The 87,263-nt window shown below is 56.0% G+C and carries 84 protein-coding genes and 2 pseudogenes; 50 read left to right on the forward strand and 36 right to left on the reverse strand.

The genetic code is table 11. The features are described from left to right. Nucleotides 1–402 precede the first annotated feature (402 nt). The gene (locus J7380_RS19145; protein ID WP_209198091.1) at nt 403–840 is read left to right on the forward strand and encodes a hypothetical protein; all 438 of its coding nucleotides are present in this window, start codon (nt 403–405) and stop codon (nt 838–840) included. Beyond that, nucleotides 837–1,187, forward strand: a complete 351-nt coding sequence (gene tnpB, locus J7380_RS19150) for an IS66 family insertion sequence element accessory protein TnpB (RefSeq protein ID WP_209198093.1) — start codon at nt 837–839, stop codon at nt 1,185–1,187. Before J7380_RS19145 ends, tnpB (J7380_RS19150) begins: the two co-directional genes overlap by 4 nt. Before the next feature lie 195 nt (nt 1,188–1,382). Here the strand turns inward: tnpB (J7380_RS19150) and J7380_RS19155 are convergent, their stop codons facing one another. After that, on the reverse strand, nt 1,383–2,561 hold the full coding sequence (locus tag J7380_RS19155; protein WP_209198095.1) for a HEPN domain-containing protein: 1,179 nt from the start codon (nt 2,559–2,561) through the stop codon (nt 1,383–1,385). Between the two features lie 582 nt (nt 2,562–3,143). Here J7380_RS19155 and J7380_RS19160 point away from each other — a divergent pair. Then, nucleotides 3,144–3,959: a hypothetical protein gene (locus J7380_RS19160; RefSeq protein WP_209198097.1), complete on the forward strand. Its 816-nt coding sequence runs from the start codon at nt 3,144–3,146 to the stop codon at nt 3,957–3,959. 98 nt (nt 3,960–4,057) lie between these two features. On the opposite strand, the gene J7380_RS19165 is transcribed toward J7380_RS19160, so the two are convergent. Further along, on the reverse strand, nt 4,058–4,996 hold the full coding sequence (locus J7380_RS19165) for a hypothetical protein (RefSeq protein WP_209198098.1): 939 nt from the start codon (nt 4,994–4,996) through the stop codon (nt 4,058–4,060). 522 nt (nt 4,997–5,518) lie between these two features. On the opposite strand from J7380_RS19165, the gene J7380_RS19170 reads away from it, so the two are divergent. Beyond that, the gene (locus tag J7380_RS19170) at nt 5,519–6,634 is read left to right on the forward strand and encodes an RNA ligase (protein ID WP_209198100.1); all 1,116 of its coding nucleotides are present in this window, start codon (nt 5,519–5,521) and stop codon (nt 6,632–6,634) included. A 123-nt stretch (nt 6,635–6,757) separates the two neighbouring features. On the opposite strand, the gene J7380_RS19175 is transcribed toward J7380_RS19170, so the two are convergent. After that, nucleotides 6,758–7,525 carry a site-specific integrase gene (locus J7380_RS19175; RefSeq protein ID WP_209198102.1) on the reverse strand — a complete coding sequence of 256 codons (768 nt, stop codon included), beginning with the start codon at nt 7,523–7,525 and terminating at the stop codon, nt 6,758–6,760. Nucleotides 7,526–7,832: 307 nt separating this feature from the next. Between J7380_RS19175 and J7380_RS19180 the strand changes: the two genes are divergently transcribed. From J7380_RS19180 to J7380_RS19225, 10 genes are all read left to right on the forward strand, one after another. Next, entirely contained in the window at nt 7,833–8,066 is a 234-nt protein-coding gene (locus J7380_RS19180) for a helix-turn-helix domain-containing protein (RefSeq protein WP_039541392.1), read from the forward strand. Nucleotides 8,067–8,265: 199 nt separating this feature from the next. Beyond that, a complete protein-coding gene (locus J7380_RS19185) occupies nt 8,266–9,927 on the forward strand; it encodes an IS66 family transposase (protein WP_209198110.1) in 1,662 nt (553 codons plus the stop codon). A 392-nt stretch (nt 9,928–10,319) separates the two neighbouring features. Continuing rightward, nucleotides 10,320–11,438 (forward strand): DNA cytosine methyltransferase, encoded by a 1,119-nt coding sequence (locus J7380_RS19190; RefSeq protein ID WP_209198112.1) that lies wholly within the window; start codon nt 10,320–10,322, stop codon nt 11,436–11,438. Nucleotides 11,439–11,440: 2 nt separating this feature from the next. Then, a complete protein-coding gene (locus J7380_RS19195; protein WP_209198114.1) occupies nt 11,441–12,490 on the forward strand; it encodes an HD domain-containing protein in 1,050 nt (349 codons plus the stop codon). Then, entirely contained in the window at nt 12,483–14,273 is a 1,791-nt protein-coding gene (locus J7380_RS20465; protein ID WP_247742656.1) for a hypothetical protein, read from the forward strand. The genes J7380_RS19195 and J7380_RS20465 overlap by 8 nt, the downstream gene beginning before the upstream one ends. After that, on the forward strand, nt 14,239–15,234 hold the full coding sequence (locus tag J7380_RS19205; RefSeq protein ID WP_209198122.1) for a hypothetical protein: 996 nt from the start codon (nt 14,239–14,241) through the stop codon (nt 15,232–15,234). The genes J7380_RS20465 and J7380_RS19205 overlap by 35 nt, the downstream gene beginning before the upstream one ends. 482 nt (nt 15,235–15,716) lie before the next feature. After that, the gene (locus J7380_RS19210) at nt 15,717–16,100 is read left to right on the forward strand and encodes a hypothetical protein (RefSeq protein ID WP_209198124.1); all 384 of its coding nucleotides are present in this window, start codon (nt 15,717–15,719) and stop codon (nt 16,098–16,100) included. Further along, on the forward strand, nt 16,097–16,447 hold the full coding sequence (gene tnpB, locus J7380_RS19215) for an IS66 family insertion sequence element accessory protein TnpB (RefSeq protein WP_209198126.1): 351 nt from the start codon (nt 16,097–16,099) through the stop codon (nt 16,445–16,447). The genes J7380_RS19210 and tnpB (J7380_RS19215) overlap by 4 nt, the downstream gene beginning before the upstream one ends. 204 nt (nt 16,448–16,651) lie before the next feature. After that, nucleotides 16,652–17,065, forward strand: a complete 414-nt coding sequence (locus J7380_RS19220) for a transposase (RefSeq protein WP_209198128.1) — start codon at nt 16,652–16,654, stop codon at nt 17,063–17,065. Nucleotides 17,066–18,026: 961 nt separating this feature from the next. Next, on the forward strand, nt 18,027–18,755 hold the full coding sequence (locus J7380_RS19225; protein WP_209198130.1) for a hypothetical protein: 729 nt from the start codon (nt 18,027–18,029) through the stop codon (nt 18,753–18,755). Between the two features lie 94 nt (nt 18,756–18,849). On the opposite strand, the pseudogene J7380_RS20470 reads toward J7380_RS19225, so the two are convergent. The 3 genes and pseudogenes from J7380_RS20470 to J7380_RS19235 all read right to left on the reverse strand — a co-directional run. After that, a pseudogene (locus J7380_RS20470) lies at nt 18,850–19,045 on the reverse strand (IS5/IS1182 family transposase); the annotation flags it as partial. A gap of 91 nt (nt 19,046–19,136) precedes the next feature. Continuing rightward, nucleotides 19,137–29,087 carry a hypothetical protein gene (locus tag J7380_RS19230; RefSeq protein ID WP_209198132.1) on the reverse strand — a complete coding sequence of 3,317 codons (9,951 nt, stop codon included), beginning with the start codon at nt 29,085–29,087 and terminating at the stop codon, nt 19,137–19,139. Then, nucleotides 29,075–31,021 (reverse strand): hypothetical protein, encoded by a 1,947-nt coding sequence (locus J7380_RS19235; protein ID WP_209198134.1) that lies wholly within the window; start codon nt 31,019–31,021, stop codon nt 29,075–29,077. Before J7380_RS19235 ends, J7380_RS19230 begins: the two co-directional genes overlap by 13 nt. Before the next feature lie 890 nt (nt 31,022–31,911). On the opposite strand from J7380_RS19235, the gene J7380_RS19240 reads away from it, so the two are divergent. Together J7380_RS19240 and J7380_RS19245 are read left to right on the forward strand one after the other, a co-directional pair. Beyond that, nucleotides 31,912–32,589, forward strand: coding sequence for a DUF2199 domain-containing protein (locus J7380_RS19240; RefSeq protein WP_209249512.1), 678 nt, complete (start codon nt 31,912–31,914; stop codon nt 32,587–32,589). Between the two features lie 435 nt (nt 32,590–33,024). After that, a complete protein-coding gene (locus J7380_RS19245; protein ID WP_209198139.1) occupies nt 33,025–34,140 on the forward strand; it encodes an RNA ligase in 1,116 nt (371 codons plus the stop codon). 657 nt (nt 34,141–34,797) lie between these two features. On the opposite strand, the gene J7380_RS19250 is transcribed toward J7380_RS19245, so the two are convergent. Together J7380_RS19250 and J7380_RS19255 are read right to left on the reverse strand one after the other, a co-directional pair. Then, nucleotides 34,798–35,253 (reverse strand): helix-turn-helix transcriptional regulator, encoded by a 456-nt coding sequence (locus tag J7380_RS19250; RefSeq protein WP_209198141.1) that lies wholly within the window; start codon nt 35,251–35,253, stop codon nt 34,798–34,800. 774 nt (nt 35,254–36,027) lie between these two features. Then, a pseudogene (locus tag J7380_RS19255) lies at nt 36,028–36,744 on the reverse strand (IS5 family transposase). A gap of 294 nt (nt 36,745–37,038) precedes the next feature. Here J7380_RS19255 and J7380_RS19260 point away from each other — a divergent pair. Beyond that, nucleotides 37,039–38,163, forward strand: a complete 1,125-nt coding sequence (locus tag J7380_RS19260) for a sulfotransferase family 2 domain-containing protein (RefSeq protein ID WP_209198150.1) — start codon at nt 37,039–37,041, stop codon at nt 38,161–38,163. A gap of 71 nt (nt 38,164–38,234) precedes the next feature. Here the strand turns inward: J7380_RS19260 and J7380_RS19265 are convergent, their stop codons facing one another. From J7380_RS19265 to cobD, 3 genes are read right to left on the reverse strand one after another with little or no spacing between them, the layout of a single operon-like run. Next, nucleotides 38,235–39,398: a lytic murein transglycosylase gene (locus tag J7380_RS19265; protein ID WP_209198152.1), complete on the reverse strand. Its 1,164-nt coding sequence runs from the start codon at nt 39,396–39,398 to the stop codon at nt 38,235–38,237. Between the two features lie 12 nt (nt 39,399–39,410). Continuing rightward, nucleotides 39,411–40,331 (reverse strand): adenosylcobinamide-phosphate synthase CbiB, encoded by a 921-nt coding sequence (gene cbiB, locus J7380_RS19270; RefSeq protein WP_209198154.1) that lies wholly within the window; start codon nt 40,329–40,331, stop codon nt 39,411–39,413. Beyond that, the gene (gene cobD / locus J7380_RS19275; RefSeq protein ID WP_209198156.1) at nt 40,328–41,293 is read right to left on the reverse strand and encodes a threonine-phosphate decarboxylase CobD; all 966 of its coding nucleotides are present in this window, start codon (nt 41,291–41,293) and stop codon (nt 40,328–40,330) included. Before cobD ends, cbiB begins: the two co-directional genes overlap by 4 nt. A 181-nt stretch (nt 41,294–41,474) precedes the next feature. On the opposite strand from cobD, the gene J7380_RS19280 reads away from it, so the two are divergent. After that, nucleotides 41,475–41,837, forward strand: coding sequence for a hypothetical protein (locus J7380_RS19280; protein ID WP_170756081.1), 363 nt, complete (start codon nt 41,475–41,477; stop codon nt 41,835–41,837). On the opposite strand, the gene J7380_RS19285 is transcribed toward J7380_RS19280, so the two are convergent. Next, on the reverse strand, nt 41,819–42,808 hold the full coding sequence (locus J7380_RS19285) for a glutathione S-transferase family protein (protein WP_209198158.1): 990 nt from the start codon (nt 42,806–42,808) through the stop codon (nt 41,819–41,821). The two genes, J7380_RS19280 and J7380_RS19285, sit on opposite strands and share 19 nt — an antisense overlap. 212 nt (nt 42,809–43,020) lie before the next feature. On the opposite strand from J7380_RS19285, the gene J7380_RS19290 reads away from it, so the two are divergent. Further along, the gene (locus J7380_RS19290) at nt 43,021–43,374 is read left to right on the forward strand and encodes a hypothetical protein (RefSeq protein ID WP_209198160.1); all 354 of its coding nucleotides are present in this window, start codon (nt 43,021–43,023) and stop codon (nt 43,372–43,374) included. On the opposite strand, the gene J7380_RS20555 is transcribed toward J7380_RS19290, so the two are convergent. The 3 genes from J7380_RS20555 to J7380_RS19300 are packed head-to-tail and all read right to left on the reverse strand — an operon-like array spanning nt 43,371 to nt 45,066. After that, the gene (locus J7380_RS20555) at nt 43,371–43,517 is read right to left on the reverse strand and encodes a L,D-transpeptidase (protein WP_348539132.1); all 147 of its coding nucleotides are present in this window, start codon (nt 43,515–43,517) and stop codon (nt 43,371–43,373) included. The genes J7380_RS19290 and J7380_RS20555 overlap by 4 nt on opposite strands. Beyond that, nucleotides 43,484–43,870, reverse strand: coding sequence for a L,D-transpeptidase family protein (locus tag J7380_RS20615; protein ID WP_348539130.1), 387 nt, complete (start codon nt 43,868–43,870; stop codon nt 43,484–43,486). The genes J7380_RS20555 and J7380_RS20615 overlap by 34 nt, the downstream gene beginning before the upstream one ends. A 23-nt stretch (nt 43,871–43,893) precedes the next feature. Next, nucleotides 43,894–45,066: a PatB family C-S lyase gene (locus J7380_RS19300; RefSeq protein ID WP_209198162.1), complete on the reverse strand. Its 1,173-nt coding sequence runs from the start codon at nt 45,064–45,066 to the stop codon at nt 43,894–43,896. Nucleotides 45,067–45,160: 94 nt separating this feature from the next. Here J7380_RS19300 and def (J7380_RS19305) point away from each other — a divergent pair, with 94 nt between their 5' ends. The 6 genes from def (J7380_RS19305) to speB all read left to right on the forward strand — a co-directional run bounded on the left by def (J7380_RS19305) (nt 45,161) and on the right by speB (nt 48,452). Then, on the forward strand, nt 45,161–45,679 hold the full coding sequence (def, locus tag J7380_RS19305) for a peptide deformylase (protein WP_209198164.1): 519 nt from the start codon (nt 45,161–45,163) through the stop codon (nt 45,677–45,679). After that, entirely contained in the window at nt 45,676–46,170 is a 495-nt protein-coding gene (def, locus tag J7380_RS19310; protein WP_209198171.1) for a peptide deformylase, read from the forward strand. Before def (J7380_RS19305) ends, def (J7380_RS19310) begins: the two co-directional genes overlap by 4 nt. 2 nt (nt 46,171–46,172) lie before the next feature. Then, entirely contained in the window at nt 46,173–47,087 is a 915-nt protein-coding gene (fmt, locus tag J7380_RS19315; RefSeq protein ID WP_209198174.1) for a methionyl-tRNA formyltransferase, read from the forward strand. Between the two features lie 5 nt (nt 47,088–47,092). Continuing rightward, nucleotides 47,093–47,329, forward strand: a complete 237-nt coding sequence (locus tag J7380_RS19320; RefSeq protein WP_170756075.1) for a hypothetical protein — start codon at nt 47,093–47,095, stop codon at nt 47,327–47,329. A 1-nt stretch (nt 47,330) separates the two neighbouring features. Further along, a complete protein-coding gene (locus J7380_RS19325; RefSeq protein ID WP_170756074.1) occupies nt 47,331–47,567 on the forward strand; it encodes a GlsB/YeaQ/YmgE family stress response membrane protein in 237 nt (78 codons plus the stop codon). Between the two features lie 63 nt (nt 47,568–47,630). Then, on the forward strand, nt 47,631–48,452 hold the full coding sequence (speB, locus tag J7380_RS19330) for an agmatinase (RefSeq protein ID WP_209198176.1): 822 nt from the start codon (nt 47,631–47,633) through the stop codon (nt 48,450–48,452). 2 nt (nt 48,453–48,454) lie between these two features. Here the strand turns inward: speB and J7380_RS19335 are convergent, their stop codons facing one another. From J7380_RS19335 to J7380_RS19365, 7 genes are all read right to left on the reverse strand, one after another. Then, complete coding sequence (locus tag J7380_RS19335) at nt 48,455–49,057, reverse strand: alpha/beta hydrolase (protein ID WP_247742657.1); 603 nt, start codon at nt 49,055–49,057, stop codon at nt 48,455–48,457. 15 nt (nt 49,058–49,072) lie between these two features. Beyond that, nucleotides 49,073–49,696: a trimeric intracellular cation channel family protein gene (locus tag J7380_RS19340; RefSeq protein WP_209198178.1), complete on the reverse strand. Its 624-nt coding sequence runs from the start codon at nt 49,694–49,696 to the stop codon at nt 49,073–49,075. Continuing rightward, the gene (gene rnhA, locus J7380_RS19345; RefSeq protein ID WP_209198186.1) at nt 49,693–50,160 is read right to left on the reverse strand and encodes a ribonuclease HI; all 468 of its coding nucleotides are present in this window, start codon (nt 50,158–50,160) and stop codon (nt 49,693–49,695) included. Before rnhA ends, J7380_RS19340 begins: the two co-directional genes overlap by 4 nt. After that, a complete protein-coding gene (locus J7380_RS19350) occupies nt 50,153–50,740 on the reverse strand; it encodes a class I SAM-dependent methyltransferase (protein ID WP_209198189.1) in 588 nt (195 codons plus the stop codon). The genes rnhA and J7380_RS19350 overlap by 8 nt, the downstream gene beginning before the upstream one ends. Next, a complete protein-coding gene (locus tag J7380_RS19355) occupies nt 50,737–51,189 on the reverse strand; it encodes a DUF3429 domain-containing protein (protein ID WP_209198191.1) in 453 nt (150 codons plus the stop codon). Before J7380_RS19355 ends, J7380_RS19350 begins: the two co-directional genes overlap by 4 nt. Continuing rightward, nucleotides 51,186–52,136 (reverse strand): 4-hydroxy-3-methylbut-2-enyl diphosphate reductase, encoded by a 951-nt coding sequence (ispH, locus tag J7380_RS19360; RefSeq protein ID WP_209198193.1) that lies wholly within the window; start codon nt 52,134–52,136, stop codon nt 51,186–51,188. Before ispH ends, J7380_RS19355 begins: the two co-directional genes overlap by 4 nt. A gap of 184 nt (nt 52,137–52,320) precedes the next feature. After that, nucleotides 52,321–52,893: an NYN domain-containing protein gene (locus tag J7380_RS19365; RefSeq protein ID WP_170356738.1), complete on the reverse strand. Its 573-nt coding sequence runs from the start codon at nt 52,891–52,893 to the stop codon at nt 52,321–52,323. 139 nt (nt 52,894–53,032) lie between these two features. Between J7380_RS19365 and folK the strand changes: the two genes are divergently transcribed. The 9 genes from folK to rnc all read left to right on the forward strand — a co-directional run bounded on the left by folK (nt 53,033) and on the right by rnc (nt 60,272). Continuing rightward, nucleotides 53,033–53,602, forward strand: coding sequence for a 2-amino-4-hydroxy-6-hydroxymethyldihydropteridine diphosphokinase (gene folK, locus J7380_RS19370; RefSeq protein ID WP_209198195.1), 570 nt, complete (start codon nt 53,033–53,035; stop codon nt 53,600–53,602). 94 nt (nt 53,603–53,696) lie between these two features. Then, a complete protein-coding gene (gene rpoZ, locus J7380_RS19375; protein ID WP_170356736.1) occupies nt 53,697–54,050 on the forward strand; it encodes a DNA-directed RNA polymerase subunit omega in 354 nt (117 codons plus the stop codon). Between the two features lie 26 nt (nt 54,051–54,076). After that, nucleotides 54,077–56,209, forward strand: coding sequence for a bifunctional (p)ppGpp synthetase/guanosine-3',5'-bis(diphosphate) 3'-pyrophosphohydrolase (locus J7380_RS19380; RefSeq protein ID WP_209198198.1), 2,133 nt, complete (start codon nt 54,077–54,079; stop codon nt 56,207–56,209). A gap of 16 nt (nt 56,210–56,225) precedes the next feature. Further along, a complete protein-coding gene (locus J7380_RS19385; RefSeq protein WP_209198200.1) occupies nt 56,226–56,924 on the forward strand; it encodes a DUF2062 domain-containing protein in 699 nt (232 codons plus the stop codon). Next, entirely contained in the window at nt 56,917–57,663 is a 747-nt protein-coding gene (locus J7380_RS19390) for a pyridoxine 5'-phosphate synthase (protein WP_209198202.1), read from the forward strand. Before J7380_RS19385 ends, J7380_RS19390 begins: the two co-directional genes overlap by 8 nt. Beyond that, nucleotides 57,660–58,283, forward strand: coding sequence for a LysE family translocator (locus J7380_RS19395; RefSeq protein WP_209198203.1), 624 nt, complete (start codon nt 57,660–57,662; stop codon nt 58,281–58,283). Before J7380_RS19390 ends, J7380_RS19395 begins: the two co-directional genes overlap by 4 nt. Continuing rightward, entirely contained in the window at nt 58,280–58,702 is a 423-nt protein-coding gene (gene acpS / locus J7380_RS19400; protein WP_209198214.1) for a holo-ACP synthase, read from the forward strand. Before J7380_RS19395 ends, acpS begins: the two co-directional genes overlap by 4 nt. A gap of 53 nt (nt 58,703–58,755) precedes the next feature. Further along, nucleotides 58,756–59,595, forward strand: coding sequence for a signal peptidase I (gene lepB, locus J7380_RS19405; RefSeq protein WP_170356730.1), 840 nt, complete (start codon nt 58,756–58,758; stop codon nt 59,593–59,595). Beyond that, nucleotides 59,592–60,272 carry a ribonuclease III gene (rnc, locus tag J7380_RS19410; protein WP_209198216.1) on the forward strand — a complete coding sequence of 227 codons (681 nt, stop codon included), beginning with the start codon at nt 59,592–59,594 and terminating at the stop codon, nt 60,270–60,272. Before lepB ends, rnc begins: the two co-directional genes overlap by 4 nt. A gap of 98 nt (nt 60,273–60,370) precedes the next feature. On the opposite strand, the gene J7380_RS19415 is transcribed toward rnc, so the two are convergent. Further along, nucleotides 60,371–61,747 carry a multicopper oxidase family protein gene (locus J7380_RS19415; RefSeq protein WP_209198218.1) on the reverse strand — a complete coding sequence of 459 codons (1,377 nt, stop codon included), beginning with the start codon at nt 61,745–61,747 and terminating at the stop codon, nt 60,371–60,373. Between the two features lie 158 nt (nt 61,748–61,905). Between J7380_RS19415 and era the strand changes: the two genes are divergently transcribed. The 4 genes from era (at nt 61,906) to recO (ending at nt 65,016) form a co-directional block, all read left to right on the forward strand. Beyond that, nucleotides 61,906–62,814, forward strand: coding sequence for a GTPase Era (gene era / locus J7380_RS19420; protein WP_209198220.1), 909 nt, complete (start codon nt 61,906–61,908; stop codon nt 62,812–62,814). A gap of 55 nt (nt 62,815–62,869) precedes the next feature. Next, on the forward strand, nt 62,870–63,199 hold the full coding sequence (locus J7380_RS19425; protein WP_209198226.1) for a DUF1491 family protein: 330 nt from the start codon (nt 62,870–62,872) through the stop codon (nt 63,197–63,199). Nucleotides 63,200–63,353: 154 nt separating this feature from the next. After that, nucleotides 63,354–64,211, forward strand: a complete 858-nt coding sequence (locus tag J7380_RS19430) for a hypothetical protein (RefSeq protein ID WP_247742658.1) — start codon at nt 63,354–63,356, stop codon at nt 64,209–64,211. Nucleotides 64,212–64,290: 79 nt separating this feature from the next. Continuing rightward, nucleotides 64,291–65,016, forward strand: coding sequence for a DNA repair protein RecO (gene recO / locus J7380_RS19435; RefSeq protein WP_209198231.1), 726 nt, complete (start codon nt 64,291–64,293; stop codon nt 65,014–65,016). Here recO and J7380_RS19440 read toward each other — a convergent pair. From J7380_RS19440 to J7380_RS19450, 3 genes are all read right to left on the reverse strand, one after another. After that, nucleotides 65,000–65,392 carry an META domain-containing protein gene (locus J7380_RS19440; RefSeq protein ID WP_209198233.1) on the reverse strand — a complete coding sequence of 131 codons (393 nt, stop codon included), beginning with the start codon at nt 65,390–65,392 and terminating at the stop codon, nt 65,000–65,002. The genes recO and J7380_RS19440 overlap by 17 nt on opposite strands. 40 nt (nt 65,393–65,432) lie before the next feature. Beyond that, entirely contained in the window at nt 65,433–65,987 is a 555-nt protein-coding gene (locus J7380_RS19445) for a hypothetical protein (RefSeq protein ID WP_348539131.1), read from the reverse strand. Between the two features lie 162 nt (nt 65,988–66,149). Further along, nucleotides 66,150–67,841 (reverse strand): acyl-CoA dehydrogenase family protein, encoded by a 1,692-nt coding sequence (locus J7380_RS19450; protein ID WP_209198235.1) that lies wholly within the window; start codon nt 67,839–67,841, stop codon nt 66,150–66,152. 144 nt (nt 67,842–67,985) lie between these two features. Here J7380_RS19450 and J7380_RS19455 point away from each other — a divergent pair, with 144 nt between their 5' ends. Then, the gene (locus tag J7380_RS19455) at nt 67,986–68,750 is read left to right on the forward strand and encodes a sulfite exporter TauE/SafE family protein (RefSeq protein WP_209198237.1); all 765 of its coding nucleotides are present in this window, start codon (nt 67,986–67,988) and stop codon (nt 68,748–68,750) included. Here the strand turns inward: J7380_RS19455 and J7380_RS19460 are convergent. The 3 genes from J7380_RS19460 to J7380_RS19470 all read right to left on the reverse strand — a co-directional run bounded on the left by J7380_RS19460 (nt 68,747) and on the right by J7380_RS19470 (nt 71,575). After that, on the reverse strand, nt 68,747–69,211 hold the full coding sequence (locus J7380_RS19460) for a hypothetical protein (protein WP_247742659.1): 465 nt from the start codon (nt 69,209–69,211) through the stop codon (nt 68,747–68,749). The genes J7380_RS19455 and J7380_RS19460 overlap by 4 nt on opposite strands. A gap of 111 nt (nt 69,212–69,322) precedes the next feature. Then, the gene (locus J7380_RS19465; protein WP_170356721.1) at nt 69,323–69,613 is read right to left on the reverse strand and encodes a hypothetical protein; all 291 of its coding nucleotides are present in this window, start codon (nt 69,611–69,613) and stop codon (nt 69,323–69,325) included. 363 nt (nt 69,614–69,976) lie between these two features. After that, nucleotides 69,977–71,575, reverse strand: coding sequence for a phosphoenolpyruvate carboxykinase (locus tag J7380_RS19470; protein WP_170356720.1), 1,599 nt, complete (start codon nt 71,573–71,575; stop codon nt 69,977–69,979). Between the two features lie 347 nt (nt 71,576–71,922). Here J7380_RS19470 and J7380_RS19475 point away from each other — a divergent pair, with 347 nt between their 5' ends. Genes J7380_RS19475 through J7380_RS19505 form a run of 7 tightly spaced genes read left to right on the forward strand, consistent with a single transcriptional unit; the run spans nt 71,923 to nt 77,341 of the window. Continuing rightward, nucleotides 71,923–72,627: a response regulator transcription factor gene (locus tag J7380_RS19475; RefSeq protein ID WP_170356719.1), complete on the forward strand. Its 705-nt coding sequence runs from the start codon at nt 71,923–71,925 to the stop codon at nt 72,625–72,627. Nucleotides 72,628–72,658: 31 nt separating this feature from the next. Next, nucleotides 72,659–74,377 carry a sensor histidine kinase gene (locus tag J7380_RS19480; RefSeq protein WP_209198239.1) on the forward strand — a complete coding sequence of 573 codons (1,719 nt, stop codon included), beginning with the start codon at nt 72,659–72,661 and terminating at the stop codon, nt 74,375–74,377. 3 nt (nt 74,378–74,380) lie between these two features. Then, nucleotides 74,381–74,851 (forward strand): serine kinase, encoded by a 471-nt coding sequence (locus J7380_RS19485; protein WP_209198241.1) that lies wholly within the window; start codon nt 74,381–74,383, stop codon nt 74,849–74,851. Further along, complete coding sequence (rapZ, locus tag J7380_RS19490) at nt 74,848–75,726, forward strand: RNase adapter RapZ (protein WP_209198248.1); 879 nt, start codon at nt 74,848–74,850, stop codon at nt 75,724–75,726. Before J7380_RS19485 ends, rapZ begins: the two co-directional genes overlap by 4 nt. Next, the gene (locus J7380_RS19495) at nt 75,723–76,136 is read left to right on the forward strand and encodes a PTS fructose transporter subunit IIA (RefSeq protein WP_209198255.1); all 414 of its coding nucleotides are present in this window, start codon (nt 75,723–75,725) and stop codon (nt 76,134–76,136) included. Before rapZ ends, J7380_RS19495 begins: the two co-directional genes overlap by 4 nt. Next, a complete protein-coding gene (locus J7380_RS19500) occupies nt 76,133–76,402 on the forward strand; it encodes an HPr family phosphocarrier protein (RefSeq protein WP_170356715.1) in 270 nt (89 codons plus the stop codon). The genes J7380_RS19495 and J7380_RS19500 overlap by 4 nt, the downstream gene beginning before the upstream one ends. A gap of 39 nt (nt 76,403–76,441) precedes the next feature. After that, entirely contained in the window at nt 76,442–77,341 is a 900-nt protein-coding gene (locus tag J7380_RS19505; RefSeq protein WP_209198257.1) for a lysophospholipid acyltransferase family protein, read from the forward strand. 74 nt (nt 77,342–77,415) lie between these two features. On the opposite strand, the gene J7380_RS19510 is transcribed toward J7380_RS19505, so the two are convergent. Next, nucleotides 77,416–78,291: a 3-hydroxybutyryl-CoA dehydrogenase gene (locus tag J7380_RS19510; RefSeq protein WP_209198265.1), complete on the reverse strand. Its 876-nt coding sequence runs from the start codon at nt 78,289–78,291 to the stop codon at nt 77,416–77,418. A gap of 162 nt (nt 78,292–78,453) precedes the next feature. On the opposite strand from J7380_RS19510, the gene J7380_RS19515 reads away from it, so the two are divergent. Next, nucleotides 78,454–79,275 carry a DUF6473 family protein gene (locus J7380_RS19515; RefSeq protein WP_247742661.1) on the forward strand — a complete coding sequence of 274 codons (822 nt, stop codon included), beginning with the start codon at nt 78,454–78,456 and terminating at the stop codon, nt 79,273–79,275. A gap of 62 nt (nt 79,276–79,337) precedes the next feature. On the opposite strand, the gene J7380_RS19520 is transcribed toward J7380_RS19515, so the two are convergent. The 6 genes from J7380_RS19520 to J7380_RS19545 all read right to left on the reverse strand — a co-directional run bounded on the left by J7380_RS19520 (nt 79,338) and on the right by J7380_RS19545 (nt 83,560). Further along, on the reverse strand, nt 79,338–80,267 hold the full coding sequence (locus tag J7380_RS19520) for an electron transfer flavoprotein subunit alpha/FixB family protein (RefSeq protein ID WP_209198267.1): 930 nt from the start codon (nt 80,265–80,267) through the stop codon (nt 79,338–79,340). Next, complete coding sequence (locus tag J7380_RS19525; protein WP_170356711.1) at nt 80,267–81,025, reverse strand: electron transfer flavoprotein subunit beta/FixA family protein; 759 nt, start codon at nt 81,023–81,025, stop codon at nt 80,267–80,269. The genes J7380_RS19520 and J7380_RS19525 overlap by 1 nt, the downstream gene beginning before the upstream one ends. A 172-nt stretch (nt 81,026–81,197) precedes the next feature. Further along, on the reverse strand, nt 81,198–81,770 hold the full coding sequence (locus tag J7380_RS19530) for a cob(I)yrinic acid a,c-diamide adenosyltransferase (protein WP_209198269.1): 573 nt from the start codon (nt 81,768–81,770) through the stop codon (nt 81,198–81,200). Continuing rightward, nucleotides 81,771–81,974, reverse strand: a complete 204-nt coding sequence (locus tag J7380_RS19535; RefSeq protein WP_170356709.1) for a twin transmembrane helix small protein — start codon at nt 81,972–81,974, stop codon at nt 81,771–81,773. 77 nt (nt 81,975–82,051) lie between these two features. Beyond that, nucleotides 82,052–82,879 (reverse strand): SDR family oxidoreductase, encoded by an 828-nt coding sequence (locus tag J7380_RS19540; protein ID WP_209198271.1) that lies wholly within the window; start codon nt 82,877–82,879, stop codon nt 82,052–82,054. Between the two features lie 69 nt (nt 82,880–82,948). Then, the gene (locus J7380_RS19545; RefSeq protein WP_247742662.1) at nt 82,949–83,560 is read right to left on the reverse strand and encodes an SH3 domain-containing protein; all 612 of its coding nucleotides are present in this window, start codon (nt 83,558–83,560) and stop codon (nt 82,949–82,951) included. Between the two features lie 201 nt (nt 83,561–83,761). Here J7380_RS19545 and parC point away from each other — a divergent pair, with 201 nt between their 5' ends. The 3 genes from parC to J7380_RS19560 all read left to right on the forward strand — a co-directional run. After that, the gene (parC, locus tag J7380_RS19550; protein ID WP_209198273.1) at nt 83,762–86,110 is read left to right on the forward strand and encodes a DNA topoisomerase IV subunit A; all 2,349 of its coding nucleotides are present in this window, start codon (nt 83,762–83,764) and stop codon (nt 86,108–86,110) included. Nucleotides 86,111–86,207: 97 nt separating this feature from the next. Then, a complete protein-coding gene (locus J7380_RS19555; RefSeq protein WP_209198275.1) occupies nt 86,208–86,801 on the forward strand; it encodes a hypothetical protein in 594 nt (197 codons plus the stop codon). Nucleotides 86,802–86,914: 113 nt separating this feature from the next. Continuing rightward, the coding region (locus tag J7380_RS19560) for a GTP-binding protein (protein ID WP_209196706.1) at nt 86,915–87,263 on the forward strand (349 nt) is incomplete at its 3' end.

Genomic DNA, 87,263 nt, shown 5'->3' on the forward strand with positions numbered 1-87,263 from the left:
AGTGTCGGAAAACCCAAAGCAGCCCGTTCAGACTACAATTGATCCACTGGATCAAGTGCTTTACGTCTTCACCTCGTCAGGCTCATAACCTGAAGGTCGTAGATCCAAATCCTACTCCCGCAACCAACCTTTCTAAACGAAAGCAAGGCGTTAAGGGTCGGATTAAGTATCCTTGCCACCGCGCGCCTATCTCTCTGGAAGCACTGTGGAAGCAACAGGGGTGAAATCACTCTGTGGTGAAGACGCAACACTACCTCACGCCTTGTCTCAAGATTCTCCACTAAGTTTGAAACGCGCGGGAAAAGCCTACGACTTCTGTAAGCGTTGCATCTGACCCCCTAAATCACCCCTGATCATCTCGTACCTGGCAGTTTATGATGTCCGAAAAAGGATACAGGCATCATGAATTCTCAAGCTTTAGGTGAACTCGCAAGTGACCAGAAAATCGAAAACGTCTTCCATGCCTATGGCTACTCAATTCCCGTTGGGAAGGACGGCCGTCGACTGTGGCCCAGAAAATTCAAAAATGAAGTGGGTCAACGCATGAGAACCGGACGCCTATCAACACGCGATGTCGCAAAGACATGCGGCATCTCAAGTGGTACCGCCTCCGAATGGAAAAAAGACGCCGAGCGGAAAGCATCAGGACCGCATTCCACTCTGAAGGCAAAATCGCAACCTGTATTTGCAGAGATTAAGGTTGATGCGGTCGAAGATCCGGTCCCAGAGGCACAAGGGCACATCATCTTCAAGCGCGGCACCTGTGAGGTCCTGCTTCCTTCAAATTACCCACTCAATCAGCTCGCTGCGTTGATCAAGTCATTTGAGGGCAACACATGATCGCGCCAGCAGGGAACTTCAAATTCTACGTTGCAACTAGGCCGGTCGACTTCAGGAAGGGTATGGACGGTTTAGCATCCATTGTTATGAACGAATTTGACCTCGACCCATTCAGTGGCGCTATCTTCATTTTTCGTTCCAAGCGGTCGGATCGACTCAAACTCATCGTCTGGGATGGAACTGGTCTTGTGATGACCTACAAGCGAATAGAAGGCAGGGGATTTGAATGGCCGCAAATGCGGGATGGCGTTATCAGCATCAACAAATCGCAGTTTGAAGCTCTATTTGAAGGGCTTGATTGGAAACGCGTTACACCGCGATACAGCCGACGCCCCGTGGCTGCATGATATTCTTTTATTGCTGGCAATGGTCCAACTACCGCTGTCCACGACCTCTGCAATTTCCCCTACGAGCCCATAGCCGTCCGAGGTGACCGCTGCGAGCGCACTCGGTTGATCACAGCCCAAAACAGTCGACCACTGATTGCCTGAACGATCCTCAAAAATGTTCTTGTCAAAGAACCCGGTATTTTTTCGAAGATTTTACGTGATAGAATTCAACAACAAAGCTCGTGCGAATCTAAAGCCGTTTTCCAATGCGACGTCGATTTCCTGCAATAGCTCCTTGTCACTTTCCTTTTTTGCTCCGTGGATTAAAGCGCTGCGAACTCTGTAAAAGTGTCTGAAGGCCTCTTCCGTCTTCGTGACCTCAGCGTCACTGCCACCCAATGCCCTCGAAACCTTCTTACTCAATTGTTCGCTACGTGTATTTTCTTCTGGATAAAAACGTTCAAAGATGATCGCTAGATCAAGTATTCGATCTTCTTTCGCGTATCTGCCAAATGTTCGTTGCGCTTCAGCGAGCCGGTGGATGAGCGGGGCGACAGTCGGGTATTCTGTTTCGCTCTTTCTCGAGAACAAGTTTACCGCTTCTAGGATGAGGTCAACATCTGCCGCCTTGCGTCTTCGGAATGGGTCGTGAAAGTTCCCAACAAATTCGCCAGCGCGAGGCGATGTCACCTTTTGATTTTGCCCTAAAAGTTGCGTGCTAGATTTGTGAACTGTTCCCGGGAAATCGTAGACCCAAGTAATCGGGCACCGTAAAACAACCGACAAAAGTTCTGCAAATTCTGCTGTTATGCGATGAAACAGGGGAGGCACACCCCTCGGAGATCTGTCGGGGATGGGAGCATGTACATGGCGGATTTCGGGCCGCCAGCGGAATGGCGCCGCAATGCCAAAAAACAAATCTAGATTCCGTGCCTCGACCTGATCCGGCGCTCGATTTTGAAACCATTCCGGCTCAATGTAGTCGCGCAATTCAGCGAAGGGCGCGATAAAGTAGCCATTGCCTATCTCGATTTTATGCGGAATTTCTACGCCATAAAACAGATCGACATCCAAGCCCAAGTCAAAATTACTACTCAAGGACGAGGTCGCAAGTCGCGACGCAAGCAACAGCAACGAATTGAGCTCCTGCGCAGTGTTCAGGAATTCTTTGTTTGATCGATAAAATCGCCGAGCCATCACCCCAGAAATGAATTGGGCGACGCCAGTGTAAGTGCTGCCGTCCAAAATTCCAACATGAACAGCTTCAGGTCCAAGCTGCATTCTGAGTAACGAAGCAAATGCAGGATGGATGCGCAGAAGTGATCTCACCGGTGCGAGCGCCTCTACAAGCGGCTTGTAGTATCGCCTTTGATCACCCTGCTTGGCCGTCAATGCTTCATTTTAGACTTGGTAGTAGTCCTCTGTCGGAAACGGTGTTTCGTCCTTTCCATTGTAAGTAAACTGTGTCGGGTACCCATTGGTTTCCCAATAATCTCGCAAGAAACTGTCTTGGACTTTTGCAAGTCCGCTCAAAGCATTGGACAGTCGATTTTCCCAATCCGTGGCATCAAAATTATTCATATCTTACAAAAATATAGGATCAGTTGGATGAGACAACTCTGCTTTGTTTCAACTTAATCGTTGGTACCGAGTGTGCAATGTACTTTGTGGATCGCCCCGTAACAGTCCTTCTCTGCTTAAGTGTTCAGTGGTGGCACTGAGCCCATTGCTGCCGTCGGCCAAGCTTCTGCCCTTCGCATTTGCAGCACGTCGCAATCCGCGCATTTCGGACGTTCCCAGGGACTTAGCAGGACATAGGATTGTTGTCCTTCTGAGCTTCATCATCAAAAAAGTGGCCGCGTCTCACAATGTTGAGGTCAACTGATTTAACGGAATTTTCTTAGAACAGCTTTGGTCTTGAGCCTTCCGCCAAATTTATGGAAAACAAGGCCAATTTCCCATTCGGAGTGATAAATGCCGATCAGTAGTGATCTGCCGGACAAGATTGATGACAGTCTGGCTAAAGGAATAGCGAAGGAGTTGTTCTCCGAGATCGAAACGATCACGGGAAGGAACTTTGGAAAGCCGGTCATCAATGCAGGTTCCAAGACCCTAAAACTCAGGCAGAAAAGCTGCAGGATATTGAGAAAGGTCTATGAGCCCCTGGTGTTCGACGCAATGGCTCTTGATGAATATAGAACGCTGAAGGTGATGTATCTGCGGCCCGGACTGCAGGGGTATGACAGAAAGCAGAAAATGCTCTCGGTTTCTGTCGACACGGTGCGACTGGTTGTTCAGGCTCCGTTGGACCCGATGGGTCGTGGTATGCCTACAGACATCCAGACGAATGCCGGGGTCGCCGCGATCAGCCTGCACGCAGTCGAGCGGTCGATCCAGGACGCCGGTGTGCGGAGCATCAAGGGCCTGATGGATGTGTTTGGTCGTGCAATAAACTGGGCTGGTATTGCCAACGTACAGAGGCATGAGGGACCATTTCTCGTTCCCGCGGAGTCAGGATTGGTTTGTTGCGACACACTCTTGCCGGCGCGCGCCTATGAAGGGGCGCCGGTCAAGAACACTGGTGTGCTCGTAAAGACGTTCATCGACCTTGAGCGAATGGGGCCTGCCACGCGGGCCAGATGGGACCACCTCGTAGATTTCGGCGGGCTGCAGCATGTACCGCGAGCCCTGTCAGACAAGCATGCGACATTTGAGGAATCCCTAGCGTTTCGGTTCATGGTCGAAGAGGGTCGCAAATGGGCCGAGCGAAACGCACAAGAGGATTATTAGGGCTGAAGGGTGCCTGGAGTACATCAGGCTCTTTATGTCTTTCTTACTGGACCCTGTTTGGCCCGCGCTAATTGGTTACTTTGGCAAATCGCAGCAGGCTATTTGTAGCCATGAATTCCTGCACCCGTGCTGAGAGGATCTTGGCGTCTGAAAAGTGAGACGCGGAAGCCTGGCTTCTTTTTACCGGGGTCGGTGTCTTGTAATTCATGGGCTCTTTTCCATGCATTGAGACATTCGTAAAGGATGGGCTGTTCGCTTTTTGTGAACTTCGCGATGTATGCGTCGAAGTCATTGTCAGAAAGATCCGAAAGGTTGGTTGCAAGCTTGCCCTTTTTGTCCAATTGCGCACGTGAAATAATTGAGGTTCGAGATGGAACGACTCCGATCGCCATTTCTGTGTAGGTAGCGATCGCAATCAAGTGGCCCGTGAGCTGTCTGACGTATTCAGAGACTTCCTTGGCCTCTTCAGCCGTCTTTGCAACCTCCAGCGTGTCTGCCAGTCTTGAGTTGGTGATATTCATCATCGCAAAGACACGCGCACTCTGAAAACCAACACGGCCGATGTTTGCTGTGTATACGTCCTGCGTGATTGATATTGTTTTCACAGATCCTTCTTTCTCGATCACCATAATCCATGGGATCAGTCGATAAATATTGGTTGAAATCTCACCTCGGAGCGCTCTGAGTATGCCAGCCTGCTTCATCTGATCGAATTCTGCGTTCTGCAGATTTTGACTCGTTCGTTGGGCGTGTAATGCAATGATGCCTACAGCAATCGTCGCAGCCGGAATAATGTAGCCCTGCCACGTGTACAAGAAACTGTATAAGCCACCGAGATCGGAAACAGATGTGGGTGGGGTGGAAAGCGCTGTGGCGACCCTGTCGAGCGACTCTGCAATTGGATTGGTCATAACATCCTCAAAGAAATGGCCTTTAAGAAAGCCTATGAGCAATTCTTTTGATTTCCAACGGCAACTTGCAATCCGGGGATGAGAGCGTCGTTTGTTGCGAGCCAAGCCTTCGGGAGCCAGTTCCACAGGTGCTCGTTGGGCCGAACTAAAAAGAACTTGTGAAGTAACCGCTGTTGCAAAGGACTACTCACGTTAGAATGTCCGCTTTCTGCGAGTTGTAGTCGTCTGGAGTGCGCTGCTCTGCAGCCGCCGCGAACGGCAGCTGTGTGGCCCTTCCAGCCAGGGGGATTTGGGAGAGCGCTCGGTTTGCGGAAATTAAAATGGGCTAAATCTAAGCGACTGAGGAGCGCTGACGACAGTTCGTGGCAGGTCAAAAAGCTCACCGCAGATTCGGCAACCGTCGAAGATCTACAAAATTTCTTGACCAGATCAACACCTAGCCGATAGAGATCGGGCAGGAGAAGCTGAGATGACCTTTGTAAGCTCATACATACCACAAGAACTGTGCGCGGATAATCGCGACGCAGTGCTTTGTGACGGCTTCTCTTCGACAGGTGGACTAAGACCCGAGTGATCTAACTCTACCCATATTGTTCGAACCAGGCCGTCTCTTCCCGAGGCGGCTTTTTCTTTTTCTGGAGCATAGACATGGACCATATCATCGAAACGCTGGAGGACGTCCTCCCGCACATTGTCCCCGACACCGGGATTTTTCATTTCGACCATGATGGATACTCGGTGATCAACTACCTCTACACGCTGGACAACACGTTCGACAGCGCAGTAGCGCGGGAATGCCGAGGGTTGAAATTTGACCCCAACGGCAGGCTGATCGCTCGGCCGTTCCACAAGTTCTTCAATCTGGGTGAAAAGCGCCCGGTGCAGGAAGAGCCGTGGGATGCGTCTCATGCGGTTTTGGATAAGCTGGACGGCTCGATGATCCACCCGGCGATTGTCGGGGGTGAGATGGTGTTCATGACCCGGATGGGCATTTCCGCACAGTCCCGGGCTGCATGGGCTGTTGCAGGAGTTGAGGTCAAAGCACTTTGCGCCGATATGATCGAGGCAGGGTTCACGCCGATCTTCGAGTTCACTGCGCCCGAAAACCGGGTGGTGCTGGCCTATGACGTTCCGCAGCTGACCTTGCTGGCGATCCGGCACATGCGGACAGGGGCCTACATGCCGCACGCGGAGTTGGAGGCTGTCGCCTCCCGGCACGGTGTTTCGATCGTCGCACAGTTCGACAGCGTCGAGGACGTTCATCGGTTCTGGACGGATGCTCGGGCATTGGAGGGTGTCGAAGGTTACGTCATCGCATTTGAAGACGGCCATCGGCTGAAGATCAAAGCGGATGCCTATGTCCTGCGGCATAAGGCACTGGCTGGGCTGGCGCATGAAAAGAACCTGCTGGCTTGGGTTGCAAAAGGCGCGCTAGACGATGTTTTGCCACTACTGGCACCCGAGGCTGCTGCGCAGGTTCAATCTTACCATGACGAGGTCATGAGGGCGGTTGATGTGCAGGCTGGCGAGATTGACGCCTTCGTGTCTGAACACCGGGAGTTGGCGCGGAAAGAGTTCGCGTTGAAGGCCAAGGCAGAGCTTGACCCGCGGTTGCAATCTGTCGCCTTCCGGGCGTTGGACGGGACTCCGCCGAGTAAGAGCCTGCTGGACATTCTGGAACGGGCCGCAGGCTCGGAGAACAAAGTTGAGGCAATCCGGCCGCTCTTCGGTATGCAATGGCAGCCGATCAGCACACCTGAGTGAAAATGGCGTAGGCAGAGATCTCTGCCTGCGCCGACCCTTTGGGTTGCAAGGGTCTTTGCTGGTATCGCGTGCGCCAAATAAACCTGCACCACGCGATTGGAGATCGACATACTTTGGTCGAATTCAAGACGATGATTTTCGCGGGGGGCGATTTGGAAACAGGTGCACTGGATACCAATCCTTGTTTCGCGATACTATTGACCCCTCGTAGTCCAGGCCAACTATTCCGGATGGTTGAAATGAAGGATCACTTGTCCAATCCATCCCGTAAGTCGATGCGATGTTCTTTATTGATTTGGGATCAGTGTAACCGGTTTGATGTTGGATCTCCTGTATAGACATCCCCGATGCCAACATTCTTGCGACTGCGACTTGGCGAATTTTGTGCCAATCAATTTGTGCAGTGCTGCCCATCGGTTTTCGGAGCTCGACCAGAATCTTGTGAGCATCCCTCGTTGTAAGAGGCTCAGTTTTCATCATTCGGTCGTTCTTTCGCATGACAGGAAACACATAATGCTCCGGGTCATAGCCATCTTCGAAAATCTCCAAATAACGGTATGTCATAGGGCGAAGAGGCTTCGGTATCGGGACGATCGCCTCGAAGGATCGGTCAAAATAGAACCCAAAGTTATGCCCAATTATACGATCTGAAAACCAGAAGCGTGTCGAAGTACCAAACGTATCCACTTGATGGACGAAGTAGGTCATTTGCCAGAGCTGAAGCTTCAGCAAGTTACTGATGCTCAAACCGGTTGACCATGCCAACGCGAGTAGAACGCGGTTCCGGCGTCCTCGGATGGAACTATCCCCCGACTCTTTGATGAGCGCCTGGATATCACGATCATGCACCGACAACCGCGAGCCGCCTGGTGGCTTTTCGACTTCAGGCAAAGACTCCACCCATAGATAGAAATTATTTTCAGCCAGAGATAATGCGTTCCAAATCCGAATGCACTGCTGATATCTGAAGCTGAGTGTAAAATCGCGCCAGTGACGCTCGGTTTTGTCTGTTAAAACTCAATAGGTTGCAGAATAGCTCGGAATTCTGAAATTCCGTTGCCGTGTGACCAAATGATTGCAAGTGTTATATGGATCATGAAAAACCAAGTAAACACAGCTGGTTACCAGAGTTTTTCTTCTTGCTGGGGAATTGCCGTTGCGCTTATGCAGTAGCAAAGTCACGATTAGAGACCCGCAAATGCAGGACCTCAGAGAAAGGCATTTGAAGACGAAGTATGAGCTTCAGCGCGCTGGAAGCTCATTCAACGAGATCGCACGCGAGCTTGGTTTAAGCCACAGCACGGTGCTGTCAGTGAGCAACTCACGTTCAGTTTCAGCCAAGGTTCAGGCAAGGATCGCGGAAAAAATCGGCGTTCATCCAGCTGAAATCTGGCCCGAACGCTACCCCGAATATAAAGGAGATCCAGAATGAGCCGTTAAACTCATGGGCTCTGAAATAAGCAAGGCCCCGAGGATTTTGCCGATCCTCAAGGGCCTCAAAATCGTTTAGTACCACGATCTTGCTCACTTCATCCCATCCCCACGTCAAAAAATCAAGAGAAAACGCGGCCGGCATGTCGGCCGCGACCAAAGCGGCTGTGATTGCGGCCAACATGGGATGAATAGGAGCAATGAAGGATATTCAATCTGCCTGCACAGACCTCGCGGGTTATGCAGATTCGTTCGTGACCAACGTGGCAGCCCGAATATCGAAGGCTGACCACCAGCGCGAGGCTGACTATGACAATGAGATCGTGCTGAAAGATGCGAAGATTTCGACGCTTTCTGCAGAGATTAGGGTTATCAAAGCTGATAACCGTCGCCTTCGAGCACAGCTCAACAAACTGGCGGATATGCAATTCGGCCAATCGAGTGAAAAGTCACCGAAGCGGAAGGATAAGGGCAACGTTGAGGAAGATCACGAAAAAGCACCAGCTGATCCGATGAAGCCCGGCCAAGACGGTTCATCAATTGTAACTGAACCCGAGAAGGTGTCGAAGCCACGGGGTATGAAAGGAAAACAGCCCGTCATTATTCCAGCACATCTTCCCCGAGAAGATCGGGTCATCGAGCCGAAACAGGGTACCGAGTGCACATGTGGTTGCGCCATGCGACCGATGGGTGAACAAGTGATTGAACGACTGACCTACAAACCTGCTGAGGTTCGGGTTATTCGGGAACACTATCCCAAATATGTATGCCGGATCTGCGATAAATTTGTGCAAGCAAAGGTGCCACCGCGCGCCTTCGACTATACTCGCTTTGACGATCGGTTGATCGCAGGCCTCGCGGTCAGCAAATTTGCAGATTTCATCCCAAACTATCGCCAAGAACAGATATTCAAACGTTCTGGTATCAAGTTCCACCGTTCAACAATGGTGCGGCTGATGGACGAGCTTGGGAACGCGATCGTACCGGTTCACGCGGCCCTTGCAGCGAACTTGAAAACCAGCACTAAGCTGAACATGGACGAGACGGTATTATCCCAGCTGCTGCCTGGAAATGGAAAGACGAAGACCTGCTATGTCTGGGCTTTGTGTCGCGACGACCGACGCTGGCTGGGAAATGAGCCCCCAGGTGTCGTTTTCAACTTTGAACAATCTCGGCATGGCGAACATGCTGAAGAGATCTTGAGAGGCTTTTCCGGAACACTGCAGGTGGATGGCTATGCCGGCTACAATCGCCTTACGCGTGAAGAACGGGATGGTGGCCCTCTAGTCCTCGCTTACTGTTGGGCACATGTGCGCCGGAAGTTCCTGGACGTTTTCAAAGCAACAAAGTCAAAGGAGGCGAAGAGCGTTATTGAACTGATCAATGAAATCTATGAAGTTGAGAGGTCTTTGAAGGGCAAGACAGCGACCGTTCGATTGGCGGTGCGCAAAAAAGAAACGCAACCAATAGTTTTCAGGCTGTTTACGCTGCTTCGCAAACTATCTGGTGAAATTTCGATGAAGTCGACGCTGGGTGCGGCAATCAACTACACGATGAAACTCCGGGATGGGTTGACCGTGTTTCTCGAAGATGGGCGTGTGGAATTCGACAACAATGCGGTTGAGAATACGATCCGGCCAATCGCCTTGCTGCGGAAGAACGCGCTATTTGCGGGATCCGAAATCGGTGGCCGCAATTGGGCACTGATGGCCAGCATCATCGGTACCTGCAAGCTGAACGGCGTCGAACCATATGCCTATCTGACGTGGTTGCTGGATCAGATGGCGAAGGGACATCCAAGGTTTGAATATGATAAGTTGCTGCCTTGGCATTGCCCGAAGGGTCGTTTCGGCATCGAGTAATTTTGATCACACCATGTGAGTTTAACCCATCCGGTTTCGCCGTGTGGGCCACAAGCATGGGTGGAAAGTGCGAATTCTCTGGATCTGCAAGAGCAACTCCTCTGATCCGTGAAAGCGGTTATTCACAGTCGAGAGTGTAATATCTCTCACGCTGCGGCAGCACCAAGATCAGTAAACGCGGGAAAGCGGTTGGTCATTAGGGGAGCACTTGCTGCCGCTGGCTTCCGTGGAGATGTAAGTGAAAAAGGGCGGAGCAGCAATTGCTTTGGGGCCAGGCCCAGCCAAACTACAAGGGTGGATCAATTCAGTGGGGGAGGCGAAGTTGACTAGCGACTAGCTATTTCATCCTTGGCTTGCTAGACAGGCTTGAAGAAGAGACGGTACACTAGAAAATGACAACGCCAAATTTTGCTATTGCATCGGAGCAGTTAGCACCTTCAAAAGGCGTGATGTCACCTTTGATCGGAGTTGAACTGTTTTGTGGTGCCGGGGGCCTATCCTGCGGGGCAGAGCAAGCGGGTGTTACAGTTTCAACAGCAATCGACGTTGCGCGGCCTGCAACAAGGACTTTTCAAACGAACCATCCTCATTCCCGAGTCGTTTGCGACGATATTCGAACGCTACAGGCCGATGCATTCAGCACCGGGTCCGCACCAACCGTCGTCTTTGGTGGACCACCGTGTCAGGGATTCTCTACTTCCAATCAAAAAACCCGAAGCCTGAATAATGAGGGCAACTGGCTTTTTAAAGAGTTCTTACGCTTTGTTGAAACGATAGATCCAATTGCGGTGGTGTTTGAGAATGTTTCCGGGATCACTCACACGGCGCAAGGTTTCTTTGAAGCAGAACTGAAAAGATCGTTGGTTGACCTCGGGTACGAGGTGTCATCGTTTCTGCTCGACGCCTCTCAAGTCGGGGTGCCACAGAAACGCACACGATACTTTTGCGTGGCTGCAAAAGGAAAGAAAATCGTCATCCCAACATCAAATGGTTCCATAGCGGTAACGGTTGAAGACGCAATTGGAGACCTCCCTAGCTTACAGGTAGGAGACAATTTCAACGAACTGCCATATGCGACACTACCAAAAAGTGAATATGCGGCCGCGTTGCGAGGTAACTCCGCTGAATGTGATGGTCATTTGGTGACGCGAAATGCAGAACACATTGTGGAGCGATACAAGTTTGTACCACAGGGAGGAAATTGGGCTGATATCCCTGACCACATGATGAGTACTTATCGAAATGTCAAACGGTGTCACACGGGGATTTACCGGCGCTTGCGCAATGACGAACCGTCCATAGTTTTGGGAAATTTTAGAAAGAATATGTTGATACATCCTACTCAAGACCGGGGTCTTTCTGTTCGGGAAGCTGCTAGAATTCAGTCATTTCCTGATAGTTATAGTTTCAGCGGTTCAATTGGTCAGCAGCAGCAACAAGTTGGAAATGCGGTTCCTCCGTTGCTCGCACGGCACGTGTTTACCCACTTGTTGCAACAGTTGGGGATTTAAACATGGCTACCGGCTACGACGTCAAATTTACTAGTGTTCTGGAACGCAAACTTGAGAAGGATGCCAATCGAGAGGACGTTGGGGAAATATTCCCTAGCAATGGAATAAACATATTTGATTGTTACAAAACCTTAAAGGCTCGTGTGAATGATGAATACCTGCGGGACGTCCAAGCGGGTTTGACGGCAGATACTCAAGGGGAAGCAGCTTTTACGCGACATGACATCGGGCATGTAGATGACGTTATCAGGATTGCAGGAGAGCTGATGGGCGCTGGTTCAAGCGCAAAAACACCGGTGATTGAAAAACTAAAGCCTTATGAAAACTTCGTGCTTTTGTGCGCGTGTCTTGTTCACGACGCGGGCAATGTTGAAGGACGAGATGAACATGAGCGCAGGGCAAGAAAAGTTCTGAGAGCTGTTTCCAAAGGCATTTTGCAGAACAAGGAAATTAAGGTGATTGCCGCCATCGCAGCGGCGCACGGTGGTAAAAATCCCGATCGTAGCAAGGGCAAGATCGAAAGGATATTGCGTGAGGACGGCGTTGCAGCATTGACGGTCCGTCAACAATTGCTAGCAGGACTGTTGCGTTTTGCCGACGAACTTGCGGAAAACAATAGGCGGGCTTCAAGGTTGGACAATGACGCCTCAAGGTTCCACAATCTGTACTGCGAGTGCATACATGTGCACGTCAATTATGAAGCTCGATGGATAAAACTCGATTTTGAACTCTCAGAACAAGGGTGTGAACTAAAAGGTTCACCCGAAGGACGCGAAGAGTATTTTGTCGACTATCTTAAAAGCAGAGTCATCAAGACTGAACTTGAAAGACGTTATTGTGACAGGTTCATTCGCGGATTTTGTTCTTTTGAAGAAGTGAGAGTGACTATTGAGTGGCTATATGACGAAGACGTTTGGAAAACGGAAGATTTTGTTCTGAGGGAGTCTGGATTCCCGACTGACGAGCAAAATGTTTGGCCCGATGGTCAAGAGTTATCTGGTGAAATTGTCGCTTCGGAGTACAAAAAAATGAAAGCCTGCAAAAATGCGTGATCCATTCATTGTTCATACTCCGGAGCAATTATCAGCTCAGGAAATTGCTCAATACTTTGTTGAAACGTACACGGACTTCCCTCGTTTACAGGAGCCAGTGAACATGTTTGTTCACGGAGCCCGAGGCGCTGGCAAGAGCATCATGCTAAAAAGTCTTGAGTTTGCTGTGCAAGAACTGCTCGATAAGCCAGATGGTCTCCCATATTTCGCGATTCACATTCCGATCAAACCTGTCTTTTTTGGGAATCACGAATTTCGTCGGGTTTCTGGATGGAAGGGAACGACGGTTGGTGAGCACCTTCTGTCGGTTCACTGCATGCAATATATATTGCATACTAGTGGGCAGTTTTTCCAAAGAGTGGCACCACAACAAGTAAAACAAGAATTTATTCAATGCTGGGAAGACTGCGGTGGAGAACCGGAGGATCGTGCAAGGTTGGAGGCATGCAACAGTTTGGAGGAGCTTGCCAAGTTTTGCGATCGAGAAACGCGTAAAGTGCGGCAATACTACGTGCGGCTTCCTGATGACCAAGAGCCTGAAATTTATGGAGGGGCTTTAACAGGATTTCGAGACTTTGTTCTGCCTGTCATAGAGAGCCTGCAAAACTGCGGCGAGCGCCATATCGCAAAACCGTTTGGGTTGATGGTCGACGATGCCGACAACCTACCGGTCTCTCTGCAAAAAGTACTTAACAGTTGGATTTCTACGCGGACAGTAAAGACAGCCTGCTTTAAGATCACGACACAACTCGGCTACAAGACATTTCGGACAGTAGACAATCGGATCATCGAGAGCCCTCACGACTTTTCTGAAATAAACATCAGTGGGCTCTACACGAGCAGCAGGAACAACTTTCACAAAAAAATCAAGGAAATCGTTTCTCGAAGGCTCAACATTGCAGAAATAAATGTAACTCCAGAGAAGTTTTTTCCACCAAACGAAAAACAACTGACCCGTCTCAAGGAAATTGAAGCTGCTTTGAAAGCAGGAGATCGAGATCCTTACGTTCAGTTGAAAGGTTCTGGACCCAAGCAAGATCGCGATTGGGCCCAACGCTACGCCAACCCTTCGTTGTTTCGAGAGCTCAACAATAGCAGATCTTCTCATACCTACAGTTACGCAGGCCTGCAATCAATGATCGACCTTTCATCCGGCGTTGTCCGCTGGTTTCTTGAGCCTGCCGGAAAGATGTACATAGAGGCGCAAAACGCGCTTGATGCTGGCAACAATACTATGGGAGTGACCAATATTCCGGTTGGCCTACAAGACAAGGTAATTTCTGCCTGGTCAAAAGATTTTAGAGGTTTTCTAGACACCACCTCGGTTTCGGCTGAAGACATCGGGGAAGAATCTTCCCTTCACGCTCATGATCATGATCCCGAGAGTTACAGGAAGCTCGGCAATCTGTTGGATGCAATCGGACAATTTTGTCGCAAACGTTTGCTCAATTCCACCGAAAGCGAACAGCGACTTTTTTCATTTGTGTTGAATGACGACCCTAGCGAACGGCTCCAGTCGGTTTTGCATTTGGGTGTACGACTGGGATATTTACAAAAGACCGATTTGGCATCGAAAACTTCCATGGGAGTTCGACGGCCTCGCTACATTTTGTCCAGAAGACTAGGCCCTCACTATAAACTGGATGTATCCGGTTTTGCGGCGCACTTGTCTGTGACTTGCGGCGATCTGGAGATCGCCATGCACGACCCAGACCAATTCGTAAAACTCCGGGCAAAAGAGCTTGTAGATGACAATCAAAAGTCCATTGATTTTGGAGGTTGATATGACTCTGTCGACGACTATTACATTAGGAAAACTGGGCACATTTTTTGCGGCCGAGAAGCTGATGTTCGTTGGTCGTGCCAGCTTCGAAGAAAGAGCCTACTCTGCCATCAACGAGCTTAGAGGTCATCACACGATCAATACCACTCTCTTCCGTTCCAAAGACGAAACGCCGGAGGCCATCGAGCTTCGAGAACGCTTCTCGCAGGATACAGACACTCTGATTTCACTCAATACTTTTGAACCCTTGAGTACGCAAATGACGTTGCGACGAAAAATCCAAAGCATGAGATCTCTGGATTTTGATAGACTCGTAATCGACATCTCATCGTTTCGGCGAGAAGAACTCCTTATTCTCGTTAGAGAATTGACTGAAGTGAAGGAGTTGCATGAAAAAACAACTCTAATCTACTGCCGGGCGAAAGAACACGGTGATTGGCTGTCTCAGAATGTTCGTGAAGTGCGACCGGTTATTGGTTTTCCCGGAGAGGTTTCAAGTCTGCGAAAGACGCACTTAATTGTTCTTGGGGGCATCGAAACGCACAGAGCACTTAGTATTGTTCGCTGGTATGAACCATTCAGTATTTCCTTGGGGTATGTTCCACGGCATCAAGCAATCAATGATGACGTGGCGGAACGAAACCTTGAGCTAGGTGAAAGGCTCAAAGTCTCTTTCGATCAAATTGAAGATGAGTTTGAATTCTCACCTAGCAGTGTTTCCGAAGTGATCCGCGGACTCGAGAAAACTAGTGAAAAGCATTCCGGGAAAAATATTGTTATAGCGCCATTGAACACCAAGATGTCTACCCTGGCCGTCGGACTTTTTGCAATCGCCCATCCGGAGTGCCAACTTTGTTATGCGGAGGTCGAAATTTATAATTCGAAATCGTACAGCTCCTGTGGTGAAAGCTATAGCCTTATTTCTTTTGATGAATTGCTGACCGCAGTAAGCACGTCCTAGGGCCGAACGGGTATAAATATAAGTTTCCGTATTGGCGCGTAGCGCCAATATACACCGAGGTCGCCTCTGCAGACAGGTCCCGAATCCGGGGTTGGATGCAACGCTTACCGACTTCTGTCCGTTCAAAAAGAAGAAACGCAATAGAAGAATATAATAGAAATCCCAAATTGTGATCTCTCTTAAGTTGACGGATTGTTCGCCTCTCGTTAACAGTTTCACCATTGATAAAATTTTTGTGAGTCTTACCAATTCGTCGATGTTTAATCAGCGAATTGAAATTGAACGAATATTTTTGGCTGAGACTCATAGTGTTGAGTGGCGAAAATGCTTAAATGGTCTAATCCTCTTTTTGGGGCGTTCCCCGGTAAAACTGGCCAAGAAACTCCATACACTGTAAGCGTTGCATCTGACCCCCTAAATAGCATCTGACGCTTTCGACTTCATCATGAGATACTGCCGCCAAACAGAAAAAAGGCGCTGTCATGGGGTTGGAAACCAGATCGTTCGAAGTCTACGGCTTCAAAATCGAAGTGCATGCCGGCGGACGCCGTGTTTGGCCACCTAGCTTCAAACGCTTTATAGACGAAAAGATGGATCGCGGTGAACTGAGCGTCAGCGAGATCATGAAAACATGCAACGTCTCACAATCGCTGGTTTACAAATGGCGAGGTGACGTTCGGCGGGCCGGACGAATAACAACCGACGTGCGGGAAGAAAGGGTATTTTCCGAGATCGTCGTCCAAGAGGATCCGATCGAGCCTGACGTCCCTTCCGAGATCGTTCTGCGCAGTGACCAACTCGAAATAACCTTGCCAGCTTACTATCCAGTATCAGACCTAATCTCTGTGATCCAAGCACTATCATGATCTCACCGTCCGGAAATTTCAAACTCTACCTCGCCTCCAAGCCCGTTGATTTTCGCGAGGGTATGGATGGATTGGCGGCAATCATGATGAACGAATTTGATCTGGACCCGTTTAGCGGAGCTATCTTTATCTTTCGCGCCAAACGGGCTGATAGAATGAAGATCATTGTGTGGGACGGGACAGGCTTGGTCATGACCTACAAACGGATCGAGGGTGCAGGTTTTATCTGGCCGCGGATGACTGATGGTGTCATCACCATTAACCGCTCCCAATTTGAAGCGCTGTTCGAAGGTCTCGATTGGCAACGGGCTGTTCCTCGTCATGTGCGAAAGCCAGTTGCTGTCTGATACCGCAAAGCGGACCTTGTGGCAGAACGCAGCGGATGGTGGGAAAGAGCCCATTCTTCCGGATGCTCCGCTTGCGTCATTGTCAGCTTTTGAACGAAGAGACTTCAAACAGAATATGTTGTCGACTAGGGTAGATGTGTAGGGTCAGGACCCATTGATTTTCGTTCAGCAGCGTGATTCGTGGCTCAAAAACGAGCGGTGAACATGTCTGATCTTTTCTGGCTTACGGATGCGCAGATGGCGCGTCTTGAACCCTTCTTCCCGAAATCCCATGGCAAACCTCGCGTCGATGACCGACGTGTGTTGAGTGGGATTATCTTCATTAACCGCAATGGGTTGAGATGGCGCGACGCCCCTTCGGCCTATGGCCCGCACAAGACGCTCTATAACCGCTGGAAGCGGTGGAGCGACAAAGGCATACGCGCCTGCATCCCTGGACGGAAGCAACGGAAGAAACCAGTAAAGTACGACAAACGCCGCTACAAAAGACGCAATCGGATCGAGATCATGTTCGGCAGGTTGAAGGATTGGCGCCGTGTCGCAACGCGATACGACAGATGCCCGAAGCTCTTCCCATCAGCCATCGCCATCGCAGCACTCGTTATCTACTGGCTATGAGTCCTGACCCTAGGAAATCCCAACGTTCACGGAGATTAAAGATGCTAGGCAGCTCAAGGTAGTGCCAGCCAATTTTTCCCTCAATCCGACAGTCAAGGCCAAGGTTGCCCAAGCGTAACTTGCTAAAGAACAATCCAATGTTGAGGCCACTGCGCAGTGTCCGGTAAAACCGGACAGAGCCAGGGCCATAGTCTAGCACCAGCGCTTTGGGCATCGGTCCAACTTCAAAGGCTCCACTATGGCGTAAACCTACCTTCCGCAGAACAGGACCCTGAATTAGGTCGGTATCGTAACTCGGGAACCCGCCATAGTCCCTCGCCGGTAGGGGTCCACCAAGATCACCCTTCACTAAATCAAAAAAGCGAAAGTAATCGGTCCGCTCCGTTCTGGTAACTTCATGAAAGCAGTTCTGCGCTAGAACCACCGCCAAGAAAGCTCTTTTACATGCCCCATGTTCTTCGGGCGGGATTGCAGAAAGTTGTCTATCGTGTCGTTCTTCAAATCCAAGATATCGGGCGTTCTCAAAGGTACTTTGCTTAAAGAGCGCTTGCGTAACAAGCTGCCGAAGGCTGAGCTTCAAGTCTACTACATCCGAACCACACAATTCTCTTATTCTGTCTAAGCCTACATGCATCTTTGCGCCAATATTTCCCCTTCAACGTGATATAGCGAAGTAGTCGGAACGACCTTTGGCCGTACTCTCCTACTTTTGCAACATGTACGGACGATACCTAGGAGTATACTGACATGATTTTGTGAGGGAAAGCTGTAGTCGATGCGGCTCCAGCAAAGGTCTGGTTTGTCCCGCTGAGCGGCCGTGGGCGTTCACAACCTCATCGATAAGTTGCCCCATCCAAAGACTTCTTCTACGCTTCCTGAACAGATACCAGGCAATCGGTGTCTTCGGTCGCCTCGCAACGTCAGGTTGCGGAATCTTGCATTCGGAAATTGAGGTCCAGATATGAGTACAGACACAGACGAACGCCTTGCTGCCATAGAGGAAAAGCTCGAGCATCTGGAATGGCACCGGTTCTACGATGATATTGAACGCAGAAGATCCGAGGACAGGCTCGAGTCCACTGAAACAGGGCAAGAGAAATTCATAAAGTCGACAAGTGACGGTTGGCTGAATGTGAAGATAAATGTGGCAACAACTGGTTTGCCCAGCGGTCTCTCTGTGCGTTTGTCAAAGACGGCGCAGGGCAGAGACTACGGCGTTGTTGCGGAAGGTGTCCTCAGGGGGCGGGCTTTCGACGTGACATCGGGTTTTTTGGTGGACAGCTATTCGCGATATTCTGACATGGTCCTGAAATCTCGTCTCAAATCAGGTGGCTCCGTCATAGTGAATGGAGAGAGTTATGACCGCGACGTTATCATAACTTATCGTGACGGCGGTGCCTCCAAATCGATTGGCCCATTTCACTCAAAAACCGATCCGACCAATCCGCCACCAACTGGCACAACAGACATAGAGATTCCGGATTTCCCCCATGACCTTGGAAAGGCCTACCCGCCACATGGGACTGTGTGGTTTAGAATTGGTCATTCGGGTGACTTTTACGTCCATGCCGGAAGGATCTCCGAAGGTTGCGTGACTTGCGACCCAGCGACATGGTCAAAAGTCTTCGAAGTCATGCACAAATCGAGGGCGGGAGACGGCTTAAGCGTGGGCAAGCTAGACTTTGCGTAGTCCAACTACTGATGAAACGGGTATCTAGGGTCTGGGGTCATAACCAGTGGGTGACGACAGCAGACCAGGTGATGGCCGAGATGACAACCTTCGGTTATCGGTCGTACCAGGTCGCGTCCGCGCATGCGGTCTTTGAGCCTGCCGAACACTGCCTCCAAGCGGATGTGCCGCGTGTATCTCCGTTTGTTATATTTGACGGGCGTCTTGCGGTTCTTCCGGCCTGGGAAGCAGACGCGCAACCCATTATCCTAAAGAGCGCCTCTGAACCTCGCAGCGCAATTGCCACGATCCATTGACTGGCATGCGTTGGCGCAGCAGACGATGGGAGGGGGCGAGCACGCAGCGCAACAGAAATCAGTGACGACGGCGCATTCATCGTGGTTACGGCATCTGGCCCCGGAAACCCAGAATACCACGCCTGATCCAGAGCACCCTTGTATCATCCAGTTCCGTCTCGCTCCCGCTCAGCGGTGTTGCATTGTAGACGCGCAGGTCGAAGACAAGTCGCCCGATAGGATCATTGGAGAGATCGCGAATGGGCCCGCCATTCCCTGCCCACGTTGTGACATACTCGACGATCTGCCCGGTGAGTTCATCGAGATCTTGCTCTGTGTTCCCAGTGAACCCGGTCACGGCCACGATGAGCGGGCCGCCGGGCTCGCGCCAGTTTGATCCGCTCGGAGATGCACTGCCAAGGAAGACATCGTTTTCGTACTCGATCATGATGTCGGTCATGAGCTCGCGGTCAGTCTCCCCCAAAAGCTCTTGGAAAATCCCGCGAAGCTGCTGCCATAGGGAAACCGTGTCGATGGTCCCATTGTTTGCCCGGATCGGATCACCGAGCCTGACCTCCGATTTATAGTCGAGAACAGGTACGACGGGCTCTGCGGATCCGACCAGCGGCGTGGTGTAGACAAAGCCCTCGCGCAAAGGCCTCTTGTCCGCTTCACGATTGCGGTCGACATAGTGCTGCGAGGTTGCTTCGGCTTGCACGAAGGCATCGAGTTCGCGCAGACGCAATTGGCGGATTGGGCTCGGGGGTCTTGCCCCTGCCTGGTAGACTGCCGCGCCTGCTCCTTCGGCTGGAATCGCGAATTCCTTGCCCATTCCTCCGCTTTCCCAAAGCCAGTCCACTTTTGGCGCAACTCCTTTAAGCCTTTCGAGTATCACGCGCAGGTCAGTGTCGGCTCCTGTCTCTTGCACGGTCACAACGTCTTTCTGGGGACCCGCGGCCTCGGCCCGTTCGGCCCGCGCAGGGAGCGGGGCAACGAGTGCGTCCAGCCGGTCTGTCAACCAGTCCCGCAAATCAGCGGCCTTGGGTCCGGTGTAGACATCGCTTACGTCAATGCCGCGGATCTCTTCACCAAAGCGGAGCAGCCGTACCCAGAGCGGTTCTTGCCGCGAACCAAAAGCCTCTTGGTTGCGCCCAGACCGCTCAGCGCCGTCGCTATAGGTCACAGTAGAGGTCAGCTTATCCTGGCCACTCATTCCGGTGATATTCAGCTGGTGCAGGGCAGTCCATTGCCTCAGCTCCCGCAGCCGCGAGTGGGTTTCGCCGGGGTTAAGACGCGGAACAAACCGTTCCTCCATGAGCGTCGGCGCACTGGGCACACGCCGCAAAGGGATCACGGCAGGATCTCGCTTCAGGGCCACTGCGCTCCACCCGGCCAAGGGTTGGGCCCCGCTGGCCTGGGCGACCTGGTCGTGAAGTTTCAGCCAAGCCGTCGGGCGATAGTCGTTGTTCGGATCGCCGGCATTGACGCGTTTGTTCGCTTGCAAATGCATCAGTCGGATCCCGGCAGGTGGTGCCGCCAAAATGTTGTTCAACTGCAAGGGGAACGACAGCATAAGCGTACTGCGGCGGTCATCGTCTTCTGCAGCCGTCGTCCCGATCTCAAGGGCAAAGGGCTGTATCTCGGGTGATGGCGGCGCGTAGCCGTCGTTGTGGCTACCATCGCTTGGTTTGGCGAAGACGAGAGTGCCATGTAGCTCCGCGCCCTCGGGCTGCGGGGGTGCGCTATCATCTGGATAGACGAGGAACCCCCCTGTCGTGTCAAACCTCGTCAGGTCGCGGGACAGGCGATCACTCACGCGCCCTTTAAGGGCTTGATCAAGAGCCGTGCTATTCTCATCGTCTTCGAACACAGCCGCAAGTTGGCTGTCGACAAGGAGTTCTGCGAACGAGCGGCGCTGGATTTGGTAATTCGTGACGAAGGCATCCAAGGGACCTGTATCAGACGTCTCTTCTTCTGCCGCTGCGGCAATCACCTTAGGGTCATTCAACCGTTCCAGGAAGTCGATGATACGGCGGGTTTCCAGGTCCACGTCGGCATCCAAGACGCGCACGGACTGGGACACCGCGCCATAAGGTTTCGCAATCGGGCCATATCCCCCGCTGTCGCTGAAATCCGCGCTCATCCGGCGGTTCTTGATCGGACGGAACGCGTAGGGCACGCCGTTTCGTCCCGCGAGGCTTGTGGTTCCTTCGGTGATCTTATCCGTCATCCCACGTGGCACCAGCCAGATCGCGGCGGATGCGCCCGAGGGGCGCCCAGAACGCCCTGTGGCAACACGATACGATGGCTCAACCGCGGTCTCGAGACTATCGAGATAGCCATCAAGCGGCTTTGCAGGCCGCGTGGCGTCGACCAACAGACTTCCCGCAGCTGATTGCACTGCTTGCGCGGTGGCATCGATAGCAATGGGCACTTCTTGCGCGATTTTGGCGAAGGGCGCGAGAGCGGCATAGGCCTCGTCTTTTGTGGTGACGTCCGGCATCTCGCAGGCGTCGGCAACAGGGTAAAGCTCCGGCTTATCGGAAACTGGTGGGCGGCATAGGGCGATGTCTACGGTGAATTCAACCGGGGCATCGCTCTTGGGGAGGTCAACCGCTTGCGCGAGCTCTAGCGGTGACAGGTTGGCGGGGTCGTTACCTTCCGAGGCAATGATGACCTCCTTTGTCATCTTGTCGAGGAAGCCAATGATCTTGATCTTCACTGCCTCTGACAGGACTGTCACCGCCCCCTTTGCGTGGGCCCCGATGGCCAGCTCGAGCGTGGCGCGTGCGTCGCGCAATTGGGCTGCAGCGCGTTGGAGGGTCGCCGCGGCCAGGCGCAGTTGGCCAGGGTCAAACTCATCCTCCATCGCTGCCTTCACAGCCAGTCTATCGAAACTCAGGGTGAGGGTTAGGGCCAGTTTGCCTTCAACCGGTGAGACGCCGGTGTCAGGGCTCTGGACAAATCGCAAAAACGGTAGCCCCAGAAGACCCACCAAACGGTCGCAGTATTGAAGCACGAAGCTCTCGCTCGTCGCAGCCTCGGTCCCCCAGAGATTGCCATAGACGTCGCGCCAGTGGACGGCGGTTTCCACCACCTCGCCAACAAGCGCGTAGAGATCAACCTCTTTCGCACGGCCTTCAGCGGCCTCGCGCTTTGCGTCAATTGGTGAATCCGTGAGGCCCGTAAGCTGGCCAATGGGCATGGAGGCCCTGTATTCCCAGGGTGCCGTTTCATTGAAAGCAGTCTCAGGCGAAGCCGCGGCACGTTCGGTTTGGTCACGATCTTCAACATCGGGTTGGACCGCAATCGAACGGTCACGCGATAGGATCACTTGGCCGTCGTGCCTGAGCTCGAAGCTTGCCGTGGAAAACCGCTCCGAAAGTAGCGAGATTTCTTTCGAGTCTTGCGGTGCAGGATCACGCGTCACCAGTACCGGCAAGACACCCGGCTGATGAAGAGGGTAGAGTTCATTGCCCATGTCGATCGCCAATACAGTGCGCGCACCCCACCCGCCGTCGGCCCCCATAAGGACATTGGCGAACTTAAGGCGGGGGTCATTAACGTCCGCTAGGCCGTTGTTGGCTTGCGGCACCCCGAGCTCTGCCACGATACGAAGCCGCAAACCCGCCTGCAGCGGATCTGTGTCGCCTTTGACGGTCTGCAGATCCGGCAGTTTGTCTTCTGGCACAAAGATCGTGAAACCACCGGTGTTCACGATGACGGCTTGGCGAATAAGCTCAAGGAAATCTGCGCCTTCGCTGGTACGAACCACACTGCGTTCTATCGCGCGAAAGCGCTCGGTTGCCGGAGGGGCCGTGACTTCGCGGGAAGGATTGGTCTTCACGACGATCGGTTGTACGCCGCCGGCGCTTTCAAGCAGGTTTCCGGTGCTCCCACTTCCATCGACAACGTATAGCCGCACCGAGGCGACGTCTGGCGCCGCCTGACCACTTGCCAAGGCCTGGTCCAGCACGGCGCGCGCAGCTTCTTCCATGGCGCGTATTGTGAGTCCAACAAGCCCGCTTGGGGCGGTTTTGGCAGCTGCCGTTTCGGCCACTGGTGCGACTGAAAGATCAAGGATCATCGCTGGGACGAGGTTTTTCAGCTCGTTTGGATCTTCGATGGCTTCATAGGTCAACGGAGCGTTCGGACGGGTGTCAGAGCGCGCAAAGGCATTGATCTTGCCTACAGCCTCGCGACCCTCTTCCCGCAGAGAGTCGAGTGGCCAAACGGGTCGACCATCGATGCGGTCCACGAGGTCCATGCCGCCCAGCCGCACATAGCGCGGCCGGGACTTAAGCAGCGGCGCCCGGCGCACATGGGTGTTGAAGAGCTTGATTTCATTGTCCGCTGCATCCTGCTCCAACGCTTCGGCCGCCATCGCGAGATCCCGCAACACATCCGTGTTTGGTGCTTCGAAATCCAATTCATCGGGAACTGACAACCACCCGTACTGCCCGGCAGGGATGCTTGGGCCCGCTGTTGGATCGATGGGAAACTGCATGCCGGCAAGCCGGAAAAGCGGATGGAACCAGTCGTCTTCCGCACCGACCGGCGCGGCTTCGATCCAGGGGGGCACAGTGCCCGTGGTCGGTATCGGGATGCGGGGACCAGCGATTAGACTACGTCCAGCCTGCATGGCCACTTCGGCCGCGTGACTACGCAACTGCGATTTGCCTGCCGTGTCCACGTCGTGGGGCGCTACGAGCCAGTCCATAAGCTGGATGAGCGATTGCTGCACATCCAGATCTTGCTCCACATCCGGGAGTTTTGCGGTCAACGCGTCCAGGTGGTCAGCGAGCTTGCCCAGGGCACCCCGCATCACGAGCGCTGCCCATTCCTGCAAAAGCACATCCGCCACCGTAGGGGGCACTGTGGACTGCGCTTCGCCAACCTCTGCCAAGAGCTGAACCTTGGTCAGCTCATCGACACGGTCAAGATAATCCTGATCCACAAAGTTGAAATCAGACAAAGCAAAAGAGGAGGTCGCGTCAAGCATCACCTGCAACTGGGACGGCAAAGGGATCAAAGCCCCCTTTGCACCTGATGTCGCTTCAGAGCTGCCGTTATCTGGTAGATCCCTCACCTTGATGATGAAGGCATTTTGGAAAAACTCGGATATGCTCTGCGCCGTTGGACGATCTGGGGCGCGGTGGTTTTCCAAGGCACCGTCATCGCCGGCGAGCCGCGCGGCCACCTCACGCAAAAGGGGTGCGGTGAGCGCATCGGTATCGGCAACATGCGTATGGATTGCCCAGGCGGTAAGGCCTCGGACCAGCTCTTCAGGACCGGAAATCGGCCCTGCAGATCGCCGTTGTCCAGCTGGGTCTGTAAGTTGAGAGGCCAGCAACAAGACCGCTTGGGGCTGCGCTTCGCCAGTATCTGCCTTGAAAGCAAGTGTAATATCGGGTTGCAAGACGCATGTCACGTCGACTTTGGGGCCCGCAGCGCCCCACAGGGTGGGCGGCACAGAGGTATCCCAGGTAGAGGAAAACCTCTCCCTAAGTGCCACGTATCTGCCTGAGTCTTTCAAGGCTTCGAGGCGCGCTGAACCGTATTGATAGGGACCAGTGTTGTCTCGGCCAATCGTCTGCTCGATCCGCACCTGGGTGCCAAAGGAAAAACTCACCGAAATTTCGAAACATTTCCGCCAGATACAGACCCTGGCGATGACCACGCGCACGCGGACCCGTACGCCCACTTCGTAGTGCAGCCGGAGCGCGCGGTCCGTCTCAAACCGCACCCCGGATTCCACCCAAAGTGTCACATGAACACCAGCGCGCACGATGCCGAAATCAACATAGCCATAGAGCTCGCCCATGATCCCGACGATCCCCTCGACGAGGATGTAGGAACGCTTCGCAACCGGCGTTTTCCCTGTGGGAACCTGCAAGCGACCGTAGGCGCCGTTGAGATACATGTAGACGGTCAGCGAAAGGCCCGCGCGGAACATGCCCCCACCGACGGCCACACCAAGCCCCACGCGGGCGCCCAGTTGTACCTCGGTGACGGGGCTATAGGGGACGAATGAACCATCGTTAAGCTCGCCCTTGTTTGGGATCAGCCGTGCCGCAGGGCCCGAGACCCGTCGGAACACCAAGCCGCCAGCGCCGGTAAACGGAAAGATGTTGAGGTGGAAGGATCGACTGAAGTCTTTGTTGTGGGGAAATCCGATATCCACGCCCCAATCGCTGTTGGTGTAGATGTCGAAGGCGATCACCGGAATGGTGAAGCCCGCGGCGCCGAATTGCCAATGCCTGAGGTTTTCTGCCAGTGCGACTTCGGTCGAGAAGACGCCTAGGTCTTCAGAGAGCTTTCGATAGAGCACATCGATATCGAACAACTCGGCCACCTTGACACGCAACCCCGCCAAATCGGGATCGCGAATGGCAAGGCCAAGCGTGAGGATATCAAACAACTCAACATCAAAGGCAATCGTCCAGTCGCGGGTCGGATCATAGGTCACCGCAGGGACCGTAATCTCTTCGGCTTTGTTTTCGCCAACATTGTCGCCGACAGGCATCCGCTTATCTTTGGGATTGCTTCCGCCGGTGGCGGTCAGGGCCAGTTGGTCAAGGACGACCTGCGTGGTGATCCGCTCCGCCCCTTGACCAACGCCCGGCAGCGGATCGATCCGCTGACCCAGGGTGAGCAGCCTTAAATCAACGGTCCCAGATTTGCTTTCAGTGACTGTCGAAATCAGCCAGCCAACACCGGCGTCAAGATTACTGGGATCGGCGAAAATATAGAGGCCACTGGTGCTGTCGCCCGGGGGCAATGCTACCCCGAAAATGACGATCTCTACCCCGACACCGCGGAACCCCCAGGCTTTGCCTTCGGTCCTATCGGGTTGAGGGTAGACCAATTGCACAAGCTCATACTTCTCGGCCTTAAGCTCGATCACGCCCTGAATGCCAATGTCAAGGCTGCCTGGTGGCGAAGATGGAAACTTGATGCCAAGATCAATCACCGGCGCCCCGCTCTCCCACCCGAAGCCGAGCGCAAGCTCCATCTTAAAGTCCTTCAGCGCCTCGCCAAGCGACCCGAAGCTACCGAGATCAACATCGAAGACAAAGTAAAACGGCACGTGGCCACCGACGTTGGGCCCAGCGATCGAAGTAAAACCGATGTCCGGCAAGGTCAGATCGCCGGTTAACAAGCCGAAGGTCTTCCACTTTAGAGGGAACGAGCTGAAGAAACCGCCGCCGAAGGCCTTGGATATATCGAAATCGAAGGCGAGGCCGCCGGCATTGAAGTCCAGGCTAAGCCCCGATACAGTGCCGGCGAGATCGATATTGAAATCCATATCGATGGAAAGGTTGAAGAAACGCACCTTCTTCTTGTCGATAAAGTCGAAAACTCCACCGCCAAGATCGAGGTCAAGCGGCTTAAAGTCGATATCGCCGTCGATCAGAAAGGCGCCGTTGACTTTGTCGAACTCATTACCATTGGGACCTTTGATCCGTGAGACCTCTGCCGCGTACCCCAGTTCGGTAATGGTGACCTTTTTGAGAAGGGGGAAGTCGTCACCCATCTCGATCTCGAAGTCATCCTTTGTCAGGAACTTGTAGACCTCGACACTGACCCCGTCCTCGACGCGCCGTTCATAGCTACCTTCCAAGGTGACGATGTTGGTCTCAACATCGGTTCCGTCCTTCTTGAGCGTGAACTGGGTGTCCTTAAAGACTCCGCCCAAGCGCAACTCGAGCGTGCATGAAAAAGCAGTGATCTTGCCACCCGCGAACCCTACCGCAAGCTTCTGAACGTTGAACGCGTACTCGCCGTTATCAGGCGGGGAGAACGGCGCACTTTCGTAGCTTACCGCGGCAAATGGCTTGGCCTGCGGGGGGCGCGCGCCATCGCTTAGCCGCTGGACGGGAAAACCCAGATGGTCGGCGAGAAACTTGTCGCGGTCAACACCGCTCATCAGCGCTTTGATCTGGCCCGGCAAGTTCGAGGGATCGATGCGCATGTCGAGGATTAGAACACCGTTCCAATCCTTGTCCGTAAGTGCCGTGCGCAGCGCGTCATAGCGTGGATCTTTTTTCAGCGTCTCGTCTTGCGTGATCTTGGTGTGCAGCTGGCGGATGCGGCGGGCGGCGACTTTGGGGTCACCCACATAGCTTTTGCCGGACCAGTGCTTGAGGTTGATCTCCTGTGCTAACTGCAGGATGGAGAGCCCCTCGTAGCCTTTGAAAAGGATAAGATCGTCTTCGCTGGGGCCTGTTGTCGTCGTGCGTTCGGCACGATCCTCTGCCCGAGAGATCCTAAATCCCCATCCGGCCACGGCGATCTGTCCCCAGATCTTGAAGCCCGGCTCTGTCATCGTATCCAGTTTGGCGGGATCGAGTGCCATGAAAAGCTGGTTGCGCAAGATCGCCGCACTCAGCGGCGCCGGGATTAAGCCGGGTACGTCGGGATCAAGGGGGTCTGGATCTCCGACCACCGAAACGCGGCCTTCAATCGTAGAATCCCAAGCCCCACGCGCAAAAATGATCTCACGGACATTGTTTTGAATGTCTTCCCGGATCTCAAAACCCGCTGTAGTCACACGGGTTTCAGGCTTCATGGGCGGCAATGATCTCGCGCCGCTTTCCGGTGCGAACGGCCCCGGTGAACTTTGGCGTGCGGTGAGAGCGGCAAGCCTGCGCGCCGACGACAATTGGGCCGGAATGTCGCTTGAGGTCGCATCGCCGTCTGGAGCGGGTAAAATCGGAACGTAGCCCGCTTCCTTATCCAGCTCGACGCCCCTCAATCGCCTGGGGTCAGCCTGACGCAGCTGTATCGCACCTTTGCGGAACGATGGTGCTCGCGTCTCGATCTGACGCAGGGCTTTAGCTTCCGTGACAAAGGGGGCCGGTTCGGCTGTCCGCGCGGGGCGCTCAATCCGTGCCCAGAGTGTCACGTCCTCATAGGGCCGAGCGGCGCCGACCAACTTTCCATCCTCAGCTATATCCGACAGGGGCGTGGCCACATGGCTCTTGTTCAGGCGAAAGGTCATGCGTGGCGGCGCATCCGCCTCTATGGGATCAAGAAGAAGGTATTCGTGCGCTGTGTCGCCAACCGCAAGGCCGGTACGCCACGTCTTCACGGCATCGCTTTGGCCGGGCATCGTCATCTCGATGTCAAAGGAGCCTTCCGGCATCATCGCAGCGCGATAAACCGACACAGCATCTTCCGAGCTCATCGCCGAACGATTGAGGACAAGTCTTAGGCGCGATGGCAATGTGGCGGCACCGGGATCGGGCACACGCAACATCACGTCATGGCCATGGACACCTTTGAACCGCGACCGCATCCGTGTCCCGCTCCGGGGCAGAACCTGCCAACGCTCTGGATCACCGCCATTCAATGGATCAAAGATCACGGTTACATGTAGGTTCGTGCCCTCAGGCTGATCATTGACTGCAAAGATCGGTCGGGCGTCCCGCTGAACTTCGATCCCTCCAAAACTCGCTGCCTGGGCGGTAACCACTGTTTGAAGGCCATAGTTTGGAAGATCACGATAATTCAGCGCAATTTCAAAGGCGAAGCAACCCGCACGAGAGCCTCGGGCCTTTAGCAAAAGCTCCTTGAAACCCGTGCCTGAAGGTCCCTGCTCCCAAAAATGGCTTGCTCCTGAGGTGGCCACCAGGGCGAGCGCGTCTGAACGCACCTCTAAACGACTGACCGTGGTCTCGATCCGCGGCAAATCGTTGATCTGCACCGCGCCAATGTCGGGAAAATCAGGCCGCAGACGGGCCGAAAAATTGTTGTTGTTGGGGATCAAACCGATACTTTTGTCTGCGCACAAGACGGTGCCCGCGAACGGCCCACGGGAAAAAACGATCCGATAGTCTCCATCCCGCAGAAGAGGGATCACCTGGCTGAGGACAGGCAGCAAGGGCCCATTTGACCAGGCCAACCAACGTCCTTCCTCCGTGATGTCGCCGGACAGCGCCAGTGATGCGAGCCCGCGATCTGTCTCTGGCATAAAGGCAAGACCAGCTGGTTCAGTGGCGGCAACGGTCCCATAGAGGCCGGGCGCTAGACGGGATAGGATCAGTTCGTCCATGACAATACGGCTCCGTGGAAGAGGGGCAGGGCTAGCAACCGGCAATCATTGCTGCTGTAGACAGCGTCTGGGCCGGTCTCATACTTTGGCAGTTGTACAGCGAAAGGGCGCTTGGCATCGCCCAGACGCGCCGTGGTGGTCACCCTTGGGGGGATTTGGATTTTTTCATCACGAGGGGGGAGCGATGTGGCAACGCATGTCCGCGAGATATCCGGAGGCAAGAGCGCACCAACGGTCGTGCCCAAGGGCACACGACGGGGTTGGCCATTGATGGTCGCATCGATTAACAGGCTGGCGCGCATGGGTTGGGTAAACAGACCACAAAGCACCGGCTCTTCAGCTTCGGGATCGGAGCCCCAGTAGCAGGCCGTTTCTCGCCTGACCCCTTGTTCTGTTATCGGCTCCGATCCAAAGATCCCCGCAAACTGATAGCGCGCCAGAAAAGTCGTAAGCGCGTCGTCGTCCCGGGCTGCAATAATGAGCGTATCGCGGGCGCGCTGTCTCGGGCCCGTTTCGGGTGACTTTACTATGAAGTCACGGGGTATGCCACGTGTCTTCTGCAAAGGTTCGCCTTGAGGGGGCAAAACATAGCTAAGCCGCCCCGCCATAAGCAGCTCAAGCGCAGCGGGATCCCCAATTCCATAGGTGCCATCAAACCCACGTTCTGACAGGCTGCTGATTGTCGGTGTGGGTGCATTCCAAGACTGCAGAATAATCCCGGGATCAAGCGTGACTGCATCCACCCCAGCACGCCCCACGATGACGCTCAATGCATCCTCACCCTTCTTTGCAAATGTGCGCGTTGGCGCCGCATAAAGCGGAAGGATCATCTGGGACGTCAAATCAACGAAGTCAGCGCGCGCATCCTCCGTCGAGGGCGCCACTTTCGGGGCCAACTGATCTCGACCGACAAGCAATCGAAGGTGTTGCCCCGGCCGCAGCGCAAATAGCCCAGTCGGTGCATGGTAGTCATGGGTAAGCGCCAAGAGACCCGCAGGATCGCGCGGCAAATTGTCCAAGGCCCGCAGCATGATAGGATCGAGCAGGGCCTTTCGCGCAGCTGTGTCTGTCTTCTTTTCATCCTCGGACGCCCCATCGAGCATGTCGGCGCTAATTCCCAAACATGACCGAAGCAGATCCCGTTGCGCCGTATTGAGCAAGGTACCACCGCCGTCGAGCACAAGTGCATCCAGGAACGACGTCAGGCGCACCCTGACACGCCATGGGTCAGGCACACCGGTGGCGAGGTCTGGGCGCACCGTTGCCCCCCCGACGTCTTGACCATCCTGCAAAATCTGCGTGGCTAGCATCAGCTCGACGACGCCACTTGCGTCGGGATTTGTGGATCGCACCTCGGGCAAAGCACGAACGCGCACAATCAGATTGTAGCCGAGGATCCCGTTGGCTCCTTTAGGTGCCACCAAGCCTGGTTCCTCGGTCCAAGACACTAACAAACTGTCTTTGGGTTTTATCTCAAGCTTCTGCCAACCTGTATCGAGCCACAGACGTCCGCCGTCTGCATCGCCACCCGACAAACTACAGCCGTCGTGCACCGCTCTGGGTTCGGCAGAAAGTGGCACGCGGATTGAATGCAGTGGCGTGGTGCCCGCTGGATAGTAACGAAACACCGAATGATGCTGAACGACCTTCTCGACCTGTCCGCCCTCCGGCGACGGCGCATTGGGCGACATCACAGAAGCCAGTTCGGCCAACCTGGGCCCTGCGAAATGTGGCATATCCAGCTGTAATTCCAGCCGCCGATCGTTGCGAACCTCAACCTCACCTGCGCCCTCGACACCCGCCCTCACGGGGCCCATCAGCTGCATCCGCGCACCGCAGGAAATACTGCTTGCCCCGGGTTGGTCGGCCACACCATCAGGCGGACCACAGGACCAGGGGTCCGCCTCACCACGCCCCATCGCAACTACTGTCACATGCTGGGAGAACCCAGGTATGGCATTTCGCAAAAAACTTCTCGCTGTGCGAGCGCGCTTCCAAGATGCAATTGCGTTGACCCTGTCACCACCCACCGAGTCGGCATGTCCAATGATGCGCAGCGATAGGGGCGTCGTTTCACCAATCTGATTTGCCAAGCGGCCAAACGCCCTGAGGCATTCTCTCTTTTCACCTCGCAGTGCTTTGTCCCCAGACGCGAATGTCAAAACCGGAACTCCGGCCAAAACGCCATTGAGTTCCGCTATCGACACTGCCAGGGCATCCAAGGGTGGCAGGACTTGGCCCGTGCCTTCCAAAGACCCTCCAGCACTGGCCTGCAGGTCGCGTAGCAGCCTTTCAGTGACCGGGCATTCTGACGCCTGCGCAAAGGTCGCGGAAGAACCCACTATAAGGCTCACAATAGCAGAGGCCGCGAAGCCGAGTTCGCGCAAAGAAATACACATAGCCCACCATCCGATTAGATGGAAAACGGAGAATCGCCCATTTCCAAATTTCTATTTCAATAATTCAGAGCGTGGCTGGAATTGCCCTATCAAGCAAGTTCTTTTGTAGCGTCTGGAGGTTCTCGATAGGCAAACGTAAGCAATTAGTTTTTGAAATCATCGTCTTGCGCTAATGTGACAATATCATTTGGCGCGGCCCTCAGAGCCTTTGCGTTTCTCAGAACTGTGCCAGGAAGGCCGTCCCTTGCGAGGAAACAGCTGCACCTCGCAGGCCGGGAAATCGCCACAAGGCACCTTCGATATCACAGACAATGAACGCGCGCCTTGGCGGAGAGACTCTCTATGCCTCGTCTACGGCCTGCACGCAACCTAGCCTCCAATCTGCGATCAGGAGGTTCGGGTGTTGCGCTTCGCGAGGAGCTGCCATGAAGCGAAGGTCTGGTGTGAGACTTTACCCAAGCGCAATGAATGGCAGCTCATTGCCTGCTCTTCTCTCTAGCACGGCCTGGAAAGGATTCTCGGTGTTCAAAAGGTTTTTCGGCAAAAAGCGATTTTCGTACCAATGGGCGAGTGTGGAAAAACGCACACTGGCTCGCCGTCTTATTCGTTCAGGGATCCGACTTGCTTCTATGATTTACCAGATGCTGACCGAGACGAACGGGTCCTTATTTCTGACGACATCTGTCATATCAGGCCGGCTCGGGACGAAGAAGGTGAAGATATTTTTTTGCATCCGCACCATTCTAGAGACCCTAATAATCGGTGTAAAGGATCCCTTCACTTGGGGCGTTTGGGTAACGCAACCCAAAGAAAACTTCGACAAGTATGTCGCAACCTACGGTCAGGATCAGTCCTCGTTTGGCAGCTTTGGTTGGCTGGAGGTGAATATGCCATTCTACAATCTCTCAGATGCCGGTGCCCCTTTGACACATTTGGAATGCGATGTCCTTTGGGGAACAAAAGGGCAAAGGCCAAAAGCTGTCCTCTGGGAAAACACGCACCCGCTTGCAATTGACCAACGTGAATGGATAAGTTGGAGGAAGGCGATAAAGATTGCAAATATCGCAAATCTTGCTGCCCCCAATACAGAACAAATCAACTAATGGCGAATGCCTGATCTGCGTGTCGGCCACCGAACGGCAGCTTTGTCCCGCATAACATCCTTTTGAAGAATGCGGTCAGAACGTCTGGATTGCAGAATTGAAATACATCAGACCCACATCAAGTCCGCCATAGCTTTGCAGCGCTTCGAGTGTCGGTGTCATCGCAGTCCCATTGGTTCACGCGCTTTTTGAAAATGGACTAATTTCTTGACCCGAAGTGGCCGCACGTTTTAGACGCAGTGCAGGAGAAGCCGAGATGACTTTTGTGAACTCATATCTTTCGAAGCAGCTGTGCGCGGATGAACGCGACGCAGTGCTTTGTGGCGGCTTCTCTTCGACAGGTGGACTAAGACCCGAGTGATCTAACTCTACCCATTTTGTTCGAACCAGGCCGTCTCTTCCCAAGGCGGCTTTTTCTTTTTCTGGAGCATAAACATGGACCATATCATCGAAACGCTGGAGGACGTCCTCCCGCACATTGTCCCCGACACCGGGATCTTTCATTTCGACCATGATGGATACTCGGTGATCAACTACCTCTACACGCTGGACACCACGTTCGACAGCGCAGTGGCACGGGAATGCCGAGGGTTGAAATTTGACCTTGACGGCAGGCTGATCGCGCGGCCGTTCCACAAGTTCTTCAATCTGGGTGAAAAGCGCCCGGTGCAGGAAGAGCCGTGGGATGCGACCCATGCGGTGCTGGATAAGCTGGACGGTTCGATGATCCACCCCGCGATTGTCGGAGGCGAGATGGTGTTCATGACCCGGATGGGCATTTCTGCCCAGTCCCGGGCCGCCTGGGCTGTTGCGGGGCCCGAGGTAAAAGCGCTGTGTGCGGACATGATCGCGGCCGGGTTCACGCCGATCTTCGAGTTCACTTCGCCCGAGAACCGGGTGGTTCTGGCTTATGAGGTTCCGCAGCTGACCTTGCTGGCGATCCGGAATATGCGGACCGGGGCCTACATGCCGCACGCAGAACTGGTAGCTGTCGCCACTCGGCACGGCGTTCCGATTGTTGCGCAATTCGACAGCGTCGACGATGTGCACAGGTTCTGGACGGATGCACGGGCATTGGAGGGCGTCGAGGGCTATGTCATCGCGTTCGAGGACGGTCACAGGCTGAAGATCAAAGCCGACGCCTATGTCCTGCGGCACAAGGCATTGGCCGGGCTGGCGCATGAAAAGAACCTGCTGGCCTGGGTCGCCAAGGGCGCGATGGACGATGTTCTGCCGCTGCTGGCACCCGAGGCTGCTGCACAGGTTCAATTCTACCATGACGACGTCATGAGGGCGGTTGATGTGCAGGCTGGCGAGATTGACGCCTTCGTGTCTGAACACCGGGAGTTGGCGCGGAAAGAGTTCGCGTTGAAGGCCAAGGCAGAGCTTGATCCGCGGTTGCAATCAGTTGCCTTTCGCGCACTCGACGGCACGCCGCCCAGACAAAGCTTGCTGGATATTCTCGAACGCGCCGCAGGCTCGGAGAACAAAGTCGAGGCGATCCGGCCTCTGTTCGGGATGCAATGGCAGCCGATCAATGCGCCTGAATAACAATGGTGGGGGCAGCGCTGGTTGCCCTCTTCGATCATGCCGAATTGGAACTCGTCGTTAAACGTTTGGGAATTTGCATCAGCCTCTGAAAGGAAATTCACTGTTTAGGAAATCAGAAAGACTTAGTGTTTGCCGTTTTTTCTTACCTGCCCCGCTTTGCGGGACGAAGCCTGTGCCAACACTACCAAAACGAATGCCACGGTTATATTGAAAACTTGATAGTTGGCTATTTGTTCAGGCCTTATTAGTTCGAAATAACAAAGCGCTAGGGTGAAAACTGCCAAAAAGGCGGCTCCGAGGAGCAGCATCCAGCATGTTCGTTGCAGTATTCGAACACGGCGTTTCAAAGTGCTTCGGGTGAGGGCGATCCAGTTCCAGAACATAGTGTCGAATTGGCCACGAAGGTTTTCTCCACACGCAGGGCATTCTGCTCGGCTAAGCTGTGATCGTCCACCGATGTCATCAAAGAGGATGTACTCCTCTCGTCCACACCGACAACACTCGAATCTATTGGAGACTGCCCAAAATCGATGACTCGTTTCGAAAAACTGGTGTAAAGTGCGTCACCACCGTTCTGCAGTATTGCATCCAATTCTGCGTCGACAGCTTGGCTGTCCGAAGTGTTTGCGATCGTTGGTATGCTATTGTTCTTCACTGCTATGCAGCCTCTGACATCGAAACAATAAGGCTATTGAACATTGGGTTGCTCTGAAGGTCTATCGTACTGTCGCCGCTGTCAGCTGTGTAGAGCTGTGCTTCCAACTGCATTGCTAAAGTAAGGCGTTTATCTGGTTCAATAACCCGGTCGAGTTTTACCAACCGTGCATCGATAAATCGAAAAATCTTATCGTACCTTGCCCCTGTGCTTTGACTGCTCATAAGCATGCGCTCTGCACCATCTTCATGAGCTAACCACCGAATATCTATGTCGTATTTCTCGGAAATATTTCGAACGACAGTGAATGGAACTTCTCTTTCGGCCCTTTCATAGCTTTGGTACGCACTACGACTTACACCCACTGAAATAGCAAACTCCTGCTGAGACAAGTTGTGCTTCTTTCGCACTTCGAGAAAGCGTTTTCCCAACCCAACATCGTACCGCGCCTGATTCAAGATCAAAATCTCCAATATTGACGCATATGGAGTCATATGCTAGCGAATCGGTTAACAAACGAGCATACCGAAACAAAAACAGACAGAAAGTCACAAAAGTGCTCGGGGAAGACAGGCGATGAAACTCGGATATCGATCTGTACAAAAACAACTAGAAACGCCAGCAGAGCTCGCGTCTCGGGTTGGTGTGACCGTCGCAAGTGTCAGGTACCTGATCAAGACCCAACAACTCGAACATATTTACATTACTCCGGGCAAACGAAACCCAAAGATACCGGCAGGCTCTTGGGAGAAATACTTGAAGACCCACACAGTCGGAACATCCTAAAAAAAGGGGGCCAAGACATATCTGCTTAGATGTAAATTTATGGGCCGAAAAAGGGTGAGCCCGGCGGACTGGCATCCATAAATCGGCTCGGAAAATCACTCGTCGCGATTTCCTTTATCATCCCAACAATTGCGTAAGAAATCAAGATCAACCGCGCCTAAGAAGTCGGGCGCGGAAGGCGATGCGTTGTCTGTGATGCGCATCAGATGAGGATGAAGCTACTTAAATGACTATACGGAAGTCGGGCAAGATACGTTGGGTTTCGCGTGCTCAGAGAATTTCAAAACTATGATAAATTAAAGGAGAATTAATATGACGTGCACACATGGCGATAGAGATCCCAATACCGCACCCGGACCATTTGCGGGGCTTCCAACAAGCCATGGCGAACCCGCTAGAGTTAAAATCCCTAAGTTAGCTCTTCCACTCGAGCTTAGGGTCAGGATTCATAACCAGTATATGACGGTTTCCGCGAGTGTGATGGCTGATAGGAAGACCTTTGGGCAACGGTCGTAGCGTGTCGCCACGCGCCTCCAATCCTTGAGCCTGCCGAACATGATCTCAATCCGGTAACGCCGTTTGTATCGGCGTTTGTCGTATTTGACCGGCGTCTTGCGTTGCTTTCGACCGGGGATGCAAGCGCGTACCCCCTTGTCTTTCAACGCGTCTCGGAACCAGTTGGCATCTTTGCCGCGATCCCCGAGCACCGATGTAATCACTAACCTGGCCAGCGGTGACAAAGAGGTTCAATGGCCGCCCTTTTCTGTCACATATGGCGTGCAATTTTGTATTCATGCCGCCTTTGGTTCTGCCAATCAGGCGGCCACGCCCCCCTTTTTGACGCCCAAACTGGACGCTGTAAGATGGGCCTTTAGATATGTGGCGTCGATCATAGCCGTTTTCTTTTCACCGTGCTCAGCAGCCAGACCGGCCATCATCCGCGCAAAGATGCCTTTCTCGCTCCAACGCTTCCACCGGCTGTAGAGCGTTTTGTGAGGTCCGTATTCCTTTGGGGCGTCCCGCCAGCGCAACCCATTGCGATTGATGAAGATAATCCCACTCAACACCCGTTTATCATCGACCCGTGGCTTGCCATGCGACTTCGGGAAGAAAGGGGAAAGCTTGGCCATCTGCTCATCTGTAAGCCAATAAAGGTCGCTCATTTCAACGCCCCGTTTTCGGAGCTGTGAATCACGCAGCGCAAAGAAAATCAATGCATCCTGACCGTAGGTGATGAACAATCGCGTGGTGAGTGTGGAGCAAGGCGTAATGTGACGGAGAGCAAGGATCACTTTACGGCTGAGGAGGCAAAGGGAATTGAAACCGCTAAAGAACTAGAGGGCTATCTAGGTTCAGGGCTCAGAGCCATTAGATGATTAAGGCGGTGAACTGAACTTGCAAACCGCGTATAGAGAGTGGTAGCTGGTCCGGAAAATTTTCGTTGCCAGAGGTGTTCTGTGCGTAAATCTACAGATACGCTGTCTTTCTACCTTCAAGGAGACCTGGTTCGTGGTCTTAAAAAGCATAACCTTGTCTATTTGACGAACCATAAAGTAGGGTCGACTTTTGTAATTAAACATATGTGGAACATTTCAGGGCAAAAGCTTCAGACTGATTTGTACAACCTTGAAAGCAACCCTTTTGAAAACACACTGGACTGCATCTCGCGATCGAGAAACGCGTTTGTTTTCACATTCGTTAGAAACCCATTTGCACGAGCGTTGTCTGTCTACAATCATAAAATAAATGCAGATATCGGACGTCGCGACGCTGTAACCTGGGCCAGTTTCTATAAATCATTTGGTCTTTCTGAAGATGCAAAAGTGTCTTTCGATGAGTTTATTGAATTGCTGTCTGAATCCGATGACTTAATTTATTTTAACCCACATTGGCGGCCCCAAAGTATTAACGTTTTGAATTCTTTCGTGACGCCCAATTTCTTGGGGCACGTCGAAACTATGGATGAAGATTTCGGTCAGGCGATGCTGGCAGCCGGAATAGACTACGCTGGGTTTCGGACAGGAGCTGTGAATAAGGGACCATCTGATACAAATCGTGCATTGAAGGACGCGCTGTCGAACCCATTGACAGTGGATAGGATCGCAAAGCTATATGGAACGGATTTTGAGGCCTACGGCTATTCAACCGACCCATTGGCTCCAACTGAAAGCTCAATGACGGCGGTGAGAACGGAAGGGAAACACCCTGCGTTGGCAAGTCTAGCGAATCTTGCAGTCGCTTTGGACCAGCGCCAGTTCCTGCCTCATGATGCCCAAAGTGAATTCGAATTGGTTGCGTACAGGCTTTGCAAAGCACTCTCTGGCTCGGACACAAACGAAGATATCCTATCGGACATAGATGAAGCGTTGCGCTTGCTGAATACGACAACTGCGGACACCCTGAAAGACTTGAACAGAGACTTGGATCAAGCGACGCGGTCGCTTAAGGCAAAAACTACGGATTACGATAAGATGTCGCAGCAGCTGGATCACTACAAAACCAATCTGGATCACTGCAAAAGATATCCGTGGAAATACCTTTTGGACTCCATAAAGTTGCGGCTGGATGGTGAAAACACGTAGCTGGTGGGCACTACTGTTTCAGACTCAACTTAAACTTCATTCAGAGTTGTTGCGGCCTACTATATGAGTATCTACAGCCGCCCCAACAACTCCTGCGTTGGCCAAGCATCCGCAGGCAATCCCAGCCGCGCCTGCTCGGCCTGCACGGCCGCCCGTGTGCCGGCCCCCAGAATCCCGTCGATCTTGCCCACGTCATGGCCGCGGGCCTGAAGTTTGCTCTGTAGTTGCTTCATTTGCGCGCCTGAAAGGCCCTGCGCCGGGTTACCTGCATCATAAATCTGCGCGCCCTCCAACCGCGTGCCGAAATAGGCGGCGGTCAGGACGTAGGTAAAGCTCTGGTTCCACTCGAAATAGACGTCGAAATTCGGATAGGCCAGAAAGGCAGGCCCTTTATGCCCCTGCGGCAGGATCAGCGAGGCGGGCAGGTTGGACAGCGACCCGCTGCGGGGCCGAACGCCCATCGCCTGCCATTCGGACACGGGGCGCGGTTTGCCGGGGCCGGACAGGGACCAGCCCATTTCGCTGGGTACCGTGACCTCTTGCAGCCATGGTTGACCCGGCTGCCAGCCAAAGCTCGACAGCATTTTTGCGCCCGACATCAACGCATCCGGGGCCGAGGTTTTCAGTGAAACCTTACCGTCCCCATCCCCGTCCACACCGTTTTCAAGAATGTCGCGGGGCAGCATCTGAACCATGCCGATTTCTCCGGCCCAAGCCCCGGTGGTGCGGGCGGGATCGAAATTGCCCTGCTCGTACAATTCGATGGCGGCGAAGATTTGAGGGCGAAACAGTTCGGGACGGCGGCAATCATGGGCCAGTGTGACCAGCGCATTGCGGGTGTTGAAATCGCCCTGAAACGTGCCGTAATCGGTCTCAAAGGCCCAGAAGGCCAGCAGTACGCCGCGCGAGATGCCGTATTCGCGCTCGATCCGCTCAAAAACCGCGTCATATTTGCGCGACATGGCTAGCCCGCGATCAATCCGGTTTTGCGAAATCAGGCGGCGCGAGAATTCAATGAACGGTTTCTGAAACACGCCCTGCGCGCGGTCGGCTTTCAGCACTGCATTGTCCTGTTGCACACCTTTGAAGAAGGCGTTGACGGTGGCGCGGTCATAGCCTTGCTGCGCGGCCTCGGATTTCAGATCCTTGACGAAACTATTGAATCCTCCGCCACATTGGGCAAAGGCGGGCGAGGTCAGCAGGGCGGTGGCCAAAAGGCCAGGAAGCAAGCGCATGAAACGGGTCCGTTACAGAATAAAGCTGAACCCAACCCACACCGACACGAGGCCAAGCGCAAGCCCCCAAACCCGCCATAGCATGTCACATGCGCGGAAAACCTCTGACGCGCCGATATCGCGAGGGGCGTCACCATTGACCCAGGCAAGATCGCGCAACTGCCCGTCATAACTGCGAGGCCCGGCAAGGGCGACGTTCAGGGCGCGGGCCATTGCGGCTTCGGGCCAGCCTGCATTGGGCGAGATATGGCGGTGCGCATCGGCGACCATCTCAGACCAGCGCGCCCATTGGCCTGATAGGGCTACGATCATCATGCAGGTCAGGCGGGCAGGGATCAGGTTCAGCAGGTCGTCCAGACGGGCGGCGGCCCAGCCGAAGTCTCGGTATTTGTCGGTCCGGTAGCCGATCATGCTGTCGGCCGTGTTAACGGCTTTGTAGACCAGCAGGCCGGGCAAACCGCCAATAAGAAACCAGAAGGCGGGCGCGATGACCCCGTCGCTTAGGTTCTCGGCCGCGCTTTCGATGGCGGATCGGGCAACTTGCGCCTGCGTCATGTCGCGCGTATCGCGAGAAACGATCATGGCGACCTGGGCGCGCCCCTCGGGCAGGGATACGCGCAATCCGTCTGCGACTGCGCGCACATGGGCCACCAGCGATTTTTGCGCCAGCAGGATGGCGCAGGCGATGATCTGGACCACCGCACCCAGCAAGCTTATCCCCCAACCGATCCCCAGCGCGCCTACGACCAGAAGGATGACCACACCAACGCCCTTCAGCCGCCGATGCGCCCCGTGGTTCAGGCGCTTGTCCAGCGCGCCGATCACGTTGCCGATCATGACCGCCGGGTGTTTGACGCGCGACCATAGCCAGTCTGGCTCACCTAAGGCAGCGTCCAGACATAGGGCGCAGACCAGCAGGAAGGCGGTGCTCACAGTGCGGCCTCAAGCCTGTCCCAGCCATCTGCAGGGGGCAGGCCCAGACGCAGATAGTTTTGGGAATAGGGGAAGATACGGCTCCAGATACGGGCGCGGGCCAGGCGGGTTTGCCATTGGGCAGCGTCCTCGACTTGATAGAGGCGGAACAGTGTGGTGCCGCCAGCAAGCTGCGCGCCCTTTGCGATCATAAGCGCATCCAGCCGAGCGGTGTCCGTCGTCAGGCGCTGACGGGTGGAATTGGCCCAATCGGGATCGGTCAGGGCGCGCTGACCGATGCGAAGCGCCGGCCCAGACACTGCCCAAGGGCCGGTCAGGTCGTTCAAGCGGGCGATCAGCAGTGGATCACCGATTGCAAAGCCCAGACGCAGCCCGGCCAGCCCCCAGAACTTGCCGAAGCTTTTCAAAACGATCACGCCCGGTCGCGCGGCCAGGTGGATCAGAGACGCCGCGGGAGTGACGTCACAAAAGCTCTCGTCAATTATGGTCAGCGGGGCATTCACGTCTGACTTGTCCCAATAGCGACCATCTGGATTGTTGGGGTGGACGATGACGCGGGCCTGGGCCGGTCCACCAGATTGAACTTTCCAGCCCTGCGCGGAAAAGGCTGCGGCATGTTCATTGTAAGTGGGCATGGTGATCTGAACGCGGCCTGTCGACGCAAGTGCGGGGATACGGGCGATCAGGGCCGATGCGCCGGGCGAGGGCAAAACGGCCGCGTCTGCCGGGACTGACCAGAAGTGTCGGGCGGCTTGCGACAGCTGTTCGAATGCGCCGTGATCTGGAAGGGCTGTCCAATCTTCATCGGCCAGCGCGGCTATGGGGTACGGATGAGGATTGATTCCGGTCGAAAGGTCGATCCAGTTCCCGCGCGCGCCGCCATAGGTCGCAATCGCTGCATCCAACCCGCCGCCGTGGTCTCGCGCAGCCCGTGGGTTCAAGTTTTTGTCAGAGCTTGTCATCTAGGTCCCGCCGGAATCGCGTATTTCCGGCTGTTTCAAGCGGATTTTCGCCGTTTTTACAAGCGAATCCGCACGGCCACGAAAAGCCGAAAACAGCGTTAACACTTTGTTAAGGAAATAACGTGATCACAAACCACAGGGATCGGCACTACTCACCACAACATGGGCCGAGGTTTTACGTATGAATGTTTTGATTGTTGAGAGTAACCCCGATCTGGGTCGGGTCTGGCAAAGGCATCTTGAACGACAAGGTGCCGAGGTGACGTTGGTCACTGGGCAAGAGGCTGCAATTCTTGCGCTCTATGGGGCTGAGTTCGATATCATCGTGCTCGATTTGGTGTTAGAGGCGGGCAGCGCGCTGGCCGTCGCAGATTTCGCCAGTTATCGCCGCCCCGAGGCACGGGTGATTTTTGTCACCAATACCACCTTTTTCTCGGACGGGTCGATCTTTGCCCACAGCCCTAACGCTTGCGCTTATGTGCAAAGCGCAACGCCGCCAGAGGATCTGGCGGCGATGGTCGAACACTACGCGGCGGGTCGCTGACCGCGTCCATGAGGTTCCATGAAGTCCAGCACCGGGTTGGTCGGGATGATGCGATGCGGATTGATGCTTTCGTGGCTATAGTGATAGTGGCGCACGATGTGCTCCATGTTGACCGTGTGTGCGACGCCCGGCCATTGGTATAGCTCGCGCGTGTAGGCCCACAGGTTCGGATAGTCGATCAGTCGCCGCCGGTTGCATTTGAAATGCAGATGGTAGACCGGGTCGAACCGGATCAGAGTGGTAAACAGGCGCCAATCGGCCTCGGTGACGCGGTCACCCATCAGATAGCGGCTCTGAGCAAGGCGCTGTTCGAGCCAATCCAGAGTATCAAATAGCGGTCCCACCGCACTGTCATAAGCGGTTTGGCTGGTGGCAAAGCCGGACTTGTAGACCCCGTTGTTGACGTCGGAATAGATGCGAGCGTTGACCTCCTCGATGTCGTCGCGCATCGCCTCGGGCCAATAGTCATCAGTGTTTCCGGTGATGCCATCAAACGCCGAATTGAACATACGGATGATTTCCGAGCTTTCATTGGAAACGATCGTCTCTTGCCGTTTGTCCCAAAGGATTGGCACAGTTACACGGCCGGAATAGGACGGATCCGCCTTGGTATAGACCTGATGGGCATAATCCAGCCCGTAAAGATCGTCGCCGGTCGCGCCGTTGTTATCCGTCTCGAAGGTCCAGCCTTTATCCAGCATATCCGGATGAACGACCGAAACCGAGATCAGGTCGTTTAACCCCTTGAGTTCGCGGAAGATGAGCGTGCGATGCGCCCAGGGGCACGCGTGGCTTACATAGAGGTGATATCGCCCCGGTTCCACATTGAACCCACCCTTGCCCGAAGGGCCGGGCGTGCCGTCGGCGGTCAGCCAGTTGCGGAACTGCGCCGCGCTTCGTTTGAATGCGCCACCTGTGGATTTGGTGTCATACCACGTGTCATGCCACTTGCCGTCGACCAACAGGCCCATCTGTATTCCTCCGCTTAGAGATTTATCGAAAGATAGGCGTTTGAGCGCGGTGTTCCTATGCGAGCAGGCGCGCAATTTGCCTGCGTTTGCGCACAGACCATGGCGCGTGCGCCCGCAACACTGTGATGAAGACTGGATTTAAAGTAACCGGTTTCACTAGATTTTTACGATTCAGAGCGCACAATAGTACTCACTGCCGGGGGAGTTTTTTGATGAGTACCTATGTTTCCAAGGAAATAAGCGCTGAACTGGACGCGGCTCGAATCGCGGGCCTGAAGAGGACGAGCCGTCTTCGTGTAGAATTTGGCGACAATACCTTCAAAATTTTAAGATTGTGGAAGGATGGTTTCACGGTTGAGGCTGAAACCACTCCGCAGCTGCGCGGTCTGGTCGATATCTATGACGGCGCGCGCCATTTGTACCAATGCCTGATCATCGCGGATGAAGCACAAGCGGGTGAAATGCGCTATGATTTCAAACGCAGCACTGCCGCAGCCGACAAAGCGCCGCTGGATTTCTACCGCGCGCCGGATGCGCCGATCGCGCTGTTGGGGCACGAGGACTAGGGGCGGATTTCTACGGTCGTCCCATTTGGCGTCAAACTCCAGAGCCGCGCCATTTCGACATTTGACAGGGCGATACAACCGGCAGTCCAATCATCGGGCAGGGATAGGCCTATAATTCCGTTTGGCTGTCCATGAATGAATATGTCGCCCCCAGATGAACGCCCTGAGCCCGCGCGCGGGCGATGTCTTTGGGGTTGGGGAAATTGATCCCAAGGGAAAGGTGATAGGCGCTTTGAGGATTGCGCCTGTCAATCTTGTACGCCCCAATGGGCGTTTTCCCGTCGTCCTCTTGCTGTTTGTCACCCTGCGGTGCAAAGCCCAGTGCGACATCTGAATGCATCACGACCGCCCCGTTCGCAGATGCGGTCAGTCGCCGGGCGGATTTTTCGATCAGGATGTGGTCGATCTGTGCGGCTTCGGGAACCATTGCTGGCGCGGGCGGACGTGGCCCGTATCGGTGCCACCCAACCCATGCTGCGCTGATCAGGCACAGCATATGAGTTGTCTTTAACGCCCGCCTCACTGCAAATCGGCAAAGGCGCGTTTAAGCCGCGCACAGGCGTCCTCTACACGGCTGCGTTGGGTGGCCAGGTTGAACCGCTCAAAGGTTTCTCCGCCCGCGCCGAAACCGGGGCCAGATGTGGTGGCGATTTTGGCATCCTGACGCAGGCGGCGAATGAATTCGGGGTGGTCCATTCCAGTTCCCGAGAAATCAACCCAGGCCAGATAGGTCGCCTGCAGAGGCATGGACCAAAGGCCGGGGATTTCCGCAATCGTTGCATCAAACAGACGGCGGTTGCTGTCCAGATGTACGATCTGCTCGTCGGCCCATGCGGCACCCTCGGGGGTGTAGGCGGCCGTGATCATCGCCACGCCAAGCGCACTGGGGTCGTAGTCCAGCGTCTGGATGCGGTTGCGCATGGCCGCGCGCAATTTGGGGTCTGGGATGATCATGTTGCCAGTGCGCTGACCGGCGATGTTGAACGTTTTGGAAGGTGCCGTCAGCGTTACGGTCCAGGGCCGCGCATCCCGGGCGGCCACGTCCATCGGGACAAACGTTTGGCCGGGATAGACCAGGTCATGATGAATTTCATCTGACACCAGAACCAGCCCATTCCGTTCGGCAAAAGCTGCAACGGCGCGCAGCTCATCTGGTGTCCAGACCCGCCCCGAAGGGTTCTGAGGCGAACACCACAATAGCATCTTTTCTGATCCGTCCAGCCGCGATTGCGCATCGTCCAGATCCACCCCATAGCTGTCGCCATCGCGCACCAATGGGCACTCTACCAACCTGCGCCCGGATTTGTTCACCTTGTGCGCAAACTCATGGTAAACGGGCGAAAAGATGACCACTCCGTCGCCCGGTTCGGTCCAGACGTCCAGACATAGGGCGATCGCGTTCCCCAACCCCTGTGAAGTCAGGACCCAATCGGTGTCGATGTCCCATCCATGACGGTTCTTCATCCACCACTGGACCGAACTCAGATAGTCCGGGTGCATCCAAGAATAGCCAAAAACCCCATGGTCCGCCGCCTGCCGCACGACATCGACAACACATGGCGCCGTGGGATAATCGGAATCGGCCGTCCACATGGCCAGCCCGTCATCCGGTGACACGCCGTAAAGGCGCTCCATCTTATCCCATTTAGAACTATTGGTGCCCCGGCGGTCGATCTGGTCGTTAAACGTCATGTTGTCTCCATCTGTCGGACGGAAAGCTAGTCACAATCGTGGCGGGTGCAAGGGGGGCGTTGCGGCGGGGGGCGCGATGGCCTAAATCAACGACATGAAACGCTCAATACTTATTCACCCCGATCCGCGCTTGAAAAAAGTTTGCGCCCCCGTTGCTGACATGACGGATGAACTGCGCAAACTGGCTGATGACATGCTGGAGACGATGTATGACGCTCCTGGTATCGGGCTGGCCGCACCGCAGATTGGCATCCTGGATCGGTTGATCGTGTTGGATTGCGTCAAGGAAGAGGGCGAGGCACCGCGCCCTCTGATCATGTTCAACCCCGAGATCGTGGCCTCTTCGGACGAAACAAATGTTTATGAAGAAGGCTGCCTGTCGATCCCCGAACAATATGCCGAAGTCACCCGCCCCAAAGTGGTAGAGGTGGCTTGGATGGATCGTGACGGTAACGCACAGCAAGAAACGTTTGATGACCTTTGGGCGACCTGCGTGCAGCATGAGATCGACCACCTGAACGGTAAGCTGTTCATCGATTATCTCAAGCCGCTGAAGCGCCAGATGATCACGCGTAAGATGCAGAAGTTGAAACGCGAAAAGGCCCGCGCATGACCGTTCGCACCTGCCTGCCTTGGCCCGACAAACGCCTGCGGACCAAGGCCGAGGACGTGGCCGAGATTACCGATGAAATCCGCGCCATCTGGGACGACATGATCGACACGATGGAGGCGATGCCTGGTGTTGGTCTTGCGGGCCCTCAGATCGGAGTGATGTTGCGGCTGGCCGTGGTGGATGGCTCGACCGAGCGTGGGCGTGCGGTGCGGTTGGCGAACCCGGAAATCCTGCACAGCTCGATTGAACTGCGCGAGCATGATGAAGCCAGCCCGAACCTGCCCGGTGTCTCGGCCAAGGTGAAGCGCCCGCGCGCGGTGACGGTAAAGTTCTTAAACGAACAGGGCATGATCGATCGTCGTGATTTTGTAGGGATTGAGGCCACCAGCGTGCAGCACCAGATCGACCACTTGAACGGTCGGATGTATTTCGACCGTCTCAGCAAGGTCAAACGCGATATGCTGCTGCGAAAAGCTAGAAAGCAGGGGTAGAAATGCGCATCATTTTCATGGGAACGCCCGATTTCTCGGTGCCGGTACTGGACGCGCTGGTCGAAGCCGGGCATGAGATCGCCGCTGTTTACTGCCAACCACCACGCCCGGCAGGGCGGGGTAAGAAAGACCGGCCAACCCCTGTTCATGCACGGGCCGAAGCGCTTGGCTTTGATGTTCGTCACCCGGTGTCATTAAAGTCGATCGAAGAACAAGAAGCCTTCGCAGCGCTAAAAGCGGATGTGGCCGTTGTCGTGGCCTATGGTCTGCTGTTGCCGCAACCCGTTCTGGATGCGCCTAAACAGGGGTGTCTGAATATTCACGCCAGCCTTTTACCGCGCTGGCGCGGGGCCGCGCCGCTGCAGCGCGCAATCATGGCGGGGGACGCTCAGACCGGCGTCTGCATCATGCAAATGGAGGCCGGACTGGATACCGGGCCGGTCCTTTTGCGACGTGCCACCGATATCGGGACGCAGGAAACCACGGCGCACCTGCATGACAGACTGTCAGAAATGGGTGCAGCGATGATTGTGGAAACGTTGGACACCTTATCGGACCTGACACCGGAACCTCAGCCCAAGGACGGAGTGACTTACGCGGCAAAGATCGACAAATCCGAGGCGCGTGTCGACTGGACCCGCCCAGCCGTCGAGGTCGACCGGCAAATCCGCGGCCTGTCCCCTTTTCCCGGCGCCTGGACCGAGATTGGAGGCGAGCGTATTAAGCTGTTGGCCTCTCGGTTGGCAGTGGGGCAGGGGCAGCCAGGTGAGCTGTTGGATGATACCCTCCGCGTTGCCTGTGGCGATGGCGCGATTGACCTGTTGCGCTTGCAGCGGGCTGGGAAAGCAGCGCAGGATGCAGCAACTTTCCTAAGGGGTTGGCCAGTCGCAGCTGGGACCAATTTAACGTCGGGGTAAAGTAGATGTTCATGGTCTTGATGGGAACGGTGGTTATCGCTGGCATCGTAGGATATCTGTCTGAGAAGACGGGATTTACCCACAATGGGTATCTGCCCTCAATCATCATTTGTGTGGGCGGAGCGTTCCTGTTTTACTTTGTCCGGATCATGTTCGGCATCAGCTTTGGGCCGCCTGGTTTTGATGCCGTGCTGTCCTCGATTGGTGCGCTCATCATCGTTCCGACTCATTGGAGGAAATAACGTGCCCGTCATCGCCCTGATCATCATCGGAGCTGCAGCCGGGTTTCTGGCGACCCGCCTGATGCGGATCGAGGCGGATATCCCCACAACCATGCTGATCGGCATTGTCGGCGCATTGGTGGGCGGGTTTATCCTGCGTGCCCTGATTGCCGTGGCGGGCTGGCTGTCGGGTTTTGTTGGCGCGGTTCTGGGCGCTTTGTTGGTGATCTGGATCTGGCAGAGATATCTGCGTCGCTGACCCCTTGACCTTTCAGGGCGAACCCGGCCAGATCGCCGGGAAATTCTATCCGAAAGGTGCCCCATGTCGCATGAGTTGAACCACGGTGACGTTGCCCTGATGGGCGTTCCGCTGGACCTGCATTCCTCGTTCCTGCAGGGGCCCGCTTTTGCCCCCGGCCGTATCCGCGAGGCACTGCATTCCGGAGCCGCCAACCTGACTGCCGAAGACGGCACCGATCTGGGCGCAACCGACCGGTTCAAGGATACGGGCGATCTGGACGTGTTCGAGATGATTGGACAGGAACCCATCGACCGGATCGAGGCCGGGGCCGCCGAACGCATCGCAACCGGCGCGCGGCTGTTGTCGCTGGGGGGCGACCACTCGGTCGCGTATCCGCTGATCAAAGCGCACTCAGAGCGGTATGAGGGGCTGAACATCCTGCATATCGACTCGCACCCCGACCTCTATGACAGCCAGCAGGTCGGCCCGCTGGGTCACGGTTGCCCCTTCGCGCGGGTGATGGAGACGTGTCAGATCAATCGTCTGGTACAGGTCGGTATCCGCACCATGAACAAACATCAGCAGGAACAGGCCGACAAGTTCGGCGTCGAAGTCATCGACATGCAAAGCTGGAGCCCGGATCTTGAGATCAGCTTTGACGGCCCGGTTTACCTCTCGCTGGATCTGGACGCGCTGGACCCGGCCTTTGCGCCCGGTGTTTCGCATCACGAGCCCGGTGGGCTGAGCACGCGTGAGGTGATCAACCTGATCCACCGTTTCAAGGGCCAGTTGGTTGGCGCGGATATCGTCGAGCTGAACCCCCACCGCGATCCCTATGGGATCACCGCGATGGTGGCGGCGAAATTCGTCAAGGAAATTGGCGGGCGTCTGCTGTCGCGCTGATCCTAACGCGCGTCACATTGGGCGGCTGATCCCAGACGGGGTGCGCCACCCGTGGTCATTTCGAACCGGTCAGCCTCGGACGCGCTCATCCAGTGCATCCCTTCGGACGGGGCGGCGTCCAGCGTGTACCAGTAGAACGCCTCATCCACGCCGATATCTTCGAAATAGTCCAGATATCGGTCATGTTCCGGGTCGTCCTCGGGGATCTCGGTGGCGACGATGTTCCAGCCGCCCCAACTGTGGACGCCGACGCAGGCTCCGGGCTCCAGCACGCGGCGCTTCCCTGCCAGAAACAGGTCGGTTCCGCCCGAAGCGATCAGCCCGTCTGAGGGCACAATCGTATCGAAGCCTTGTTCGTGGACCACGCGGGAAAAAACCACATTCGCGTCGTCGTCCATCGAGCCTTCGATATAGCTTAACACCAGTGTTTTTGCGTCGGGGTTTCGCTGGGTGACCTCAAGAAACGCATCCAGCGTCGTATGGTCGATCGTACCTGTGGCCACGATTTGATCTCCCTGCGCGGCAAACTGCATGGGGTCATATTGTTGACCGCAGCCAGCGAGGGCGGCGAGTCCGGCGATGACGATACAAAATGCAGGTTTCATGCGTAGAGGTCCTATTCAAACACGCGGTGGGCGGCTTTTGTAGACAGGCAGTTTCCAACCAAACAGCAATGACCCCGCCCGCAAGGCCCAGCAGACCAGCGCGCACGAGGCCAGAACGGCCAGATCGTCCAGCCCAAGGCGGCTGGCTGCAACAGCGGTCAGCGCCCCGGCAAAGGCGCACGAGACATAAAGTTCGCCCTGTTTCAGCACCAGAGGCACTTCGTTGCAGACCACATCGCGCATCAACCCGCCCAGACATCCGGTGCTGATCCCCATCAACACGACGATCACGCCCGACTGCCCCAGCGACAAAGCGGTGGCTGATCCGGCTGCGACGGCGATTGACAGTGCAAAACTGTCCAGCCAGATCAACCAGTTATAGCGGCTTTCCACCAGATGTGCGGTGAAGAACACCAATACGGCGGCGGCCACTGCGATCAGGATGTAATCCGGTTGTCCGACCCAGAAAACCGGGTCGCGGTTTAGCAGCAAGTCACGGACAGTGCCGCCACCCACGGCGGTCAGGCTGGCGATAAAGGCAAAGCCCACCAGATCCAGCTGCGCCCGACTGGCCACCAGCGCCCCGGTCAGTGCGAACACAAGAACCGAGGCATAGTCGAGCAGCGCCAGCCAGCTCATGCCTGTGTCTTTTTTGGCTTGAACGGGGCCATGCCGGCGCGGGCCAGTTCATCGGCCTTCTCGTTTTCAGGGTGGCCCGCGTGGCCTTTGACCCATTCCCAGGTCACGTCATGACGAGTTTGCGCCTCGTCCAGGCGCTGCCACAGATCGACATTCTTGACAGGCTTCTTGTTCGAGGTTTTCCAGCCGTTCCGCTTCCACCCGAAAATCCACCCTGTGACGCCGTTTTTCACATAGGCGCTGTCTGTCACAACGGTGATCTTCGAGGCCCGGTCCAACGTTTCGAGCGCGCTGATCGCAGCCAGCAGCTCCATGCGGTTGTTTGTGGTCTCGGCCTCACCGCCGCTGAGTTCCCGCTCTTTCAGGACATTGTCGCCATCCATCGCGCGCAAAAGGACGCCCCAGCCGCCGGGGCCCGGATTGCCGGAACATGCGCCGTCGGTATAGGCAAACAGCTCAGGCATGGGCCAACACCAGAATGAAACCGTCATACGAGCCCGCAAGCCCCGCACCCACGCCCGTGGTGATCCAGTCGATGGTGAATCCGGTCTGGGACAGCGCCTCTTCGATTTCAGTCTGCGAGAAATAGGTGTAACGGCGGTCCAGATCGTCGCGATGTTCACCAGTCCCGAGTTTTAATCCCAGGAAAAAGACCCCTGCGGGTTTCAGCGCCTTGTGGATGGCTGACAGGTGTCGGGGGAAATCGGCGCGAGGGGCATGTAACAGCGAGAAACTTGCGTAGACTCCATCATACTCGGCCTCTTCGGTCACGTCGTCGAACGTCCCCAGTTGAGCGTCCACGCCGTTTTCACGCGCGTGTTCGACAAAAGCGGGTGTGGCGTCGATGGCGCGGACGCGCAGACCTTGCCGTTGTAGAAAGGCGCTGTCCGATCCCGGGCCGGCCCCGAGATCCAGTACGTATCCACCTTCCACGACCGCTTCTGCAAAGGCCATGCGGGCTTCGATCTGTTCAGGGGGTAGGGGAACACTGAGGTAATCAGCGACGCGCGAGGAATAGGCCTCAATCGTTCTTTTGTCGGTCACAAGTATACTCCAACGGCAAGGCAGACCAGAACGACGGCTGTCAGCAACATGCGCAGACGCATCCACCAAACCGGCGTCAGTCGCCAGTATGAGAACACAGCGTCCAGCAAAAGTAACCCGGCAAAGCCCCACATCAGGTTGGTACCTGCCGCGACGGGGCCACCGCCCGTTTTGAAAAAGGCCCAAAGCGCGGGGAGAACGGACAACAGATAGCAGGTCGCAGCCTTACTGCCCGATGTCTTCGTCGCAAACCCCCACAAAACGCCAGACATAAAGCTGAGGATGATCGAGCCGTAGAACAGTTGAACGTAAGGCCCCACGAAACGGGACCCCAGCGCCTGTGTGCCCCAGGCATGCAGATCATCGTTCAGGTAAGTCAGCGCCCCCCAGACGAAGGGGATCAACCCGGCCAGCCCCAGAACCAAAGGGGCGCGTGGAATACCGCTCATGCCGGTTCGCGCAAAACGCGCGGGACTTTGAATTCGACGTTTTCAACCGCTGTTTCGACCAATTCGACCGTTACATCAAAATGATCTCGGAATGCGTCGATCACTTCATTCACCAAGACCTCTGGGGCAGACGCACCAGCAGTGATCGCGACCGAGGAAATCCCTTCCAAGGCGCGCCAGTCGATATCTGTCGAACGCTGTACCAGTTGCGCATAGTTACACCCGGCGCGTGCGGCAACTTCGACCAGACGACGTGAATTGGACGAATTGGGTGCCCCCACAACCAACAGCGCATCGGATTTGGGGGCCACAGCTTTGACAGCTTCCTGTCGGTTCGTGGTCGCGTAGCAAATGTCTTCTTTGTGTGGGCTGACAATGGCTGGAAACCGCGCCTGTAGCGCTGCGATGATGTCCTTGGTGTCATCAACGGACAGGGTCGTTTGCGTTACAAAGGCCAGCTTGTCGGGATCACGCACAGCGACGGTGGCGACGTCTTCGACGGTTTCGACCAGTAGAACCTCGCCCTCGGGCAGTTGCCCCATTGTGCCGACAGTTTCGGGGTGCCCTTTGTGACCGATCATGATCATCTGCAACCCGGCCTCGGCATGGCGCTGCGCTTCGACATGGACTTTGGACACCAGCGGACAGGTCGCGTCGACGTAGATCATCTCGCGCTGGGCAGCTGCTGCAGGTACCGATTTTGGAACGCCATGAGCCGAAAAAATTACCGGCCGGTCATCGGGGCATTCATCCAGTTCTTCGACGAACACCGCACCTTTATCACGCAGCCCGTCCACCACGAATTTATTGTGCACGATCTCGTGGCGCACGTAGACCGGAGCGCCCCATTTCTGTAGCGCCATTTCCACAATCTTAATCGCCCGGTCTACACCGGCGCAGAACCCACGCGGTGCTGCCAGATACAGCGTCAGGGATGGCTTTGTCATGTCACGTTCTCCTTAAGGCCACAGGTAGGTCTTTTCCTCGCCATGGTCCAGACAGGACAGTGTCATTCATCTGACATGAATCAATGCTATCAAACAGATGTTTCATCACCTGTTTCTAGTTTAAGATGCGCGGTCAGGGCATCAACCCTGACCGCGTTCTTTATCTTTTGGTGTTTGGCGCGTGTTACTGACCGCTTGCAGCCACGCTGCGCGGTTCCATCGGAATGTCACGCGGAGGGCGGCCGATCACATCGCGCAGGTCTTCAAGCTCGATGAAGTTGTCGGCCTGGCGGCGCAACTCATCCGAGATCATCGGAGGCTGGCTGCGAATAGTCGACACAACTGAAACGCGCACGCCCTGACGTTGCAGACTTGCTATCAGAGGGCGGAAGTCCCCATCGCCCGAAAACAGCACGATGTGATCAACGCGCGGTGCCAGTTCCATGGCATCGACGGTCAGTTCGATATCCATGTTTCCTTTGACTTTCCGACGCCCCATGCTGTCGGTGTATTCTTTTGCCGGTTTCGTCACCATGGTGAAGCCGTTGTAATGCAGCCAGTCGACCAGGGGGCGGATGGGCGAATACTCGTCATTTTCCAAAAGCGCTGTGTAGTAAAAAGCACGAAGCATCTTCCCGCGGCGCATGAATTCCTGACGCAGCAGTTTGTAGTCGATGTCAAATCCAAGTGCTTTCGCGGCCGCATAAAGATTCGAGCCGTCGATGAACAGCGCTAGCCGTTCGTCTTTATAAAACATAAATAGGTCCTTCCGGTATCTACCAGAACGCCGGGTGTTACGTGAGTGAGCTAGGAAATTGGCGGCGCGCTGATACGCCTATAATTAGGGCATTTAATGTGTATCGCAAGTATGCAATTCGCCGAATATAGGGAATAGTATGTGCAAATTTACGTCAGAATCGGTCATTGCATTGGGCGCAAATCTCAATTTGAGAGGCTGCGGACCCAAGGTGACACTAGAACAGGCAATTGACGCAATTTCACGTCAGGGCTTGGTGATTCGCGCCGTCAGCCGATTCTACGAGACCCCCTGTTTTCCAGCGGGTGCTGGACCGGATTACGTGAACGCGGCTGTTTTGGTCGACACGGACAAGTCAGCTGCAGACTTGTTGCAACTGCTGCATGAGGTCGAACACGAATTCGGGCGCGAACGAATACAGCGCTGGGGGATGCGGACGTTGGATCTGGATTTGGTATGTTTCGGCGACCAAGTGCTTCCGGATACATCAACCTATAACCAATGGCGGACGCTGCCCTCACAAAAACAGATGCAGCAGGCGCCGGACCAGTTGGTCCTGCCGCATCCGCGTCTTCAGGATCGCGCTTTCGTGCTGGTGCCAATGGCTGATGTCGCCCCGGATTGGTACCATCCCGTGCTAGGTCTGACGGTCCGGGAAATGGTGGCAGCCCTGCCGGCCGAAGATATTGCCGCCGTCACCCCTTTGTGATCAGTGCATTTGCGGCATTTCCTGCTTGTCAATGCAGGGATTCGCCCTTAGATAAACCTCTTCCTGACATGGATTCAGAAACGGAGAGCGCCCCATGGCCCGCGTGACGGTAGAAGATTGCGTAGACAAGGTACAAAACCGGTTTGAGCTGGTGATGCTTGCCGCCCATCGTGCGCGTGAGATTTCCGCAGGTGCTGCGATCACTGTGGACCGCGACAATGACAAAAACCCGGTTGTATCGCTGCGCGAAATCGCCGACGAAACCCAAAGCGCCGATGAACTGCGCGAACGCCTGATCGAGGCCAACCAGACCCAGATCGAGGTTGATGAGCCCGAAGAGGATCAGATGGCGCTGCTGATGGGTGCGGAATCCGACAAGCCCGCAGATGATGACATGTCCGAAGAGAAGCTGCTGCGCGCTCTTATGGAGGCTCAAGGCCAGGGGTAATCCCCAAAAACGAAGGTGCGGACCGGATGATTTCTGCTGAAGACCTGATTGCGCTGGTCCGCAACTACAACCCCAAGACAAATGCTGACCGCATCGCCCGTGCCTATGAGTTCGGAAGCCAGATGCATGAAGGTCAGTTCCGCCACTCTGGCGAACCTTATTTCACACATCCTGTTGCCGTGGCCGCCATCCTGACCGAACAGCGTCTGGATGATGCCACGATCATTACCGCACTGCTGCATGACACGATCGAGGATACCAAGGCCAATTACGGCAAGGTATCCGAGCTGTTCGGGGATGAAGTGGCCAAGCTGGTCGATGGCGTCACCAAGCTGACCAACCTGCAGCTGTCCAGCAGGGAAACCAAACAGGCCGAGAATTTTCGCAAGCTGTTCATGGCCATGTCCAAAGACTTGCGGGTCATTCTGGTCAAGCTGGCAGACCGTTTGCACAACATGCGCACGATCAAGGCGATGCGCCCCGAGAAACAGGTTCAAAAAGCGCGCGAGACGATGGATATCTACGCGCCACTTGCGGGCCGTATGGGGATGCAATGGATGCGCGAAGAACTGGAGGATCTGGCCTTCCGCGTGCTGAACCCCGAAGGTCGGCAGTCGATCATCCGGCGGTTTATTACTCTGCAACGGGAAACCGGCGATGTGATCCATCGGATCACCGGCGACATGCGCCTTGAATTGGACAAGGCTGGGATCGAAGCCGAGGTGTTCGGCCGAGCAAAAAAACCCTATTCAATCTGGCGCAAGATGCAGGAAAAGGATCAGGGCTTTTCGCGTCTGTCTGATATCTACGGGTTCCGCATCATCACCCAGACGGAAGAAGATTGTTACCGGACGCTGGGCGCGATCCACCAGCGCTGGCGCGCGGTGCCGGGACGGTTCAAGGACTATATCAGCCAGCCAAAATCGAACGGATACCGTTCGATTCACACCACCGTGTCGGGGCGGGATGGCAAACGGGTCGAGGTTCAGATCCGTACTCGCCAGATGCACGATGTGGCCGAGACGGGTGTGGCTGCGCACTGGTCGTACCGCGACGGGGTGCGGTCGGAAAACCCGTTCGCCGTCGATCCGGCCAAGTGGATCGCCAACCTGACTGAGCAATTCGATAGCGAGGATGATCACGAAGATTTCCTCGAAGCCGTCAAGCTTGAGATGTATTCGGACCAGGTGTTCTGCTTCACGCCCAAGGGCGATGTGGTGAAACTGCCGCGTGGGGCGACACCAATCGATTTCGCCTATGCGATCCATACGCGGATTGGCCATGCCTGTGTCGGGGCCAAGGTAGACGGTATCCGAGTGCCGCTGTGGACCCGGATCAAGAACGGCCAATCGGTTGATGTCATCACCGCAGACGGCCAAACCCCGCAAGTCACTTGGCTTGAGATTGCTGTCACCGGCAAGGCCCGCACCGCCATCCGACGCGCTCTGCGCGAGGTGGACCGCGAGCGTTTCATCAAATTGGGCAAAGAGCTGGCGCGCTCGGGGTTCGAACATGTGGGCCGAAAGGCGACGGACAAGGCGCTGGATACGGCGGCCAAGCATTTGCGTCTGAAGGACCGACACGAATTGTTGGCCCGATTGGGCAGTGCCGAACTGACGGCCCATGATGTGGTTACGGCCGTTTACCCTGAGCTTACGCAGGATGAAGGGGACGCGATCCCGCTGCGCCGCGCTGTGATTGGTCTTGAGCCGGGTCAGAAATTCGACCGGGCACCATGTTGTCAGCCCCTGCCGGGAGAGCGGATTGTCGGCATCACCTATCGTGGCAAAGGGGTGGTGGTGCATGCCATAGATTGTGACCGCCTGACAGAGTTTGAAGGCGAACCCGAACGTTGGGTGGATTTGCATTGGCACACGGGCACCCATCCGGCGGTCTATGGCGCGACGCTGGATCTGACCATTGGCAATGATGCGGGCGTACTGGGGCGTATTTGCACATTGATCGGTGAGAAAAAGGCCAATATCTCGAACCTTGAATTCGTCGACCGCAAACCGGATTTTTACCGTCTTCTGATCAATGTCGAACTGCGCGACCTTGAACAGCTTCATTCTTTGATGCTGATGCTTGAGGCAGAAAGCGATGTTGCTGCGGTCGAACGCTACAGAGACAGGACCAAGACCGCCGTGGCGGCTGGCTGAGAAGGGGTGATCAGGAGTGGTTTTCAAGCGCCGAGATCGACGCTCGCCTGTCCAGATCGCATCTGAATTCGTCTACCCCCGTGGCGGATGGACCCGCGCGTTCCACTATGTCAAACACCGCGTTCGCCGGTTGCCGGACTCTCCTGAACGTATCGCGCGTGGTATCGGGGCAGGGGTGTTCGCAGCGTTTACTCCATTCTACGGATTTCACTTCTTTATTGCGGCTTTGGCTGCGCGGCTGATCAACGGCAATATTCTGGCTGCGTTGAGCGGAACGTTTTTCGGAAACCCGCTCACTTACGTTCCGATTGGTGTCATCTGCCTTCAGGCCGGCCATTTCATTTTGGGAACCGAGTTTCAGGAGGGCGACACCCATGGACTTATGGGCAAGTTTGCCGACGCGCTGGGCGACCTCAAGGACAATTTCATTGCCATTTTCACGGATCGTATGGCTGATTGGTCCGGGTTGCGTATATTCTATGACGAAGTGTTCTTTCCCTATCTGATAGGGGGCATTCTGCCCGGTTTGCTGGCCGGGGCGATCTGCCACTATCTGAGCCTGCCTTTGATCCGAACCTACCAGCAGCGGCGGCGCGCCAAAATCAAAGCGAAATTTGACGAAATTCGCCGTTTGGCAGAATCCAAGCCTGCCGTTTCCGTTTCAAAACCACTAGGCTCGGGCCAGAATTCGGCAAAGGAATCAAGCGATGTCTGACAATCCCCTGCGTCTGGGCGTGAATATCGACCACGTGGCTACTGTGCGCAACGCGCGTGGCGGGGCGTATCCTGACCCTCTGCGCGCCGCGAAACTGGCCGAAGAGGCCGGGGCTGATGGCATTACAGCCCATCTGCGCGAAGATCGCCGCCATATCTCGGACGCGGATATTGACGGGTTGATGGAGGTTCTGTCGGTCCCGCTGAACTTTGAGATGGCGGCCACCCCCGAGATGCAGCAGATCGCCCTGCGGCACAAACCGCATGCAGTGTGTATCGTTCCCGAAAAGCGCGAGGAACGGACGACCGAGGGCGGTTTGGAAGTCGCGCGCGAGGAAAACAAGCTGGCCCATTTCATCGCCCCCCTGCGCGACGCGGGCTGCCGCGTCTCCATCTTCATCGCCGCCGACCAGCGCCAGATCGAAGCCGCGCATCGTATCGGTGCCGAGGTGATCGAACTGCACACTGGTGCTTATTGCGACGCCGTCTCCGAGGGTCACACAGACGTAGCCAACCAAGAGCTGAACAGCCTGCGCGAGATGTCCGCATTTGCCCATTCGCTTGGGTTGGAAGTCCACGCAGGCCATGGCCTGACTTATGACACGGTGCAGCCCGTCGCGGCTTTCCCTGAGGTGCGCGAGTTGAACATCGGCCACTTCTTGATCGGAGAGGCTATCTTTCGCGGCCTGACCCCGGCGATTGCCGAGATGCGACGGCTGATGGATGAGGCGCGGGCATGATAACATCCGGCTTCGTCGCCATTTGGTTGGCATGGTTGATGGCTGGCGGGTCTCCGGGGCCTGCCACAATGGGAATCGCCGGAACCGCTATGAACGAGGGGCGCCGCGCTGGTCTGGTCTTCGCCTTGGGTATTTGTGCGGGATCTGCTGCTTGGGGTGTCGCCGCCGCGCTCGGGCTTTCAGCTGTCATGCTGGCCAATATCTGGGTGTTCGAGGTTATCCGCTATTTCGGAGTTGCGTATCTGGGTTGGCTGGCATTCAAGGCACTTCGCCGGGCTATGAATTCGGATGAAGCCGCGTTAGGTCAACCTGTCACCGGTTCACTGCCCGTCATCTTTGCGAAAGGCGCGGGGATACATTTGACCAACCCCAAGGCAATCCTTAGCTGGGGCTCGATCTATGCAATTGTGGCGCCGAGCGACGCCAGCTTGCCGATGCTACTCGGCTATTTCGCCTTACTTTATGGAGGGTCTGTGCTGATCTTTGTAAGCTATGCGTTTCTGTTTTCATCCGATCGCATGGTTTGCACTTATCGCCGCGCCCGTCGCTGGTTTGACTTTGCCTTTGCCGGGTTCTTTGGATTGGCGAGCTATAAGATATTGACAGTCCGCTTTTCATGATCCTAGGCATCGGTACAGATCTCGCAAATATCGAGCGAATTCAGGGCACGCTCAACCGGTTCGGTGATCGGTTCCGCAACCGTGTCTTTACTGAAACAGAACAGCGCAAGGCGGAACACCGCGCCGATACGGCGGGCACCTATGCCAAACGCTGGGCCGCGAAAGAAGCGTGCTCCAAGGCGCTGGGCACCGGTCTGCGCATGGGTATCGCGTGGAAGGACATGTCAGTCACCAACCTGAAAACCGGTCAGCCTGTTATGCACGTGACTGGCTGGGCCGCCGAACGTCTTAAGGAAATGACCCCGGCCGGGCACGAGGCGATCATTCACGTCACCCTCACTGACGACCACCCTTGGGCGCAGGCTTTCGTGGTGATTGAGGCGCGCGCCATCACGAACGCAGCGGCCAGCCTTGACTAACCTCTCCGCGCCCCGCATGTAGCACCCCAACAAACCAAGGACCGGAGAGCAGTATGGCCGAGGACGTCAAAACCGGAAATCCCGTGTGGGAGACGATTAAAACCATCGTCTACGCATTGCTGATCGCAGGCGTTTTCCGGACACTGTTTTTTCAACCCTTCTGGATTCCGTCGGGCTCGATGAAACAGACCCTGCTGATCGGGGATTTCCTGTTCGTCAACAAGATGGCCTATGGTTATTCCTATGCCTCGTGCCCCAGTCTGATAATTCCCAGCGTTGGCTTGAATATCGATGCCGAGGATGTTTGCGGCTGGATGTCGGGTGACGATAACTCGCGCCTTTGGGCCGGAGATCCTGAACGCGGGGATGTCATTGTCTTCCGTCACCCTGTTACAGGGCGTGACTTCATCAAACGCCTGATTGGGTTGCCCGGTGATCGTATCCAGATCCGCGAAGGCCAGATCATCCTGAACGGTACGCCTGTTCCACAGCAACCAGATGGTGTTTTCACCGAAACCGCTTTACCACAGGGGCCGCAAGGTCTTCGTCCGCGATGTGAAAACGGCCCGGTCGGGATTGGGGCGATTTGCGAAAAGTCCCGGACGATCGAAACGTTGCCAAATGGCGTCTCTTACGACGTACTCAATATCGGCAACCAGGGATCCGACAACACCGGGATCTACACTGTTCCCGAAGGTCACTATTTCTTCATGGGCGACAACCGTGACAATTCCAGCGACAGCCGTTTGCCGCAATCTGCGGGTGGCGTGGGCTATGTGCCTTACGAAAACCTGATTGGTCGCGCAGATCGGATCATGTTCTCTTCCGCTGGCCGGTCGATGCTGTTCTTCTGGACGTGGCGGAGTGACCGGTTCTTCAAGGCGGTCAAGTGAAGCTTTCTGCCGAGATAAAGTCTTTTCAGCATCGGTTGGGCTACACGTTCTCCAACCCTGAGCTGCTTGTTCGCGCGTTGACTCATGGCTCAGTCTCGTCCTCAACCCGACCGGATAATCAGCGGTTAGAGTTTTTGGGCGACCGTGTATTGGGGTTGGTTATGGCTACGGCCTTGCTGGAGGCCGACAAAAAGGCAACTGAGGGTCAACTCGCTCCGCGATTCAATGCGTTGGTCCGAAAAGAAGCCTGCGCCGATGTCGCGCGGCAGATCGACCTTGGGGCGGTTCTGAAACTGGGCCGATCTGAGATGCTGTCAGGGGGTCGTCGCAAACAGGCACTGTTGGGCGACGCGATGGAGGCGGTCATCGCCGCAATCTACCGCGATGCCGGGTTCGAAGCGGCGCGGGACGTGATCATTGCTTTGTGGGGCGATCGCATCCATTCGGTCGAAGCAGATGCGCGCGATGCCAAAACGTCTCTTCAGGAATGGGCGCAGGCACGGGGTCAGAAACCCCCATCTTATGTTGAGGTCAAACGCAGCGGACCCGATCACGCCCCCGTATTCACGATCGCCGCACGTTTGCAGGACGGTACAGAGGCGCAAGCCACTGCCGGCTCAAAACGCCAGGCGGAACAGGCGGCGGCCAAAACGCTGCTCGATCAGTTAACAAAGTAACGTCTTCGACGGGCCAAGGATCCATTTTGATCTGGCCAAAATACTTCGGGTGAGGGGGCTGGCCCCCTGCGATCGGATTGGCGTAGCCAATTCGACCCTCAAACAACCCGAATGAAGCCCGTCAGCCCTGTTTTCTGATGTTCGATCACATGGCAATGAAACGCCCAGTCCCCCACATTGTCCGCCACAAGGGCGATATCGACCGTCTCATCCTTCAACAAAAGCATTGTGTCGGTCACCAAAGGCGGCAAGGTCCGAAGGTTCGACGTCAATGGAACAAATGCCAGTCCATGCAAATGGATCGGATGCAGGTTCGGTGACTCGTTCCGCAGCCGCAGGACATAACTTTTGCCCTGTTCCAGCGTTGCAAGGGGACCGACACCGGGCGCTGCGTCTCCGGGCCAAGGGGTGCGGTTGATCGACCAGAAATTATACCCCAATGATCCGCAGAACCCGTTGATCGGCTCACCGCCTTCTGGCGTCCAACCAAATACGAACTCGTGTAACTCGGACCGGTCCAAATCCGGTTTAGCAACCGGGTTCATCGGCAGAGGCCGCAAGCCCCGTAGATCACGAGCCATATTCCGGCCAATCGCCCGCAACTGCGACATCGAACGAGGGGGCTGTCCGGGAAATTTGGCGATCAAATCCACCGTCTGCCCTTCGGTCGCGGGCATTTGCACCGCAAAATCCACCCGCTGGCCCGGCCCTAGCAATAAAGGCGCATCCGCACCGGGCAAGGGTAGGTCTATTTCAACCGGGTGACCGTCCCAGGCAATGATCCGAGCTTTGCTGCTGCTGAGATGCAGTTTGTAGATCCGGGTTGTGTCTGTGTTGACCACACGCATTCGTACAAGACCGCCTGCAGCATGATCGTAGACCGGGCTCTGCAGCCAATTCGCGGTTTGCACATTGCCAAACGTACCCGCCCGGGCTGCCCCGCGCGCCGTGTAGGCAGGCAGAAAGGCCCCGTCCTCATCCAGCCGGAAATCGCGCAGGTTCACCACCTGCTCGCTGTCAAAACCGGGGTCTTCCGCCTCGGCAATCACCATCACGCCGGTCAGGCCATGGGCCATCTGCTCCATTGTCATGCAATGAGGGTGATACCAATAGGTGCCTGCGTCCGGGGGCGTGAACTCATACGCAAACACTTCATCCGGTCCGATGGGCATTTGCGTCAGATAGGGAACCCCGTCCATCCCGTTCGGGATGCGCAGCCCATGCCAATGCATCGCCGTATAGTCCGGTAGCGTATTGCGTACCGGCAGGCGCATGACCTCACCCTGTTTGCCATGCAGCACGGGTGGCGGAGCATCCGGGGACAGGCTGACCATGCCGTCCGTGACCTGCTCTCGCAGCGCAAAGCGCGCGGGTTGCACGACCAACTCCTGCGGGGAGGCAGCCAACCCGAAACCTCCAAGACTAAATGCGCCGGCGGCGGCACCGCTGCTCAGAAAAAACTCACGACGGTTCATCTTTGCCTCATTTAAATGGGGGATCGCTTGGCTGGGATCGGCGCCGCGTGACTTAGTGTTGCCATCGGGGGCGCATGGCCGCAATGCGACAAATCCCTCTGGCCCGCGGGACCTTTCTGCTATAGGGGTGCGCACTTGCAAACAGGATCGCAGCACACATGACCACACGCGCCGGATTTATCGCCCTGATCGGAGAGCCCAACGCAGGCAAATCCACCCTTTTGAACCGCATGGTTGGGGCCAAAGTCTCGATCGTGACGCATAAGGTGCAAACCACGCGTGCGCGCATTCGCGGCGTCGCGATGGAGGGCGAGGCCCAGTTGGTCTTTGTTGACACGCCGGGTCTTTTCAAGCCGCGCCGTCGTCTGGACCGAGCCATGGTCGCCGCCGCCTGGGGCGGGGCCGCCGATGCGGATGTCGTCGTTTTGATGGTCGAGGCCCATCGCGGCATCACCGAAGGGGTCGAACGTATTCTGGAAGGTCTGGAAGAGATCGGACAGGGCCGCACCGTCGCTCTGGCCATCAACAAGATCGACAAAGTACCATCCGAGAAACTGCTGGCCCTGACCAGCGACCTGAACGCGCGCTATCCGTTTGCTGAAACCTTCATGATCTCGGCCGAAAAAGGCCACGGCGTCGACGATCTGCGAAAATGGCTTGCGGGCGAACTGCCCGAAGGCCCGTGGCTCTACCCCGAGGATCAGATCGCCGATCTGCCCCTGCGCATGATTGCCGCCGAGATGACGCGCGAGAAACTGACCCTGCGTCTGCATCAGGAACTGCCCTATCAACTGACCGTCGAGACCGAGAACTGGGAAGAGCGCAAGGACGGATCGGCCAAAATCGATCAGGTCATCTATGTCATGCGCGACGGCCACAAGGGCATCGTTCTGGGTAAACGCGGTGAGACGATCAAAGCGGTTAGCCAAGCCGCGCGTGCCGAGTTGGAAGAGTTTCTGGACCGCAAGATCCACCTGTTCCTGCAGGTGAAAGTCCGCCCGAACTGGTTGGAGGAATCCGAGCGCTATTCGGAAATGGGCCTGGAATTCAAAGACGGCAACGCATGAGCGTTACTAAGAGTTTTCGTCCGAAATTATTGGCGCGGTTTCAAAGGAGCGCGCCATGACCCGTCTGACAGCTGAATTTTGGGTTCACGCCTATCTGGCTCGGCTGCGGTTTCAAGAAATTCCTGCGTTTGTCGTCGCTCACGGTGACAACACAGCCGGTGCTGTGCTGGTCAAGCTCAACACGCTTGACGGTCAGGCGATCGCTTTTCAACGTAGTTTTGACCTAATGAGCGGCGAGCGCACATGGGTCGAACTGTCTGCGGGACAAGAAACCGACGTAGACGTCGCCATTGCGCGACAGCGCAGTTTTGATCCTGACCTTTGGGTGATAGAGGTCGAGGATCGGCAAGGACGTCATCTGCTGGGGGAAGAGGGGCTCGAATAATCCCCTTGTGGTCTGGCGAAGAAAGTCAAACATTCTATTTTCATTGTGCGTTCTGCAGGAGATGCAGAACTGCTATTTGAGACTGTGCCCTGTTTTCAAAAGGTTGGAGCGGATGAAAACTTTCCTGTCAACGTTGTGCGGGACCGCGTTGTTTTTGAGCATATCCGCGACCGTGTCTTCGGCACAACCAAGGGTGGGATGGGTCTATCAACTTGAGGGGCTGGCGGCTTTTCAGGGCGATGCGAGCTTGGATGATGGAGGAGAGTTTTCGGCCAATCGCTCTTTTTTGCGCGCGACGGCGCTGTACAATTTGGACGCAGGAACCTCGGTTGGGCTGTCGACCAGTTTTGGTAGGTTCGACTACAATTTCAGTGAAGCCGAAAACCAACCTTGGGAAGACATTCGCGACATTCGGTTTTCCGTGCCCGTGCGATTTCGCGTAGGCAATACCGCAACTGTTTTCGTGTCTCCGCAGGTGCGCTGGGATTACCAGAGCGGGGCTTCGGCCTCGGACGGGCGGACCTATGGCGTGTTCGCAGGTATCGCATGGAAGTTGAATGAGCGTTTGACGATTGGCCCCGCGTTTGGTGCGTTTTCCCAGCTGGAGGATGACGGGACCGAGCTTTTCCCGGCGTTGTTGGTCGATTGGGACATCAATGACCGTTGGAACCTGAACACTGGTTCGGGCATTGGGGCGACGCAAGGTCCGGGGCTAACCCTCAGCTATGCGCTGAGCGATGAAATGAACCTGTCGCTCTCGGCTCGGTCTGAACGGATACGGTTCCGGTTGGATGGGGATGGACTGGCACCTGACGGGGTTGGTGAAGACAAAAGCATCCCCATTGTTCTGGCCTTCGGCTATGCCCCGAATCCCGGCGTATCTCTGAATGTTTTCGCTGGCGCTGAGCTGGACGGGCGTCTGACGCTGGACGATCGCAATGGCAATGAGCTCAGTCGCCAGGAATATGATACAGCACCTTTGGTTGGACTGGCAGTCCGACTGCGGTTCTGACTGGACCTGTTCCCGCTTGCTTAATTTAGCCACCTGCGTTCTGTTGCGGCGACAAGGGGGCGCAATATAAGGCAGATTATTGGACTGGCGCGATCATGGCATACTTCTGACGACACGCCGACATGGTGAAACATCGGCGATCATCGAGGTCTTTACCGAAGGCCATGGTCGCCATGCCGGTGTCGTGCGCGGTGGGACCAGCCGGAAGACTGCGCCAATCCTGCAGCCGGGCGCGCAGCTGGATGTGCTTTGGCGCGCGCGGCTCGAAGAGCATATAGGCACGTTTCAGGTAGAACCCCTGCGGTCTCGTGCAGCGGCGGCGTTTTCGGGGCGGCTGGCACTGGCGGGCTTAAACGCGGTCGTGGCACTTTTGGCCTTCTGCCTGCCCGAACGGGAACCCCACCCGGTCATCTACAAACAAACCGAACGGTTGATGGACCTGCTGGGACAGGATGATGTATGGCCTCTGGCCTATTTGCGATGGGAATCGGCCATGCTTGAAGAGTTGGGCTTTGGTCTTGATCTGACCGCTTGTGCCGTTACCGGGGCGGTCGAAGATCTGATCTATGTCTCTCCGAAATCTGGCCGCGCGGTTAGTGAGAAAGGGGCGGGGGAATGGGCGGATAAGCTTTTGCCACTGCCCCCATGCCTGCGCGGCGAGGGGGCCGCGCCGGATCCCGAAATTGCGGAGGCACTGCGCACCACCGGGTATTTTCTAGAGCACCGGGTCGCGCCGTCCCTCGGTCATCGCCCGCTGCCTGAAGCGCGGGCGCGGTTTGTCGAGCAGTTTACTCGGCGGCTTTGAACACCATCTCGTGGCCGTCCTCGTTCCGCAGGATCAAAACATCTCCGGCCACTTCAGACTGTGTCATGGCGATCAGAGCGGCGAAATAGTATCCTTCGGCTTCCAGCCCCGCGCACGCTGCGCGGGTGGCGGTCAATCCGGTCACTTCAAACCAGGGATATGGGGCGCTTAGGGTGCCGCTGTAGCTGTTGCACGGGGCGTTGCCCGCAATCTTCCCGTCTTCCGTAAAACGCAGCAAAGCGCTGGCTTCATATGGCTGACCGTCGATCTCTTGCAGCGCCCATGTTCTATCCGCCGCACCATAGGCGGCGACGGTTTCGTCCCTGTCGCATTGAAACAGTGCCATGAAGGGCAGGATCAGGGTTAGTCGCATCATATGATCAAGTTATTCCAGCACAGGCCAAACTGAACAGGTCTTAAAACGGGTTCTCGCCGCTAAGCAGTTCGGCCCGTACTTCGCTGCGAGGGCGCCAGTTGTATCTTGTGTCCTCGCGTGTCGGAGCCCAGGTCAGCGCGCCGCTGTTGCGCCATGGATCAAGGATCAGCCCATCATACATCGAAGCCCCCTTGGCGCTGATCAGCGCAGTATGGTGGATAATGCGAAATGCCGTGGGGGGCGAAGTCGCCCAATGCAAATCCAAAGTCTCGAAATTCTCTTGCCGAAGCCGGGCCGTCATGGCTTCGGCCCAATCGTTGCACAGGCCCTTCTCGCGCAGGCCATTGATGACCTTGGCGTTGTGAATGATGGCTGGATCGGTCACGTTCCATTCCTGCGCCAAACGGCTTGAGTATGTGTACGCGATTTCAGCGGCTTGCTGCGCTTCGACAGGGTCGACGTTGGGGCCGAGGTCGCGGATAGCCAGCGCCAGTTCGTCTATGTCGTTCTGGCCAGCGGCTGGGTATTGCTTGGCGCAGCCTCCTAGCGCCATAGCCACTATTACTGCGAGGCAGGCCAGAATAGATCGCATCATGTTGTGTAATTTCCTGTTCACTGTCCCGGTTGATGTAACCGTATTCATGGCATCGTGGTAGTGAGAAATTCCGGGCGTTGGCGAAACTGGGCCTATGTCATTCGCAAAAAAGACCCGGCGCGCGCGCCGGGTCAAGTTGGGGAAACAGGGCTACCTTTTAGATCAACCCAGCAAACGCCGAGCGATGACCTGTGCCTGAATTTCGGCAGCCCCTTCGAAAATGTTCAGGATGCGCGCATCACACAGAACGCGGCTGATCTTGTATTCCAGTGCAAACCCGTTGCCGCCGTGAATCTGCAGGCCATTATCCGCAGCAGCCCACGCAACCCGTGCACCCAGCAGCTTGGCCATGCCGGCCTCAAGATCGCAGCGATGTCCGTTGTCCTTTTCCCACGCGCTGAAATAGGTCAGCTGGCGAGCAATCATAATCTCGACCGCCATCATCGCCAGCTTGCCCGAGACGCGGGGGAAGTTGATCAGCGACTTGCCGAACTGCTTGCGATCCTGCGCGTATTGCATGGCGATATCCAGCGCGCTTTGGGCCACACCGATGGCGCGGGCAGCGGTCTGGATGCGGGCAGATTCGAAGGTCTCCATCAGCTGTTTAAAGCCTTTGCCCTCTTCTCCGCCCAATAGGTTCTCACCCTTGACCTTGAAGCCGTCAAAGCCCAGCTCGTATTCCTTCATGCCGCGATAGCCCAGAACCTCGATCTCGCCGCCGGTCATGCCGGGGGTGGGGAAGGGGGCCTCGTCCGTGCCGGGAGTTTTCTCGGCCAGGAACATCGACAACCCGCGGTGGTCAGAGCTGTCGGGGTTGGTGCGGGCCAGCAGGGTCATCACATGGGTGCGGGCCGCGTGTGTGATCCAGGTCTTGTTGCCGGTGATCTCATAATCGCCGTCGGCGTTCTTGACCGCGCGGGTGCGCAGGCTGCCAAGGTCCGATCCGGTGTTGGGCTCGGTGAACACGGCGGTGGGCAGAATCTCGGCGCTGGCGAGTTTTGGCAGCCAGTTGGCCTTTTGCTCATCCGTGCCGCCAGCTATGATCAGCTCGGCCGCGATCTCGGACCGGGTGCCCAACGAACCCACGCCAATATAGCCGCGCGACAGTTCCTCGGACACCACACACATCGAGGCTTTGGACAGGCCAAACCCGCCGAATTCCTCGGGGATCGTCAGGCCAAAGACGCCCATCTCAGCCAGTTCCTCGATGATTTCCATCGGGATCAGCTCATCTTTCAGGTGCCACTCATGGGCGTGCGGTTCGACCTTTTCGACCGCATAACGGCGGAACTGGTCGCGGATCATTTCCAGTTCTTCGTCCAGACCCGAAGCCCCGAACATGGTGGCGCCGGATTGATCTTCCATCAATTCTACAAGGCGACTGCGGGCGGCTTGCGTATTGCCACCTTGGGTCAGGGTCATCACCTCGGGGATCATCAACGCGCGCATATCATCTTGGCTGAGGCCAAGATCCTGCAGGCGAACGATTTCACCCTGATTCATTTGGATGCCGCCATAGACCTGCCACAGGTATTCGCCGAACGCGATTTGATGCAGCAGCTGTTCGATTTCACCAAACTTGCCATCACGGTCCAACGTCTCGGCCCAACGCTGCATCTGTTGCAGCGACTGACTGTAGGTGGCCAACCACGCGAGGCCATGAGCGGCCGTTTGGTTGGCTTCGATCAACGCACCGGACACGCGACCCTCGACAGTCACCATCTCGCGCACAGTTTCACGCGCGCGGTCGAACACAGCTTCGACTGCCGGGACTGCGGCGCGGGTCAGTGTCAGAAGGTCGGGCAAAATCGCGGATGCTGTCATCTGGGTCATATCCTGTCCGTCATGGGCCATGAATCAAGTCCTTTTCTGGGTCGATTGGTCATACCATGCTGCACGTGCAGCGCAACAAAAATACGAATTACGTTGCGAAATAGTTCAAAAATTTCTTACGCAGTTTTGCGATGCAGAATTTTTCAGGAGTGATATCACAGGCGCATGACCCTGTTCTCCGTTGTGTCGCCGTCGGATATTCTGTTTGCCCTAGCCGTTGCTTTTGCTGCGGGTTGGGTCAAAGGGATGGTCGGTTTTGCGATGCCTATGGTGCTTATCTCTGGACTTAGTGTTTTACTTCCGCCGCAATTGGCGCTGGCGGGATTGATCCTGCCTACGTTGGTCACAAATGGCGTGCAGGCATTGCGCGAAGGAGTTCCGGCCGCGATCGATGCCATACGGCAGTTTCGCGTTTTTCTGTTGGTTGGCCTCGTGTTTTTGTTAGCTGGGGCACAACTGGTCCGCTTCGTGCCCGAGACGGTGTTTCTGTTGATGATCGGCACTCCGGTTACGGTTTTTGCTGTCATTCAGATCGCTGGTTGGAAACTGACCCTCGAAAAGACTTCGACCCGAGTTGAAGCCGCGATTGGAGCCATCGCTGGTTTCGTAGGGGGGTTGTCGGGGATCTGGGGGCCTCCGACGGTCGCTTACCTGACAGCGTTGAATACGCCGAAGGATGTGCAAATGCGCGTACAGGGCGTAATCTACGGGCTTGGGGCAGGCGCATTGGTTATTGCGCATCTGGGTTCGGGTATTTTGCGGGCCGAGACAGCACCGTTCTCGGCAATTCTGATCCTGCCCGCACTGCTTGGGATGTGGGTCGGCCTGCGCCTGCAGGCGCGCATCGACCAGGCGCGGTTTCGGAAATTGACTTTGATGGTGCTATTGATCGCAGGATTGAACCTTCTGCGTAAAGCGGTGATGGGTTAACTGCGGCTATCAGCAAAGCGGAAGGCGAAATACAAACCCAGCATCAGGAAGAACAGCCCTGAAATGTCGCCGATCAAATAGGCAATGTATTCGACGCGTGCGCTGCCAAAAGCCATATTTGTCAGACCTGCCACAAGGAATGAGGTGATCACACCGACACCCATGACACAGACCCAGCACGGTTTGCGATCAGCCCTTGGAAACAGATCCCATCCGGCCCATTTGAGCAAATAGAAGACTGCTGGTACTGTCAGAACGGCGATTGCAATCGCGGCAAGGCGGCTGGGCAGGAAAACGTCGCTGCCCCCCAATGCCGCAAAGACGATGAAAACGCCGGGAAGTAGAGCAAAAATGGCCCGCCATCCCAATAGCCATGCAGACAATACCCGAACCCCATGGGGCAGGAACAGAAGGCTGGCCCGGCTTGGATATTCTGGGAAAAACATGTTCTGCAGGGGCATCAGAACCTCGAATGTAAGGTACGATGCCACGACATATGCCAACGAGGCAAAAAACGTTTCAGAAGCCCATTTGCGCACGACAATCAGCCATTGTCGTGGCTGTTGGGCGCGTCACCTGGGAGCATGAACGACGTACCGCCCCCGGTTTGCGCTGCCGCTTTGCGAAAGGTATCCCTTTTGCACCAGGGACTTGAGTGCACGGAAAAATGTCGGGCGCGATACGCTTTGAACCAGTGTATGTTCGATCAAACCAAAGGTGCGAACTTCCTGATCGTTTTTCGACAATTCCTCAGCTGCGTAATAGATATCGCGCTCAACCGGAGAGAGTTGTTCCAGGCCCAGCGTCCGCTCCATGCTTTGCATCAATTTACGCAGTTCGGTGAGTTTCGAGATTTCTGTCATATCGTTACCTGCCTTATTCCGTGTCTTCCGCCCCTTTACGGTGACGAACTGAGGTATGCCGTTTTATGAGTTACCCGGCAAATCTCATATTGACACTCATCCCCTTTAGAATACACTAGCTATCTGATTAGGCTGCTCAAATCGCGTTTGTGAGTGTGCGCTTGAGCATCCCATAGGTCTTTTCACTTCTCACCCGGCGCGAGAGCGTCGGGTTTTGTCATATTTCTGACATGCCGAGATACCTCAGATCGACACTTCGAGCAACGCAATTGCATTCACATTTTGCAATATACAACTTATGCGCGATCACGATGTAGTGAGACTCTTTAAAGAAAAGGGGGCGATTTCGCCCCCTTTTTTCGATTAACCGATTGCTACAGCTTTGATGTCTTCGTCGATGAACGGAAGGTACTGTTCAAAGTTCTCGGCGAACATCTGCACCAGTTTTTCGGCCTGCTTGTCGAAGGCCGCCTGATCATCCCAGGTGCGGCGCGGGTCCAAAAGGACTTCGGCCACGCCGGGCACCGAAACCGGTACGTCAAAGCCGAAATTGGCATCTTTGCGGAACTCGGCATCCCGCAGCGATCCGTCTAGCGCAGCTGTCAGCAGTGCACGGGTCGCGCGGATCGGCATCCGGCTGCCCACACCATAGGCGCCACCGGTCCAGCCGGTGTTGACCAGCCAGCAGGTCGCGCCGTGCTGGGCGATCTTGTCGCGCAACAGGTTGCCGTACTCTTCCGGGCGACGCGGCATGAACGGCGCGCCGAAGCAGGTCGAGAAAGTGGGCTGAGGCTCAGTAATACCGCGCTCGGTCCCGGCAACCTTGGAGGTGAAGCCCGACAGGAAGTGATACATCGCCTGCGCCGGAGTAAGCCGCGCGATCGGAGGCAGCACGCCGAACGCATCACAGGTCAGCATGATGATGTTCTTAGGGTGGCCACCCAGTGCGCTGCTGGACGCGTTCGAGATATACTCCAACGGATAGGCGCAGCGCATGTTTGCGGTCAGGGAGTCGTCCTCGAAATCCAGTTCCTTGGTTTCGGGATCGAACACCATGTTTTCGATCACCGTGCCAAATTTGGTGGTGGTCGCGTAGATTTCCGGCTCGGCCTCGGCGTTCAGGTTGATCGTCTTGGCATAACAGCCACCTTCGAAGTTAAAGGTGCCGCGATCGGACCAGCCATGCTCATCATCGCCGATCAAAGTGCGGGCCGGGTCAGCGGACAGGGTTGTCTTGCCAGTGCCGGACAGGCCAAAGAAGACGGCGGTGTCGACCGGATTACCAACCGCATGGTTGGCCGAGCAGTGCATCGGCATCACGCCTTTTTCCGGCAGCATGTAGTTCAGCAGAGTAAAGACAGATTTCTTGTTCTCGCCTGCATACTCGGTGCCGCCGATCAGGATCATCTTGCGGTCGAAGTTCATCGCGATCACGGTCTCAGACCGGCAGCCGTGCTTGGCCGGGTCGGCCTGAAAGCTGGGGCAGTTGATGACGGTGAAATCGGCGATGAACTCGTTCAGATCTTCACGATCCGGGCGTCGCAGCAGGTGACGGATGAACAGATTGTGCCAAGCTAATTCGGTAACCATACGCACGTTGATCGAATAGGCCGGGTCGGCTCCGCCAACCAGATCCTGCACGAAATAGTCGCGGCCTTTCATGTGGGCCAGCATGTCCTGATACAGCGCGTCAAAGCCCTCGGGGCTCATCTCGGCGTTGTTTTCCCACCAGATATGGTCTGCAACGCTGTCAGTGCGCACGACGTGTTTGTCCTTGGGCGAGCGGCCGGTGAACTTGCCGGTGGTAACCAAAAAGGCTCCGCCATTGCCCAGAGTGCCTTCGCCGCGCTTCAGCGCCTCTTCGATCAGCGCCGGTTCCATGAAGTTGTAATAGACATTTCCCAGACCCTCGATGCCCTGATCCTCGAGGCGGAATTGCGGGTTAACCCGTCCAGATGTCATGTGTGTCTTCTCCGTGTGGCGGCGCGTTGGCGGTTGGGCCGGATGCGCCATTGGGCAATTAGCCGGGAAAAACCGGCGGATGGCCGCGTCTTACCACGGTCATTCGGGACATGAACAGGAGGGTTTGACGCAGTTAGCGCAACCAAGCCCAAGTTTAGCGCCATCACAAATTTCCTGTCGGAAATCAAAACGCCTTTCCGGCAACATTAACGGCTTTTTTGCTGCATCTATGTGACAACAATCGCACGATTCGCAGTTACGGATTGATTCGCGGCCTTAAAAACGCCAGAAATGCCATACTAATAAGCGATAAATTGCATGAGTGAGCAGGAATAGGGGTTAACCCGATGTCAAAGATTGCATTGGTGGATGACGACAGAAACATTCTGACGTCCGTATCCATGACTCTCGAAGCCGAAGGTTTTGAGGTTGAAACATATAATGACGGGCAGGCCGCGCTAGACGCCTTCAACAAGAAGCTGCCTGACATGGCTGTGCTGGATATCAAGATGCCGCGTATGGACGGCATGGATCTGTTGCAGCGCCTGCGGCAGAAGACCCAGATGCCAGTGATTTTCCTGACCTCGAAAGATGACGAGATTGACGAGGTTCTTGGCCTTCGCATGGGCGCGGATGATTATGTGAAAAAGCCTTTCTCGCAGCGTTTGCTGGTCGAGCGTATCCGGGCATTGCTGCGCCGACAGGAAGCCACTTCGGGTGACGCGACTGTCGCCAATACTGGCGACGCTAAGGTTATGGAACGCGGAGAACTGCGGATGGATCCTCTGCGCCATGCGGTCAGCTGGAAGGGAGAAGACGTGTCCCTGACAGTGACCGAGTTCCTGTTGCTGCAGGCGTTGGCACAGCGACCAGGCTTTGTAAAAAGCCGCGATCAACTGATGGACGTGGCCTATGACGATCAGGTCTATGTGGACGATCGGACCATTGACAGCCACATCAAGCGTCTGCGCAAGAAAATGCGCGCCGCTGATTCAGAGTTTTCGGCCATCGAAACGCTCTATGGCATTGGTTACCGGTACAACGAAGAATAAGAACGCCAATCTGAAAGGGTAGTTGGGTCTCGTGCGCGATACGGAACAAGCCAGCGAATTCAAGGATGGCGATGTCGTTCTGGGGGATGATTGGGTCATTCCACAGGACGGAGACTCAGGCGAGCTGCGCGCATCGCGGCATCGCCGAAATCTGTTCGCCTTGCGTGAGTCCCCGCTGGCGCGCAAAATCGTTACTATCAACTTGGTGGCCTTGGTTATTCTGGTAACCGGACTGTTGTACTTGGACGATTCTCGTGAGGAACAAGTTCAGCAGACTGCGCGAAATATCGTCGGAAACGCGCAACTGGTTAGCAACGTCTTTGAAACACGGTTGCGTCAAACCGGCGATCAACCGTCGCAAAATGCCAGTCAATTGGACGTTGAAGACACGTTGGCCGGTCTGAGCCTGCCGCCGGGTGGCGAAGTTTTTGTGTATGACATGTCCGGCACCCTTATCGGTTGGACGCGTGGCGCGGCTTCATCGTCCACAATGGCCGTGCTGCTGCGAACTGATGCCGAGGTTCAGACAGGCAGCACGCTGATCAGCGACGCATTGAATGCGGTGTGGAACGGCCTGACCCGCATTTTCACGAATTACGATCCCAGCACGGCACCGACTTTGGCGCAGCGGGTTCAGGCTATTGTCCCCTCAGCGCTTGATGGCGCAACACAGGTTCAGGCGGTAAAGGACGAACAACGCGAGACGGTTGTCGTTGCGGCTACGCCGATCCTGCAGGACGGAGTACCAGTGGGGGCTGTTGCGATAACGGGCCCCGCAGGCGAAATTGACGCTCTGGCGCGACGTGAGCAAGAGCGTATTCTACAGATGTTCGTGGTCGCCTTGCTTGTCTCCATCGGGTTAAGCCTTGTTTTGGCCTCGACCATTGCAAACCCATTGGCGGATTTGGCCTCTGCTGCAGAGTCGGGCAGAGACCGTGGCACAGGTATGAACCCTGGCCGTATCCGTATCCCCGACCTCAGCGCGCGACCGGATGAAATAGGGCGTCTTAGCCGGGCATTGCGAGGCATGGTGACGGCGCTTTACAACCGCATCGACGCAAATGAACAGTTCGCCGCCGATGTGTCACACGAGATCAAGAATCCTTTGGCCAGCCTGCAATCCGCAGTTGGCACCCTGCGTATGGTCAAACGCGAAGACCAGCGAGACAAACTGCTGGGTGTGATTGAGCACGATGTGCGGCGGTTGGATCGTCTGGTCAGCGATATCTCAAATGCATCGCGTCTTGATGCCGAACTGGTCAAGGAAGAAGAGCAGCCGTTCGACCTGCTCAAGCTACTGGGCAACATCGGCCAGTATTTAGGCGAGGACGCGCGCGAAAAAGGCATCGATTACATCACGGATATGCCGAGTCAACCGATCGTGATCCACGGTCTCGAAGCGCGCCTTGCACAGGTCTTTGTCAACTTAATCACCAACGCGATTTCCTTCTGCGAGGACAGCGATGCGATACGTGTCTGGGTCCGCCAGCGCGAAAACCGGGTCTTGATTGTAGTTGAAGACACCGGTCCCGGCATCCCGGAACAGGCACTGACGAAGGTGTTCAAGCGCTTCTATTCCCAGCGCCCGACCGAGCATTTCGGGAACAACTCGGGCCTTGGTTTGGCGATTTCCAAGCAGATTGTCGAAGCACATGGCGGCGTTATCTGGGCCGAAAACATCCGACCGACCGAAGCGGACATCACCTCGGATCCGCTGGGCGCCCGGTTCGTCGTCGGGTTGCCCGTATAGGTCATGCCGGACACCACGCTGTCGGCCGTTGAAAATCTGGATTCTGCAGTTGTTCACGCCACCTGCGTTGCTGTCGACGGGCGCGGTATCTTGATCATTGGCGCGTCCGGTTCAGGGAAATCCGCGCTTGGGTTGCAGATGATGGCGGCGGGCGCCGGGTTGGTTGCAGACGACCGCGTCAGTTTACGCATGAAGAGCGGAGCGGTATTAGCGAATGCCGCCCCCAATATTAGCGGCATAATCGAGGCCCGTGGTATCGGCCTTCTGCAAGCTGTTCCGGTCGGGCCTGTCCCACTTCGTTATGTTGTTGATCTAGATACGCCCGAGCACGCGCGCCTGCCCGAACACGCAACCGTTCTCGCCCTGAGGCAAACTGTTCCCTTGCTACGGGCAGCGGCTGCCCCCAATTTGTCAGCAGCTCTTATGCAGCTTTTGAAAATGGGGCGAGTGGGTCCAGAATGGCCGAACGCATGACACAACAACGGATAGTTCTGGTGACCGGACCTTCTGGTGCGGGGAGATCCACCGCTATTCGGGTGCTCGAAGATCTGGGTTTTGAAGCCATAGACAATTTACCGATGGGCCTATTGCTTCGCTTGCTGGAAGGACCGGCGCGCGAGCGGCCCATGGCTTTGGGGCTGGATGCAAGAAATCGGGATTTCTCGACAATTGGTTTTATCGAACTAGCCGCGAAACTGCGCCGTATGGCTGATGTCGACCTGGCCACCTTGTATCTCGATTGCAGCGATGAGGTCTTGCTGCGTCGGTTCTCTGAAACGCGACGGCGACATCCAGTCGCGGCGAATGCCAGCCCTGAAACCGGGGTGATGCAGGAAAAAGAGTTGCTGGCGCCGATCCGAGAGATTGCTGACACGCTAATTGATACCAGCCCGCTCAACGTGCACCAACTGCGGCAAGAGGTCGAACGTTGGTTCGCGCCGCAAAGTGGCCGACATCTGGTGGTTTCGGTGGAATCGTTTTCGTATAAACGCGGCCTGCCACGTGGCTTGGACATGGTGTTTGATTGCCGGTTTTTGGCCAACCCCTACTGGCAGCCCGACCTGCGGGCCGAAGACGGTCGAAACCCCGATGTAGCGCGCTATGTTCAGTCAGATGCAAACTACGCGCCGTTTTTCGAACGTGTGGTCGATTTGTTGACGCATTTGTTACCGGCCTATCGCGCCGAAGGAAAAGCGCATCTGTCCGTCGCATTCGGGTGTACCGGCGGACAGCACAGATCGGTCGCCACAGCGGAAGCGGTAGCAAAGGCTCTTGCGGAAGGGGGGCAGCAGGTGGCAATTAGGCATCGCGAAATGGAACGTCGATCGTTGAATGTGAGGCCGGATTGATCGGGATCGTACTCGTAGCACATGGTGGGTTGGCGCAGGAATATCTTGCGGCCATGCAGCATGTCGTTGGAAAGCAACCTGGCCTTGCGGCGATTTCGATCGAAGCGGACCATGACCGCGAGGCCAAGCAGGCAGAAATCTGTGCTGCCGCTGACAGCGTTGATGTGGGTGACGGCGTCGTTGTCGTGACAGATCTTTTCGGCGGCAGTCCGTCGAATCTCAGCTTGCGCGCTTGTGCACCTCAAGACCGCCGTATCCTTTACGGTGCAAATCTGCCTATGTTGATCAAACTGGCTAAATCCCGCCACCTGCCTATCGGAGATGCGGTGCGGCAAGCGATGGAAGCTGGACGCAAATACATCAATGCGCAAAATGTGACCTTTGACCAAGAGCGGACCGACCAAGAATGACCACCCGAAGCTTGAAAATAGTTAATGAAAAGGGCCTGCACGCGCGCGCCTCGGCTAAGTTGGTTGAAGTGGTCGAAGGGTTCGATGCGCAGGCCGAAGTGTCAAAAGACGGGCTTTCAGCCTCAGGCGACAGTATAATGGGTCTTTTGATGTTGGCAGCGTCGCGTGGAACGACTATTGACGTCGAGACGTCCGGACCGGATGCTGAGGCGTTGGCCGACGCGTTGGAAACCCTCGTGAACGACAAGTTCGGGGAGGGGTTCTGAGCGCATCAGCCGCGATACCAAGAACGGGAAGACCAGGAATTGGCGGAAACTACGCACGAGACCAAGACAGGCCCGGTTGTCGATGGGACCGAGGATCAGGGCGAAATCTACGATCGTAGAACCCTGACCTACGCGAACTCCTTCGATGACGCATGGACCGCGACGGCTATTCGCGCCATTGAATGGTGCACGGGCAAACTGACCATTCTGCGCATGGTCAATAAGTTCGAGAAGAAGAACGAATACTACCGGGGCCAGCGTTTCTGGGGCGGCGCGCTTGAGGTGATGGGAATAAACCTGACCACCCCGCCCGAGCAGATTGCGAACATCCCCAAGGATGGCCCGGTTGTTGTGGTGGCAAACCATCCACACGGTATGGTCGATGGTATGATATTTGCTGAATTGATCGGGCAGGTCCGCAGCGATTACCGCATTCTGACCCGCTCGGTGCTGACTGGCCTGGATGAGGCCGCGACGTCGTTCATGATCCCGGTGCCCTTTCCTCACGATCCCGAAGCACAATCCAAAATGCTGGAAATGCGCGCCAAGGCGATGGGCCACCTGAAAAACGGCGGGGTAGTTGCACTGTTCCCGTCAGGTGTGGTGATGTCCTCGGATGATTGGTTCGGCCCTGCGCTGGAACGCGAATGGAACGTATTCACCGCGCAGATGATCCGTCGCTCGGGTGCCAAGGTGGTGCCGATCTTTTTCCCGGGAAGCAACTCCCGCGCCTACCAGATAGCCAACAAGCTATCTCCCATTCTGCGTCAGGGTTTGCTGCTGCACGAAATAGTTCGTTCGTGCAACAAACCACAATCCCCGGTCATTGGCGAGCCGGTCTCAGACGACGACATGGAACTGCTGCAACGTGACCCGCGCGGGTTCATGGCATGGCTACGTCGGCATACGCTGGCGCTCGGTGAAACGCTCAAGCGCTGATCCGTTTCTTCATCTGGCTAAAAATATCTCGGGGGTGCGCCCGGACAACGTCCGGGCGAGGGGGCTGGCCCCCTTCACCGGGTCGGAACGGGGAATTCACCTCGATAGTCATAAAACCCGCGCTGGGATTTGCGACCAAGCCACCCTGCCTCAACATATTTCGTAAGCAATGGGCAAGGGCGATACTTGGTGTCTGCCAAACCATCATGCAGCACGTTCATGATGGCCAAACACGTGTCCAGCCCAATAAAGTCGGCCAGTTCCAAGGGCCCCATAGGATGGTTTGCCCCCAGCTTCATCGACTGGTCGATCGACTGCACATTCCCGACCCCTTCGTACAGCGTGTAAACCGCCTCGTTGATCATTGGCATGAGAATACGGTTCACGATAAAGGCCGGAAAGTCCTCGGCGCTGGCTGCGGTTTTCCCCAGTTTGTCGACGACGGCCTTACACGCGCTGAACGTCTCTTCATCTGTGGCGATACCGCGAATCAACTCGACCAGTTGCATAACGGGAACCGGGTTCATGAAATGAAAACCCATGAACCTTTCGGGTCTGTCCGTACGGCTGGCCAGACGCGTGATCGATATGGACGACGTATTCGATGTCAGAATCGTATGCGGCAGAAGATGAGGTTGCAAATCCTCAAAAATCGCCTGCTTAATCGCTTCGCGTTCGGTGGCCGCCTCGATCACCAGATCGGTCTTGCCCAGTTGCGGCAATTCCAGCGTGGTTGTGATGCGTTTCAAGGCGTTCTGTACCGCCTCATCCGTTATCTTTCCGCGTGATGCCTGGCGGGTCAAATTGCCTTCAATAATGGCCATCGCAGCGTTTAACGCATCCTGGCTGACATCGTTCAGAACAACATCATAATCCGCCAAGGCCAACACATGGGCGATACCGTTGCCCATCTGACCTGCGCCAATCACTCCGACTGATTTTACATCCATATTCAGGTGCCTCTGTCCCACGGGTTATGGCGACAGTATCGGCAGATGGGGGCGGGCGGCAAGAGGATGAGACCCATCGAATTTGCTTCAAATGCGCACATTAGTAATTTCTCAAGATATGCGGCTGCAAAGTGTCTCCCGGGTGAAAAATGGGTGAGTGTAATGAGCTATTACCAAACAGGCTCGGGGGTCCCCGAGGATGCCGTCTGCCAGTATTCGGGCTCGCGGCTTTGGTTTCGTGGTCCCGAGCGATCACTGGATACGCCATATATGGCTTGCATCGGTGGGACAGAGACGTTTGGCCGTTTCGTCGAAACTCCGTTCGCGTCCGTTTTGGAAGACAAGCTTGACAGGCGGTGTTTAAACCTTGGCAGCCTGTTCTGCGGTGTCGATGCGTTGTGTCGCGACTCCGGTCTTCAGTCATTGATGGACAAGGCCGAACTGTGCGTGTTGCAAGCGCCGGACTTACTTGGACAATCGAATCGCTTCTATCGCGTCCATCCAAGGCGGAACGATCGATTTCTGGCCGCCACGGATGATCTGATCTCGCTATACCCCGATGTCGATTTTGCCGACGTGAATTTCGTGCATCACCTGATGGCGCTGTTGCGCGGCCATCAGGACGCACGTTTCGAAGCCGTCGCGGATGAGCTACGGCGCAATTGGTTAAAGCAGATGCGGGCTCTGCTGGAAAAACTGGACGTGCCAGTGATTCTTCTGTGTTTGCAGGTTGTTGGTCAGTCGGAAGGCGTGGACCCTGTCGATCAAGCAGACGTACCTTTGTCCCTTGGAATGCTGGACGCGGTTAGACCTTTTTGCGCGGCAATCGTGCGTGAGACCGTCAGCGTTTCGGGGCAATCGGACGAGCTTGAAGACATGCTATTTGGAACTTTGCAGCAGCCGATGGCTGAGTACATGATTGGGCCCGCTGCGCACAGGACCATAGCCGACGCACTGGCGGGCCCAATTCGCGATCTGCATTAAGAAAAAGGCCCGCCGTTTTGGCGGGCCTGTCAGATTTTTTGTCGAAAAGCCTCGGCTTAAGATCAGCCGAGTTTTTCGGTCAGTTCCGGTACGGCTTGGAACAGGTCGGCAACCAGACCGAAGTCAGCGACCTGGAAGATCGGCGCTTCTTCGTCTTTGTTGATCGCAACGATGACCTTCGAGTCCTTCATACCAGCAAGGTGCTGGATCGCGCCCGAGATGCCGACGGCAACATACAGATCAGGGGCAACAACCTTACCGGTCTGACCCACCTGCCAGTCGTTCGGAGCGTAGCCCGAGTCAACGGCGGCGCGCGACGCGCCAACGGCGGCGCCCAGCTTGTCTGCCAGAGTTTCGATAAGTTTGAAGTCCTCTTCCGAGCCAACACCGCGGCCACCCGAAACAACAACGCCTGCCGAGGTCAGCTCGGGGCGGTCGCTTTCGGCAACCTTGTCTTCAACCCAGGACGACAGACCGGGGTTGTCGCCGACCGAGATCGTCTCGATCGCAGCCGAACCGCCTTCGCCTGCAGCATCAAAGGACGCGGTACGGAAGGTGACGACTTTCTTGGCGTCGGACGATTTGACAGTCTGGATCGCGTTGCCCGCGTAAATCGGACGCTCGAAGGTCGAGCCGTCAACCACGCCGGACGCATCCGAGATCACCATCACGTCCAGCAGCGCGGCAACGCGGGGCATGACGTTCTTGGCGTCGGTGGTGGCGGGGGCAACGATATGCTCGTACCCATCAGCCAGACCTGCGATCAGGGCAGCAGTCGATTCCGCCAGACGATGGCCCAGCGACTCGTCTTCGGCGACCAGCACTTTTGCAACACCGTCGATCTTGGCAGCGGCCTCACCAGCGGCAGCGGCGGAACCACCTGCGGCCAGAACGGTCACGTCACCCAGCGCCTTTGCAGCGTTGACGGCTTTGGCGGTGGCGTCCAGCGCCAGTTCACCATTGTTGACTTCGGCGAGAAGAAGAACAGCCATTACACAGCCCCCGCTTCTTTGAGTTTCGCAACCAGCTCGTCAACCGAGCCCACGACGATACCAGCGGCACGTGCCGGCGGTTCTTCGGTTTTGACGATTTCCAGACGAGGAGTGACGTCGACGCCGTAATCGGCAGCGGTTTTCTCGTCCAGCGGCTTTTTCTTCGCCTTCATGATGTTGGGCAGCGACGCATAGCGCGGCTCGTTCAGGCGCAGGTCAACGGTCACGATGGTCGGCATCTTGACACTGATGGTCTGCAGACCGCCGTCAACTTCGCGGGTGATCTTGGCGCTGTCGCCTTCGATATCCACCTCAGAGGCGAAGGTGCCTTGGCTCCAGCCCAACAGGGCCGACAACATCTGACCGGTGGCGTTCATGTCGTTGTCGATCGCCTGCTTGCCCGCCAGAACCAGACCGGGCTGCTCTTCCTCGACCACTTTGGCCAGGATCTTGGCAACGGCCAGAGGCTCGATATCGGTGTGCACGTCATCAGCCGCAACAACCAGAATTGCCCGGTCGGCACCCATGGCCAGCGCGGTGCGCAGGGTTTCCTGCGCCTGCTTGACGCCGATGGAAACAGCGACGACTTCATCCGCCTTGCCTGCTTCTTTCAGGCGGATCGCCTCTTCGACGGCGATCTCGTCGAACGGGTTCATCGACATTTTGACATTGGCGAGATCAACACCGCTGCCGTCCGCTTTGACGCGAACTTTCACGTTATAGTCAATCACGCGTTTGACAGGCACGAGTACCTTCATTTTGCGCTTGCTCCTCACAAATAACGGTAAGCCGCGACGCGACTCCACCAATGCTCTCGGACGTCTGAATAACGTCTCAAGCCACACGACAACAGGGCAAAATCGTCATCTCGTGGGCTTGGGACGTCGCGTTTCATATTTTTTGACGCTACGGCGCGCTCAAGCTAACGCTTCAGCGGTTCGCGCCCGGAACCCACAGCACATCCGCCGAGCCGTTTTCGTTCGCGCAGCGGGCGGCCACGAAAAACCAGTCGCTTAGGCGATTGAGGTATTTTACCGCAACTTCGTTGACAGGTTCCATATTGGTCAGCTCAACCGCCAGACGTTCGGCCCGGCGCGAGACAGTACGACACACATGCAGATGCGCGGCCAGGCGTGACCCACCGGGCAGGATGAAACTGCGCAGCGGCGCCAGCGTTTCGTTCATCGCGTCGATCTCAGCTTCAAGCCTGTCGATCTGAGAGGGTACGATGCGCAGCGGCGTGTATTCAGCCTCGGCATCCTTATCCATGTCGGGGCGGCAGAAATCAGCACCCAGATCGAACAGGTCATTCTGGATGCGCGACAGCGCGGCTTCGACCTCACCATCAGCTTCGGTTCGGGCGACACCGACGAATGAATTCAGCTCATCCACCGTGCCATAGGCGGCAACTCGCCCCGAATACTTGGCAACGCGTTCCCCATTGCCCAAGGCTGTTTTGCCGTCATCGCCGGTGCGCGTGTAGATTTTGTTGAGTACAACCATTTACTGACCTCCCTGTCCGCGAAGCCAGACGTAGAGCACGATCAGCACCACGGCAATGAATTGAAACAGGATGCGCAGCTGCATCATCTTGTTGCTTTTCAGCGCGGCACTTTTCCCTGCCTTGCCGAAGTTTGAAATGCCGATCACCAGAACGACGACCACCGCCGCCATCGCCAGCAATAATACGACCATCAATAGGTCCATGGGTACACCGTCCACGTTTTTTGCATTGGCTTACCATCTAGACCCATGGCGGAGAAAAGCGAACGGGTAATTTCGCCTCAGACGTCCGAGAGGATACGGTCAATCGCACGTGTCGGCAGAATGCGGCGCAGGCAGCCTGCGATGTAAGTCGGGGTCGTGACATAGTAGCGGGGGCGCGGTCGTTTTGCTTCGACCGCATGGGCCAGCTTGTCGGTCACGGCGGATGCGGGCAGTTCGAACCGATCCGTGCCCGAGGATTCGTATAGTCTTTTCAACAGCGACGCCTGATACCGTTCGCGCAGGGCTGAGTTCTGCCAATCGATGAAACGTTCGAAGAAAGGGATCGAGTTCTCTCGGATTTTCGAGGTGATCGGGCCTGGTTCGATCAGGCTGACCTTGATGTCGGTATCCGCCAGTTCCAACCGCAATGTGTCGGTCAGGCCCTCGATCGCATATTTTGTGGCCACATAAGCTCCGCGCCAGGGAAAGGCGACCAGTCCCAGAACCGAGGAGTTCTGCACGATTCGCCCGTGGCCCTGCGCCCGCATCACTGGAATGACCTGACGGGTCAGTTCGTGCCAGCCAAAGAAATTAGCCTCGAAGATCGCGCGCAACCCGTCGGTGGGCAGATCTTCGACTGCGCCGGGTAGACCGTGTGCTCCGTTGTTGAACAGCGCATCCAACGTGCCTTCGGTGGCCTCAAGCACCTCGGCCAGACCAGCGGTGATGCTGTCGGTATCGGTATAGTCGATGAGGGGGCTTTCAAAGCCCTGCGCGCGTAGCCTGTCACAGTCCCGCTGCTGTCGGCACGATGCAAAGACGCGCCAACCGCGAGCGCGCATGCCATGCGCTGCGTCCAGCCCGATTCCGGACGAACAGCCGGTTATAAGAATCGATTTCTGCATAGTGTCCCCGATACCAAGCCTTATGCCTAGCTAGGGCGTGATTCCGGGTGGGACAATCGTTGCACTGCGTCAGTTTACGGGTTTTTCGACCAGAGATGCCGATATCCATCCGACCTGTTGCTGCGGCAACACGCGCAGGCGAAGCCAACCTGTGCCCGAGTCGCTCAGGATTTCGACTTTCTGGCCAATGCCGACCTTTGCTATAATTGGATAGATCGTGCCGGGACCGTCGCGGAGATTGACCCGTGTTCCAGAAATCTCACGAATGTCCTTCTCGGGCTCAGTGGGGGCAATCGGTTCCGCGATCTGTTCGGGCGCTTCTGGTTCGACCTGCTGCAGGCCGCTCACCCCGTCTTCAAGCGATGCGAGCGTAAAATTGGAAGTTTGATCATCAAAAACCGATATTTCCCTGAGCGCTTCAACGCTTGCGGTTTCAGTCACAAATTCAACAACGGCCGGTTGAGGCTCGATCGGTTTGGCCCGGACGGCCGGGGTGCGGCTGGCGACGTTGGTCACAAGATTTTGGGCAGGCGCAGGTGCGATCTGCACTGGCTTGGATTGGGTGGCGACACGCACAGGCTGTTCGGCACGCAGGCCGCGCGGTTCAAAGTCTGGCCCACCGCTCATGACGTAAAAACACCAGCCAAGTGCAGCGAAACTAACAACGATAAGGCGCGTCATGGCGCTTCCCCCGGGTAATCGTAAAAGATGAAATAGGCAGCAGTCTAATGACCGAGAGCTTACCATATCTGAGGTCTCGAGTCGAAAGATCGGGGGAAATCCGTCGGTTGCCTCCCCCTGTTGCAAAAAGCGCCACTTGTCCCCAGCAAAATGCGTACCGGTTGCTTTACCGCGGCGCGCTTGCGTCGTATCACATCATATATGAACGACACGATCGACGACCCCAACATGGAGGCCCCCGAAGGTGGGGGCGAGGTAGCCGAACCACTGCGCCGCGCGATTGGCGAACGCTATCTGACCTATGCTTTGTCCACCATCATGCACCGGGCGCTGCCCGATGCGCGCGATGGCCTGAAGCCGGTTCACCGGCGAATCCTCTATGCAATGCGCGAGCTGCGACTCAGCGCGACGGGGGGATTCCGTAAGTCTGCCAAGATTTCCGGCGACGTGATGGGTAACTATCACCCCCACGGTGATGCCGCTATCTACGATGCGATGGCGCGTCTGGCGCAAGACTTCAACGTGCGCTACCCGCTGGTCGACGGGCAGGGGAATTTCGGCAACATTGACGGCGACAACCCGGCGGCCTCGCGATACACCGAGGCGCGGATGACAATCGTGGCCGAAGCGCTGCTGGAAGGTCTGAACGAGGACGCCGTCGATTTCCGCGACAACTATGACGGGACGCTGACCGAGCCGGTCGTGCTGCCCGCACAGTTCCCGAACCTGCTGGCAAACGGGGCCAGTGGTATCGCGGTCGGCATGGCGACGAATATCCCGCCGCATAACATCTCGGAGCTTTGTGACGCCTGTCTGCATCTGATCAAGACGCCGGATGCGCGGGATGACACGCTGCTGAACTATGTCCCCGGCCCGGACTTTCCGACTGGTGGCGTGATTGTCGAGCCCCCTGAGAATATCGCGCAGGCTTATCGCACCGGGCGTGGATCGTTCCGCCTGCGCTGTAAGTATGAGGTCGAGGATCTGGGGCGTGGCCAGTGGCAGATCGTTGTCACCGAGATCCCGTATCAGGTTCAGAAATCCAAGCTGATCGAAAAGATCGCGGAACTGATCCAGACCAAGAAAATCCCGATCCTCGGTGATGTCCGCGATGAATCCGCTGATGACATCCGCCTGATCCTCGAGCCACGGTCCAAGAACGTGGACCCCGAAGTGCTGATGGGGATGTTCTATCGCAACTCGGACCTTGAAGTGCGTTTCAGCCTGAACATGAACGTGTTGATCGACGGGGTGACGCCCAAGGTCTGCTCGATGAAGGAAGTGTTGCGCGCCTTCCTCGATCACCGGCAAGAGGTCCTGCTGCGTCGTTCGCGTCACCGCATGGCCAAGATCGACCACCGGTTGGAAGTGTTGGAGGGCTTTATCGTTGCCTTCCTGAACCTCGACCGTGTGATCGACATCATACGCTACGACGACGACCCCAAAGCCGCGCTGATGCGCGAAGATTGGGGGATCGACCACGTTCGTGCGACGGACGAATCCGACTATGTCTCGCCCAAACCAGGCGAGGGCGAACTGTCCGAGGTTCAAGTCGACGCCATCCTCAACATGCGCTTGCGCAGCCTGCGCCGTCTGGAAGAGATGGAGCTGGTCCGCGAGCGTGACGCGTTGATGGAAGAGCGCGCCAATCTCGAAGACCTGCTGGCTGATCCCGCTCTGCAATGGGCCAAGATCGCTGAGCAGTTGAAAGAGACCAAAAAGACCTTCGGCAAGGACTATGAAGGCGGCGCACGCCGTACCCAATTCGCCGAGGCTGGACAGGTCGAGGAAGTGCCGCTTGAGGCGATGATCGACAAGGAACCGATAACGGTCGTTTGTTCGCAGATGGGCTGGATTCGCGCCATGACCGGTCATATCGACCTGAAGCGCGAGCTGAAGTTCAAGGATGGCGACGGCCCGCGTTTCATCTTCCACGCGGAGACCACGGACCGGCTGTTGGTCTTCGCCTCAAATGGCCGGTTCTACACGGTCAGCGCGGCCAATCTGCCCGGCGGGCGGGGCATGGGCGAGCCGCTACGTCTGATGGTCGATCTGCCGAACGAGGCGCAGATCATCGACATCCTGATCCACAAGCCCGGGCGCAAGCTGCTGGTGGCCTCGGATGCGGGCAACGGGTTTATGGTGCCCGAGGATGACGTGCTAGCGCAGACCCGCAACGGCAAGCAGGTGCTGAACGTCAAAGGTGATGAAACGGCGGTGATCTGCAAACCGATCGCGGGCGACCACGTAGCGGTAGTGTCTCAGAACGGCAAGTTCCTGGTCTTCCCAACCGAAGAATTGCCCGAGATGACCCGCGGCAAGGGTGTACGTTTGCAGAAATACAACATGGCGCGCGGGCGTCAGGGCACGCTGGAACTGGATGGCGGTCTGTCCGACATAACCACCTTCAATTGGGAGGAGGGCCTGAAATGGTCCATGGGTGGCGACAAGACCCGGCACGAGGCGGATATGTCTCAATGGCTGGCCAAACGCGCCAGCGTCGGGAAAAAGCCGCCTTACGGCTTCCCGAGGGACTATAAATTCTCGTGATTTTGCGACCGCTTGCGGGGAATTCCGCCGATACGGCTTGGCACAGTCCGTATCGGTGCGCTAAATCAAAGAAAACAGGCCTATCGAGACGAGAGACATGTTGCGCATTTTGACCTTGATCACCGGACTGGCCCTGTTGGGTGCGTGTACGCAGACGCAAGTGTACGAAGAGCCTGAGTCGCTCGGTGAATTCAAACTGCGCGTCAACTATGCCTTTGCCGAAAAGGCGGTGCAGGGACCGGTCTCACGCGACGCTACGCCGGACGAGTGGACGGCCGCGATTCAGAATGCGGTGGATATCCGCCTTGGCAGATACGAAGGCGCGCAGGATTATGATATCGGCATCAGCCTGGAGGGATATATGCTGGCGCCTCCGGGCATTCCGGTGATCTACAACCCACGCAGCACCGCGATTGTGCTGGTGAATGTCTATGACGTGAACAAGAAAGAATTTCTGGCCAAGGGCAAACAATTTCAGGTTCTGGAAGACACCACTGGCGGCAGCGCGTTCAAGGGCTCGGGCCATGAGCGTACCAAAGAAGAGCAGATGAGCGGTCTGGCCTTGAAGGTTGCGGACCGAGTCGAGGAATGGCTGGCCGAAGAACATCAGCAGAACGGTTGGTTCAAAAGCCGCCCCGATCTGATCCAGCCGCTGGATTCCGGCGAGCTCACGCAAAATCCAGCGTCGTAAACGGCTTTTCCCGCAGGATGTGCTTGATTTTCCCCTGCGAACCAAATATCTCGCGCGCGCAGATGTAACCACGGGACCAAGGGTCCCCCAAATCGCAAAAGGGCGCCTGAGGAATGGCAAAGGAAAAGTTTGAGCGTACAAAACCGCACGTCAACATCGGCACGATTGGCCACGTTGACCACGGCAAAACCACGCTGACCGCAGCGATCACCAAGTATTTCGGTGACTTCAAAGCGTATGACCAAATCGACGGTGCGCCGGAAGAGAAAGCGCGCGGCATCACCATCTCGACCGCCCACGTGGAATACGAGACCGACAACCGCCACTACGCGCATGTTGACTGCCCCGGCCACGCCGACTACGTCAAAAACATGATCACCGGTGCTGCTCAGATGGACGGCGCGATCCTGGTTGTGAACGCCGCTGACGGCCCGATGCCGCAAACGCGTGAGCACATCCTGC

The sequence above is a fragment of the Ruegeria sp. R8_1 genome (assembly GCF_017743815.1).
Lineage (GTDB): Bacteria > Pseudomonadota > Alphaproteobacteria > Rhodobacterales > Rhodobacteraceae > Ruegeria > Ruegeria lacuscaerulensis_A.

Coding starts and splice junctions, on each gene's coding strand:
- J7380_RS19185 (WP_209198110.1), top strand. CDS start 8,266: ATGAAGGATATTCAATCTGCCTGCACAGACCTCGCGGGTTATGCAGAT.
- rpoZ (WP_170356736.1), top strand. CDS start 53,697: ATGGCCCGCGTGACGGTAGAAGATTGCGTAGACAAGGTACAAAACCGG.
- J7380_RS19525 (WP_170356711.1), bottom strand. CDS start 81,025: ATGAAGGTACTCGTGCCTGTCAAACGCGTGATTGACTATAACGTGAAA.
- J7380_RS19500 (WP_170356715.1), top strand. CDS start 76,133: ATGACCACCCGAAGCTTGAAAATAGTTAATGAAAAGGGCCTGCACGCG.
- J7380_RS19290 (WP_209198160.1), top strand. CDS start 43,021: ATGAGTACCTATGTTTCCAAGGAAATAAGCGCTGAACTGGACGCGGCT.
- J7380_RS19425 (WP_209198226.1), top strand. CDS start 62,870: ATGACCCGTCTGACAGCTGAATTTTGGGTTCACGCCTATCTGGCTCGG.
- J7380_RS19530 (WP_209198269.1), bottom strand. CDS start 81,770: ATGGTTGTACTCAACAAAATCTACACGCGCACCGGCGATGACGGCAAA.
- tnpB (WP_209198126.1), top strand. CDS start 16,097: ATGATCTCACCGTCCGGAAATTTCAAACTCTACCTCGCCTCCAAGCCC.
- def (WP_209198164.1), top strand. CDS start 45,161: ATGAAACGCTCAATACTTATTCACCCCGATCCGCGCTTGAAAAAAGTT.
- J7380_RS19390 (WP_209198202.1), top strand. CDS start 56,917: ATGTCTGACAATCCCCTGCGTCTGGGCGTGAATATCGACCACGTGGCT.
- J7380_RS19460 (WP_247742659.1), bottom strand. CDS start 69,211: ATGCCCCTGCAGAACATGTTTTTCCCAGAATATCCAAGCCGGGCCAGC.
- def (WP_209198171.1), top strand. CDS start 45,676: ATGACCGTTCGCACCTGCCTGCCTTGGCCCGACAAACGCCTGCGGACC.
- J7380_RS19230 (WP_209198132.1), bottom strand. CDS start 29,087: ATGGACGAACTGATCCTATCCCGTCTAGCGCCCGGCCTCTATGGGACC.
- folK (WP_209198195.1), top strand. CDS start 53,033: ATGTGCAAATTTACGTCAGAATCGGTCATTGCATTGGGCGCAAATCTC.
- J7380_RS19365 (WP_170356738.1), bottom strand. CDS start 52,893: ATGTTTTATAAAGACGAACGGCTAGCGCTGTTCATCGACGGCTCGAAT.
- J7380_RS19210 (WP_209198124.1), top strand. CDS start 15,717: ATGGGGTTGGAAACCAGATCGTTCGAAGTCTACGGCTTCAAAATCGAA.
- J7380_RS19335 (WP_247742657.1), bottom strand. CDS start 49,057: ATGAAACCTGCATTTTGTATCGTCATCGCCGGACTCGCCGCCCTCGCT.
- J7380_RS19265 (WP_209198152.1), bottom strand. CDS start 39,398: ATGCGCTTGCTTCCTGGCCTTTTGGCCACCGCCCTGCTGACCTCGCCC.
- J7380_RS19455 (WP_209198237.1), top strand. CDS start 67,986: ATGACCCTGTTCTCCGTTGTGTCGCCGTCGGATATTCTGTTTGCCCTA.
- rnhA (WP_209198186.1), bottom strand. CDS start 50,160: ATGCCTGAGCTGTTTGCCTATACCGACGGCGCATGTTCCGGCAATCCG.
- J7380_RS19280 (WP_170756081.1), top strand. CDS start 41,475: ATGAATGTTTTGATTGTTGAGAGTAACCCCGATCTGGGTCGGGTCTGG.
- J7380_RS19470 (WP_170356720.1), bottom strand. CDS start 71,575: ATGACATCTGGACGGGTTAACCCGCAATTCCGCCTCGAGGATCAGGGC.
- J7380_RS19300 (WP_209198162.1), bottom strand. CDS start 45,066: ATGACGTTTAACGACCAGATCGACCGCCGGGGCACCAATAGTTCTAAA.
- J7380_RS19535 (WP_170356709.1), bottom strand. CDS start 81,974: ATGGACCTATTGATGGTCGTATTATTGCTGGCGATGGCGGCGGTGGTC.
- J7380_RS19180 (WP_039541392.1), top strand. CDS start 7,833: ATGCAGGACCTCAGAGAAAGGCATTTGAAGACGAAGTATGAGCTTCAG.
- cobD (WP_209198156.1), bottom strand. CDS start 41,293: ATGACAAGCTCTGACAAAAACTTGAACCCACGGGCTGCGCGAGACCAC.
- speB (WP_209198176.1), top strand. CDS start 47,631: ATGTCGCATGAGTTGAACCACGGTGACGTTGCCCTGATGGGCGTTCCG.
- J7380_RS19320 (WP_170756075.1), top strand. CDS start 47,093: ATGTTCATGGTCTTGATGGGAACGGTGGTTATCGCTGGCATCGTAGGA.
- J7380_RS19445 (WP_348539131.1), bottom strand. CDS start 65,987: ATGATGCGATCTATTCTGGCCTGCCTCGCAGTAATAGTGGCTATGGCG.
- J7380_RS19285 (WP_209198158.1), bottom strand. CDS start 42,808: ATGGGCCTGTTGGTCGACGGCAAGTGGCATGACACGTGGTATGACACC.
- J7380_RS19170 (WP_209198100.1), top strand. CDS start 5,519: ATGGACCATATCATCGAAACGCTGGAGGACGTCCTCCCGCACATTGTC.
- J7380_RS19540 (WP_209198271.1), bottom strand. CDS start 82,879: ATGCAGAAATCGATTCTTATAACCGGCTGTTCGTCCGGAATCGGGCTG.
- J7380_RS19225 (WP_209198130.1), top strand. CDS start 18,027: ATGAGTACAGACACAGACGAACGCCTTGCTGCCATAGAGGAAAAGCTC.
- J7380_RS19145 (WP_209198091.1), top strand. CDS start 403: ATGAATTCTCAAGCTTTAGGTGAACTCGCAAGTGACCAGAAAATCGAA.
- J7380_RS19440 (WP_209198233.1), bottom strand. CDS start 65,392: ATGATGCGACTAACCCTGATCCTGCCCTTCATGGCACTGTTTCAATGC.
- era (WP_209198220.1), top strand. CDS start 61,906: ATGACCACACGCGCCGGATTTATCGCCCTGATCGGAGAGCCCAACGCA.
- J7380_RS19515 (WP_247742661.1), top strand. CDS start 78,454: ATGAGCTATTACCAAACAGGCTCGGGGGTCCCCGAGGATGCCGTCTGC.
- J7380_RS19465 (WP_170356721.1), bottom strand. CDS start 69,613: ATGACAGAAATCTCGAAACTCACCGAACTGCGTAAATTGATGCAAAGC.
- J7380_RS19485 (WP_209198241.1), top strand. CDS start 74,381: ATGCCGGACACCACGCTGTCGGCCGTTGAAAATCTGGATTCTGCAGTT.
- tnpB (WP_209198093.1), top strand. CDS start 837: ATGATCGCGCCAGCAGGGAACTTCAAATTCTACGTTGCAACTAGGCCG.
- J7380_RS19520 (WP_209198267.1), bottom strand. CDS start 80,267: ATGGCTGTTCTTCTTCTCGCCGAAGTCAACAATGGTGAACTGGCGCTG.
- J7380_RS19205 (WP_209198122.1), top strand. CDS start 14,239: ATGACAATCAAAAGTCCATTGATTTTGGAGGTTGATATGACTCTGTCG.
- J7380_RS19555 (WP_209198275.1), top strand. CDS start 86,208: ATGTTGCGCATTTTGACCTTGATCACCGGACTGGCCCTGTTGGGTGCG.
- J7380_RS19450 (WP_209198235.1), bottom strand. CDS start 67,841: ATGGCCCATGACGGACAGGATATGACCCAGATGACAGCATCCGCGATT.
- rapZ (WP_209198248.1), top strand. CDS start 74,848: ATGACACAACAACGGATAGTTCTGGTGACCGGACCTTCTGGTGCGGGG.
- fmt (WP_209198174.1), top strand. CDS start 46,173: ATGCGCATCATTTTCATGGGAACGCCCGATTTCTCGGTGCCGGTACTG.
- J7380_RS19415 (WP_209198218.1), bottom strand. CDS start 61,747: ATGAACCGTCGTGAGTTTTTTCTGAGCAGCGGTGCCGCCGCCGGCGCA.
- J7380_RS19220 (WP_209198128.1), top strand. CDS start 16,652: ATGTCTGATCTTTTCTGGCTTACGGATGCGCAGATGGCGCGTCTTGAA.
- J7380_RS19355 (WP_209198191.1), bottom strand. CDS start 51,189: ATGAGCGGTATTCCACGCGCCCCTTTGGTTCTGGGGCTGGCCGGGTTG.
- J7380_RS19380 (WP_209198198.1), top strand. CDS start 54,077: ATGATTTCTGCTGAAGACCTGATTGCGCTGGTCCGCAACTACAACCCC.
- lepB (WP_170356730.1), top strand. CDS start 58,756: ATGGCCGAGGACGTCAAAACCGGAAATCCCGTGTGGGAGACGATTAAA.
- J7380_RS19395 (WP_209198203.1), top strand. CDS start 57,660: ATGATAACATCCGGCTTCGTCGCCATTTGGTTGGCATGGTTGATGGCT.
- J7380_RS19245 (WP_209198139.1), top strand. CDS start 33,025: ATGGACCATATCATCGAAACGCTGGAGGACGTCCTCCCGCACATTGTC.
- J7380_RS19475 (WP_170356719.1), top strand. CDS start 71,923: ATGTCAAAGATTGCATTGGTGGATGACGACAGAAACATTCTGACGTCC.
- J7380_RS19510 (WP_209198265.1), bottom strand. CDS start 78,291: ATGGATGTAAAATCAGTCGGAGTGATTGGCGCAGGTCAGATGGGCAAC.
- J7380_RS20615 (WP_348539130.1), bottom strand. CDS start 43,870: ATGCTGTGCCTGATCAGCGCAGCATGGGTTGGGTGGCACCGATACGGG.
- ispH (WP_209198193.1), bottom strand. CDS start 52,136: ATGACAAAGCCATCCCTGACGCTGTATCTGGCAGCACCGCGTGGGTTC.
- J7380_RS19195 (WP_209198114.1), top strand. CDS start 11,441: ATGGCTACCGGCTACGACGTCAAATTTACTAGTGTTCTGGAACGCAAA.
- J7380_RS19190 (WP_209198112.1), top strand. CDS start 10,320: ATGACAACGCCAAATTTTGCTATTGCATCGGAGCAGTTAGCACCTTCA.
- J7380_RS19340 (WP_209198178.1), bottom strand. CDS start 49,696: ATGAGCTGGCTGGCGCTGCTCGACTATGCCTCGGTTCTTGTGTTCGCA.
- J7380_RS20465 (WP_247742656.1), top strand. CDS start 12,483: ATGCGTGATCCATTCATTGTTCATACTCCGGAGCAATTATCAGCTCAG.
- J7380_RS19240 (WP_209249512.1), top strand. CDS start 31,912: ATGAAGCGAAGGTCTGGTGTGAGACTTTACCCAAGCGCAATGAATGGC.
- parC (WP_209198273.1), top strand. CDS start 83,762: ATGAACGACACGATCGACGACCCCAACATGGAGGCCCCCGAAGGTGGG.
- acpS (WP_209198214.1), top strand. CDS start 58,280: ATGATCCTAGGCATCGGTACAGATCTCGCAAATATCGAGCGAATTCAG.
- J7380_RS19160 (WP_209198097.1), top strand. CDS start 3,144: ATGCCGATCAGTAGTGATCTGCCGGACAAGATTGATGACAGTCTGGCT.
- J7380_RS19545 (WP_247742662.1), bottom strand. CDS start 83,560: ATGACGCGCCTTATCGTTGTTAGTTTCGCTGCACTTGGCTGGTGTTTT.